The sequence below is a fragment of the Catenulispora subtropica genome (assembly GCF_039531675.1).
In the GTDB taxonomy this organism is placed as follows: domain Bacteria; phylum Actinomycetota; class Actinomycetes; order Streptomycetales; family Catenulisporaceae; genus Catenulispora; species Catenulispora subtropica.
In genome coordinates this window covers 1-115,343 of the sequence record NZ_BAAAQM010000030.1, presented here as the reverse complement: position 1 = coordinate 115,343, position 115,343 = coordinate 1, and the positions used below count along the sequence as shown (strand labels likewise).

Here is a 115,343-nt window from a genome sequence, read left to right as displayed (position 1 = left end):
CGCCCGGCTGCGGGACCTCCTGGTGATCGGCGAGGTTGGTGATGATCGGTGCGTCGCCCTCGCAGCGTGATCTCAAGTAAGCTCGCGCCTCCGCGCAGAGCAGCGGAAAGACGTCGATGAACGCGGACCGGCACAGGACAGCTGTCAGGTTCTTGATCTGCGCGCCCTCACCCTGTACGTCCAGGTTGTCCGCCAGCGCGCAGATCTGCATGTAGGCCAGTTGCAGGTAGCCGCACAGCGCGCGGGTCTCGGCCGAGCCCGCAGCGGGAGCGCCGGGCGTCTCTAGGAACAGTCGGATCTCGCAGTCGGCGAACGACTCGGCCTGGAACAGGCTGAAGCGGGCGCGCACCAGCACCGGGCTGACGTCGTCGTAGTCGGGAATCGGCGCGGCGTCCCGGAGGCGGTCGAAGAAGTGGGGCATACCGGCGAGCGGCACACCAACCGAGTAGTGCGCCAACAAGGTGAAGGTCTCGTCGTAGCCCAAGTTCGGATTCAGCAGTGCGGTATCTCCCGCACCGACCGTCGTCAGTGTCTCGTCCGCGTCGGCCAGCGGGCCCTCTCCGGCGAAGTAGAGCGCGTCGCGAGCCGCCCGGACCGCGTCAAGCTGGGCGAGCACGATGGCCGGCCCCGTCGCGTGGCGTGTACCGATGACGCTGACGGGATCGGTGACGAACTCGATGTTGGAGTAGAGGTTGTCGTCGTTCAGCAGGCGGGCATCAGTGACGAGGGTGAAGCTGGGAACGGTCGTACTGAGCGCGAGATGCGTGTCGCCCTCGATGTAGTCTCCGTCCTCGTCCGTGACAGCCAGGTCCACCTCTAGCTCATAGCCGATCATGCAATTTCCCCCTGTGGTGCGAGTTATATATACGTATATGCATATGACCCTCAAGGTGCGTGCCAAGCTGTTGTCAGCTCGGAATCACGCGCAAGGATGAAGGCGCCGGAAACGACCACGCGCCACGATCGGCCCGTCACTGCGAGCTCTGACATCTCGCCTTCATTCGGCGTCAACCCACGTGCCGTCCGCGTGACCGCCGGAATTGTGGTCGCTGTCACAAGGTGCCTTCTAAGCCGGCCACGGGAGCCGGCTGGACCTTGGGGAGCGCGCAATGGGAATCGGCCACGGCCACCACCATCACCACCACCACGACGACCACTCGCAGGAGGGCCCGGCCGACGTCGCACACCTCCTGGACACGTCCATCGCGGACTCCGACCTCTCGCCCGCCGACGTCTCGCGCCGCGGCGTGCTGCGCAGCGCCGGCATCATCGGCGCCGGGGTCGCGACCGCGGGGGTGCTCGGGGCCGGCTCCGCCGCCGCCTCCGGCGGCGACGACCGTTCCGCGGACCCGGCCGCGCGCTCGCGGAACGACGACGCCGACTACCTGTGGCTGGCCGGCGACCACCACATCCACACCCAGTACAGCCCAGACGGCCAGTACCGCGTGATCGACCACGTCCGGCACGGCAACGCCTTCGGCCTGGGCTGGATGGTCATCACCGACCACGGCAGCGCCCAGCACGCCAAGATCGGCGTGGAGAAGGTGAACCCGGACATCCGCGCGGCCCGCGAGGTCGTCAACGGCACCCTGGTCTTCCAGGGGCTGGAGTGGAACATCCCGGCCGCCGAGCACGGCACCGTGTTCGTGCACCCCGGCGACAACGAGGTCGCGGTGCTGAAGGAGTTCGAGAACTCCTTCGACGGCGTGGTCAACAACGCCACCGCGAGCACCCCGGCCAACGAGGCGCTGGCCCTGGCCGGCGTCAACTACCTGGCCGACGCCGTCACCCGCAAGCGGGTCCGCGACGCCCTGTTCCTGGCGAACCACCCGGCGCGCAAGGGCCTGGACTCCCCGCACGAGATCCGCGGCTGGCGCGACGCGGCGCCGCACATCGCCGTCGGCTTCGAGGGCGCGCCCGGCCACCAGGCCGCCGGCCTGCCCGCCCCGTCCGGCCCCGGCTCGGGTCGCGGCTACTACGACAACTCCCCCAACGCCAGCTCGTTCCCGGGCTACCCGCTGGAGAGCTACCGGACCTTCGGAGGCTTCGACTGGATGACCGCCACCGTCGGCGGCCTCTGGGACAGCCTGCTGGCCGAGGGCAAGCCGTGGTGGATCACCGCGAACTCCGACTCGCACCAGGTCTACGGCGACACCTCGGTGCGCGGCGCCGGCTCGGACTTCAACAACAACGGCTTCTACAACGCCCCCGAGCACGGCGGGAAGCCCGACCTCACCCTCGGCGACTTCTGGCCCGGCTTCTACAGCCGCACGCACGTCGGCGCGCGCGAGTTCGACTACGCCGCCGTGATGAGCGCGCTGCGCGACGGCCGGGTGTGGGTCGACCACGGCGGCCTGATCGACACCCTCGACGTGCGGGCCCGGGTCCGCGGCAGGGGCCGCGGCGTGACGCTGGGCGGCGTGCTGACCTGCAAGCGCGGCGACCGGGTCCAGCTGACGATGGTCATCGACCTGGCCGCCGGTCCGAACTGGGCGCAGTTCGTGCCCCAGTTGGCCCGGGTCGACGTCATCCAGGGCGACGTCACCGGCCCGGCCGGGGACCGCGACGCGTTCAAGGCGCCGAACACCCGCGTCGTGAAGTCCTTCGACATCGACCAGAAGGGCGGCAGCGTCCACCTCACCTACGAGCTCGGCGCCGTCGACCGGCCGGTGTACCTGCGCGTGCGCGGCACCGACGGCAACCGCACCGGGGCCGGCGCGCTCGGCGCGTCGATCGACCCGAACGGGCCGCAGATGGACGTGCTCGGCTCCGCCGACCCGTGGAAGGACCTGTGGTTCTACGGGAACCCGATCTGGGTGCTGCCGAGCTGATGGACCCCCGCTCTGGTTCCGGCGCCCCGCGCGTCGTACGGATCCTGGGTGTGGACGCCGGAAGCGGTTCGCTGGCCGAGGCCGACCACCTGCTCGCCTCCGTGGTGAGCGGGCTCGGCCTGGCCGGCGACCCGGTGGCGGCCACGCACTTCGTCCGCGCCGGCGCCCCGCACATCGCGCTGACCATCGAGGTGCCGGCCGGTGCCGAGGTGGATCCGGCCGCGGTCGGGTCCGTCACGGGTCCGGCGGCGGGCCTGGTCTGGGGCGACCTGCGGCAGGGTCCTGAGGACCGGGTCGAGGGCGCTCTGGCCGCGAGGGCGGAGCACGGCCGCTCGGGCCGTCTGGCGCGGTTCCCGGGGATCAGCACCCTGACCGGCACGGTCACGGTGCGCGAGATCCTCGAACGCAGTCCGATCACCGAGGTCAGCGTCCTGATGGGCGCGGCGGCGGCACCGGACACCGAGGTGGCGACCCGCGACCACGTCCGGCCGCAGTGGCGGGACGGCGCGGTCGTGCTGGTGGTGCAGCCGGTGTCGGACGGCAAGGTGGCGCCGTTCGAGGTGCCGAACCCGACCCCGTGCTGCGCGCAGCACTGATCGACCGCACCTGATCCAGCCGGCCGTGTTCGTGGGGGGAGACGGCCGGCTGGGTCCAGGTGTTCCGAAGGATCAGAGCCCGCGGTCCCGTTCGGCGCCGATGGTCGTGTCCTCGCCGTGGCCGGTGTGAACGACGGTCTCGTCGGGGAGCGCGAAGAGCTTGGCGCGGATCGAGGCCTCCAGGGTGGGACGGTCGCTGTAGGAGCGGCCGGTCGCCCCGGGTCCGCCGTGGAAGAGCGTGTCGCCGGTGAAGACGCAGCCGAGGTCGGGTGCGTAGAGGCAGACGGCGCCGGGCGCGTGGCCGGGGGTGTGCAGCACGTGCAGGGCGGTGTCGCCGACGGTGAGGACCTGGCCGTCGGCCAGGTCGGCGTCCCAGAGCGTGGCCCGCGGATCGTCGGGGCCGCCGTGGGTGAGTTCCCACAGGGGGCGGTCGTCCGGGTGCAGCAGGATCGGGGCGAGGACGCGTTCGCGGAGTTCGGGCGCGACGCGGACGTGGTCGTCGTGCGCGTGGGTGCACACGATGGCCTTGACCCGGCGGTCGCCGACGACGGCGAGGACGCCCTCGACCGAGTGCGGGGCGTCGATGACGACGCACTCGGCGTCGTCGCCGACGACCCAGACGTTGTTGTCGACGTCGAAGGTCTGGCCGTCCAGGGTGAAGGTGCCGGAGGTGACGCCGTGGTCGACGCGGACGGCCATCAGAGGATCACCACGGAGCGCAGCACCTCGCCGCGGTGCATGCGGTCGAAGGCGGCCTCGATGTCGGTCAGGCCGATCTCCTCGCTGACGAAGGCGTCGAGGTCGAGCTTGCCGCGCTGGTAGAGGTCGACGAGCATCGGGAAGTCGCGGCTGGGCAGGCAGTCGCCGTACCAGCTGGACTTCAGGGCGCCGCCGCGGCCGAAGACGTCGATCAGCGGCAGGTCCGGGATCGTCATCTGCGGCGTGGGGACGCCGACCAGGACGACGGTGCCTGCCAGGTCGCGGGCGTAGAAGGCCTGCTTCCAGGTCTCCGGCCGGCCCACCGCCTCGATCACCACGTCCGCGCCGAAGCCGCCGGTCAGCTCCTGGATGGCGGCGACCGGATCGGCGGTGGAGGAGTCGACGGTGTGGGTGGCGCCGAGCCGGGTGGCGGCGTCCAGCTTCTTGGCGTCGATGTCGACGGCGATGATCGGGTTCGCGCCGGCGAGCGCCGAGCCCGCGACGGCGGCCACGCCCACTCCCCCGCAGCCGATCACGGCGACGGACATGCCACGGGTGACGCCGCCGGTGTTGACGGCGGCGCCGATGCCCGCCATCACGCCGCACCCGAGCAGGCCGACCGCGGCCGGGCGCGCACTCGGGTCGACCTTCGTGCACTGGCCCGCGGCCACCAGCGTCTTCTCGGCGAATGCCCCGATGCCCAGCGCCGGAGTCAGCTCCGTGCCGTCCTCGAGCGTCATCTTCTGCGTCGCGTTGTGCGTGGCGAAGCAGTACCACGGCGCACCGCGGCGGCAGGCCCGGCACTGGCCGCAGACCGCGCGCCAGTTCAGGATGACGAAGTCGCCGGGCTCCACCTCGGTGACGCCGGGACCGACGGCCTCGACGATCCCGGAGGCCTCGTGCCCGAGCAGGAACGGGAACTGGTCGTTGATCCCGCCCTCCCGGTAGTGCAGGTCGGTGTGGCAGACGCCGCAGGCCAGCACCCGCACCACGGCCTCGCCGGGACCGGGGTCCGGGACGTTGATCGTCACGATCTCGACCGGCGCGCCCTCGGCCCGCGCGATGACCGCCTTCACCTGCTGCATGGCACTCCTTTGTCAGTCGGCTCGCCCAGACAGGATCGTGCCACACCCGCGGGTGCGGCGGGCGCTATGCGGCGTCAGAGTGCTCATCGGGGGTGTCCTGCCCGGAAACGCGGAAGCGGTCGGGCGACACTTGATCACACCTCGTCAGAGGGCTGCGTTGCTGGGTACCGCGCTGCTGTTGTCGTTCGGACCGTTCCAGGGCGCCGCTTGGTACGATAGGTAAATCAGACTTCTCACAAAGCGCTGTACCGCCGCCATGTTCACCCTGCTCTTCGTCGGCGCCTGCTCCGGCACCGCCGGCAGCCCGCAATGCAAACCATGCGGTGGAGGTGGAAACGTGACAGTCGATTTCCGCGGGTTCGCAGACGCCGCGCTGTGGGCTCGCATAGTCCGGACTCAAGTCTGCATCGACGGGACGTGCGGTACGCCGGAGTCGGTGATACATACCGTTCCGGACGTCCCCGCGGAGAGTTTGGACGTCGCACCGAGCAAGACCGCTGCTCATACACTTGAGGTCACGCTCTTCACCGACAGCGGGAGCGCGAGCACCCTTTCGGGCTCAGGACTGGTCTTCCCTCCGCTGCCGGTGCACGGGTGCTCGTGCGCGACGTGGCATATCGTCTACGATCCGCGACGCGATGCCCTCGTGCACGCCAACCCTCCCCCAACAGGGATGTGACCCCCCTCCAAAACTCGCCTGTAATCGTCCAGCGGCTCGTGACACGTACCTGGTGTAAGGACGACACGCCCTGAACCGTAAGGACGACCGTGGAGATCCGAGCAGAGCTCACTGCGCCAGGCGTGGAGGCCGGGTCCGGCGAGGCCGACTTCACCCGGCTCTATGAACGCGACTATCCGAACATCATGCGGTATCTGCTTCGGCGGGGCGCTCAGGAGGCCGCCGCGGACCTCGCGGCCGAGACCTTCGTGATCGCCTGGCAGCGGCGGGACCAGTGGCGGGGCCTGCCCGAGGAGCGGCAGACCGCTTGGGTGTACGGAGTCGCGCGGCGGGTGTCGGCTAACGCGGTGCGGTCTGGGCGCCGGGCGGCTGGGTTCGCCGAGCGGTTCGCGCACGGCGCCCACTCCGGCCACGCCGACCACGGCGGCCCCGGCATGTTCGCCGTACGGCAGGCCGATCACAGCGACCAGGTCGTCGAGCAGATCGCCGTGGGCCGTGCCTTCGCCCGGCTGTCCGAAGCGGACCGGGAGCTGATCCGTCTCGTCGCCTGGGACGGGCTGACTCCCGCGCAGGTCGCCGAGGTGCTCGGGTGCCGGATCGGCACCGTGAACACGCGGCTGCATCGCGCGCGCCGGCGGCTCAGGGCGCTCATCGGGACCGAACCGGCGGAAGCCGCACGCATCACACCCTTGGAGGGGAGAACATCATGACCGACGCGATCCGCGATCTCGAAGAGCTCATGGCGCCGCTGGACCCCGCGAGCCGCAGCCGGGTCTCCGACGAACAGTTGCTGCGGGACGCCCCGTCGGCGCACGCCTTCCTGCGGGACGCCGTAGCTGTCCCGTCGACGGGCGTGAAGGGGCTGAAGGTGGGGCCCGGGTGGAGCCGGAAGCGGGTCCTCACCTGGGCCATGCCGGGGCTGGCCGTGGCGGTGGCCGGTGGTACCGTCGCTGCGGCGGCACTGCGGGACCACAAGCCCGCGACGGTGCCGAACACCGTCCGCTGCTTCTCCGTGGACCACGTGACCCAGGAGAACCGCCAGTACACCGACACCGCGCCCGCGGCGCAGCCGGGACTGGCGCCGCAGGACCAGTCCGCCGCCGTGGCCGCCGCGGTCGACGCGTGCTCGGGGCTGTGGAAGATCGGGCTGCTGGTACCGGGGCACGCGGACAACACCGCCGCCCTGGCGCATCAGGAGACCAACGACTTCCCGGTGCCGCACCTGGTCGCCTGTGTGCTGGACTCCGGTCAGGCGGCGGTCTTCCCGAGCGCCGACGGCCAGCTGTGCCGGTCCCTCGGGCTGTCGCAGCTCAGCGACCGGAAGCCGGCAGGCGGGTGAAGCCGGGCAGGACCGGGACAGCGGGGACGACGGCGACGGCGACGGCGACGGCGACGGCGACCACAGCATCGTCCGCGATCGTGTGCGGCTGCCTCGCTGTCGCCGTCACCGTCGCCGGCTGCTCAGACAGAAGTACGTCCAAGCCGCCGAACATCGGCGCCATACCGACGATCGGCAGCACCGCGCAGATCGTCCTCCCGCTCGACGCCTACCTGCAGAGCGACGACCAATACAGCGCCACCCTGCGCGCCACCGGCATGCTGACGGTGCGCTGCATGACCGGCTTCGGGCTCGACTACACCCCGGACTTCTCCCGGATGCCCTCCTGGACCGACCAGGGCCGCGCCGCGTTCGGTTTCGTCGACCTCCAGGACGTCCAGCGCGCCGGATACCGGTGGTACACGCCTCGGTACCTCGACATCGATCCGCCGGGCGCGAAGACGGACGCGAAGACGGGTGGGAAGACGGCGCTGCGGCCCGACCAGGTGTCGGTGTTGCAGGGCACCGTGCCGACGTTCGCCGGCAAGCCGGTGCCGCCGGGCGGCTGCAACAAGGTGGCCGACGACGCGGTCCACAAGGGTGAGTCCGGCAACGGGGCCGACAACGACTTCGTGGCCAAGCTGGCGAACGACGCCTTCGTCCAGAGCCAGTCGGACAAGCGGATCACGGACGCGTTCAAGACCTGGAGCACCTGTATGAAGCAGGCCGGGTACTCGTTCGCCAAGCCCGCCGACGCCCAGAACGCGTCGACCGGGATGTCCGACAAGGACCAGATCACCATGGCCGGCGTCGATTTCCAGTGCCGGCAGCGGCAGAACCTGGTCGGGCTGGAGGTCGCGGTGGACGCCGCGTATCAGAAGGCGCTGATCGACAAGAACGCGGAGGCGCTGGCGAACGTCAAGCAGTCGATCGGCATCGAACTCACCAATGCCATGTCCGCGCTGGGCGGTGCGTAGGCCGGGTGGGCACGGTGCCCGCGGGGACGTCCCGACCCCCGCGGGTACCGTGCCGCACCGGAGCCGGCCGGCGCGGTCAGGTGGTGGTGCCGTGCGACGTCGCCAGTTCCCGGGCCGCGTTGTCGGCCTGGACGCTGATCGCCTTGCGCATGTCGTTCAGGGCCTGCGCGTTCTTCTCGATCAGCCGCTGCTGATAGGCCCGGTCCACCGCGAGCTGCAGGGGGACCAGGTTCGCCTTCTGCCGGCACTTCAGGTCGACGGCCGCCATCGTCATCTGGTCGGCCTCGGGCATGGCGAACGCCGCGTTGTTGGCGTCCTTCGGCACGGAGTACTGGTAGCCGGAGGCCGCCATGCACGCGCTCCAGTCCTTGAACGCGGCCAGCACCCGGGGATCGGCCTCGGTCTGCTGGTACGCGTCGTTCTCCAGGTTCTGGACGAACGCGTCGTTCACCCCGGCGCCCGGCTCGCCGGTGGCGAGCTTCTCCGCGGCCTCCTGGTCGCAGCCGCCCTTCGGGACGGTCTTCCCGGCGTACGCCGGCACCGAGCCGACCGCGACCGCCCGCTCCTCCGGCGAGCGCGGCGGGGCCGCGTCCTTCGCGGTGTCACCCACCGTGATCTCACGCGGCTGGAACCACTTGTAGCCGGCGCGGCGGGTGTCGGCGTCGTCCACCAGACCGAACAGGTTGCCGTGGTCACGCCAGGTGGGCAGCCGGCCGAAGTCGGTGGAAGCGGTGAATCCGTACCGTGACATGCACTGGGCAGTGAGGGACAACAAGGCATGGACGCTTGTGGCATATTGGGTGTCGGTCTCGAGATAGTCGTCCAGGGGCAGGACGATGTCCGCCGGGCCGGCGACCACGGGCAGCGCCCCGATGGCCGGTGGGCCCGGCGGGGTGCTCTTCGCCGAGCAGCCCGCCGCCGGGACGACGGCCAGCACCGCACAGCCGGCGAGCACCCGCCGGCACAACTTGTCGAGCATCATCGGACCTTTCGCGGCGAGGCGAGGCTTGGCCCCCGGCGGCAGCGCACCGCCGGAGGGCCGAGGAGTGGATCCGGACGGCCGATGGGTGGCCGTCCGGATCCACGGATGATCCGGATCAGAGCGGTTCAGCTCAGGTCAGGGCGGGGCCGGCCGCACGGGCCGGACCCGTCAGAACCACCGCTGCGAGCTGGTCCGGTCGTTCATCGCGTTGCCGACGTAGGACGAGTCGCTCGTGAACGTGGCCTGCGCGCCACCCTCGTTGATGTCCTCGTAGATGGTGGTCCAGCAGTTGCCGTAGACGCGCAGCGACGACACCACGTCGTTCCAGCCGCCCGGCATCGAGTTCCAGTACCAGGACTGCCCGTCGCGGCAGAAGTTCGCGTCCCCGGTGGTGGCGGTGTTCGAACTGCCCGAGTAGCCGGCGTCCACGTAGTCCACGCCCATGGCGTAGCTGGACATCGGCCGGACGGAACCGTTCACGGAGCTGCCCGCGGTGGCGGCGTTCGCCGTCCCGGACAGGCCCAGGGTGGCCGTCAGCGCGGCCGTGGTCAGCACGCCGGCGACGGCGAGCCTCATCCGATGCTTTGTCATGTCGTTGTGCTCCTGATGTCAGGCCACGTATATGTGGCTGTCTGCGCACGGGCATGGTGCTTGGAGCATGCGAGACGGCAACCCCCGTTTGCGCCGGACGGAAGAGCCGCCGGTACCGTGAATCAGTATTCTGAGTTACTCTCGGTGGTGTCAACCGGTCTCGCGGCGGGGGCCGCACGGTCAGGGCCGGTGCGGACCGGCTCCGACCAGGGCAAACGGGGGGACGTTGAGGATTCCTGAAACGCGGCGTGGCGCGCTTCCCGAAGCGCGGCCGGCGGCCGTGGACATCGCCCGTTCCGCCGGGCCCACCGGGCCCGGCGAGCACTCTGAGCACTCTGAGCACTCTGAGCAGGCCGGATCCGGGGCCGCGGAACCCGAACCGGCCCCTTCGGCCGCGACGGTGGCGGGCCTCACCGCGACGGTGCGCCGGCAGCGGCTGCTGCTGTGGGTCACCGTCGTGGCCACCGTCGCCTCCGGCGGCGGCCTGGCCGCGTCCACCCTGATCAGGTCGCCGGCCGAACAGGCCGCGCGGAGCGGCGCCCCGGCCCCGAACGTGCTCACCGCGCCGGTGGTCCGCAGGGTCCTGTCCAACGCCGTGATCCTGCGCGGCACGGTCGGGCCCCGCTCCTCGATCCCGGTCACCCCGGTGAAGGCCGCCGCGGCCGGCGACGGCGCGCAGCTGCTGGTGACGGCCCTGCGCAAGAAGCCCGGCGACGCGGTCGGACCCGGCGACGTGATCATCGAGGTGTCCGGCCGGCCGGTGATCGCGCTGCCGGGAAGCGTCCCGGCCTACCGGGACCTGCGCCCGGGCGCCGACGGCGCCGACGTGGCCGAACTCCAGGACGCGCTCAAGGCCCTGGGACACCCGTGCGCACCTGACGCCCACGGCCACTTCGGCGCCGGCACCAAGGCCGCCCTGACCGCGCTGTACGCGCACCTCGGGTACGACGTGCCGACCACCGGCGGACCCGGCGACCGCGAGGACAAGGCGGCGCTGCAGGCCGCGGCGAACGCGGTCGTCACGGCGCAGCGGACGGTGGCCACGGACCAGACCGCCGTGGACCGCGCCAAGGCGGCGCTCGACGCGGCGAAGAAGGCCGCCGCGAGCCCGTCGTCCGGGACGCCGTCGTCCGGAGAACCCTCGGCCGGTGCCCCGCCGGGAGGCGGCAGCGGTGAATCGCCGGTGCGGGCCGCGCAGGACACGCTCGACACGGCGCGGACCACGCTGTCCTACGCGCGGGCGGATCTGACGCAGGCCGAACAGAACCACGCGGATCTCGTCGCGGCGACCGGGCCGATGCTGCCGGTATCCGAGGCCGTGTTCGTCCCGACGTTGCCGGTGCATGTGGAGAAGGTCAACGGGCAGCCGGGATCCGTGGTCGCCGCACCGCTGGTCACCCTGGCCGGCGGCGACCTCGCCGTCACGGCGATGCTCAGTTCGGCGCAGCAGGAGCAGGTCAAGCCCGGCATGCGCGCCGAGCTGCTGGCCGAGGCCCAGGGCGGCGCACCGGTCGGCGGTACGGTCGGCACCGTCGGGCCCTACACCGCGGGGGCGTCGGGCGACGGGCAGTCGGGGCCGTCCGGCCAGTCGGAGCAGTCCGGGCAGTCGGGGCAGTCCGGCGGCTCCTCCGGCGGGAACGGCTCGAACCAGCCGGGCCAGACCGTCGCCGGGTTCCCGGTGACGATCGTCCCCGACGCGCCGCTGCCGGCCGGCTGGAACGGCTCGAACATCCGGGTCACGGTGACGTCGGCGGCGACCCCGAAACCGGTTCTCGTGGTGCCGCTGTCCGCGGTGACGGCCCAGGCCGACGGCAAGACGGTGGTGACCGTGGCGACGGACGGCGACGGCGGACGGCGCAGGGTCCCGGTGTCGCCGGGGGTGTCGGGGGACGGATTCGTCGAGGTGACGCCGGACGATCCCACCGCGCTGACGGAGGGCACGCCGGTGATCGTCGGAACGGCCGGTGGGTCATGAGCGACCCTGCCATCCCGATGCCCGCACTCGCCCTGCGCGCCGTGACCCGCACCTATCCCGGGCCGCCTCCGGTCCACGCGCTGCGTCCCACGGACCTGACCGTCATGCCCGGCGAGCACGTGGCGATCGTGGGGCCGTCGGGCTCGGGGAAGTCCACGCTGCTGAACCTGTGCGGTCTGCTGGACCGGCCGACATCCGGGAGTCTGAGCATCGCCGGGGTCGACGTCGCGGGACTCGGCGACGGCGAGCGCGCGGCGTTGCGGGGGCGCCGCATCGGGTTCGTGTTCCAGTCCTTCCACCTGATGCCCTATCGCACGACCGTGGAGAACGTCATGCTCGGCCTGCTCTACGTCGACCGGCGATCGAAGGCGGAGCGGCGTGCCGTCGCCGTCAGCGCCCTGACCCGGGTGGGGCTGGCGCATCGGCTCGGCGCGACGGCCTCGACGCTGTCCGGCGGCGAGCGGCAGCGGGTGGCCATCGCGCGGGCGCTGGTCAGCGAACCCGCGGTGCTGCTGGCCGACGAGCCGACCGGGAACCTCGACTCGGCCACCGCCGACGCGGTCATGGACCGGCTCACGGCCCTGGTCGCCGAAGGGCTGACGCTCGTGATGATCACCCATGACCCGGCGGTGGCGGCACGGGCGCCGCGGCGGATCACGATCCACGACGGCCGGCTCACCGCGGACGTCACGGATGCCGACGACGACACCGACCCTGACACCGATCCCGACACCGACCCCGACACCGATCCCGACCCCGACACCGACACCGACACCGAGGGCCCGCGCCCCCGGCGACCGCGCAGCACGACCCGCGCCCGGCTCGCGGTGGCCGACCGATGAGCCGCCGCACCGCCCCGGCCGTCGTCACCGTCATCGCCCCCTGCCGTCCCCGCCTGCGCGAACTCTCCGCCGAAGCGGTCGCCGGGCTGGTCCAGCGCCCGGCCCGCACGGTGCTGACGATGCTCGGCACCGTGCTGGGAGTGGGCGCCTTCGTCGCGATCCTCGGCCTGACCTCCACCGCCGGAGGCCAGGTGTCCGCGGCGTTCACCGTGCTGTCCGCGACCCAGGTGTCCGTGGACGACGTCGGCGATTCCGCGACCGAGCAGGCGCTGGCCGCGACCGGCCGCTACGACTTCCCCGCCGACGCCGACGCCATCGCCGAGCGCCTGCACGGAGTGGTCCACGCCGGGGTCTGGTGGCAGGTCACGGGCCCGAGTGCCAGTGCCCTGGCGGTGACCGCCGTCCCGACCGCCGCGAGCAGCGGCGGCAGCAGCGGCGCTCCCATGGTCACCGTCTACGCCGCCGACCCGGAGGCCCTGGCGGCGATGGACCCCACCGTCACCGTCGGGACGACGTTCAACGCGTTCCACGACAGCCGCCGCGAGCACGTGATCATGCTCTCCGCGCCGGTGGCCGCCCAGCTGGGCGTCTCCCGCCTCGACGCCCAGCCCGCCGTCTTCCTCGACGACGTCGCCTACACGGTCGTCGGCGTCTACACCCGGGTCGCCCGCCAGCCCGAAGTCCTGCTGGGCGCGGTGATCCCGGCCGGCACGGCGCGCGCCGACTTCGGCCCGCCGTCCCCGACGTCCCCGGCGACGATGCTCGTCCAGACCCGCCTCGGCGCGGCCCCGCAGACCGCCGCCGACATCGCCACCGCCCTGCGGCCGGACCGTCCGGCGCTGTTCCGCGTCGTCCCCCCGCCGGACCCGCACTCGCTGAAGGACGACGTGCTGGGCTCGCTCAACGCGCTGTTCCTGCTGCTGGCCGGGGTCACCCTGGTCATCGGCGCGGTGGGCATCGCGAACACCACCCTGGTCTCCGTCCTCGAACGGTCCGGCGAGATCGGCCTGCGACGCGCCCTGGGCGCCCGCCCCCGCCACATCGCGTTCCAGTTCCTCGCCGAGTCCACCGTGATCGGCGCCCTCGGCGGCCTGATCGGCACGGCCCTCGGCATCGGCGTCACGGTGGCCGTGGCGCTGGTCCGGCACTGGACGGCCGTCCTCGACCCGGCGCTGGTGCTGCCCGCGCCGGCGATCGGAGCCGTGGTCGGGCTGCTGGCGGGGACGTATCCCGCTTTGCGCGCCGCGGCCGTGGAGCCGGTGGAGGCGCTACGGCGATAGCCGGGTGTCAGCCCACGATAGGGAAATCAAAGTACGTATCCGGATACGGCTCGTCGCTGAGCGTGTAGTGCCACCACTCGCAGTCGTACCGACGGAAACCGCAGGCTTCCATGATGGAACAGAGGTGTTGGCGGTTCTGCGCTTCGACGTGGGTGATCCCTTCCGCTCCGTGGTGGGAGACCGGGTCCATCAGGTCGTGGTCTCCTCCCATGGGCGCGAGTTCGCCGGTGGCCAGGTGGTAGAGCGTCAGGTCGACGGTGCTGCCCCGGCTGTGGCCCGACTTGGCGGCGACGTAGCCCTTCTCGAACATCTCGGCTCTGTCGATGTTCGGGTAATGACGTGGCTTGGTCCGGCCGTCCTCCGGCTCCCGCGACCAGCGCAGGAAGCGGTCCACGGCGCGTTGCGGCCGGTAGCCGTCCCACAGCAGCAGACCGAAGCCGAGTGACTCGGCCTTCTCCCTGGCGCGGTCGAGGGCCTCGCACAGGGCCGTCGTTCCGACGATGCGGTTGGCCAGGTATCCGTCCACCGGCCTGCCGGTGAAGTTGTCCCAGGTGGCGTACTTGGCGTCCCAGCGTATTCCGGGGGCGAGCTCGTCCACGAAGACGAAGCCGTCGTTCATCGCAGCTTTCCCGTCAACGTCAGCGCCACCAGGCGGTCGATCACGTCGGACGGCGGCAGCCCGGCGGCCGTCATCATCCGCGGGTAGCGGCTGTACGAGGTCATGCCGGGCAGCGTGTTGACCTCGTTGAGGACCACCGTTCCGTCGTCCTTGAGGAACAGGTCCACCCGCGCCAGGCCCCGGCATCCCAGGGCGCGGTAGACGGTCTTCGCGGTCTCCTGGACGAGCGAGCGTGCCTCGGCCGGGATGTCCGCGGGCACGATGAACGTCGAGTTCTCCGAACCGGTCTCGGGTGTGCTCTCCTGGTGGATCCGGAAGAATCCGTGGGACAGGGCGACGCGGTCGACCTCGCCGGCGATCAGGTCCAGGTCGTTGCCCAGGATGGCGCAGCCGACCTCGCTGCCGGCGACGGCCTCTTCGATCAGCACCTTCGAGTCGTAGCGCCGCGCGGATTCCAGGGCGCCCGGCAGTTCTTCCCGGTGAGACACCTTGCTGACGCCGAAGGAGGAACCCGAGCGCGCCGGTTTGACGAAGACGGGATACGTGAGCTGGTCGGGGTCGACGCTCTCGTTCGGCGTGACGGTCCAGAAGTCCGGCGTGGCGACGCCCGCGTTCCGGGCGACGACATAGGTGAGGGACTTGTCCATGCACAGGGCGGAGCTCTGGATGTCGCAGCCCGCGTAGGGGATGCGGGAGAGCTCGAACAAGCCCTGGATCGCGCCGTCCTCGCCGAGCTTGCCGTGCAGGACGGGAAGCACCACGTCCAGGCGGATCGTTTCGAAGCTTCCCCGCTCCAGGACCAGTAGTCCGTGGACACTGCTGTCCGGCGACAGGATCACCGGCCGGCCGCCGCTGTTCTCCCAGTCCCCGTCCGGGCTGTCGCAGAGTCTCCAGGCGCCGCTCTGGGTGATCCCGATGAAGAAGGGCTCGTACTTCTCGGGGTCGAGGTGCTTGGCGATCTCTCGTGCGGACTTGACGGAGACGGGGTGTTCTTCGGAGCGGCCCCCGAAGATGATGCCGATCCTCAGCTTATCCATGGTGGTTCCCGCTTTCGTATCGCAGACAGTTGATGATGGAGTTCTCGACCGCGTCGCTCAGGGCGTGGTCGGTGAAATAGGCGGTGTGCGGACTGATGAGCACGTTCGGCAGCTCTTGCAGCCGCAGCAGCGGCTTGCTGTCGATGGGCCGGTCCCGGCAGTCGGCGTAGAAGACCCCTTCCTCGCCTTCGAGGACGTCCAGCGCCGCGCCGCCCAACCTGCCGCTTTCCAGCGCCGAGAGGAGGGCCTCGGTGTCGAGCAGCGGACCGCGTCCGGTGTTGATGACGAAGGCGCCGGGCTTCATCCGCTCGATCCGTCGCCGGTTCAGGAGATGGTGCGTCTCGGCGGTGAGCGGCGTGTGGAGGGTGACGATGTCGCTCTGCTGGAGCAGCTCATCGAGCGGTACGTAGTCGGAGAAGGTCTTGGGGCGGCTGTCGTGGGCCAGGGTTCGGCAGCCGAAGCCGCGAAGCCTGGCCATGACCGCGGTGCCGATGCGCCCTGTCCCGATCACTCCGACGGTCAGGTCCCGCAGCTCTTTCCCGCGGACGTCGGGCAACCGGTAGTCGTGGACGTCACCGCGCCGGACGATGGACTTGGCGTTGCGCACCGCCATCAACATCAGCATCAGCGTGAAGTCCGCGACGCTGTCCGGCGAGTACGCGACGTTCTCGACGGAGATGCCGACGCTCTCCGCGTGCGCCACGTCGATGTGGTTGTATCCGATGCTCCTGGTGGAGATGTAGGTGACGCCGGCGCGGCTGAGCGCGGTGAGCGTGGCCTGTGTGACGCGCGTCTTGTGGCCGACGCTGATGCACCGGTTCCCGCGCGCCAGCTCGGTGGTGGCTTCAGAGACCGCTACCTCGGTGATGGTCGGCACCACGCCGAAACGAGGCGCGAGTTCGCGGAACAAGGCGGCTTCGTCCTGCTCGCATCCATAAACCGTGATTCCTGCCCTGAAGGTCATGGCCTCCAGTCAAGGAAGCACGGTGTTGCCAGCACGTATGGCGTTTTCGATACGTCCTGACAACATCGCGACGCGTTGGCTGAACGCATGATCGCGCTCAGTCTCAGGGAGATCGCCGAAGTCGTCGGCGGAACGGTCGAGGGCGACGACGCCGTGACCGTGACCGCGCCTGCTGTGCTCGACGGCCGCCGGGCCGAGCCGGGAGGGCTCTTCGTCGCCTTCGCCGGCGAGCAGGCCGACGGCCACGACTACGCCGTCCAGGCCGGCCGGGCCGGCGCGGTGGCCGTGCTCGGCTCCCGGGCCACGCCGCTGCCCACCGTCGTCGTCCCCGACGCCCGGCACGCGTTGCAGCGGCTGGCCGCGCACGTGGTGGCACGGCTGCGCGGCGGGCTCACCGTCGCGGGGGTCACCGGTTCCCAGGGCAAGACCGGCACCAAGGACCTGCTGGCGGCCGTGCTGGCGAGCGCCGCGCCGACGACCGCCACGACCGGCTCGTTCAACAACGAGCTCGGCGTGCCGCTCACCATGCTGCGCGCCGGAGCCGCCGACCGGTACCTGGTGCTGGAGATGGGAGCCCGCCACGTCGGCGACATCGCCGCGCTCACCGGCCTGGTCGCGCCCGACATCGCCGTCGTCCTCAACGTCGGCCGGGCCCACCTCGGCGAGTTCGGCTCGCGCGGGGCCATCGCGACGGCCAAGAGCGAGCTGGTGCGCGGGCTCGCTCCCGGCGGCACCGCCGTCCTCAACGCGGACGATCCGCGCGTGGCCGGAATGCGCTCGCTCACCGAGGGTCCGGTCCTGACGTTCGGCCGGAGCGAGCACGCCGACGTGCAAGTGCTCTACCTCGCCCTGGACCGGCTCGGCCGGCCGTCCTTCACCCTGCGGACCGCCGACGCCTCGGCGGTCGTCGCTCTCCCGCTCGTGGGCGCCCACCAGGCGCTCAACGCGGCGGCGGCCGCGGCGGCGGGGCTGGCGGCCGGGGTGCCGCTGGTCGCGGCCGCGTCGGCGCTGGCCACCGCGTCGCTGTCGAAGTGGCGCATGGAGCTGCGCGACCTCGCCGGCGGCGCGACTCTGCTCAACGACTCCTACAACGCCAACCCCGACTCGACCCGCGCCGCGCTCGACGCGCTGGCGGCGATCGAGGGCGGGCGCCGCATAGCCGTCCTCGGCGAGATGCTCGAACTCGGCGAGGCCAGCACGGCCGAGCACCGCGCCGTCGGACGGTACGCCGCCGCCCGCGCGGACGTGGTGGCCGTGATCGGCGAAGCCGCCCGGCCGATGGCCGACGGTGCCGGAGAGCGCGCGGTCGCTCTGGCCGACAACGACGCCGCCGTGGACTGGCTGCGCGGCCAGCTCACGGCGGGCGACGTGGTGCTGGTCAAGGCCTCCCGGGGCGCCCGCCTCGACGAGGTCGCCGCGGCGCTCGCGTAGACCGGGCGCCGCGTGGACCGGGCGCCGCGTGGGCTCAGCCGCTGCGCCGTTTCATGTAGAGGTCGAAGGCGCGGTAGACCATCGGTCGCAGCGGCAGGTCCCACTCCCCCACGTACCGCACCGCCTGGCCGCCGGTGCCGACCTTGAACTGGATCAGCCCGACGTGCGGGTCGGCGGCATCGAGGGTCGGTGTGATGCCGCGCAGGTCGTACACGTCGCAGCCGGCCGCCAGCGCGTCGCGGATCATCGCCCACTGACAGGCGTTGGAGCCGCGCACCTCGCGCTTCTCGGTGGAGGATGCGCCGTAGGTGTACCACGCGTGGGCGCCGACGCGGACCAGGATCGTGGCGGCGACCAGGTGTCCCCGGTGGCGGGCCAGATAGAGCCGGATCCGTTCTGGGTCTTCGGCTCTCATCGCCGCGAACATCGTCTCGAAGTAGCGCAGCGGCCGGGGTGTGAAGCGGTCGCGCTCGGCGGTGTGGACGTAGAGGTCGTGGAAGGCCTTCAGGTCCTCGCCGACCGTGACCTCGACGCCTTCCTTGGCCGCCTTCCTGATGTTGCGGCGCCAGAGCTGGTTCATGCCCCTGAGCACGTCGTCCTCGGTCTTGCCGGCCAGCGGGATCTCGTACGTGAACTGCGGTTGTCCGGCGCCGAAGCCGTTCTCAGGGTTCCGGGGCAGCCAGCCCGCGTCCCTGAGCTGACGGGTCACGCCGGCACCGAGCGCGTCGGGCCGCTCGCCGGTCATGGCGGTCATGGCGGTCATGGCGGTCAGCCGGGTGGTGCCCGCGTCGGCGATGCCTTCCTTGACCTGCGCCGCGTCCCAGGTGTGCGTCCGCACCGGCGGAGCGAGCCGGATCGCGAACGCGCCGCGCGCCCTGAGGTGGGCCGCCAGCGGGGCGAGCCAGTCGGCGATCTCGCCGGTCCAGTCGATGACCGGTCCCCCGGGCAGGTAGGCCAGGGTGAAGCGGTCGAGGCGCGGCACCGGGCGGTGCAGGACGAGCGCGGCCCCGACCAGCTGCCGCCCGTCGTACCAGCCGAGGGACTCGCTGCCCCACTCGGTCTTGACGCGCCCCCACGCCGGGGTCTGCAGGAAGCTGACCGAGCGCTGTGCCTGGACGAAGGCCAGGTGGTCGGCGGCGCTGATCGGCACGATGGCAAGACTCTTGCTAGGGGGCATCTGCCCAGTCAAGACGGCCGCGTGTTGCCGGCATGTACGCGGTTTTCGATATGGCGACGATATGTTCCGGCGTTCGCCGCCCAGGTGACGGCGGCGCTCGGCTGAGAGGATGGAGGCGTGGCCATCATCGACGAGTCAGTTCGCGGCACGCCTCATGCCGCGCTGAGTCACGATGTCGCCTTCTACTCCGGATACCGGCAGGCCGGGATCGCTCCGGCGGAGCATCGAGGGCTGCCCTCGCCCTACCTGACGCTGATCGTCACCATCGACGAGCCGCTGAGCGTCGCCGCGCATCCCGATCCGGAGCAGGCGCCCGGGGATTTCGGGACGCTGCTGGGCGGGCTGCACACCTCGCCGGCGACGATCGTGCACGAGGGGCGGCAGTCCGGGGTGCAGCTCATGGTGAACCCGCTGGCGGCGCGGGGGCTGCTGGGGATGCCGGCCGGAGCCGTCGCGGGCGTCGACGTGGCGGCCGATGAGGTGCTGGGGCGGGATGTGGCGGAAGTGCAGGAACGGTTGCGGGAGGCGGCGGACTGGCCCGCGCGGTTCGCGGCCGTCGACGCGTGGCTGATGCGGCGGCGGGCCCTGGTCGACGCGCGGCGCCCGGTGGCGCCGGAGGTGGAACGCGCCTGGCGGAGGCTGGTGACGTCGGGAGGAGCGGTCCCGGTGCCGGAACTGGCCGACGAGGTGGGGTGGAGCACACGGCACCTGGCGGCGCGGTTCCGCCAGGAGATCGGTCTGACGCCGAAGGCCGCGGCGCGGGTGGTGCGGTTCGATCGGGCGCGGCGGGCCTTGGCGGCGCGGGTGCGCGCGGCGCGTCCGCACGTCGCCCCCTCCCGCGGCCTGGGGCTGGCCGATCTCGCCGCCGAGCACGGCTACTTCGACCAGGCCCATCTCGACCGCGAGTTCCGGGCGCTGGCCGGATGCGCGCCGGTCGCCTGGGTGGCGGAGGAGTTCCGAAACATCCAAGCTGCGCGGCACGCCGGCGGGTGAGGCTGGGAACAGATCCCGATCCGAGGAGGCCGATCCCGATGACCGACCAGACGACGACCGACCAGACGACGCCCGACGTGACGACGACCGGCCAGGCCCCGACCGGCCAGACGACGACCGGTCAGACGCCCGCCCCGCAGGTGTGGCCCACGCTCCGGGCCCGCGACGCCCACGCGCTCATCGCGTTCCTCTCCGACGCGTTCGGCTTCGTTCCCACCGTCGTCTACGCCGAGGGCGACACCGTCAGCCACGCCGAGCTGGCCTGGCCCGAGGGCGGCGGCATCATGCTCGGCAGCGTGCGCGAGGACGCGTGGGCGCTTGAAGCCGGGTCGTTCGGCGCGTACGTGGTCACCGACAAGACCGACGAGCTCCACGCCCGGGCCAAAGCCGCCGGGGCCGAGATCATCAAGGAGCCCTTCGTCACCGACTACGGTTCGCGGGACTTCCAGGCCCGCGATCCCGAGGGGAACCGCTGGTCGTTCGGGACATACCGCGGACATCCGCTCAAGGGCGAGTAGCCAGGACCTCGGCCGCCGGCGCGAGAGGAAGCCGCACCTCGACGCGGAGACCGCCGGCGGCCCGCGACGTGAGCGTGAGGGTCCCGTCGTGGGCTCGGGTGATGCCCCGGACGATGGCCAGGCCGAGGCCGACCCCCGCGTGGTCGCTGTGGACGCGGCCGGTGCCGCGCCGGAACGGCTCGGCGAGGGTCGCGACCAGCTGGGGCGTGAGCTGCTCACCGGTGTTCTCGACGGTCAACACCACGCTGTCGGGGTCGGCATGGGTCGTCACCCACACCGTGCCGTGCTCGGACAGGTTGTGGACGATCGCGTTGTGCACGAGGTTCGTGACCACTTGCAGCAGCAGCGACGAGGAGCCGATCGTGGGCGTCACATCGCCCGAGGTCTCGATGGCGAGGCCGTGTTTCTCCGCGAGCGGGAGCAGCGTCTCCGTGGCTTCCTCGGCCAGCAGGGACAAGTCGACGGGCTCTCGGGGGAAGGACCCCTGGTCGGCGCGGCTGAGCAGGAGCAGCGCCTCGGTGAGGTCGATCGCCCGGGCGTTGACCGTGCGGAGACGTTCGTCGAGCTCGCTGCCGTCGCGCAGCGGGTCGCTGCGGGCCGCGTCGAGCAGCGCCTGCGTGATCGCCAACGGGGTGCGCAGTTCATGAGAGGCGTCGGCGGCGAACCGCTGCTGTCCCTCGACGTAGGCCTCCAGCCGCGCGAGCATGCCGTCGAAGGCGTCGGCGAGTTCCCGGAACTCGTCGCTGCGGCCCTCCATCGCGATCCGGTGGGACAGCGACCCGGTCGCGGCCACGCGGGTGGCGTCCGTGATGCGGTTCAGCGGCGCGAGCATCCGGCCGGCCAGGAACCACCCTCCCACCAGGCCCAGGACCAGAAGGAAGGCCAGCGCCCCGGCGGCGGCGGGAGCGAAGCCCCGCATCACGTCGGAGCGGCTGAGGCCACCGATGATCACCGGACCGGGGAACGCCTCCTTGATGAGGCGGGGGTCCTTGGTCGGCAGCCAGCGCAAGACGAAGACCCACGCCACGGCCACCAGGAGAAGGCCGGCGAGCATGACCAGGCCGGTATAGCTGAGCATGAGTTTGCAGCGGACGCTCCGACCCGGTGCTCTGTCCACGGCTCTATCCACGGCTCTATCCACGATCCCCTCCCCCGTGACCCTCGGTGTCGATGCGGTAGCCGACACCGGGCACCGTGGCGATGACCCAGGGCTCGCCGAGCCGCTTGCGCAGCGCCGAGACCGTGATGCGCACGGCGTTGGTGAACGGGTCGGCGTTCTCGTCCCAGGCCCGTTTCAGCAACTCCTCGGCACTGATCACCCCGCCCTCTGCGGCGATCAGGACTTCGAGCACCGCGAACTGCTTCCTGGTCAGCGCGACGTAGCGACCGTCCCGATAGACCTCGCGACGGAACGGGTCCAGGCGCAGGCCGGCGATCTCCCGCACCGGAGGCCGGCTGTGGGCGCGTCTGCGGTCCAGGGCCCGGAGCCGCAGCACCAGTTCCTGCAGCTCGAACGGCTTGGTGAGGTAATCGTCCGCCCCGAGCTCGAACCCGGACGCCTTGTCGTCGAGGCGGTCCGCCGCGGTGAGCATCAGGATCGGGATCCCGCTCCCGGAGGCGACGATGCTCTCGGCGACCTCGTCCCCGGAGGGCCCGGGGATGTCCCGGTCGAGGACGGCGATGTCGTAGGCGTTGACGCTCAGCAGCTCCAGCGCCGTGTCGCCGTCGCCGGCGATGTCCGCGGCGATCGCTTCCAGGCGCAGTCCGTCGCGGATGGCCTCCGCCATCAAGGGCTCGTCCTCAACAACCAACACGCGCATGTTCACCAGGCTACGAGCCGACGCATATCGTCGGCGTACCGAAAACTGTATGTGTGCTCTCCCCGGAGGTGTTTGTTACATGACCATCATGATCCGCCGCGCCGAACTCCCCGCCGAGGCCGGGGAAATCGCCAAACTGCTCGTGGACTACATGACCGCGGCGCTCCGGGAGCTCCACGAGACCTTCGGCATCGAGGACTCGCCGACCGACGTCTCCGGGCTGCGTGATGCGGTGCTGGAGTACGCCGATCCGTCCAAAGCCCTGTTCGTGGTGCAGGAGGAGACCGGCCGGCTGGTGGGGGCGGCGGGGCTGCGCACCCTGGAGCCGGGCGTCGTCGAGGTGAAGCGGATGTACGTGGTGCCCGAGTGCCGCGGCCTGCGCGTCGGCTCGCGGCTGCTGGACCGGCTGCTCGACGAGGCCGGGCGGATGGGTGCGGCGACCGTGCGGCTCGACACCGCCCGGTTCATGGCCGACGCGCAGCGCCTGTACCGGTCGCGCGGGTTCGCGGAGCGGACGCCCTACCCGGGGACGGAGATCCCGCCGCACCTCCAGCAGTACTGGATCTTCTTCGAGCGCCGCCTCGCGGCGACCGCGGGGCCCCGGGAGTAGCCCCGCGGATCGGATCAGGCCGGCGAGAGCACAGACTCCAGGTACGCCATCGCCTCGCCCGGCTCGTCCACGAACTGCACCAGCTCGGCCAGGGGCAGCGGCAGGAAGCCCTCAGCCTCCATGCGCCGGAACTGCTCCTTCAGTCCGTCGTAGAACCCCGCGGAGTTCAGCAGCACGACCGGCTTGGCGGTATGGCCGTGCTTCTTCAGCTCCAGGATCTCGGTCGCCTCGTCCAGCGTCCCGGTGCCGCCGACCATGATCACGACGGCGTCCGCCTGTTCCAGCAGCTGCTTCTTGCGCTCGGCCAGGTCGGCGGTGACGATCATCTCGTCGGCGACCGCGCGCGCCTTGTCCGCCAGGAACTCCACCGACACGCCGCAGAGCTTGCCTCCGGACTCGTGGACGCCGTCCGCGACGACCTTCATCAGGCCGACGTCCGATCCTCCCCAGACCAGGGTGTGGCCGCCCTTCCCGAGCCGTTCGGCGAAATCCCGAGCCGGAACGGTGTAGCGCTCGTCGAGGTCGGCGGCGGAAAGGAAGACGCAGATACGCATGGGATCACCGTACCCGCGCTCGGACACGCTGCGCGGGTAGCCTTCTGACATGGCACGCGACGAGCGCGGGGTCACCCCGCAGAGCGAGGACTTCTCCTCCTGGTACAACGAGTTGGTCACCAAGGCCCAGCTGGTCGAACGCGGCCCGGCCAAGGGCACCATGGTCATCCGACCGTACGGGTACCGGGTCTGGGAACTGCTCCAAGCCGAGCTCGACCGGCGGATCAAGGACACCGGGCACGAGAACGCGTACTTCCCGCTGTTCATCCCGGAGTCGTACCTCAAGCGCGAGGCCGAGCACGTCGAGGGCTTCTCCCCCGAGCTCGCGGTCGTCACCCACGCCGGCGGCAAGGAGCTGGAGGAGCCGCTGGTCGTGCGGCCGACGTCGGAGACGGTCATCGGGGAGATGATGGCCCGCTGGGTCTCCTCCTACCGGGACCTGCCGCTGCTGCTGAACCAGTGGGCGAACGTGGTGCGCTGGGAGCTGCGGCCGCGGATGTTCCTGCGCACGACCGAGTTCCTGTGGCAGGAGGGCCACACCGCGCACGCCGACGAGGCGGACGCGATGCGCGAGACGCTGCAGATGCTCGCCGTCTACGAGGAGGTCGCGCGGGACATCGCGGCGATCCCCGTGGTGCCCGGCGAGAAGACGCCCGGGGAGCGGTTCGCCGGCGCGGTGCGGACGTTCACCATCGAGGGCATGATGCGCGACGGCAAGGCGCTGCAGTCCGGGACGTCGCACTACCTGGGCACGAACTTCGCCGAGGCGTTCGGCATCCAGTTCTCGAACGACGCCGGGCAGCTGGAGCTGTGCCACACCACGTCCTGGGGCATGTCGACCCGGATGATCGGCGGCGTCATCATGACGCACGGCGACGACAAGGGCCTGGTGCTGCCGCCCCGGCTGGCGCCGTACCAGGTGGTGATCGTGCCGATCGCCCGCGGCGACCAGGGCGAGGCGGTGCTGGCGGCGGTCCGGGGGCTGGCCGCCCGGCTGAAGGACGCCGGGATCCGGGTCCACGTCGACGACCGCCCGCAGGTCTCGCCGGGGTTCAAGTTCAACGACTGGGAGCTGCGCGGCGTCCCGCTGCGCCTGGAGATCGGCCCCCGGGACCTGGCGGCCGGGACCGCCCTGCTGGCCCGGCGCCTCGGCCACGAGGGCAAGACGGCGATCCGCCTCGAGGACGCGCCGGAGGTGCTGAAGCAGGAGCTGGAGGACTTCCAGACGTTCCTGGTGCAGCGGGCGACGGAGTTCCGCGAGTCGCGGACCAGGACCGTGGATACGTGGCCTGAGTTCACCGACGCCGTCGCGAGCGGCTGGGCGCGGGCGCTGCACTGCGGGCGCCCGGAGTGCGAGGACGAGATCAAGGCGGAGACCGCGGCCACGCCGAGGTGCATCCCCCTGGCGGGAGCGGCGGACTCGGGGACGTGTGTGCGGTGCGATGCGCCGTCCGCTTACGGGAAGCGGGTCCTGTTCGGCCGCGCCTACTGACGCCCCCCGGTTCACGCGCCCGGATTCACGCGCCCTATGAGGAGGTGTCGACCCGCCGGAGATCGAAGCGGTGAAGGTACGAAGTGCTTGCCAGTTACACCACAGCCGCGAGCGGCTGCCGGGAATCGAACCCGGGCCTCCAGTTGGGAAGACTGAAGTATCCCTCACCTGCGCACCCGGCGGGCGCGACATCGCCAACGGTAAAGCTCTGAGGCCCTCGCCGCCAGCCGATATCGGGTCAGGGGTGGTCCAGCAGCGCCGGGCACCCGTGCGCTGAATAAGAACCCTGGTATTCGAAATGCCAGGGTTCGTTCTCGTAGCGTCGGCAGAGTCCGTACTTCCCAGCGCTGTGCTCCAGCCAGGCGGCGGCTGACGGCGGGGCCACGTCGACGGCGGTGCCGGCCACGTGGGCCGACTCGGCGGGCGGCAGGGCGTGCCGGCGTGCGGCCTCGGCCGAGCCGGTCTGGGCGACCCAGCAGTCGTAGACACGCTGCTGGTAGGCGGCCGAGCGGTAGCCGGAGTTCACGGTCAGCGCGACCCCCGCGTGCCGGCCCGCCTGCTGCGCTTCGGTGAGGGCGGCGCGGGTCGGGGCGGTCAGGCCGGAGACCGCGCGCGCGGCGTCGGCGGCGGTGCCGTGGTCGATCTGGTCACACGAGGTCTGCCCGAGAACCGGCCCGGTCGCGCGGTCGTGCAGGGCCCAGGCGGCGGCGCCGGTGGCGGCGACCGCGGCGGCGGTGGTCAGGGCGACGGCCCGGATGCGTCTCATGGAGGCAGATCACCACCCCCGCCGTGAATGTAGGGTGATCGATGTCGCTCACCTGCTGCTCACATCGGGTGTGGCAGGCTCGCGGCGGGGCCGGGCGCATCGGCCCGTCGCGGAAGTAACGGGCAAGGGGAGCTGGACCGGTGCGGGTTCTGGTGGTCGAGGACGAGGTGATGCTCGGCGACGCCATCGCCGAGGGGCTGCGGCAGGAGACGTTCGCGGTCGACGTCGTCACCGACGGCGCGGCGGCCCTGGAGCGGCTGGCGGTGAACGCCTACGACGTGGTGGTCCTGGACCGCGACCTGCCGGTGGTGCACGGCGACGAGGTGTGCCGGGCCATCGTGGACGGGGACGGCGGCGAGCGCGTGCTGATGCTCACGGTGTCCACCACGCTGGCCGAACGGGTGGACGGCCTCAGCCTGGGCGCCGACGACTACCTGGCCAAACCGTTCGCCTTCGCCGAGCTGGTGGCCCGGATCCGGGCGCTGGGGCGGCGCTCCCGCCCCGCGGTGGCCCCGGTCCTGGAGCGCGCCGGGATCCGTCTGGAGCCGCGGTATCGGCAGGTCACCCGGGACGGCCGGCACATCGTGCTGGCCCGCAACGAGTTCGCGGTGCTGGAGGAGCTGCTGCGTGCCGAGGGCGCGCCGGTGTCTGCGGAGGAGCTGCTGGAACGGGCCTGGGACGAGAACATCGACCCGTTCACGACGATCGTGCGCGTGACGATCCGGTCGTTGCGGCGCAAGCTCGGCGACCCGGCGGTGATCGAGACGCTCACCGGCGTCGGGTATGTGATCCGGTGAGCGGGGGAAGCGGCCGGCGCCCGGTTGCGGACCCGGCAGATCCGGCGGACCCGGCGGACCCGCCTCGTCTCGCGGCCCCGCCGGGCCGGCGGCCGGCTCGGGAACCAGGCGTCCGCGCCCCCAGCCTCCGTTTCCGCCTGGCCCTGGTGTTCGCCGCGCTGCTGTTCGGCCTGATGATCGTCGCCACCGCGGGCGTGACCAACCTGTTCCTCGGCTACGCCGCGTTGTCGGCGGTCTACCAGGTGCGACAGGTGTTCCTGATCGGCGGCGGCCTCTACCTGGCCGCGCTGGCCGCGGCCTCCTGGGCCGGCGGCTGGTTCGCCGCCGGGCTGGTGGTGCGGCCGCTGGAGCAGCTGGCGGACGTGATCGACACGGTCACGGGCAGCCGGATGAACGTGCGCGTCGGGCACCTGCGGGGACCGCGGGAGATCCGCCGGGTCACCGAGGGCCTGGACGCCATGCTCGACCGCCTCGACGACGCCTTCACCGGCCAGGACCGGTTCATCGCCAACGCCGCGCACGAGCTGAAGACCCCGTTGGTGATCAACCGGACGCTGGTCGAGGTGGCGATGAACCGCCCCGGCGCGCCGGACGCGGTGCTGCGCCTGGGCGAGAACCTGCTGGAGGTCGGGACCCGGCACGAGCGCCTGATCGACGCGCTGCTCATGCTGGCCCGGGCCGAGCAGGCGCCGGCCCTGCACGTGCCGGTCGACCTGGCGGAGCTGGCGGCCTCCGACGCCGCGCTGACGGTGGTGCGCGCGGAGGCGGTCCGGCGCGGCGTCCGCGTGGCGGACGACCTGGAGCCGGCCGAGACGCACGGCGATCCGGTACTGCTGGCGCACGTGGTCCGGAACCTGGTCGACAACGCGGTGCGGTACAACGTCGAGGGCGGCGTGGTGCGGGTGCGGACCGGGCCGGCGCCGGGTGGGGCGAGCCTCGTGGTGGCCAACACCGGGCCGCTGATCGCGGCGCACGAGGTGCCGATGCTTTTCGAGCCGTTCCGGCGGCTGACCGACCGGGTGGGATCGGCGCACGGGAGCGGGTTGGGGCTGTCGATCGTCCGGGCGGTGGTGCGGTCGCACGGCGGGCATCTGCAGGCGGTGCCGCGGGCGGAGGGCGGGCTGGTCGTGACGGTGACGTTGCGGGGTTGAGGCGTGGGCACGGTTCGCGCGGGCCCAGCGCTGACAGCACCGCCGGCGACGACGGCGCGGCGGCTGCCGGTCAGTGGCATCGGCCGGCGGCCCTCCGCTCACTGATCACCTTGTCGGCACCCTGGCGGTAGTCGGCGAGCGTCGCGGCGTCCGGCACGAAGCGCCACTCGCCGCCTTCGTAGACGACGCCGGCCGTGCCGGTCGTCGAGGCCTGATGCCAGGTGACGCTCACCATGGTGGTGCCGACGGGGACGGTCGAGTCGATCGTGTAGGGGACGCCCAACGCAGGGCGGCACTCGGTGTTCAGGCGGACGAAGTCGGACTGACTCAGAGCACTGCGGGCGGTGGAGGACCACAGCTGCCAGGCCTGGGCCCAGCCGCCGCCGGCCAGCAGGCCGAACTCGCGCTGCGCCACTGACACCCCCTGCCGGGACTCCGGTCGGGGTGCGGGTCCGGAGCCGACTTCGCGGGGGTGGGACTTGGTCGACCAGCTCGCCAGCAGGGCGTTGGCGGCGATCACCGCGGCGACGACCGCGAGGAGGAACCACCAGCCGCCCGCCCGGCCGCGAAGGGCGTACCACGGGTGGCTGTCATCGAGGTCGCCGGCCGGGTCGAGGCCGCTCAAGCCGTCGAGCTCTTCACTGGACGCCACGGATCGTTCCTCCCTCCCGCAGCCGAACCCACAACCCGAAGCCGAAACCGAAACCGAAACCAACCGGAACCAACCGGAACCAACCGGAACCGGGGCGGCGGGCCGGCACACGCCGCCGCCCCGGGCCGGGGCTCAGTTGGTCAGCCGGTCGGTCCCGTAGTGCAGGACCATCGACTGGTTGGCGTCCAACGTCAGGTCCGCCGTGAAGCGGAGCGAGTCGCGGATCTGGGTGAGGCTGATCGCCGAGCTGGGCTGGCCGCCCCAGCGGTAGGTGAACGTGCCGCCCGGCGGGACCTGGCGCTGGGCCAGGGTCACGTCGTGGAAGCCGAGGCGGGCGATGTAGAACGACGTCCCGTCGCCGCGCGGCACCTCGACGTAGTCCTGCTGCGGGTGGCCGTAGGCTACGGACGCGCCGTAGCCGTGGTCGTCGGAGCTCGACGCCGCGCGCCAGATCAGCACCGCGCAGTCCGTGGACAGGGTCTGGGTGCTGGTGTTGGTGAACGTGAACGTCCAGTCGCCGTACCACTCGTTGCCGGCGAAGGACACCGACTCGGACAGGCCCACGTTGCTGGTGAACGCGGTGTTCAGGGGTTCGCTCAGGATCGGGTTGGCGCCGCTGATCGGGTGGTCGACGCCGGTGGCGCAGCGTTCCAGCGGTGAGCTGTACTGGGACGGGGAGCCGGTGGGCACGGCCTGCGTGTAGGTGGCCGGGCCGGAGGAGACCGCCGTGGTGGTGTTGCTGTCGGCGACGGCGCTGCCGCCGGTGCCGACGGCCGCGATGCCGGCCGCCAGGGCGGCGGCGGCCAGCCCCGCGGCCAGCCCCCGTCCGGTGGAGATGCGTTGCATGCGGGAGTCCTTTCTCCATGCGGTAGAGCTCAGGACGGTCCCGGCCGGCATGCCGGGACCGGGGTGGTGCCGTGGCAGGGCGCCGTGCCCCTCCTCGGGAGCAGAGCGCTGACAGCCGCCCCACGTCCTCCGCCGACGCCGCCAGATGTGAGTGAGGGATGAAGGTGGCGGCGTCGTCGTAGGCCCGCACGTCACGGGGAAGCGTGAAGTGTTGTCGATCCGCGTATTCGTGGTTTGCCATGCGGATAACGGGTTGTCATGGAAGGTCTACTGCTCCCCGTCGGCGGCGTCAAGGCTTTCGAGCGGCTTGGTCTAGTCCATTAGGTCTAGACCCATGTCAGCGACGCGCGAGAAAGGGGCAGTCCAGGGGCGTGCAAGGGGCGGCCGATGTACGCGGCGCGGCCGTGGTGGTCGAGACGCCGGCCCTGCGCTTCACTCGAAACATGACCGAATCAGACATCTGGTTTCAGGACCCGTACGCCGCTTCCCGGGACGGCCGCCGGCCCGGCGGACCGCTTTTCGTCCCCGCCCTCGACGCCTGGGTCGTCGCCCGGCACGACGACGTCCGGGAGGTGCTCCGCCGCGCCGACGACTTCTCCTCGGCGAACACCCTGCCGATGGACGAGCACCTCGCTCCGGCCGTGCGCGCGGAGCTCGCCGACAGCGTCGGCGGCCGACGCGTGGTGGTGAACTCCGACGGCGCCGAGCACCGCCGCTACCGCGCGCCGCTGCTCGCGGGCCTGACTCCGGCGCGCGTCGAGGCCGCCGCCCCGTTCGTCGCCGAGCAGGCGGCCCGGCTGGTCGACGGGTTCGCCGGCTCCGGGGAGGTCGAGTTCGTGGGCGGTTTCGCGGCTCCGCTGGCCGCCGGCGTGATCGGCCACCTGATCGGCCTGGACCCCGAGGACGTCGCCCGCGCAGTCCACGGCACGGCGCAGGCCCTGGTCATGCACTTCCTCCCGGTCGGCGAGGACCGGAAGATCGCCGCCGCGCGCGACTTCGCGGCGATGCGCGCGATGTTCGACGACTTCGCACGGCGCCGGCGCGCCGAGCCCCGGGACGATCTCGGCACGTCGCTTCTCACCGCACTCGCGCCCGGCACCGGCGAACTGACCCTCGACGAGCGCCACGAAGTGGTGTCGAACCTCCAGAACCTCTTCATCGCCGGGTTCATCACCGCCACCCCGCTGCTCGGCACCATGGTTCTCAACCTCCTGCGTCATCGTGAGCAGTGGGAAGCCCTGTGCGCCGAACCGGATCTGATTCCGGGAGCGGTGGAGGAAGCCCTGCGGTACGACACCTCGATGCAGAGCGTCCGCCGCGTCACGAAGGCGCCCGTCACCCTCGCCGGCGTCGAGATCCCGGCCGGGGCGACGCTGATGGTCATGCTGGCTTCGGCGAATCACGATCCAGCCGTCCACGAGCGCGCGGACGAGTTCGACATCACCCGCGCGGGCGGCGGCCAGCTGTCCTTCGGCCACGGGCCGCACGCGTGCGTCGGCGCGCAGCTGTTCCGCGAGGAGGCCGGGGCGACGTTGCGGACGCTTACCGAACGCCTGCCCGGACTGCGCCTGCGGCCCGAGGAGCCTGGGACCATGGGCCACACCGTGATCCCCCGCGACGGCTCGCTCCAGGTGCTGAACCTGGTCTGGTAAGTAGCCTGATACAAGAAGGAGCCGGCAGGGATCGGGTCCCTGCCGGCCGATTGCCTCCCTGGCTCAAAGTGTTGTCATGGGCCGCTCACCAGATACGCGACGTTGTGACTCGGCGTCACCTGTCCGCCGTTCTCGTTGATCTGATGGTTGATCGTCCCGTCGCCGCCGAGCACCGTCGTCACCATGTCGTGGAACGCGATACCCGAACCACTCGGGGTTTCGATCGCGTGGTCCAGCACTACCGACGGATTGTCGCGGAGGTAGGCGTAGACGCCCAGACCCCACGCCTGGTGCGAGGTGACCGAGGAGCCGACCTTGTAGGAGGCGTAGCCCAGGGTTCCTCCTCCGGGCGTCCAGCTGCCCTGGTCGGGGACGTCGTAGGGCGTCTCGCTCTGGTAGAAATACGTCCGCCCGCCGTTGCCGAACCACTCGGTCTGGTACTGCTCGTAGTGCTCGACCGCCAGGCCGTACATCGTCACGTCGGCGCCGTTGACGATCAGACCGTTCGCCGCGGGGTTGGTGTTCCACCCCACGCCGTTGCTGTGGTCGGCCCGCCAGAGCCACAAGTCGTCGCCGATCACGTCGTTGCTGTTCACCACCAGGCTCTGGGTGGCCCGCGCGGCTTGGTCGCCGCCGACGCGGAAGTACACGTCCTGCAGCACGGTCGGGTTCGCGGCGTGGCTGACCCCGGACGTGGCCGGGCCGATCTGCATCAGCACGTTCGAGTTCGTCGTGTTGGCGCTGATCAGCAGTCCGGCGATGTCGATCCCATCCACGTCGGCGGTCGTGATCGCCGCGTTGCCGTTGTCCGGGACCAGGGTCGCCAGTCCCAGGCCGAGCACGACCGTGTTCGGCGCCGTGATGTTCAGCGCCGAGGCCAGGTGGTAGACGCCCGGCGTCACGATCAGGCTCTTGCCGGCCGACAGGGCGGCGTTGATCGTGGCCGACGTGTCTCCGGGTTTGACGATGGAGAACTGGCTGACCGGGATCGAGGTGCCGGCCGGGGTGCCGTTCGTCCAGTCCGGCCCCTGGGCGTTGGTGCGCAGCGCCGGGACGAACACCTGCCAGGTGCCCGCGGAGTCGATGTAGAGGAAGGGCTTCTCGCGCAGCGTGGGGGTCTGCGCGACGGTGGTGTACGGCGGGTTCGGGAACGTGGTGGACGGGGCGTTGGTGTCGCCGACGAAGACCATGTTCCAGTTCGACCCGTTCCAGCCGCCGTTCATCGCCGTGTCCTGGGTGAGGAACTGCTGCTGCGTACCCGAGCTGATCTGCCCCGACACCCGGGAGTCGCCGACGTAGCCGCCGCTGGACCAGTTGCCGCCGCTGCCGTGCGTGTTGTCGTAGAGCAGCAGCCCGCCGTGCACGTCCATCCGCCGGAACGGATCAGCCTGCGAGACCGCGTACATCGTGCTGCCGGAGCCCGGGCTGAGCGACATGTTCTCGACGTCGCGCCAGAAGTTCTGAGTGGCGTTGCCGTCGGCGGCGTGGCCCTGGACGTTGATGCCGCTGCCGGTGATGTCGACGGCGTCCGGTGAGAGTCCGAGTCCTGAGACTTGCGTGTAGTAGCCGACCGGGATGCTGACGTTGTAGGTACCCGGCGCGAAAAGCAGCGCGTTGCGTTGCGTGCCGAACTCGTTGTCCTGCTGCGTCGCGAAGACACTGTTGATCTTCGCCTGGATGGTCGCGGTGGGCATCGAGGGATCGAAGACGGTGACGTTCGGGCCGAAGTCCGGCGTCGGGATGCCGCCGCCCCCGGTGGTCGGGAGCGTCCACTGCTGGTTCGCGCTGCCCGCGCAGTCCCAGATCTGGGCCTGGGTGCCGGGCGTCGTGGACCAGTCGGTGTCGTCCAGGCACTTGCCGGACTGCGGGTTCAGCAGCGTGCCGTCCGCCTGCGGCATCCAGACCTGAGCTCCGGTGCCGTTGCAGTCGTACAGGTCGACCTTGGTGCCGTTCGCCGTCCCGCCGCCGTTGACGTCCAGGCACTTGCCGAGCACCTGCAGGGTGTGGCCGGCCGTGTCCACCGTCCAGTTCTGCGCGTCGGTGCCGTTGCAGGTGTAGACGGTGATCGGGTTGAAGTTGGCCGTGGACGCGGACTTGTCGTCCAGGCACAGCCCCTGGTAGCCGACGATCGGGCCGACGGGGTTCGCGGCGGCCCGCGCCTTCCCCGCGCTGGCGACCTGAGCCACCGCCAGCAGGCTCGCTATCAGGGCCAGGGCGCCGAGCAGCGCCAGCGGCAGCCGGGATCTGGCCAGACCGGATCGGGTGGCAGTCATCGGAGATCCTCCTTTGTTACAGAAACACTTCAGTAACAGCGTGTTCTGATGGGGCAGTGAAGCAGCGCGTTTCCAGCGCGTCAATGCTTGAATGGCTCTGAAACAAAGGGCTGTTCCAGGGGAGGGAGGAGCCGGTGACGGAGCGGATCACGGTCCGGGACATCGCCGCGGAGTCGGGGCTGTCGATCGCGACGGTCTCACGGGTGATCAACGCGCAGGGGCAGGTGTCGGAGAGCGCACGGCACCGGGTGGCCGAGGCCATCGGCCGGCTCGGCGGCACGGCGCCCGTGCCGCGCCCGCGGCTGCCGAAACCGGAGCTGCCGGTCCTGGTGCGCTGCCCCTACCGGCTGAGCGACTACTTCGGCGGCCTGGTCACGGCGGTCGCGGAGACGCTGGCGCTCTCGGGGCGGCAGGTGCTGCTGGACGTCGGCGACTCGCGGCTGCCGGCGCCGGTTCTCAGGGAACTGCCGGCGGAGCGCACCGTGGCCGGGGCGGTCCTGATCCTGCCCCCGGAACCGGTCGAGGACCTGGCGTTCCTGCAGCAGCGGCGCTTCCCGGTCGTGATCGTCGATCCGCGCAAGCCGGTGCCGCGCGGCATGGTGTCCATCGCGGCCGCGCACACGGCCGGCGCCCGCGCGATCACCGGGCACCTGATCGGGCTCGGCCACCGGCGGATCGGCGTGGTCTCCGGCCCGGCGGACTGGCTCACCGGCGCGGACCGCATGGCGGGCCATCTGGCCGCGCTGTCGGAGGCGGGGCTGCTCGGCAGCCCGGACCTGGTGCGGTACGGGGAGCCGGCGATCTTCACCGGTGTCGCGGCCGGCGGCGAGCTGCTGGACCTGCCCGAGCGGCCGACGGCGATCGTGTGTTTCAACGACAAGGTCGCGGTCGGGGTGTTCCAGGCGGCGGCGGAGCGCGGGCTGCGCGTGCCGCGCGACCTGGCGGTGACCGGGTTCGACGACAGCGAGATGAGTCTGGCCACCGCGCCGATGCTGACCACGGTGCGCCAGCCGCTGCCGGAGATGGGGCGGATCGCGGTGACGATGCTGACGCGACTGATCGAGGGGCAGGCGCTGGACGCGCTGCACATCGAGCTCGCGACGGAGCTGGTCGTACGGGGAAGTACCGGGGAGGCTCCCTAACTAACGCGTTTCATCTTTGTTCGGCTGGCCTTGCCCGGCGGGATCCTCGCGCTTTCCCCGCCGCGACCTACCTTCGCAGCCATGGACCACGTGCACGAAGACCCCCACTGCCAGTGCCCCCGCACTGCCGACTTCGACTCCACGGGGCCGGCGGCGACCGGCCGCCGGGCCTTCCTGCGCAACGCAGGGCTGCTCGGTGCCGGCGCGACGGCGCTGGCCTCCGGCGCCACCGTGTTCGGACCGGCGTCCTCCGCCGAGGCGGCCACCGCCGACGGCGGCGCGGCGAGCCCGTACGACGTCACCACGATCGACACCACGGCCCCCGGCGCCACGTGGCGCCCGGACGCCGACAGCGCGGTGTTCACGCTCGTCGTGATGCCCGACACCCAGTACCTGTTCGACGAGGACCGCATCCACCCGGCCCCGCTCGAGGCCTCGTTCCGCCACGTCCTCAGCGGTGGCGACGACAACGACAACATCGTCTTCCTCGCGCACCTCGGCGACATCACGCAGAACGGGCAGGCGCGCGAGTTCGCCGCAGTCGGCTCGGTGTTCGAGATGCTGGACCGCAAGGGCGCCGCGTACAGCGTGCTGGCCGGCAACCACGACGTCGGCTCCGGTGGCGACGACCAGCGCGGGGCGACCCCCTATCTCAGCACCTTCACGAAGGCGCGGGCCGCGAAGTCGGCGACGTTCGGCGGCGCCAGCCCCGACGGCTACAACACCTTTCACGTCTTTCGCGCCGCGGGCCGCCAGTGGCTGCTGCTGGCCCTGGACTGGCGGCTCTCCCCGGCCGGTTTCGCCTGGGCCCGCAAGGTGATCGCGGACCACCCCACGATGCCGGTCATCGTGACCACCCATGAGTTGGCGTACGCGGACGACGCGGGCCAGGCCCACCTCTCCGACTACGGCCGGCAGCTGTGGGACGGGCTGATCAAGGACAACGACCAGGTGTTCCTGACCCTGAACGGGCACTTCTGGCCTCCGGGGTCGACGACGCTGAGCAACGCCGCCGGCCACGACGTGCACGTCCACATCACCAACTACCAGGACCGGTACTACGGCGGCGCGGCGATGATCCGCGCCTACCGGTTCGACACGCGGCGCGGCACGATCGACGTGTCGACGTTCTCGCCGTGGATCCGCGCCATGGCCGAGGACCGCGTGAACGAGCTGGCCGGCCAGGAGATCGAGCTGACGTCCCCGGTGGACCGCTTCAGCGTGCCGATCGACTTCACCGAGCGCTTCTCCGGCTTCGCCCCCGTCCCGGCGCGGCCGGCGCGGCCCGCGGACAAGATGATGGTCCGCGGCACGGTCGCGTACTGGCGGTTCGACAACGGCGGCGGCGACGGCGCGGCAATCGGCGACAAGCAGGTCATCAGGGATCTGACCGGCAAGGGCAACGACCTGGTGAAGGAGGCCGCGTCCGGCACCACGGGCAACGCGCTCAGCTGGTCCGCCGAGCACCACCCGGACCAGCCCGGCCACGGCAGCCTGCGCTTCACCGGTCAGGGCGACCCGACGCGGGGCGCCTGGCTGCAGACCGTCCCGAACGCGCCGCTGAACGCCGCGACGTTCGACCACGGCTACACCTTCGAGGCTTTCTTCAAGCTGCCCGCCGACTGGGACTCCTCGCAGAACGCGTGGAGCGCCCTGCTGAGCCGCTGGGGTCTGAGCCGCGAGGCGGGCAAGTCCGGCGGCAACGTCGACCCGGACGAGCCGATCGCCACCCTGAGCTTGTCCGGCGGCCGCGAACTCCAGTGGTGCGTGTACCCGCTGAACCAGGCGGGATCGTCGACGAACTGGGGCCACGAACTGCCGCTGGACAGGTGGTGGCACGTCGCGGTGGTGAACGACGGCCGGCTGACCCGGATGTACGTGGACGGCTGCGAGCTGGTCCGGAACCCGTCGACGCCGGCGATCGGGCTGACGACGCTGAAGCACCCGTGGCTGCTCGGCGGGTACGAGTACGGCGGGTCGATCAACCAGGTGCACAACGGCTGGATCGGCGACGTGCGGATCACGGACCGGCCGCTGCGGGTCGGGGAGTTCATGAACGCGTAGGCGGACGGGAGGATCCGGCGACAGGCCGGCGGTCAGGTCCGCCCGCGCTGGCCGTCGCCGATCGCGCCCGATCGCAGAAGCCTGATGACGCCGCGGGGACGCGGTGCGGTGTCGGGGCGGGCGCACAGGACGACGGTCGTGGGCATCACGGGGCACTCCGCGTACAGGGCCGCCTTGGTGATGCGGAACCCGGCCGCACCGAGCAGCGCGGTGAGGCGGGACGTGCCGGTGCGGGGATTCGTCCGGCCGGAGCCGGCGGCGTTCAGGTCCCAGTCGGCGATGCCGGGCAGGTGGGCGAGGATCAGGTAGCCGTCGTCGGCCGTGACCCGGCGGAGCTGCGCCAGCGGCGGCTCGGGATCGGGCCAGTGGTGCGAGCTGGCGGTGCAGATCGTGAGGTCGACCGCGGCGTCGGCGACCGGCAGATGGGCCGCGTCGGCCTGCAGATAGACAGGCCGGCCCGGTCCGGCGACGGTGGTCCGGGCCGCCCGGTGCAGCATGCCCGCGGAGATGTCGACGCCGATCAGGTCGGCGCGCGGGAAGCGGGCGGCCGCGGCGCGCAGCAGGCGGCCGGTGCCGCAGCCCAGGTCGAGGACCCGGGCCGGGGCCGGATTCGCGTGTGACGCCAGGAGCAGGGTGTGATGGTGCAGCCGGGTGTAGAAGGCCTCCTGCAGGACACTGGAGTCGTAGTCGGGAGCCCAGAGATCGAAGCGCGCGGCGACCGGCGACGCGTGATGGTCGCCGCCGGGAGGCGCCGCAGCGCTGGCCGGGTCCACGGCATCCACCTTGCCCCCGTCGTTTGCCTTGTGCAAGAGCGCAGGCCCGGCGAAACCCGCATGGGGGGAGTTGAGCGGGGGGACGGCTCAGCACACTGCGATCGGGCACGGTAGAACTGGAGGTGTGAGTGCCCCCCACAACGGGTCCGGTGCCGGCACGGCACCGGGGACGCCGCCGTCCGACGCCGACCAGGTCACCGAGGCTGTGCTCACCGCCTCGCAGCTGCTGGTGGCCCTGTCGGCGCGGTCGCTGAACGAGGTCCGGGACGGCCTGACCCTGCCGCAGTTCCGTGTGCTGACGGTGCTGGCCTCGCGCGGGCCGCTCCGGCTGACCCGGCTGGCCGAGCACCTGGCCGTGAATCCCTCCACCGCGACGCGGATGGCCGAACGCCTCACCGCCGCCGGCGTGCTCGCCCGCTCCCCCAACCCGGAGAACCGCCGCGAGTCCCTGCTGTCCCTCACCGACGCCGGACGCGACGTCGTCGACCGGGTCACCGTTCGACGCCGCCACGAGATCGCCGCCATCGTGGAGCGGATGCCCGCGGGGCACCGGGAGCGGCTGGTCGAGGCCCTGAAGGCCTTCAACGCCGCCGGCATGGAGGTGACGGCTGACGGGTGACCGCACAGCGCTCGGCGATCGCATGAAGGGCTACGAGATCACCCCGGCGTGCGCCCTGTCAGTCCCTTGCGACAGCCTGTGTCAGTGCACGATGAGCCGCTTCCCCTGCTTCCGCGCCTTCCCCTGCGCTCGCTGACCGAGTTGGCGCGCTGCGCGGATGAGATCCATTCCGACCGCTGCCAGTGGATCGGCGCCGATTCGCCGCGGCCTTGCACCTGCGGGGTGCCGAGGGCGTTGCGGGCGCTGGCCGCGGCGGAGAGCGAGGATTCCTCCTGAGATCCCCTATGCCAGCGTGACCAAGTCCACGTATCCGGGGTTCCAGTAGTCCTCGAAGGCCTCGGGCAGCACCAGCACGCGCCGGGGCCGCAGCACCTCGACCGCCTCCTCGTCGTGGCTGACCATCACCACGGCGCCCGGGTACGCGCTCAGCGCCGCCAGGACCTCGCCGCGGGAGGCCGGGTCGAGGTTGTTGGTCGGCTCGTCCAGCAGCAGCACGTTGGCGCCCGAGCTGACCAGCGCGGCCAGGGCCAGGCGCGTCTTCTCGCCGCCCGAGAGCACTGCGGCCGGCTTGTCGACGTCGTCGCCGCTGAACAGGAACGAGCCCAGCAGGGAGCGGGCCTCGCCGTCGGTCAGCTGCGGCGCGGCCGCCAGCAGGTTCTCCCCCACCGTGCGGGTGCCGTCGAGAGTCTCGTGCTCCTGCGCGAAGTAGCCCAGACGCAGACCGTGGCCGGGGACGACGCGGCCGGAGTCCGGGGGCTCGACGCCGGCGAGCAGCTTCAACAGGGTCGTCTTGCCCGCGCCGTTGAGACCGAGCACGACCATCCGGCTGCCGCGCTCCACCGCGAGGTCGACGCCGGACAGCACGCGCCGCGGGCCGTAGGACTTGCCCAGGGAGACGGCGCCGAGGGGGATCCGGCCGCACGGCTGCGGCTCGGGCAGCCGGAAGCGGGCGCGTTTGTCGGCGTGCCGCACCGGTTCCAGCCCGGCCAGCATCCGGTCGGCACGCCGCGCCATGCTCCGCGCCGTGACCGCGGTCGCCGAGCGCGCCTTCATCTTCTCGGCCTGCGCGTGCAGCGCCGCCGCCTTGTGCTCGGCGTTCGCCCGCTCGCGGCGCCGCCGCCGCTCGTCGGCGTCGTTCTGCCTCAGGTACTCGACCCAGCCGGTGTTGTGCACGTCGATCGTCGCGCGCTGCGGATCCAGGTGGAACACCCGGTTCACGACGTCGGTCACGAGCCCGACGTCGTGGCTGATCAGCACCAGCGCCCCGGAATAGCCGAGCAGGAAGGAACGCAGCCACGCGACGGAGTCGGCGTCGAGGTGGTTGGTCGGCTCGTCCAGCAGCAGCGTGTCAGGGCCGGCGAACAGGATGCGCGCCAACTCGGCCCGCCGCCGCTGGCCGCCGGACAGCGTTCCGAGCCGCTGGTGCAGGGTGTGCTGCGGCAGGCCCATGCCGACGGCGACGCGCGCCGCCTCGGCCTCGGCCGGATAGCCGCCGGCGGCCTGGAACTCGGTTTCGGCCCGGCTGTAGCGGCGCATGGCGCGTTCCAGGTCGTCCGCCGACGAGGCCTCCGTCATCGCGGCCTCGCCGGCGCGCAGCGCGCGCACCGCCGCGTCCAGCCCGCGGCCGGACAGGATCCGTTCCATGACCGTCAGGTGGGGATCGGCGGCTCGTGGATCCTGCGGCAGGTAGCCGACGGACCCGGTACGGGTCACGGTGCCGTCGGCCGGTGCGCCGTCACCGGCGAGGACGCGGGTGAAGGTGGTCTTGCCGGCTCCGTTGCGGCCGACCAGGCCGACGCGGTCGCCGGGGGCGATGGTGAGGGAGATGTCGTGCAGCAGAAGGCGCGCGCCGACGCGGACGTCGACACCCTTGGCGGTGATCATGAGAGGGGACTCCGGAGGTGAAAGGGCACACGGGTGGCGTGGAAGCGGCCGTGGCTCTAAGACATCCGGGGGGTCGACATGCGGCTCACCGTAACAACGTGGGGTTTCGCCGCGCATCTGGTTTTCTGGCGCGCCGGGGCCGGGCCCGGGCCGTCCGCCTCTGACGTTCCATCAGTGTTGCGGCGGCCGGAGATCGCACCCGGCCGCCGCAGCATCCTGTTTCACATGGCGTGGTCAGTTGTGCGTCGCTGGCACCGTGATCGCGTCGATGTCCGGAGCCGAGGCGCTGGAGTCGGTGAAGGAGATGGTGTTGGTCCCGGCGGCCAGGGTCAGGGTGACGGTCTGGTCGCCGGGGGTGCTGAACGAGCCGGTGGTGCCGAACGTCACCGTCTGCGGGCTGCCGCCGTTCACGCTGATCTGGGCGTTGCGGCTCGCGGAGCCGTCGGTGAACGCGACGACGATCTGGTAGGCGCCCGCGCCGCCGTTCGCGGTGATCCCGGTGAACGTCAGGGTGCCGACCCCGGTGGACTGCTTGCCGATGTGCCCGACGCGGTCGCCGCCGGAGCAGGCGCTGCAGGCGATGACGTTGGCGGTGCCGCTGCGGATGTTGGCGGAGGACTCGGCCTCGTAGAGCGTCGGGGTGGTGGTCGTGCCGGTGACGGTGAGCGTGAAGGTGGTGCTGTGGGTGGCTGAGGGAGCGGTGCCGGTGATCGCGATCGGGTAGGTCCCGGGCGGGGTGCTGCTGCCGGTGGCGATGCTCAGGGAGGCGGAGCCGCCGGCGGTGACCGAGGCCGGGCTGAACGTCGCGGTGACGCCGTTCGGCAGGCCGGAGGCGCTCAGGGTCACGGTTTCAGCGGAACCGGCGGTGAGTGCGGTGCTGATGGTGGCGCTCGCCGCCGAGCCCGCGCCGACCGTGGCGGAGGCGGGGCCGGCCGTCAGCGAGAAGTCGTCGCCGGACGTGGGGTTCGGCAACAGGTAGAAGGGGTTCGCCGCGGTGCCGGCCAGCAGGTACCAGGACGTGGCGCCGGTGTGCAGGGCGGCGTAGTAGTAGTCGGAGTCGCAGTCCGAGAGCTTGTCGCGGGACGCGGCGACGATGCCGAGGCCGTTGTTGTGCGGCGCCGTGGTCTGCGCGAGCTGGATGGAGTTCAGGTAGCTCTGCGCCTTGGCCGCGTCGCCGCCGCCGTTGCGGACGGCCAGGGCGTCGGCGAGGTGCGCCGTTCCCTCGAACCAGACCTTGGTCTTGTCGCAGGCCCCGAAGCTGACGCCGGTGAACGATCCGTCGGTGACGGCGAGGTTGGCGACGTCCCAGTCGATCGACACCGCGTGGGTCGGGTCCTTGAACGCCAGGTAGGTCCAGGTGTTGACGTCCTCGGGCAGGAAGCCCTTGTTGAGGGTGGTGCCGTCCGGGTCGGTCCCGACCCAGTACTTCTTGCCGGTGGCGTCCCACATCGCGTCGACGAAGGATTTGGCGTGCGCGGCTCGGGTGGTCCATGCGCTGTCGCCGGTCTGCGTGGCCAGCATCGTGAACAGCGAGTAGACGTCGAGGTTGTGCTCGGTCGACTTCCACGTGAGCTTGCCGCTGGAGTCGGAGCCGCCGGAGTAGCCGCCGGGACCGTTGGTCTCGTAGGTGTTCGTCTGGATCCAGGTGGCGACGCTGGTGGCGCCGGTGAGGTACGCCGCGTCGCCGGTGCGCGCGTAGAGCTGCACCAGGGCCTGGCCGACCCACGCCATGTTGCCGACGTCGCTGGTGTCGTCGGTGGCGCTGACCTTGCTCGGCGCGGTCAGCGGCGTCGGGGCGTAGGCGGCGCGGACGCGGCCGTCGTGCTTGGCGTCGTTGGCCTGCACGTACAGCAGGGCGTTGCCGATCACCCTGGCCCGGGCTATGTCGTCGGCGGTGCCGCGGGCCAGGAGGGCGTCGACGACCAGGGCGTCGTCGTAGGTCACCGAGTCGGTGAACGCGCCCATCGCGGAGTCGGCGATGTAGCTCTGCACCAGGCGCGTGGTGCTGCCGGTGGCGTACTTGTCCATCATCTGGTCGAGGAACTGGTAGCCGTCGGCGGTGCCGGCCGGCGTGATGGACACCGGGGGCGGTGTGGCGGTGGTCGTCGCGGCGGCCGCAGCGGTCGCGATACCGGCGGCGGCCGCGAGGACGGCCGCCGCCGTGGCGGCGTGGAGGATTCTCACGCGCCCAGTGTCAAGCTGACAAAAGGTCAAGTCAAGACTCTGGTTCAGCTGACATTTGATAAAGTTAAGAAGGCTTCCCCTGGCGCGCCGGCCGACGTCGGCCTTACCCTTTGTCAATGCGATCGGCCGTCAAGCGCACCCGAGCCCGTGAGGCGATCGTGGCGATGGTCGCCGACCACGGCGCCGGCGAGGCCCTGCCCTCCGAACACGAGCTCTGCGAAGCCCTCGGAATATCCCGGCCGACGCTGCGGGCGGCGGTGGACGAACTCGTCGACGAGGGCGTGCTGATCCGCCGCGCGGGCCGCGGCACCTTCACCGGGCCGTCGAAGGTCGCCCAACCGCTGGCCCCCACCGCAGCGGTCGGCAACTCGTTCCGCGTCCCGCTTTCGGAGGGCCTGTGGGAGAGCCGGACGCTGGTCTTCGAGCGCGGCAGCGCCGGAGCGCGGCTGGCCCGGGCGCTGGGCGTCTCCCCCAGCGAGCCGCTGGTGAAGGTGGAGCGGCTGCGGATCGTCAACGGCGCGCCGCTGGCCGTGGAACGCATCCACGTCCCGGACAAGTACGTACCCGGCATCACCGGCGACGACTTCCAGAGCGGCTCGTTCTACCAGCTGCTGCACTCCCGCTACGGCATCACGATGGCGCGCGCCGCGCAGTCGATCGAGGCCACGGTGACCGACGAGCGGGAGTCGGAGTTCCTGGAGGTGCCGGCGCACAGCCCGGCGCTGCTGTTCGACGTCACGACGAAGGACATGCGGGATCGCGTCATCGAGTACACGCGCGCGGTGTATCGGGGCGACCGGTACCGGATCGACTCCGATCTCGTCTTCAGCTCGGGGTGAGGCCGTATCCGGGGTCGTAGGCGGCCGGGGGTCATGCGTGGTGCGGTCCGAGCCATGGCCGCGCGCCCGGACCGGTGGGATGGGTACCGCTGACGGCCATGACGACCGAGTACAGGCTGGTCTCGGCGGCGATGAACAAGCGGTTGCGCTTGGCGCCGCCCCAGCTGATGTTGGAGACCGCTTCGGGGATGTCCAGGCGGCCGATCAGAGTCCCGTCGGGGTCATAGCAGTGGACGCCGTCGGCCATGGCGGCGGCCCACAACCGGCCGCCGTCGTCGAAGCGGAGGTTGTCGAAGCGGGCGGCGGGCCGTGCGGAGGCCTCGGCGAAGACCTCGCCGGCGGACAGGGTGCCGTCGGCGCGGACGTCGAAGACGCGTATACACCCGCCGCGGGTGTCGGAGACGAACAGCTGCCGCTCGTCGAGCGAGAACACCAGGCCGTTGGGCGCGCCGAAGCCCTCGGCGGCCAGGTCGACCTCGCCGGTGTCGGGGTCGATGCGGTAGACGTTGTTGGCGCCGATCTCGCTCGCGGCCCGGTAGCCCTCGTAGTCGCTGGCGATGCCGAAGTCCGGGTCGGAGAACCAGATCGAGCCGTCGGACTTCACCGCGGCGTCGTTCGGGCTGTTCAGGCGCCGGCCGCGCCAGCGGTCGGCGAGGACGGTCACGGTGCCGTCGTGCTCGGTGCGGGTGACCCGGCGGTTGCCCTGCTCGCAGGTGATCAGCCGGCCTTCGCGGTCGAGGGTGTTGCCGTTGGTGTGGCCGGCGGCGCGGCGGAACACCGAGACCGCGCCGGTCTCCTCGTCCCAGCGCAGCATCCGGTCGTTGGGGATGTCGCTCCAGATCAGCTGGCGCCAGGCGGGGACGTAGAGCGGTCCTTCGGCCCAGCGGCAGCCGGTGTACAGGACTTCCAGGTCGGCGTCGCCGTTCATGCAGCGGCCGGTCCTGAAACGGTCGTCGAAGGCTTCGTACAGTGCGCGGCGCTCGCCGGTCATGGCATCTCCCCTACCGAGTGTACCGAATGCTGTCTTGCCTGGAGCCTAGAGCTCCGAATGGGGTATGGTCAAAGTCAGAGATTTCCGAAGGAGAGATATGGACCACGTCGACCGGCTCCTGCTGGCGCAGCTCCAGCGGGACGCCACGCAGTCCTACGCCGTGCTCGGCCAGGCCGTGGGCCTGTCCGCCGGGGCGGCGCACGAGCGGGTCAAGAAGCTGCGCGAGCGCGGTGTGATCCGGCGCACGGCGGCTGAAGTGGACCCGGCCGCGGTGGGCGGCGGCGTGCTGGCGTTCGTGACCGTCGACTCGACGTCGTGGATGGGCGAGTCCAGCGAGGCGTTCGCGGCGATCCCGGAGGTGCTGGAGGCGCACGTCATCGCGGGCAGCGCATCGCTGCTGGTGAAGGTGCGTACCGCGACCACCGAGCAGTTGCAGGACGTGCTGCGGCGGATCTACGGCGTCGCCGGGGTGAGCGGGACGCAGGCCACTGTGGTGCTGGAGACGTTCTTCGAGCGGCAGGTGTCACCCCTGCTTGTGGACGGGGATCCACCTCTGTAGCGAATTTGAGTCATCCGACGGAAGTAGATCACCGGCTTTCAGCGTTGAATAGCCCCGTGAACACTCCCCAGCCGATCACCGGCGAACTGACCACCGCAGCGGTCTTCCTCACCCTGACCGTCGAGGACGGCGGAGAGGACACCGTACGGGGGCTGCTGGCCGATCTGTCCGGCCTGGTGCGCTCGGTGAGCTTCCGGGTGCCGGGGCCGGATCTGATGGCGGTGACCGGGATCGGCGCCGCGGCCTGGGACCGGCTGTTCGGCGGCTCAGGCCGCGCCCGGCCGCCGCATCTGCACCCGTTCGTCCCCCTGCGCGGGCCGCGCCACCACGCGCCGGCCACGCCGGGCGATCTGCTGCTCCACCTCCGGGCGACCGACTTCGGTCCCTGCTGGGAGCTGGCCCGGCTGATCACGGGCCGGCTGGAGGGCGCCGTCCGGATCGTCGACGAGGTCCACGGCTTCGGCTACTTCGACCGGCGGGACCTGCTCGGCTTCGTCGACGGCACCGAGAACCCCAGCGGCGAGCAGGCCGTCGCGGCCGCCCTGGACGAGGACGGCGGCAGCTACGTCATCGTGCAGAAGTACCTGCACGACATGGCCGCGTGGAACCGGCTGTCCACGGAGCAGCAGGAGCGCGTCATAGGCCGCACCAAGCTGGACGACGTCGAGCTCTCCGACGCCGAGCAGGCCCCGGACTCGCACGTCGCCCTGAACCAGGTCGCCGGCCCGGACGGCACCCAGCGGCAGATCCTGCGGATGAACATGCCCTTCGGTAGGCTGGCGGACGGCGAGTCCGGGACTTACTTCATCGGGTACGCCTCCGACCCGGCGGTGACCGAGCAGATGCTGCGCAACATGTTCCTCGGATCGCCGCCCGGGAACACGGACCGCATCCTCGACTACTCCACGGCCGTCACCGGCGGCCTGTTCTACGTGCCGCCGGCTTCCTTTCTGGACGCCGCGGACTCCCGCGAAACGATCACCGCCGCCGACGGCTCCCTGGGCATCGGCGGCCTGAAGAGGAGCACTGCGTGAACAACCTGCACCGTTCTCTGGCCCCGGTCTCCGACGCCGCGTGGCGCCAGATCGAGGAGGAGGCCCGCCGCACCTTCACCGGATCGATAGCCGGCCGCCGGGTCGTGGACGTCGCCGACCCCGCCGGGCTCGAGGCCGCCGCGGTCGGCACCGGCCACACCCGGCAGCTGCCCGACCCCGGCGACGGCGTCCAGGCCCGGGCCCGGGAGACGCGGCCGTACATCGAACTGCGGGTGCCGTTCACCCTCCGCCGCGACCAGATCGACGACGTCGAGCGCGGCGCCGCCGACGCCGACTGGCAGCCCGTCAAGGACGCCGCGACGAAGATCGCACTGGCCGAGGACCGCATCGTGTTCGAGGGCAACGCGCCCACCGGCGTCGTGGGCGTCCGGACCCTGGCCTCCAACCCGCAGCTGGAACTCCCGGACGACCCCCGGAAGTACCCGGACGTCGTCAGCCGGGCGCTGACCTCCCTGCGGCTGGCCGGCGTCGAAGGCCCCTACGCGCTGCTGCTGAGCGCCGAGGCCTTCACCGCTGTCCGCGAGAGCGTCGACCACGGCTACCCGGTCTCCACCCATCTCGCGAATCTGCTGGAAGGCGAGATCCTGTGGGCGCCGGCCCTGGAAGGCGCGCTGCTGGTATCGACCCGCGGCGGCGACTACACACTGCACCTCGGCCAGGACCTGTCGATCGGCTACCTGTCGCATGACGCTGACACGGTCGACCTGTACCTTCAGGAATCGCTGACGTTCCTGGCCGCGACGGCCGAGGCGGCGGTGTCCTTCCGCCCTGCTGGGACGTCGAGCTGACGGCCTACTATCAGGCACGTGGGGCACTGCCCCGCGCCGGACTCGCCGACTGACGCCGAACCACCCCTGCGAGGTGATCATGGCACCGCTGACCGCCGACGGGGCTTTCCGGGACCTGTTCCACCGGAATCCCGCGAACCCCATCCTGACCTCCGACGACTGGCCCTACCGAGTCAACACCGTGTTCAACCCCGGAGCCGCCGTCCAGGACGGGGAGACCGTGCTGCTGTGCCGGGTGGAGGACCGGCGCGGCATGTCGCACCTGACGGTGGCGCGCTCACCGGACGGCGTGCACGGCTGGCGCGTCGACCCCAAGCCGCTGCTGGCCGAGGATCCGGGCGACGCGACGAGCATGTGGGGCGTCGAGGACGGCCGGGTCACGTGGGTGGCGGAGCTCGGCTGCTATGTGATCGCCTACACGGCGTACGGGCCGTCAGGCCCCTGTGTCGCCCTGGCCACCACCGAGGACTTCCTGTCGGTGGCCAAGCTGGGCGCGGTGATGCCGCCGGAGGACAAGGACGCGGCCCTGCTGCCACGCCGGGTGAACGGCGAGTTCGTGCTCTACCACCGGCCGATCTCCAGCCGCGACAGCTCGCGTCCGGCGGTGTGGCTGTCCCGCTCCCGCGACCTGCGCCACTGGACGGCCCCCGAGCCGGTGCTGGCCGGCCGGCAGGGGCCGTGGTGGGACGCGGTCCGCGTCGGCATCGGCCCGGCGCCGCTGGAGACCGAGCACGGCTGGCTCGGGGTGTACCACGGCGTGAAGCAGATGCCGGCCGGACCGATCTACCGGGTCGGGCTGGTCATGTTCGACCTCGACGAACCCGCGCGTGTGATCCGGCGGACCCCCGGCTGGGTCATGGGACCGGCGGCGGAGTACGAGACGCGCGGCGACGTGCCGAACGTGGTCTTCCCGACCGGGATGCTGCACGACGAGGAGACCGGGTCGCTGCGGCTGTACTACGGCGGCGGGGACTCGGTGATCGCGGTGGCGACGGCCTCGCTGAACGAGGTCGTGGACTACCTGATGCAGTACGGCTGAGCCGAGGAGTCACGCCCCGCAGTAACCGGCTGGGGCCGAGTGGCCGCAGAAGGTGATGTCGGTCTTGCCTTGGGTGAAGTCGACGGTATCGGTGTCCTTGGCGAAGGTGATGTGGACCGGGCCCAGGGAGAGGTTGTCGCCTGCGGGGAAATCGGACTTGGTGACAACGCCGTCGGCGGCGGTCCCGGTGGCGGAGGTGAGGTGGCCTTCGGCTGTGAACATGTCGTTGAATCCACCCTTTTGATTGCGGATCTTGACGGTGAAGGTGCCGTCGGAGGCGATGGTGATGCCGCCGAAGTGGGCGACCCAGTCGCCGGGAAGGACGCCGAGGGCGAGGGCCGTGGGGGTCGGTGTCGGCGACGGCGTGGCAGATGTCCTGCCCGAGGAGACGAGGCTCGCGCTCTTCGCCGGGACGGGAGGATGCGCCGCCGGCTTGGTGGACGTCGCGAACACCACAGCGGTGGTGATGCCGGCGGTCGCTGTGACCGCCGCCGTGGCGACGGCCGCGGTCTTGGCGGCGCCGAGTTTGGCGGAGGCGTGGCGCAGAAGGTGGCCGGGCCTGGGATAAGGGCTCTGCGGCGCGCTGGGGAAGCCGGGGTTCGGAACCGGTCCGGGTGTCGGGGAGGGCACCGCACCCGGCGCCGGACCCATCGGCGCCGGACCCATCGTCGGAGGCGGCACCGGCCCCGGAACCGGCAGCACCGGCCCGGCCAGTCCCGGCACCAGCGACAGCAGCACCCCGGCGGCGGCCATCCCTGCGAGCGCGCCGGCCAGCACCTGCCAGCCGCGGGCTTCCCAGCCCGGGCCGTAGCCGGCCACCGCGGCGCGTTCGAGTTCCTCGGCGAAGGCACGGGCCTCCGCGGGGCGGGTGGCGGGATCCTTCGCCAGGCCGCGGATGATCAGGTCGCGGACCGGCTCCGGGGCGAGTTCCACCGGGATCCGGGTCGCGCGGTGGGCGTCGGCCCAGCTGTCCAGGCCCGAGGAGGCCAGGTCCACCGGTCGCGTGCCCGTCACGCATTCGAAGAACACCGCGGTGGCGGCGTACACATCGGCCGACGTCGACGGCGGCGCGCCCGTGAACTGCTCAGGGGCCATGTACGGCGGCGTCCCCACGATCTCCGCCGACCGGTCCCCGGCGCGCGCCGCGATCCCGAAGTCGGCCAGCACCGAAGCACCCTCCGGGCGCACCAGCACGTTCTCCGGCTTGTAGTCGCGGTGGACGACGCCGACCTGATGCGCGGCGCCGAGACCGAGCAGCGATCCCTTCAGGATGCCGAGCGCGGCCTCCGGCGGCATCGCCGCGCCGTCGACGTTCTGCAGCAGCCGGCGCAGCGACGTCCCGGGCACGTACTCCATGACGATCGCGGCACCGGGCGCCTGCCCCGACTCCAGGTAGTCGTAGAGCCGGACCGTGTAAGGGGACTGCAAATCGATGAGCATCCGCGCCTCTTGGCGGAACTCCTCACGGAACCGCTCGTCGCGAACGAGCCTGGCCGCCAGGTACTTCACCGCCACGGGCGCCCCGTCGGCGAGCCGCCTGGCGAGGACGACGCGCCCGAAGCCGCCCCGCCCGAGCTCTTCGACGTGCTCGTATCCCGGCACCTGCCAGTCCGGACCCTGATCCACTGTCATCCGCCCCCGATCCCGATCATGCTGCGGGGAACAGTAGCAGGGACGAAGAACTGGACCGAGTTCACGACGCAGGCCGAGGCGATCGCGCGGACCGCCGGGCCGGACGGCCCCGGTGCCCGGCCGGCGCGGGCTGGCCGTGGCCGACGTCGACCCGCACGACGCCGCTTCCGACATCGACACCGCGGTGCGGCTGGCCCGGCCCTGGCGGCGGACGGCGCGAGGCGGGCTCTACGCGCCGCACGCCGCCGGGGACGATCCGCGCAGTCGCAGACGCGACGCGTTCTGACGACGGCCGGCGTTTCCGGATCGCTCAGGACCGGACGGCCGCGACCCGGTCCTGGACCGGCGCCGTCATGCCGCGTCGTTCGACCAGCGTCCACAACGTCGTGGTCGCGACATACAGACCGCTGGCCAGCGGAAGGACCATGGCGGCCAGGACGCTGCCGTAGGGCAGGAACCGCATCAGCCCGGCCACCCCGGTCGCGGGCACCGTGGCGTCGGCCGCCACGGTCTGCCGCATGCGCCGCGAGGACCACGTCGCGAGCCCGGCGAGGACGACGAGCAGCACGCCGAAGACGACGAGGTGCCCGGGCTGCACAGCGCCCCGGAACGCGGCGGACAGGTGTGAGCCCAGACCCACGCCGAACAGCCGGTCGTCAAGCAGCGCATTGTGATGACCGCCGACGGTCGGCGACACGAAGAGCCGGTAGACCACGATGAACACCGGGATCTGAAGCAGGCCGTGCAGCATGCCGGCAGCCGGCTTCACACCGTTGGCCCGGTAGAGCTCAAGCGTCTCCCGCTGGACGCGCAGCGGGTCGTTCCCGTGCTTGCGCTGGATCTTGGCCACGGCCGGTGCCAGCGCGGCGCGCGCCTGCTGCGACGCCAGCTGGGCCCGCATCTGCGCCCGGTTGAGCGGGTGCAGGCACAGCCGGACGGCGGCGGTGAAAGCGATGATCGCCGCCGCCGGCCCGGCGCCGCCGAGCACCGGGACGAGCATCGCGGACAAAGCGGTGACCACGTGATAGGCGGCGAGGATGGCAGGGGTGAGGAAAGACATGGCGAACCCTTCGGAGCATCTGACGGACGGACCGAGATGGACCGCTCACCGGAATCAGCCGGTCAGACGGTCGCGGGGTACGCCCCAGGTGCTCGAGGCCGGGGTCTGCCGGCGGCGTCGGGATCGCGCAGCGGCAGGAACGCCGTGTCACGCAGGGAAGAACGGGCAGCGGCGTCGGCGTGGGCCGCCTGTGCGGTCCCGGCGATCAGCACCGAGACGACGCAGAACCACAGTGCGGCGCTCAGCAGCGCCACCGCCGAAGCCGACGCGACCAGCACAGCGCTCTGCTGCCCGGCGAACACCGCGACGAGCATCGCGAACGCGGCGAAGATACCCGCCGCATTGGAGGCTCGTAGCGTCATGGCGTCAGGGTACAACCGGCGCTCGCGCTATGTCGCGTGACTTGTCCCGAGGCATAGGCGCCGCTGAGGGCGGCCGCGCGCTCCGGCCCGGCGAGCGCTCCTTGCGGCACACGCTCGCGGCGCGCGGCCGGTAACCATCTGCTCCGGGGCCCCTGGCGCCGCCGACGAACGTCCTGCCGAACCGCTGACCGTGGACGCCACGCGTTTGACTTCCAGCGGATTCAGGCCGCGTGCGCGACCCGTCCGGCCAGGTGGCGGAACGCCCGTCCGCTGGCGGTGTCCGGCTCCGGAGTCATGAACACCACCTGCTGGTCATCGTCCGGCACAGCGAGCACCGAGCAGCCCACCCGCAACGGGCCGAGCTCTTCGTGGACCAGCGTCTTGGTCCGGTATCCGGCAGCGCGCACCGGGTTTGCGGCCCAGACCGCGGCGAACTCCTCACTGCCGGCGCGCAGCTCAGCCAGCAGCGCGGCCAGTTCCCCGTCGCCGGGGTAGCGGTCCGCGGAGGCCCGGAGCCGTCCCACAGCGATCTCGCCGAACTCCTCGTGTCCGGCCGTCAGGACTTCGTCGCGGTCCAGAAAGCGTCGGCGGGCCAGGTTGGGGCGGCTACGGAGGCCGCCGAGCAGCGCGTCGGCCAGCGGGTTGAAGGCCAGGACGGTGTAGTCGGCGGCGGTCACGACGGCCGCGGTGTCCGGCATCCGGTCCAGCAGGTGACGGACATGGGGCCGGACGCGCCGGGGCACTCCGGCCGGCGCCCGCGGTACCACGTCCGCGAGCCGGAACAGGTGCGCGCGCTCGGCCGGATCCAGGTTGAGCGCACCGGCCAGCGCCTCAAGGATGCGCGGCGACGGCTTCGGGCCGCGTGCCTGCTCCAGGCGGACGTAGTAGTCGACCGACATCGAGGCCAGCTCAGCGACCTCCTCGCGACGCAGCCCCGGGGTGCGCCGCGCGGTCCCGGTGGCGGCCGCCGCCACCGGAACGCCGGCCTCGTCCGGCTGCCGGGCTTCACGCCGGTCGCGCAGGAATCGCGCCAGTTCGGCTCGGGCCATGACGGTCACCTCCGCGATGTCGAGGTCAGAGTGCCTGGTATCGATTATCCCTGGTTGTCCCACCGGGGTCAGGGCGACCGTGGACGCATGGACAAGTCAACCGCTTTGGTCACCGGTGCGAACAAGGGCATCGGCAAGGAGATCGCCCGCCAGTTGGCCGCTGCCGGGCACACCGTCTACCTGGGCTCCCGCGACCCGCGGCGCGGCCGCGCCGCCGTCGAGGAGATCGGCGGCGACACCCGCCTGCTCCAGCTGGACGTCACCGACGCCGCCAGCGTCGCGGCGGCCGTCGAGCGGGTCGCGGCCCTGGACATCCTGGTCAACAACGCGGGCGTCTCCGGCGGCCCACGCCCGCCGCAGGAGGAGGACCTCGACACCTTCCGCCGCGTCTTCGAGACGAACGTGTTCGGGGTGGTCGCGGTGACGAACGCGTTCCTGCCGCTGCTGCGCCGCTCCGCGCATCCCCGCATCGTGAACATCTCCAGCGGCACCGGCTCCCTCGGCAGCTCCACCAGCCCGCAGTACCCGAAGAGCGGCGCCTACGCCAGCTACCGCACCTCCAAGACCGCCCTCAATGCCCTGACAGTGTTCTACGCCCAGTCCCTGGCCGCGGACGACATCCTGGTGAACGCCCTCGCCCCGGGCCTGCGCCGCACCGACCTCAACCCCGGCGCCCGCGCCGCGGACGGCGATCCCGCCGAGGCCGCGACCGGCGCGCTGCGGTTGGCGATGCTGCCGGACGACGGTCCGAGCGGGGAGTTCCATTCGTGGGATGGGACGCCCGTGCCGTGGTAGCGGGCTGATGACGCCCCTCACTCGTCAGACGCCGAGTGAGGGGATCCCGCGATGAGAAGCTGTCAGGACCCTGAGTCACCACGCTCCATGGCCGCCGCCCGCGACGCCCGCCGCGCGAACACCCGCTCCCGCACCTCCGCCATCTGACGCAACGCCTCCTTCCGGTCCCGCTTGGACAAGCGGTCCAGATAGATCCCGCCCAGCAGGTGGTCGGTCTCATGCTGCAGGCAGCGGGCGAAGTACCCGGTGCCCTCGATGGTGAGCGGGCGGCCGGCCTGGTCGAAACCGTGGACGACCGCGCGGTCGGTGCGGGGGACCATCATCCTGGCGCCGGGCACGGACAGGCAGCCCTCCATCTCGTCGAGAAGGCGGCGCTCCTGCGGGCGGGGTTCCTCCAGCGTGGGGTTCACGACGTGGCCCACATGGCGGCCGCCCTCACCGTCCAGGCAGTCGTAGACGAACAGCCGGAGGTCGACGCCGACCTGGTTGGCGGCCAGGCCGGCGCCTTCGGCGATGTGCATCGTCAGGAACATGTCGTCGATCAGCGTGGCCAGTTCCGGGGTGCCGAACTCGGTCACCTCGCGGCAGGGACGGCTGAGCACCTCCTCGCCGACTTCCGTGATCCGGCGCGGCGACCCGCGGTGGGCCTCCGGCGGCAGCGTCGGGTAGGTGGCGACGGGCTGGCCTTGTACGCGTACGAGCATCTTGATCGTCCCTCCAGGGTGGCGTACCCAGCCTTCCAAACTCTTCTGCCGAGAGCCAAAAGGATGCCGCGCCGCCGGAGAGCTCCCCTAGGCTCGGCGACCGTGTATCCGTACGCCCCACCGCAGCAGCCTCCGATGCCCATGCCGCCGCCCATCCCGCAGAAGGTCAAGCCCGAGGTCCTGGTATTCGTGACCGTCTGGCGCCTGGCCGTGGCCACGAGCGCCTTCGTCGGCCTGGGCCTGTATCTGCGGCATGACGAGGCCATCAAGTTCTTCACGCAGCAGAGCAACCTGCTCGTGGGCGTGTGCTTCACCGCCCTCGCCCTCTACCCGCTGTTCGTCGGCGGACGGCGGCACGAGCCGGTGGTCGGCTGGGCCCGCGGCGCGGTGACCGTCTACATCATCGTCACCGGCTTCGTCTTCGCGACGATGATGAGCGGCGACTACAGCCGCACCGAGGACTTGCTCTCGCACCTGGTGACACCGGTCCTGGTCACGGTGGACTGGCTGGTCGTGGGCCGCGACCAGGCGACGCTGCGCTGGTGGACTCCGCTGGCATGGCTGGCGTTCCCGATCGGATACCTGGTCTTCTACGTCACCGGCGGCAAGCTCGGTCCGCACGAGTACCTGTACGAGTTCCTCGACCCGGACCGGGGCGACTTCCTCGGGACGATCGCCGGGTTCCTCGTCGGCTTCGCAGTACTCGGATACCTGCTGCTCGGCTACGGGAGGATGAAGGCCGCGACGGCCCACTCGGCGGCCCCGCCGATGCCGACACCGATGCCAATGCCAATGCCGACATCGATGCCGATGCCGATGCCGCCAACGCCAACGCCAACGCCGCCGATGCCGACGCAGCACCCACCGCACCGATGCCCGCCCCAACGTGGTGGTCCTGACACCACCACAAACGCTGTCTCTCCACTCTTCGCCTCCCTCCCCGAAGCTTGACTCATCACCAAGTGAGAAACCGGAGACAGCAATGAACATCGGCCACACCACCGCGGACACCGTCATCGCCGCCGCCCGCCGCCGCGCCGAGGAGGCCGGCGTCAAGGCCGCGTTCGCGGTCGTCGACACCGGCGGCAACCTCGTCGCCTTCAGCCGCATGGACGGAGCCCCGCTGATCACGATCGACACCGCCGTCGGCAAGGCGCACACCGCGGTCAGCGTCGGCCTCGACACCATCCACCTCACCGCGGCCATCCAGCCCGGCGCCCCGTTGTTCGGCACCGGCCTGACCCTCGCGGGGACACGGTCGTTCGTCCCCTACGGCGGCGGGGTGCTCATCCGCTCCGGCGACGCCGTGATCGGTGCGCTCGGCGTGTCCGGCGCCCCGGCCTCGGAGGACGACCACGCGATCGGCGCCGCGGCGATCGACACCGCGGTGGTCGCCGCCTGAGCCCTTGCGACACCCGGGCGCCGGTCACTTCCCGGCCGGCGCCGCCTGCACCCCCGTCAGGTGCGCGTACACGACGACGTTCCCCGAGTACCGTTTGTGGTGCTTGTCGAACCCCGCCCCGCACGTGATCAGCCGCAGCTCGGCCCGCTTGGCCGCCCCGTAGACCTTGTCGTCGGGAAAGGCGCGGGCGTCATAGGCCTCGACCGCGTCGACCGTGAACACCGCGCTCTGCCCGTCGGCCCGATCGACGTCCACCGCGTCACCCCGCTTGAGCGCCCCGAGGCTGTAGAACACCGCCGGACCCCGCCGTGTGTCGACGTGCCCCGCGATCACCGCGGTCCCCACCACACCGGGCGGCGTGCCGCCGCTGTACCAGCCCGCCAGGTTGCGGTCCTCCTCCGGCGGCGCCGCCAGGTGCCGTCCGGCCTCCAACCCCAGCCCGGTCAACGGGGCGTTGACGTTGATCGCCGGGATCCGGACCCGGGTCGGCGTGGCGGGTGCGAGCATCGGCTGATCGAGCGGGGCGTCCTGCGAGGCGTCCACCGGGGCGGGTACCGGCACCGGCATCTGGAACGCCTGTGCGGCGGTCGGCTGCGGCGGCGGCTTCGGCGTGTGCAGCCCGTCGGCGATCAGCACGATCCCGGCGCACAACCCCAGCGACACCAGCGAAGCCTTCACCACACCCTGCGCCGACATCCCGCGACCCGGCTGCTTGTCCTCACCCTCCACAGCACTCACCCTCCACGGCGGCCTCCATGCGCTCTGCTCAGAAGAACGGGAGGCCGCCCCGCGTTCTCTCCGCGTGTCACGAGGCTGACGATTGCCGTTTATCGGATAACTCATACCTGCGGAGTGAAGTGGTCCCACCCATACGGCCCACCCCGCACCGCACGCGGCGGCGTCATCTAAGCCCCAGGCCACAGACCCGGTTCCGGACCGTCGCCGTCCCCACCGATCCGGCCGCCGAACGGGTGAGACACACGTGTTTCCCGCCGCCGTTTCCGTCACTAGCCTCGATGACATGATCGACATGACCAGGGCCCTGGCCGACACCCCGGGTGCGGCCGACCGCGTGTTCCTCAACAGCGCCGGCTCCTCGCTGCCGCCGACGCCGGTCCTCGACGAGGTCGTCGGCCACCTGCGCCGCGAGGCGGCGATCGGCGGCTACGAGGCGGCCGGCGAACGCGCCGACGACCTCGAGGCCGGATACGGCGTGTTCGCCGAACTGCTCGGCTGCCGCCCCGACCAGATCGCCTTCACCGACAGCGCCACCCGCTCCTGGTTCGCCGCGTTCGACGCGGTGCCGCTGACCGCGGGCGACCGCGTCCTGGTCGGCGAGGTCGAATACGCGGGCAACGCGATCCCCCTGCTGATGCGGGCCGAGGCGGTCGGCGCCACGGTCGAGGTGGTGCCCTCCGACGCCGACGGCACCTTCTCCGCCGACGCCCTGGACGCGATGCTCGACGAGCGCGTGAAACTGGTCTCGGTGGTGCACGTCCCCACCAACGGCGGCGTGGTCGCCGACGTCCGCCGCATCAGCGACGCGGCCCACGCGGCCGGCGCCCTGGTCCTGCTCGACGCCTGCCAGGCGGTCGGGCAGCTGGCCGTCGACGCCGGGGCCCTGGACGTCGACATCCTCACCGGAACCGGCCGCAAGTGGCTCCGCGGCCCCCGCGGCACCGGCTTCCTCGCAGTGCGCGACCGCGCCGCCGCCGTCCTGAAGCCGAAGGCGGCCGACCTGCACGGCGCCACCTGGACCGGCACCGAGACCTACGAGCTCCGCACCGACGCCCGGGTCTACGAACTCTGGGAGTGCGACATCGCCTCCCGCCTCGGACTGATCACCGCCGCCCGTTATCTGCTGGATCTCGGGCAGGAGGCGGTCGAGGAGACGGTGACCGCGCGCGCCGCCCACCTGCGCGCCGGCCTGTCCGAAATCCCCGGCGTCACCCTCCACGACCTCGGCGCCCGCAAGTCCGGCCTGGTCACCTTCTCGGTCGCCGACCGCTCCGCCGAGGAGGTCAAGGCGGGGCTGGCCGCACAGGACGTCGCGGTCAGCGTATCCGCGCGCTCGTCCACGTACCTCGACATGTCCCGGCGCGGGCTCACCCAGATCGTGCGGGCGTCGCCGCACTACTTCGTGACCGAGAAGCAGCTCGACAAGGCGGTGGCGGAGGTGGCCCTGCTCGCCCGGTGACAAGGGGCACTCGATCTTCTCGAACGTATGTTCTATGGTGGGTCGGGTGAGATGGTCCGGACAGTTGATCGACGGCGACGGCGGCGGTGACAGAGGCGGGGACAGAGGCGGGGACCGCGACGGTGACAGCGACGCCGGCGCCGTGCAGCCCGGCCTGTTCGCGCCTTCCGACGTCGTCGTGCGCACCTTCGACACACCGGGCTTCCGGGACGCGACGTTCTACGAGGTACGCGCGAAGTCGGTGCTGAACAAGGTGCCGGGAGCCTCGCCGATGTTCGGGTGGACGATCAACCCCTACCGCGGCTGCGGCCACCGCTGCGTGTACTGCTTCGCACGCAAGACCCACACCTACCTGGACTTCGACGCCGGACTGGACTTCGACACCCGCATCGTCGTCAAGGTGAACACCCCGGAGGTGCTGCGCCGGGAGCTGGCGCGGCCGTCATGGCGGCGGGAACCGGTGGCGATGGGCACCAACGTGGACTGTTACCAGCGGGCCGAGGGCCGCTACCGGCTGATGCCGGGGATCATCGGGGCGCTGGCCGAGAGCGGGACGCCGTTCTCGATCCTGACCAAGGGCACGCTGATGCTCCGCGACCTGCCGCTGCTGAAGGCGGCGGCGCAGGACGTGCCGGTCCAGCTCGCGATGTCGATCGGCTCGCTCGGCGAGAGCGTGTGGCGCACCGTCGAGGCGGGGACGCCGAGCCCGGCGCGGCGGCTGGACGCGGTGCGGACGCTGGCCGACTCCGGACTGGGCTGCTCGGTGCTGATGGCGCCGATCCTGCCGTTCCTCACCGACTCCCCCGAACAGCTGCGGGCGACCGTGGAGGCGATCGCGCAGGCCGGCGCACGGTCCGTGACGCCGATCGTGCTGCACCTACGCTCCGGCGCGCGCGAGTGGTACTACGAGTGGCTCCAGGCGACGTATCCCCACCTTGTCCCCCGCTATCGGGCTCTCTATCGCGAGGGCTCCTATGCGCCGTCGTGGTATCAGGATCGTGTCACGGCGGCGGTGCGCGAGTACGCCAAGGCGTATGGACTGGTCCGCCCTCCGAGGCCCGTGGCTCAGGAAGCCTCCACACAGGAAGCCTCCACACAGGAAACGGGTGGCTTCCGGATGACTCGAACCGAGAACACAGCGCGGGCGGCCGAAGTCCAACCCGCGCTGTGGGATGACGTGGAACTCCCGCTGCCCCCTACGACAGCTCCGGAGCGATGATCCCGCCCACCGTCGCGCACCAGGTGTCGGTGTCGACCTTCCCGTTGGGCGGCAGGCCGTGCAGCCGCTGCATGGCCTGCACCGCCTTGTGCGTGTCGTGGTCGAAGTCGCCGCTCTGCGTCAGCTCGTACCCCTTGTGCACGAGGATCGACTGCAGCGCCTGCACCGCGTCGCCGCTGTCGCCCTGGCGGATCGGGACGCCGAGGGCCTCCCAGGTGGGGTCGGTGACCGTGCCGTCGCTGGCCACGATCACACCGAGCTTGGTCTGCAGGTCCATGACCGCCGCGACCGTGTCCGCGGTGAACGCGCCAGTGGTCGGGACGGTGTAGCCCTGGTTCACCAGCAGCCACTGCACCACGCGCACGACCGGACCGGCGTTGGAGACGTAGACGTCCGGCCAGGTGCGGTCCGGGAACGTGGACTGGCCCAGCCGGTCGGCGACGTGCCGGCGCAGTGTCGGGAACTGGCGGTAGAACGCGACGCCCGGGCAGTCGGTGTCGTTGTAGTCCCAGTGCCCGAAGATGTTGTGGGCCCCGATGCCGTACTGCCGGCAGATCACCGTGCACAGCTTCGTCAGCGACTCGAAAAGCGCCGCCGGCGGCGTCTCGGTGACGTAGGTCCCCTCGTTCTCGATCCCGATGCCCTGGTTGTTCTCACCGACGCAGTGCGCGCCCTGCACCTGCTCGGTACCGGCGGCCAGCGCCTCCAGGCTGCGGTGCCGGCCCTCCGTGACGTAACCGCCGCGGCTGACGGTGAAGTGCTGGCCGGTGTCGATCCAGCCGTTCTTGTCCATGTGCAGGTTCTGGATCTCCTGCGCCAGACGGATCGCCTGGGCCCGGGAGTAGTCCGTGACGTTCGGGAAGTCCGTGTGGTGCACGATGATCTTGCGAGTGGTCCCGTGCTTCATCGTCACCGGCGCCGACGGCTGCCGGGCGCCCCACGAGGCACAGTCGATGATGAAGGACAGATCGGCGCCGCCGCTGTCGGCCGAGGCCGAGGCCGGCGCGGCGAACTGGGGCAGCAGGCCGAAACCGGCGGCGGCGGTGACGCCGACACCGGCGCGCAGCGCGGTGCGCCGGCTGACGGGGCGATCGGGGTAGGCCATGGGGGTCCTCTCGGGCAGCGGGGGACACGAGCCGTGAAACCACATGATCCCTAGTCAGGGATCGCGGATAGATGTGGATTGTTTTCTACTCTCGGCGGATCGCCTTGTCCAGAGCCCGGAGGGGAACGGTCAGCAGAACGCTGAAAAGCCCCGGCCGAAGCCAGGGCTTTGAGTCACCGAAGAGGTCCTCGCCGAAGGCGGGCCGCCGAGCCGATCAAGCCGGCGCGCGTCCTTCTCCGGCTTGATCAGCTCGGCGATCGGCTCCGGGCAGCCGGTGACCTTCACCGGCCCCGCCGGCCCACGCGTCGGCGCGACCCGACACGGCCAAGCTGAACAGCCGCGCGGGGCTTCAGCGCCCCCGGCCCCCGAAGGTCCGCCGCGTCGGCGTCGGCCGCCGGGTCGGCCCCGCATGCGCCTGGGCCTGCGCCTCGGCCTGCTTCCGCTCCTCGGCCTTCTTCTCCTTCGCGTGCTTCTCCTTGACCCGGACCGCCTCGCGACGGACCTCGGCCTGGATGGTGCGCTCGGTGCGGAGCCACTCCGGCTCGTCCGCCTTCAGGGCCTCGATCTGCTCCGTGGTCAGAGCCTCGGTGATGCCGCCGCGGGCCAGGCCGGCAATCGAGACACCGAGCTTGTTCGCCACCACGGGGCGCGGATGGGGGCCGTTCCGGCGCAGGTCGCGCAGCCACTCCGGCGGATCGGCCTGCAGGGCGTTCAGCTCGTCGCGGGTGACCTCCCCCTCACGGAACTCCTCGGGGGTGGCTTCAAGATACACGCCCAGCTTCTTGGCCGCGGTGGCGGGCTTCATCGACTGGGTGGACTTCTGCGACGTCATAGGTCCACAGTAGCGAGCCCGCGCGGTGGGCCGGATCTTGGCCGGTACCCTGACCGGGTGACAGGCACTCAGGCGTCCGCGACCTTCCGGCTGGCGTACGTCCCCGGGGTGACCCCCGCCAAGTGGGTGCGGACGTGGACCGAGCGGCTGCCGGAGGTACCGCTGGAGCTGGTCGCGGTGGAGGCGGCCGACGCCGAGCGGGCGCTCAAGGACGGCGAGGCGGACGCCGCGCTGCTGCGCCTTCCAGTCGACCGGACCACGCTCAGCGCCATCCCCCTCTACACCGAGACCACCGTGGCGGTGATCCCCAAGGACCACGACGTGACCGCGGTCGAGGAGGCGGCCCAGGCCGACCTCGGCGACTACGTCGTCCTCCATCCGCTCGACGACACGCTGCCGTGGGACACCGCTCCGCCCGGCCGGCCGGCGATCGAACGCCCGGCCACCACCGCCGACGCGATCGAGCTGGTCGCGGCCGGGATCGGGGTGCTGCTGACCCCGCAGTCCCTGGCCCGCCTGCACCATCGCAAGGACCTCACCTACCGGCCGCTGACCGACGGCCCGCAGTCCTCGGTCGCGCTGGCGTGGTTGGAGGACCGGACGACCGACCTGGTAGAAGAGTTCATCGGGATCGTGCGCGGACGGACGGTCAACAGCTCGCGGGGCCGCGCCCCGACGCCGCCGGCGGCGCAGCAGAAGCAGAAGCGCGCCGAGACCGGCGGCGCGCGGTCGAAGCCGGCCTCCTCCAGAACAGGGGCCGGCACGAGCCGGCGGCAGGGCTCGAAACCCGCCAAGCCCCGACGCCGCAAGTAGACAGCGAAAGGTGGTGCCGGCGTGGACATGACCGCCGACTGGCAGTGGGACGAGACGTTGTTCGAGGGCACGGCCGTCTACTACCGGCGCGGACGGATCCCCTACGCCCCCGGCACCATCGAGGTGATAGCGCGGGTCCTGGAGGCCGACGGCACCCAGCGCCTGCTCGACGTCGGCTGCGGCCCCGGCACGATAGGCGTCGCGCTGGCCCCCTTCTTCGGCGAGGTCGTCGGCATCGACGCCGACGCCGGGATGATCGCCGAGGCCGCCCTGTGGGCCGACGGCGCCGGCGTGACCGACCGCACGCGGTGGCTGCGGATGCGCGCCGAGGAGCTGCCCGCCGGGCTCGGCGAGTTCGACGTCGTCGCCTTCGGCCAGTCCTTCCACTGGATGGACCGCGCGACGGTGCCGGCCACGATCCGCGCCATGCTCCGCCCCGGCGGCGCCCTGGTCCACGTCGCCGACTGGAAGGCCGAGATGCGGACCGCCGAGGGCCTGCCGCACCCGGCGCCCCCGTACGCGGCCGTCGACGAGCTGGTGAAGCGCTACCTCGGGCCGACCCGGCGCGCCGGCCGCGGCACCCTGCCCCACGGCACCCCCGGCGACGAGGCCGAGGTCCTGGCGCGCGCCGGCTTCGACGGCCCGGACCAGCACATCGTCCGCGGCGGGCAGCACCTGGTGCGCACCGAGGACGACGTGGTAGCGGGGACGTTCTCGATGTCGTACGCGGCGCCGCACCTGTTCGGGCCCCGCAGCGACGAGTTCGAGGCGGAACTGCGGCAGCTGCTGCGGGAGGAGTCGCCGACCGGGTTGTTCTCGGAGCGGCAGCCGAGCACCGAGGTGCGGATCTGGTATCAGTTCCACATCTGATAGCGGTTGCCGCTGCTGCACGTCCCTTGTCTCACCGGCTTCCCGTCACCCGTGGCGCTGTCGGCGACGAGACAGATGTTTCCTCCCACGCCCTGGATGAGCGCGTCCGCCTCCCCCGCCACGTTCAGCCGCCCGGTGCCGACGAACCCGACCTGCTGGCCGGCGTCGGCAGCGTCGCACGCCTGCTGCGCCACCGGCGCGCCGTCGCCGGTCTTGGTCCCGTCCCAGGCCAGGCAGGTGCCCGCCCCGAGGTTGCGCAGGATCGGCGCGCTCCCGACTTCCGACGTCACAGTCCACTGCTGGTAGTCGTCGGCCGGGTCGCACTTCCACTGCCAGATGGCGGCGCCGTCGGCGTGATGGGCGCGGTCGGCGGCCAGGCAGGTCCCGGCGCCCTGGCTGCCGAGCAGGAAGGTGAAGCCGCCGGAGATCGCCGCGCGGGCGTCGCCGACGTAGGTCTTCCATGAGCCGTTGTTGTAGGCGCTCCACGGCGACCAGCGCGCGCCGTGGTCGGAGACCCGCCAGGCCGCGTTGGCGTTGCACTGGATCTGGTAGGCGCAGCTGTCGGACACCTCGGGGTGGTAGCGGCTGTTCATCTGCCACAGGCCGCGGTCGACCGAGCCGCCGTCGTCGTTGACGTTCTTGGCGTGCGGAACACAGCCGGACTCGGCCATGGCGACCGCGACCGCCACCACGAGCTGCGGCTGCGGCCCCAGCGAGGTGCCGACCGTCTTGGTGAACGAGAAGCCGGCCTTGGCGGCGACCTTCGTGCACATGATCGTCGAGGCCCGGGCCTTGGCACTGCCGGCGGCGACCAGGGCCTGCGGCGCCCGGTGCGTGCCGTCGGCGTGCGGCGACGAGGCGGACGCCGCTCCCGCGGGCCCGGCCACGCCGCCCAGCACGGCCAGCGCGACGGTGAGAAGTCCGGCGAGCACCCGGCGCCGACCCGCGGCGCGGCGGCTGGGGATGGGCAATCCGTACCACCTTCGGTCGAAGTCTGATACGGAGTGTAGGCGGCGAGCCCTCGAAACCGATCAAGGACTCGCCGCAAGGACTCAGGAACGAGAACCGGCCGCGCCACGGTACGCCGGAGGAACCGGCGGTGGCACCGGCGAGGGGAGGAGCAGCCGACTTCGGAACAGAGCTCTGACAAACCCACGTCGGCCGCCGGTGATGGTGGCCCCGGCGCGGCCGCCGTGAAAGGAGCCCGCGGACGCGGGTGCGGTGACGGTTCGACGTGCAAATCCGAACAACCCGTGGTCTGCTAGGTCCGAAGGCGGTGATCACCATGGTGTATGTCGTCTACCTGCAGGACGGGCCCCAACCGATGGGGATCCGGACCAACAACCGCGTCGTCACCACCACCGAGCAGGTGACCGAGATGTCGGTGCCGTGCGAGGGCGGGGTGGGGCTGTGGCGCTACGCGAACGAGCACATCACCATAGGCACCGGCCAGGCCGCGGTCTTCGAGTTCGTGCACATGGTGCAGCAGCACGCGGCGCCGCCGCCACCGCACTCACCGAAGAAGTGAGCCGCGGGGCGGCGGCGCCGCGTGGGGACTGCCGGGGTCAGCCGACGTGCACGGCCGCACCGCCGGCCGGCAGGTCGCTCTTGCGCGCCTTGACCAGCACGCCGACCACCAGCGCGGCGATCGCCAGGATGGCGGCGCTCCAGACGAAGGCGACGATGTACCCGTGCACCGCGGCGTGCGCCCCGAGGACCTGCGGGTTCGCCGTCGGCGAGGCGTGCGAGCCGAGGTAGTTCGTGGTGGCGGTGGTCGCGAAGGTCACCAGCATCGCGGTGCCCAGCGCGCCGCCGATCTGCTGCGTGGTGTTCACCAGGGCCGAGGCCACCCCCGCGTCGTGATCGGCGACTCCGATCAGCGCCGTCGAGGACAGCGGCACGAAGAACAGACCGACGCCGAACGCCATGATCGCCTCAGCCGGCACCACATGGGTGAGGTACGAGGTGTCCACCCCGATCCGGGTGAACAGCACCATCCCGACGGTGGCCAGCGCGAACCCGACGAACATCAGGACGCGCGGGCCGATGGCCGGCAGGAACCGGGTGGCCACCCCCGCCCCCGCCACCACCGCGAAGGTGAACGGCAGGAACGCGAAGCCGGACTTCAGCGCCGAGTACCCCAGGATCTGCTGCATGTAGTAGGTCAGGAAGATGAATACGCCGAACAGGCCGACGCCCATCAGCAACGAGCTGAGGAACGACCCGCCCCGGTTCCGGTCCAGGATCACGCGCATCGGCAGCAGCGGGTGCGAGGTCCGCACCTCGATCAGGATGAACGCGACGAGCAGCGCGACGCCGGCGCCCAGCAGGCTCAGCGTCGTGGCCGAGCTCCACCCGTCGGTGTTGGCCTTGTTGAAGCCGTAGACCAGCGCGGCCAGACCAGCGGTCGAGGTCAGCGCCCCGGGGATGTCGTACTTGGTGTCGCCCTCGGCCTTGCTCTCGTTCAGGTACCGGGACGCGGCGAACGCGGCCAGGATCGCGATCGGCACGTTCACCAGCAGCGTCCACCGCCACGAGGCGTACTCGGTCAGCACACCGCCCATGATCAGCCCGATCGCGGTACCACCACCGGCGATGGCGCCGTAGACACCGAACGCCCGCGCACGCTCCTTCTCCTCAGTGAAGGTGACCGTCAGCAGCGACAAGGCGGCCGGCGCCATCAAAGCACCGAACACGCCCTGCAACCCGCGCGCCCCGTAGAGCATCGCCTGGTTCACAGCGGCACCACCCAGTGCCGAAGCCGCGGCGAACCCGAGCAGCCCGATGATGAACGCCCGCCGCCGCCCGGTGTAGTCGGCGATCCGCCCACCGAGCAACAGGAACGCCCCGAACGCCAGCGCATAGGCGGTGATCACCCACTGCTTGTTGACGTCGGATATGTGCAACGCCTTCTGCATGGTCGGCAGCGCGATGTTCACGATGGTGCCGTCCAGCACGATCATCAGCTGGGCGATCGCGATGACGACCAACGCCGCCCAGCGGCGCGGATCCGGCGCCGCCACGGTCTCCGCCCCGGCGGCGACCGCCGGCGACGGAACCCGGTCCGTGGAGGTTGACATGTCCTTCTCACTTTCGAAAAGCGCCCGTTCCCAGGCAGCACTCGATCGACACACGGCCACCAGACCGCGCGGTATGGAATCAGGAAGGTCAGCCGCCGAAGCGCCTGGCCATCAGAGGGATGAGGATGTCGTCGGTCAGATGGTCCAGATACGCGTCGTCCACCGAGTCGCCATAGACGAATATCCGCATGAACAACATCGCCGGCGCGACCTCGGGAAAGATCGACACATCGGTGTCGGCGGGCAACTCCCCGCGGGCGACAGCCCGGTCGAGCATCCGCTGGGTGACGCCCTGCTTGTCCTCCAGCATCGAAGTCCGCACAGCCTCAGCAAGCTCCTGGTCCTTCTGCACCGCGACCAGCAACCCACTCATGATCTGCCCGGTGGGCCCGGACATGAGTTCGCGCACCCCTCGCAGGGTGGCCATCAGATCCCCCCGCAGGCTCCCCGTATCAACCCCCTGCGCGAGGTCCTCTTGCTTGAAACACTTGATCGCCGCCACCACGAGGTCGGCCTTCCCGGGCCAGTGCCGGTACAGCGTCGCCTTACTGGCCTTCGCCCGACTGGCCACGGCGTCCAGCCGCAACGCCTCGTACCCGGTCTCCGCCAGCAGCTCCAACGTCGCGCCGAGAATCGCCGACTCCCGCTCGGGATCAAGCTTCGGCCCGGCCTCCATCGGTCATCCCTTCCACGCAGTGTACGAAACCGTTTCGTACAGTAGCACGGATCGAAGGCGAAACGAAACTGTTTCGTACAGCAGGGTGTCGCCGCCCGGCCCCCGGCTGCGGTCCCGGCCCGACCGCATGCACCCCCGTACTGCGCTACGATGTAACTATCCAGTTAGTTACCCTGAATCGGGAGCGAACCCACCATGAGCACCATCCTCATCACCGGCGCCAACAAGGGCCTCGGTTACGAGACCGCCCGCCGACTCCTCGCCGCGGGCCACACCGTCTACGTCGGCGCCCGCGACGCGGCGCGTGGCCAGGCCGCCGCCGACGCACTCGGTCCCGGTGCGCGCTTCGTCCAGATCGACGTCGCGGACGACGCCTCCGTCGCGGCGGCCGCGAAGGTCATCGCCGCGGAGGGCGGCCTGGACGTCCTCGTCAACAACGCCGGCGTGGAGCCCCGGGCGGCAGACGGAGGATTCCTGCCGGTGGCGGACGTCACCGGGGAGTCCATGCGCGCCGTCTTCGAGGCGAACGTCTTCGGCCAGGTGCGAACCCTGCACGCGTTCCTGCCGCAGCTCCAGGCCTCCGACACGGCGACGGTGGTCAACGTCAGCAGCGGCTTGGCGCTGACCCGCGAACTCGCCGACCCCGACTCGTTCACCCACTTCTACCCGGGGGTGGAGTACCCGACGTCGAAGGCCGCGGTGAACATGCTGACGGTCCAGTACGCGAAGGCGTTCCCCAGCATCCGGATCAACGCCGTCGACCCCGGCTACACTGCCACCGACCTGAACCACAACGCCGGTACGCAGACCGTCGAGGAGGGCGCGGAGGTGATCGTTCGGATGGCGCAGCTCGGCCCGGAGGGACCCACCGGCGGCTTCTTCAGCGCCGCCGGCCCGGTGGCGTGGTGACGCCGGAACGGGGGCTGAAGCAGTCCGGCACCACCCCCCGCCCCCGCGACGCCGAAGCCACCAAAGCCCTCCTCCTCCACGCCGCGACCGAAGAATTCGCCGAGCACGGCCTGGCCGGTGCCCGCGTCGACCGCATCGCCGAGCGTGCCGGGGCGAACAAGCGCCTGATCTACGTCTACTTCGGCGACAAGGACCGCCTCTTCGACGCCGTCGTCGACGACCAGTCCCGTGCCGTCATGGCCGCGGTCCCGCTCCCGGACGGTGACCTCGTCGCCTTCGCCGCCGCCCGCTTCGACTACGTCCGCGCGCATCCGGAGGCCCGCCGCATCGCGCACTGGCGAGCCTTCGAGCGCTCCGAGCCGACCCACGACGAACTGGCCGCCTACCGCCTGCGCGTGGAGTCCATCGAGGCCGCACAGCGGGAAGGCCGCCTGCGTACGGACATCCCCGCCGCCGAATTGTTCGCGATAGTGCTGCGGATCTCGGAGAGCTGGCTCGCCGCGCCGAGCGCGCTCTGGGCTGCCGATGGCCGCGACCCCTTGTCGCCCGAGCGCCTGGCCTCGCACCGCGACTCGATGCTGGCCGCGGTGCGAAGCGTGGTCCAGGTTCCGGGCTGAGTCCCCAGGCTGAGTCCCCCGAGCCGTTGACCCACGCTCACCGCCCGTTGTCCCCTTGATCCGGTTTGGTCCAGTCAGCACCCGCACGCTGGACCCATGCGTATCTCGCCGCAATCACGCGCCCGCTCGCAAGTCCGCCACCGTGGGCAGCGCACGCTGTCCGCCTACGTCACGGCCGCCACCGTGGCGCACGCAGAGACCGACAGCCCGCTGCGTCCGTCGCAGGACCCCTGGCGGCGGACTACCGGAGGTTCCGTGTGACCCCGCAACCAGCACGTCAGGGTTCGCGTCCCCACGAAGATCGACTCGGCCGCCCCACGCACCACGCCGGCCCCTCCCCAGGCATGGCCACGCTCCCCCCAGCCACGACCATCCTCACGCAGCCGAGAAAACCAACCGCCGCGCGAAGTTCACAAACCCGGCCCGCTCCATAGCCGCCGCCATCGGCACGTTCGCCAGGTCCGTGTCCGACCGCACCATCTCCGCGCCGACCTCGATCGCGAGAATCCGCAGGATCTCGTTCAGGATGTCCCCGACGTATCCCTTGCCACGATGCTCCGGCAGCACCCCGAGATACCCCACGACATGCGCGCCCGGATTCCGCGAGGGGAACCCGAACCCGACCGTGACCCCCTCAGCGTCCTTGGCGACCCGCCACCAGGACCGCTCCCCCATCATCACATCCCGGTAGAACTCGAGATCCGACTGAGCCTGCGCCGCAGCCCCCACCGCCGCGGCCTCGGTGACCGACGTGTGATCCAGCGACCCGACCAGCACCCGCGCGAACAGGTCCGCGAACACCTCGTCGTCGTCCTCGGCATGAAACGTCAGCCGTTCGGACGGCTCGGGGACCCCCGCCTCCGGCCTCCACTCGTACCGCAGCCGCTCCAGCCGCTCGGTCAGGCCGGCCCGCCGCACGGCCTCGGTCCGCCACCCCAGCTCCGCCACGACCTCCGGCCGGTCCCGCCAGTCACCCGGCACGAACACGTGATACTCCGGCGGCCGGTTGTCCGCGCCCGCGAACACCGCGTGCGCAGCCTTCAGCACCGAGGCAGCCAACTCGACCCGCTCCTCCTCCGGAACGGACGCGTCCACCAAGATCCCGTCCAGCGCTCCGGGGCCGGACTCGCTCGGCGCCCCCCACCACACCGTCACAGCCAGCGGCCGGCCGGTGGCGTCGTCCACGGCGAGCCACGTCCACTCCGGACGGTACTGACGGTCGGCGAGCTTCGCCTGGTAGTCCTCGGCGGACACCATGCTGGCCGGGTTCCGGACCAGCAGCGGGAGCACGGCGTCGAGGTCGGACTCGACGAGCGGACGGATCGTGACGGCGCTAGAGGGCAAATCTGTCTCCTGGTCTCGGGGTCGACGGCCCCTCATGCGCGACTCGCACATGATCGCGGGCCAGCAGCCACCCTAGGGGGTTCTCTCCCGCGGAGGCAGCGATTATCCCGTCCACTCCACCCCTCCCGCCCAGCAGTGAGGTGTGATATTTTACTGATCCCATGGCGACCGTCACCCTGACCGGCCCGCAGGTCCGCGCGGCCGTGTCCATGCCCGATGCGATCGACGCGGTCCGGGCGGCGCTGCTCGACTTGGACGGCGGGCTCTTCGAGCAGCCGACCCGCACCGTGCTGGGCGCCGGCCGGTTCCTGGTGATGGCGGCGCACCACCGCCCCACCGGATCGACGATCGTCAAGTCCCTGAGCTTGAACTTCGACCGGGCCCCGGCCGTCGTCGGGGCGGTCACGTGGACGGACACCCGCCACACGGACCAGCTGGTCGCCGACGCCGCGAGCATCACAGCCCTGCGCACCGGGGCGATCGTCGGCGTGGCCACCGACCTCCTGGCCCCCGCCGAGGCCCGCCGAATGGTGCTGATCGGGGCCGGCGGACAGGCGGCGGACCAGGTGCGCGCCGTGCACGCGGTCCGGCCGCTGCGCACGCTGACAGTCGTGAACCGCGACCTCGACAAGGCGAAGCACCTCATCGCCGCCCTGAACGCGGAACTCGGGGGAATCAGCGAGACCACGGCCGTCGGTTCCGGCCCAGCCGCGGAAGAAGCACTCGCCGACGCCGAGATCGTCTGCTGCGCGACGTCGACCGCCACTCCCCTCTTCACCGCCGACATGCTGCCGGAGCGAGTTCACGTCAACGCGATCGGCGCCTACCGTCCCGACATGCGTGAGCTGCCCTCCGAGCTGTTGGCCGACGCCACTGTCCTCGTCGATCAGCGCGAAGCGGCGCTGGAGGAGTCCGGCGAGATCCTTCACGCGATCGCCGCAGGACTCGTCGGCGAATCAGACCTCGTGGAACTCGGCGCCGCCCTCCGAACCGGCGTGCCACAACCAAGACGCCGCACCGTGTTCAAAGCGGTCGGCATCGCCGTCCAGGACTGGGCGATCGCCCGTCTCCTGGCAGCGAAGACCCTGCCCGGCTGGGAGGAAGCACGATGACCGCAGACCCGGTCGGCACCGCCGTCACCACCGCCATCGAAACCATCGACTGGCACACCGGCGGCGAACCCTTCCGCATCGTCCCCGACGCTCCCTCCCAGCTGACCGCCCCCGGCCTGACCGTGGCGGAGCGACGCGTCGTGGCAATGGAGAGCTCTGACGTGCAGTGGCTCCGGACGCTCCTCTGCGCCGAACCACGCGGCCACGCCGACATGTACGGCGGCTTCCTCGTCCCACCCGACGACGAAGACGCCGACCTGGGCGTCCTGTTCTGGCACAAGGACGGCTTCTCCACCGCCTGCGGCCACGGCACCATCGCGCTGGCGGCGTGGGCGGTGGCCTCGGGCCGGATCCCGGCCCCCGCCGACGGCGTCACCGAAGTCGTCGTCGACGTCCCCTCCGGCCGGGTCCGCGCTGAGGTGCGCACCGCCCACGGCCTGGTCGAAGACGTGACCTTCACCAACGTCGCCAGCCACGTGCACGCCCGCGACGTCCCCGTCTCGACGCCCCACGGCGACCTCACCGTCGACATCGCCTTCGGCGGCGCCATGTACGCGATCCTCCCGGCCGCCGCCGTGGGACTGCGCGTCCGCCCCGGCGACGTCACCGAACTCATCGCCGCCGGCCGCCGGATCCGCGACACGCTCAACGCCGTCAACGCCGCCGAGCACCCGACCGATCCGCGCCTGTCAGGGATCTACGGCACCATCTTCACCGAAGAGATCTCCCCGCCGGAGCTCCGCCCCGACGGTACGCGCCGCCTACGTCAGCGCAACATCACCGTCTTCGCCGACGGCGAGGTCGACCGGTCCCCCTGCGGCTCGGGGACCTCGGCACGGGTCGCGCTGCTGGCCGCCACCGGGGAACTCCGGCCGGGAGACGATCTCCGTCACGAGTCGGTGGTCGGGTCGGAGTTCCGGGCGTGGATCGACGAGGTGACGGAGGCGCACGGACACTCGGCGGTCGTGCCGGCGATGACCGGGACGGCGTATCCGGTGGCGACCTGCCGGTTCGTCGTGGATCCGCGCGATGCGCTTCTGCCGGGGTTCCTCCTGCGGTGAGGTGAACGGTCTGCCGAGATGTTCTTGGCGCTGAAGTAGAGGCCTGTTATCCAAAACCCGCAGGTCAGGAGTAATGTCGTCACCTGCACCGTCCGCCGTTCACCACACAGCGTCGACAACCCGCCACCCGCCGTTGACGCGACCCGCGACCGCCTCTAGCCTCCCCCGTGCCTTCTCGCCGAACCGCCCCCCACCGTTTCAGCGCTCTTACACGGAGGCTTCCATGCGTCCCCACACCACTCGGCGGCTCGCCCTCGCCGCCACCCTCGCGCTCGGCGCCGCGGTGATCCCCGCCGCGACCGCGGCCGCCGTCCAGGACCCCATCCCGATCGGGCCGAACACGTACTTCTACGGCCTGGTCGGCGACAAGGCCGCGGACGCGGTGATCCAGGTCGTGTGCCCCGGCCCGGTCGGGCCGACCAGCACCGGACACCCGGTCTCCGGGCAGACCGCGGAGGTCCGCAGCGTGGTGCCGCCGGTGACCAGCCAGTACGGGTACACCGGCAGCGCGGCGCACCAGATCGACGCCGGACTGACGCTGCCGAGCAGCGCGACCGTGAATCCGCCGATCGTGTTCACGTCGTTCTTCGCCCCGGCGGCGATCCCGACCACCTGGGTGGTGCCGTGCGGCGGCACCACCACGATGACGTTCGTGCCACTGGCGACCAGCACCACGGCGCGCAGCTACACGCTGACCGTCGCGTTCGTGAACATCGCGGCCTAGCAACCGCGCCGCGCGTCAGAGCCCTGACGCGCGATGGGTGACCGCGCCGGCCGCCGCCGTCAGCGGCACCGGCAGCTCCGCCGGCTCCAGGTCCGGGACTCAGGGTGTTGGTTCGGCCGCCACGGCTCGGCCACGACGAGGAGGCAGCGCGGACACCAGGACGGCGAGATGGCGAGACAGCGAGACGGCTGCGGGCGGCTACTTGCCCCGCAGCCCGATCGCGTTCCCGTCCTTGTCCAGCAGCACGCAGACCCGCGCCTCGGGCGCCACCTGCTTCGGAGCGTCCCGCTCGGTCGCCCCGGCGTCGAGCAGCGTCTGGCGTGTGCCGTCGAGATCGTCCACGTCGACGTAGGCGACCGGACCGCCGGAGGCGTCACCGGGCGCGAGCGCCACCTCGAAGCCGCCGACGTTGTACCCGACGTAGTAGGGCTGGTCGGTGTGCGGCTCGCCGAGCAGGGCGGTGTAGACGACCTTGGCGGCGTCGAGGTCGGAGACCGGGATGACCTGGCTGCGGATCGAAGTGCTCATGGGGGTCACGGTACCCAGGGTGGCGGAAGTGACCCAGCGGAGACGTGCCGTCCAGGTGACGCGGGGTGGCGGTCGTCGACCGTCGCCGCGTCATCGCCGAACGTCTGCGCGAGGTTCGACGGCTGAGGTAAAACAGGGCCATGAGTCGCGAGCCGGCGTTGACGTTCGAAGGTGCCCTGCGGATCCTCGGGCGCAAGGAGCACAAGTGGCTGGACAGACTCAACGTCCTCTTGGGCGGGGCGATTCTCACGGCGGGCGCGCTCACGCCGGGAATCGCGCCCGCGGCGGTGCTCGGCTGGATCGAGCCGAAGAACGACGCGGTCAAGCTGCTTCGCAAGGCCCTGGACGCGTTGCCGGACAGGCTTCGCGGCACGGCGGGGCTGGAGCGCCGGGAACTGATCATCGCGGCCCACTCGACGATCGTCGTGGCCGCGTATTTCGAGACGGTCCAGGAGCTGCTGGGGGACGCCACCTATCGTTCCTTCGAGCTGACCGACGAGGAGAAGCGTCTGCTCGTCGCCAAGACGACTCAGAAGCTCTATCTGTCCGACATCCCGGCGCCTTCGGCCGCATCAGGGGTCTACGAGACCTTGGATTGGCTGCCCAGGTGGTATGCAGACCTCACCGTTCATGTCGAGCGCTTCCTCCACGGGCTCTCTCGCGGCGAAGGCGTGACCCTGGGGAACCTCCCGCTTCATACCGTCGCACGTTACGAATCCCACTTCCTGAAGCTCGCCGCGACAGTCCCCGAGTTCCGCGTCTGGGCCGAGCTCACCGAGCACGCCGCCACCAGGTCGAAGCTCGACGCCGCCCAGGGCGAGACCCGCGACCTGTTCACCGGTCAGGCGGAAGCCCTGGCCCGCGTCGAAAGCATCCTCACGAGGATGAACCCGGCCGCGGCCTCCCTCGCCACCGCCGACAAGTGCGCGGCCGTCGCCGCCGCGAACCGCGCCGCACTCGACGAGATGATCATTCCCGAGGCGGCGGCCCGGGACTACGGCCGGCACCTCGTCTTCCCGAAGGTGCGGCAGATCTTCGTCAACCCGCGTTACCGCTTCGGCCTCGCGGCGGAGTCGGTGTGTCTGACCTCGGACTCCTGGTGGCGCGACCAGCCGATCGAGGACAACCTGGATCTGCGGCTGATCGCCCACATCACGTCCGCGCAGTCGGCGAGCCTGCCGCTGCTCGTGCTCGGTCACCCGGGCGCCGGGAAGTCCATGTTGACCAGAGTGCTGGCGGCGAGGCTCCCGCAGTCCGCCTACACGGTGGTCCGTGTCCCGCTGCGCCACGTCGGCGCCCACTCGCCGGTGTTCCGCCAGATCCAGGACGCGCTCGATCGGATCACCAACAGCCGCGTCGAGTGGTCGGAGCTGGTCGACCAGAGCGTGGACAAGGTGCGGATCGTCATCCTCGACGGGCTCGACGAGCTCCTGCACCAGGCGCAGTCGGGTCTGTACGGATACCTGCGGGAGGTCCAGGAGTTCCAGCGGAACGAGCTGAACCAGGGGCGGCCCGTGGTCGTCATCGTCACCTCGCGCACGATGGTCGCCGACCGCGTCGACGTTCCGGAACTCACCCCGGTCATCAAGCTGGAGGAGTTCGACGACGGCCAGATCGACCGCTGGCTCGATGCCTGGAACGAAGCCAACGCTCCGGGCATCAGCGCCGGAACCACCCGCGCCCTGGAGCGCGAGATCGCGCGTGAGCAGCGCGACCTCACGGCCCAGCCGCTGCTGCTCATGATGATGGCGATCTACGTCGCCGATCCCAAGGTGCCGGTGATCGACGAGAAGATCTCCACCGCGGACCTTTACGAGCGGCTTCTCACGCACTTCGCAGAGCGGGAGGCTGCGAAGTCCCCCACCGCGCTGCCGCAGGAGGAGATCCGCAGGAACGTCGAGTACCAGCTGCGGCACCTGTCGATCGCCGCGCTGGGCATGTTCAACCGTGGGCGGCAGGACATCAGCGCGGAGGAGCTCGGCACCGATCTCACCGCCCTGGAGAAGGTCACCGGGAACGCGGCCGACGCCGGTCACGAGGTGCTCGGGAAGTTCTTCTTCATCTACGTCGCCGAGGCGCGATTCCAGAAACCCGACGCGCCCGACCGTCGCTACGAGTTCCTCCACGCCACGTTCGGCGAGTATCTCGTGGCCCGCCTGGTCGTGGACGAGCTGGCCGAGGTCGCCCGGGCGGCGTTCAGCTCCCGCCACGGCATGCGGGAGCCCGAGGACGACCTGTTGTTCGCGCTGCTCTCGTCCGAGGCGCTCTCGACGCGCCTGCCGACGCTGACGTTCGCCGAGGCGAGGTGCGCGCAGCTCGACGAGGATCGCGAACAGATCGTCAAGATGCTCAACACGCTGCTCGCCGGCCACCGCGACCGTCACGGGTCGGACAAGTACAAGGACTACCGCCCCAAGCCCGTCGACCGGGTGCGGGAGCTGGCCGCCTATACCGCCAACCTCGTTCTGCTCCGCCACGCCTTCGACCCGCAGTGGCAGGTGCCGCTCCGGGAGCTGTTCCCCGACGCCGCCGACCCGGAGAGGCCGTGGCGGGCGATGCTGTCGCTGTGGCGGGCCGGGTTGAACGACGAGGCGTGGAACGGCCTGATCGACGTCCTGCGCTATGACGACGGCCACCTGCGGTTGACGGAGAACTCCTCGCCGACGCCCGCGCGGGTCAACGCCTACTTCGCCGCCCGCCTCGGTGGCGACCGGCACCTGGTCGACGCGCTGCGCTACGGCTACGCGTTCACCGACAACTGGCTGTTCGGCGCGCTGAACGACGGCTGGATGGAGGCGAACGGACCGTGGCTCGCGGCCTCGCTCGCCAACCGCCACCTGGGGGTCAACATGCTCGTGAACGAGCCTCCGGAGGACGCCGACATCAACGACGTCGCCTCGTTCCGCGCCGAGCTCGCGATGCTCCTCAAAACCCGCGCCACGCACATGAGCATCGGCCAGGTGAAGGAGATCACGACGCTGCTCGTGGACGACGACCAGCCTGACTCCGTCGCCCTGGCCTGCGCGGTGATGGCCTACCCGGACCTCCTCGCCCAGGTCCCCGGCCTGGACGACCCCGAACTCTTCGCCACGCCGCAAGCCGAGCTGCTGTTGCGGGCATTCCTGCCACCGCGCGTCGCTGAACCGGAACCGCTCGAACGACTCCGTCGCGACGTCCGCCGGCGCAGTTCCCTGGACCAGATTCCGGGGAGCGTCCTGGCCGCCGTCCGCGAGATCGTCTTCGCCTATCGGTGGCCGGATCTCCTGCCGGACCTCGAGTTCCCCTCGCTGGCCGACGACGACCAGGACCCCTGACCACGGCTGCCCTGTCACCCCCACCCCGTAGCATCGCCCCATGCCCACCGCACCCGACCCGCACCTCGCCGACCTCGCCCGCCTGCGCCGCGTCCGCGACCGCATCGACCGCGAGTACGCGCGGCCGTTGAACGTCGAGGCGCTGGCGCGGGGGGCGCACATGTCCGCCGGGCACCTCAGCCGGGAGTTCAAAGCCGCGTACGGCGAGTCGCCCTACTCCTACCTCATGACCCGGCGTATCGAGCGGGCCATGGCGATGCTGCGGCGGGGTGACATGAGCGTGACCGAGGTGTGCTTCGCGGTCGGGTGCTCGTCGCTGGGGACCTTCAGCACGCGGTTCACCGAGCTCGTGGGCATGCCGCCGAGCGCGTACAAGCGGGCGGCGGCGTTCGCCACGGCCGGGCTGCCGGCATGCGTGGCGACGCGGGTGACGCGACCGGTCAGGATCCGAGAAGCCCGGTCCGCCGCGCTCGCCTAGGGTGACCTGCATGGACCTCACCATCCACGCCAGCTTCCTGCCGCACGACGACCCAGACGCCGCGCTGGCCTTCTACCGGGACGTGCTCGGGTTCGAGGTGCGCGACGACGTCGGGTTCAACGGGCTGCGGTGGATCACCGTCGGGCCCGCCGGGCAGCCCGGGACGTCGATCGTGCTGCATCCGCCGGCGGCCGATCCGGGGGTGACCGAGCAGGAGCGGCGGACGATCGCGGAGATGATGGCCAAGGGCACGTACGCGGTGCTGCTGCTGGCCACCGCGGACGTCGACGGCACCTTCGACCGGCTGCAGGCCTCGGACGCCGAGGTCGTGCAGGAGCCCACCGACCAGCCGTACGGGGTGCGGGACTGCGCGTTCCGCGACCCGGCCGGGAACCTGATCCGCATCCAGCAGCGGCGTTAGCCGCCGCCTGAGAGAGACGAGCACCATGGCCGCCAGGACCCCCGCCGAGCCGCACGCCGCCGACACCCACGACCTGATCCGGGTGCACGGCGCGCGGGTGAACAACCTCAAGGACGTCAGCATCGAGATCCCGAAGCGCCGGCTGACGGTGTTCACCGGGGTGTCCGGCTCGGGCAAGAGCTCCCTGGTGTTCGGCACCATCGCCGCGGAGTCGCAGCGGCTGATCAACGAGACCTACAGCGCCTTCGTCCAGGGCTTCATGCCGACCCTGGCCCGGCCCGAGGTCGACGTCCTGGACGGCCTGACCACCGCGATCCTGGTCGACCAGCAGCGCATGGGCGGCGACCCGCGCTCCACGGTCGGGACCGCCACCGACGCCAACGCGATGCTGCGGATCCTGTTCAGCCGCCTCGGCCGGCCGCACATCGGCTCGGCGAAGGCGTTCTCCTTCAACGTCGCCTCGATCAGCGGGGCCGGCGCGGTCACCCTGGAGAAGGGCGGCCAGACCGTCCGCGAGAAGCGCAGCTTCAGCGTCGTCGGGGGCATGTGCCCGCGCTGCGAGGGCCGGGGCTCGGTCAGCGACATCGACCTGGCCGAGCTCTACGACCCGGGCAAGTCGATCAACGAGGGCGCGATCTCCGTACCCGGCTACTCCGGCGGCGGCTGGAACTCACGCCTGTACGCGGAGTCCGGCTTCTACGACCCGGACAAGCCGATCAGCGAGTTCACGAAGAAGGAACTGCACGACTTCCTGCACCGCGAGCCGACGCGGATGAAGATCGCGGGCATCAACATGACCTACGAGGGTCTGATCCCGCGGATCCAGAAGTCCATGCTCAGCAAGGACCGGGAGTCGCTGCAGCCGCACATCCGCGCCTTCGTCGACCGGGCGGTCACGTTCACCGTCTGCCCGGACTGCGACGGCACCCGGCTGACCGCGCTGGCCCGCTCCTCGACGATCGGCGGCGTGAGCATCGCCGACGCCTGCGCGATGCAGATCAGCGACCTGGCGGACTGGATCCGCGGGCTCGACGAGCCCTCGGTGGCACCACTGCTGGCCGCGCTGTCCCGGACGCTGGACTCGTTCGTCGAGATCGGGCTCGGCTACCTGGCGCTGGACCGGCCGGCGAGCACGCTGTCCGGCGGCGAGGCGCAGCGGGTGAAGATGATCCGGCACCTCGGCTCCTCGCTGACCGACGTCACCTACGTCTTCGACGAGCCCACCGTCGGCCTGCACCCGCACGACATCCAGCGGATGAACGAGCTGCTGCTGCGCCTGCGCGACAAGGGCAACACCGTGCTGGTGGTGGAGCACAAGCCGGAGATGATCGCGATCGCCGACCACGTGGTCGACCTGGGGCCGGGCGCCGGCGCGGGCGGCGGCTCGGTCTGCTTCCAGGGCCCGGTCTCCGCGCTCCGCGGCAGCGACACCGTCACCGGCCGCCACCTCGACGACCGCGCGGCGCTGAAGGACGAGGTCCGCAAACCGACGGGCACCCTGCCGATCCGCGGGGCGAGCACGAACAACCTGCGGGACGTGGACGTCGACATCCCGCTCGGCGTCCTGGTCGTGGTCACCGGCGTCGCCGGCTCCGGCAAGAGCTCGCTCATCCACGGCTCGGTGGCCCACCGGGACAACGTGGTCGCGATCGACCAGAGCCCGATCCGCGGCTCGCGCCGCAGCAACCCGGCGACGTACACAGGCCTGCTGGAGCCGATCCGCAAGGCGTTCGCCAAGGCCAACGGCGTGAAGCCGGCCCTGTTCAGCGCCAACTCCGAGGGAGCATGCCCGACCTGCAACGGCGCCGGCGTCATCTACAGCGACCTGGCGATCATGGCCGGCGTCGCGACAGTCTGCGACGACTGCGAGGGCAAGCGCTTCCAGGCCGAGGTGCTGGAGTACCGCCTCGGCGACCGCGACATCGCGCAGGTACTGGCGATGCCGGTCGACGAGGCACTGGCGTTCTTCGCCAACGGCCAGACCGGCATCCCCGCCGCGCACAAGATCCTCGATCGCCTCTCCGACGTCGGCCTCGGCTACCTGAGCCTGGGCCAGCCGCTGACCACACTGTCCGGCGGCGAGCGCCAGCGCCTGAAACTGGCCGCCCGCATGGCCGACGACGGCGGCGTGTACGTCCTCGACGAACCGACGTCCGGGCTGCACCTGGCCGATGTGGAGCAGCTACTCGGACTGCTGGACCGCCTGGTGACGGCGGGCAAGTCGGTGATCGTCATCGAGCACCACCAGGCGGTGATGGCCCACGCCGACTGGATCGTGGACCTGGGCCCCGGTGCCGGACACGACGGCGGACGGATCGTCTTCGAGGGGACACCGGCGGAGCTGGTGGCGAAGCGGGAGACCCTGACGGGGCGGCACCTGGCGGAGTATGTGGGGGTGAGTGGTTAGTAGGGGGGGCTGTCGGCCGACGGTCCAGGCGCCGCCTCGTACCCCGGAGAAGAACACTCCTCGAGGCGGGTTTTGGTTCGTTCCCCTCGGTCACGTCGGCAGAGGCTTGCCTTACAGTGCCGAGACCCGGGGGTCCAGTCCACGCACAACAACCGCAGGCCACAGGCCTACCGCAACGGCGTGGACTTGACCCCCGGGGCTCGGCGCTGTACCCGTAGGGCTGACGACGGGAGCGAGGGGAACGAACCCCCACCTCCACGACCGCAGGCGCCGCGCACGACCCGACCACCCCCGGGAAGCCGCGCCAGTTCCCCGAGGGAACTGAGGTCCCGCCGGGAGGCCCGCCTTTGATCTTCCGCAGCCCCTACACGCTGCCGCCACCCGCCAACGCCCCCGGACACGCACCACCGAACTGCGAGCCCCCGCGCACCATCAACACCGTGGCCGAAGGTCGTATCAAGCCTTTAAAACCCACAAACCAACCGCCACCATCAACCACCGCTCTAACCGCCCTAACCACCCCACGGGATCGGTTCACCACACCTCAGACCCGGTAAGAACCAACCCGCAGATCGCTCACCGCGTCCAACCCCCGCGGCTTCCACTCCAGGCGGGTGTGCGCGTTCTCGGCGGTCACCGACTGGTCCAGCGCCAAGGCTTCGGCGAACTGCTTGCCGAGATCCTGGCCCGCCTCGTCGACCGGCCAGACCTGCACGTCGCCGGTCACGCCGGCGGCGCGGCCGGCCGCGGCGGCGAGTTCGCGGACCGGCACCGCGGGCTCGGCGACGCCGTGCCACACGGTGCGGGCCGGGGCCTGTGTCAGGACCTTCACGTAGAGGTCCGCGAGGTCGTCGACGTGGACCATCGGCCAGCGGACGTCCATGGCGCCGACGACGCGCGGGACGCCGGTCTTGCGGGCCCAGTCGACGAGCAGTGCGGGGATGCCGCCGCCGCGGCCGTGGACGATGCCCGGCCGCAGCACGGTGGCGCGGATGCCGTTGTCGGTGAGCGCCAGCACCTGCTCCTCGACCGAGGGGCGGTAGCCGACGATCGCGATCGGATCGGTGGGGCTCTTCTCGTCGGCGCTCTGCTCGCCGGTGGCGCCCAGGACCCAGACGCCGCTGGTGTAGACGAACGGGCGGATGGTGCCGTGCATGGGTTCGGTCAGGGCGGTGACCGCGGCGGCGTCCATGCGGGCGTCGCCGGTGGGGGTGGCGAGGTGGACGACGCCGTCGATGTCGTCCGTGACGGCGGCGGTCAACGACGCCGGGACCTTCAGGTCGCCGAAGCGGCGCTCGAAGGGGACGGCGGGGCGGGTGCTGCCCGGGCGCGCGAGGGCCACGACCTCATGACCCTCGGCGGTCAGCCGTTCGGCCACGGCCGAACCGACATACCCGCTGGCGCCGATGAGCAGGACACGCATGATGAACCCCCATGGATGTGAAGTTGATCCGACGATCTTAGGCGGTGGTGACCGGGAGGGGTCACGGGGAGGGCGCGGTACGTCAAGAGTTGAGTAGTCGGTACTCACGACTCGCGGCGGCCCAGGTTGGTTGGCTGGCGGCATGACGCTGAATCGTGGGATCGCGGCGGTGCTCGCCGTGGCGGGGGTCGCGGCGGTGATGGTGTCGGCGGCGGCGTGCCAGTCGTCGGCGCGGGCGCAGGGATCGCAGACCTCGAGCACCCGGACATCGAACGCGCCGGCATCGAGCGATCCGGTTTCGACCTCTGCAGTCTCTACCCCCGCAGTCCCCAGCTCTACTGTCTCCAGCTCTGCGGCTTCACGCCCGGCACCGCCGAGTACAACTCCATCCTCGTCCGCGACCGCATCGGGTCACATGGGTCACAACGTGGACCTGTGCGGCGCCTTCTCCGCGGCCGACATGTCGAGGACCGTCGGCGAGACGTTCCTGACGTGCACGCAGGTGATGACCACCGATCCCCTCACGCCGGGCATCCACCAGACGGTGGCGACATACACCGAGGCCGACGACCTACGCATCTTCACCCTGTCGTACATCACCAACTTCACGGCGACCCTGCAGAAGTGGCCCTCGCAAGACAAGATCACCGGCATCGGGGACACTGCATGGTTCAACGAGCCGGCCTTCAAGCTGCAAGTCGCGTACGGTCCCGACGTGATCGAGGCCATGGCCGGCCGAAGGGACATGGGCGGCGGCGACGTGCTGGCCGTGGACAAGAAGGTCGTCAACGCGGCGGTCGGCCGGCTCGGCACGGGCGGCTGAGCCCACCATGCCGGGAAGCGATCTGGAACGGGTCCTGAGCCGGCTGGCCGCGGACCCGGCCTTCGCCGCCCGCGTGGCCGCCGATCCCGTCACCGCCCTGGCCGATCTGCGCCTGACCGCCGCCGACCTGGCGGTGGTCGAGCGGCTGGTGGCACCCGCGGTGCCGGATCCGCTGTCGGAGTCCGGGGTCCGGTTACGGCGGCTGCTGGAGGGCGGCGCAAACGACGAAGTGCTCTGCGATGATGATCCGAACACGTCACCCAGCGGCGAGGGCGGGGATTCGTAGTGGAGCAGTTCGAGATCCCGGGGGTGACCGGGGACTGGGACACCGGGATGCTGCGGCTCGTCGCCGATCCGCAGCGCGTCAGTGAGCTGATTCCACCGCGCCGCGGACCGGTGCAGGGTCCGGCGGTGTGGTGGCCGCCGGAGGAGCAGCCGGAAGTCGCCGCGTCGGTGGTGTCGCAGCAGAGGGCTGTCGCGGAGCCGTCGGCCGGCAGCTCCTCGGCCGGCAGGTCGTCGGCCGGCAGCTCCTCGGCCGGCATCTCGTCGGCCGGCACCTCCTCAGCCGGCAGATCATCGCCGGGCAGCGCCTCGGCCGCCATGGCCGCCGCCACCCTCGTCTCCCGCATCAGCGGCATGTTCGGCCAGCTCCTGCAAGCCGCGGCGCTGGGATCCTCGGTGCTGGCCACGACCTTCACCGTCGGCAACACCCTGCCGAACATGATCTACTTCCTCCTGATCGGCGGCGCCCTGAACGCGGTCTTCGTGCCGCAGCTGGTCGCCGCCACGCGCCGCGACCCGGACGGCGGCGCGGCCTACGTCGACCGCCTGCTGACCCTCGTCTTCTGCGCCCTGCTGGCGGTCACCGCGCTGGCGATGGCGGCCGCGCCGTGGATCGTCGCGGCCTCGGCGGGCGGCCTGCACCCCGAGCAGCGGGACCTGGCCGTGGCCTTCACGCGCTACTGCCTGCCGCAGATCTTCTTCTACGGCGTGTTCGCGACCGTCGGCCAAGTGCTGGGAGCGCGCGGCCGCTTCGGTCCGACGGCGTGGGCCCCGGTGCTGAACAACGTGGTGGTGATCGCGGTGTTCGCCGGTTTCATCGCGGTCGGCGGCACCGGCGGAGGCGACACCCTGACCCCGGCGCAGAGCATGTTCCTGGGCGTCGGCACCACCTCCGGTGTCGCGGTGCAGGCGGTGATCGTCCTCTGGTTCCTGCGCCGGGCCGGCATCCGCTTCCGGCCGCGCTTCGACTGGCGGGGCGCCGGGCTGGGCGCGGCCGGATCGCTGGCGAAGTGGACGCTGGCCTACATGCTCATCGGCCAGGCGGTGAACATCCTCGTGATGCACCTGGCCTCGGCGGTCGACGCCAAGGCCGCCGCCGAGCACCTGACGAGCGCCGTCGGCTACGCCGCCTACTCGCGGGCCCAGCAGGTCTGGATCCTGCCGCAGTCGGTGATCACGGTCTCGCTGCTGACGCTCCTGCTCCCCCGGATGAGCCGGGCGGCGGCCGAGGACGACCCGGCGGCGGTGCGCGACGACCTGTCGTTCGGCCTGCGCATGTCGGGCACGGTGATCGTGCCGTGCGCCTTCGCGTTCCTGGCCCTCGGGCCGCAGATCGCCGCGGTGCTGTTCGGGCACGGGAAGACCCACCCCGAGCAGGCACAGGGCATCGGTTACATGCTCGCGGCCTTCGGCCTCGGCCTGGTGCCGTTCTCGGCGCAGTACGTGATCCTGCGCGGCTTCTACGCGTTCGGCGACACCCGGACGCCGTTCACGGTCGGCCTGGTCACCGGCGCGGTGAACGCCGCGGTCGCGATCACCGCCTCGCTGACGCTGGGCGACACGCACTGGCCGGTCGTGGTGATGGCGGGCGGCTACGGCTTGTCGGCCGCGGCCGGGCTGACCTGGTCCGTGCGCCGGCTGCGGCCGAGGCTGACGGCGCGGGCCGCGGCGCCGGGGCGCGGCGTGGCGCGCGTCTACCGGCGGCTGGTCGCGGTGGCCGCGCTGGCGGCCCTGATCGACCGCTGCGCCGCGCAGAACGTCCACCGGCTGTTCGGGGACGCGCTGGCCGGCTCACTGCTGGCGGCGGCCGCGGGCGGGGGCGTCCTGGCCGGGGTCTACGTGCTGTCCGCGAAGGCGCTGCGGATCACCGAGGTGGACGTGCTGACCCGGCATCTGCGCCGGCGGTTCGCAGCGCTGACAGGGCATTGACGCACCATCCCGATATCCTCTGATCCCACCTCCGGGGGAGGTGTTCATGGACGACACGCCATGGCCGCTCATCGGGCGGGCGGCCGAGTGGGAACGGTTGCAGGCGGCGGCGCGGGCCGGCGCGGTGATCGTCGGCGCGGCCGGAGTCGGCAAGACGCGGCTGGCGCAGGAGTTCGCGCGGGAGGCCACGCGGGAGGCCACGCGCCACGCGGCGCCGGAGCGGGCGCCGGAGCGCGCGCCGGTACTGATCGTCGGATCGGCGTCGGCGTCGCGGATCCCCCTGGGCGCGGTCAGCCGGCTGCTCCCGGGCACGCCGCCGGCGCCCGACCGGACGCCGGTCGACGCGGCGCTGGCGGCGGTGCTGAACGGATCCACCCCCGATGACAGGGTCCTGCTTCTCGTGGACGACGCGCACCTGCTGGACGAGGCCTCGGCGACGGTCGTGCACCAGGCGGCGCTCTCGGGGCGGGCCACGGTGCTGGCGACGGTGCGCTCCGGGGAGACGGTCCCGGACGCGGTGACCGCGTTGTGGAAGGACCTCGGCGCGGCGCGGATCGATCTGGGCGCGCTGTCCGACACGGCGATCGCGGACCTGGTCGGCGTGGCGCTGCCGGGGCCGGTGGACGGGATCACGCTGAACCGGATCACGGCCGCGGTGCAGGGCAATGCCCTGATCCTCAGGGAGCTGATCGCCTCGGCGCGGGAGGTGGGGCTGCTCGCGCAGGCGGACGGGGCATGGCGGCTGACCGGGCCGCTGACCGCGGCGCCGCGGCTGAACGAACTGCTGCTGGCCCGGATCGGCGCGCTGACCGCGGCCGAGCGGTCGGCGCTGGAGGTGCTGGCCGTGGCCGAGCCGGTCGGGCTCGCGCTGCTGGCGGAACTGGTGCCGCCGGAGGCGGTCGAGGCGGTGGAGCGGCGCGGACTGGCGGTGGTGACGGCCGACGGCCGGCGGCGGGAGGTGCGGCTGGCGCATCCGTTGTACGGGGAGCTGCTGCGCTCCTCGATGCCGGCGATCGCCGCGCTGCGGCACAACCGCCGGGCCGCCGAGGTGGTCGAAGCGCTGGGGGCCCGGCGGCGCGGAGACGTGACGCGGGTGGCGCTGTGGCGTCTGGACGGCGGCGGCGAGGGCGTGCCGCACCTGCTGCTGGCGGCGGCGCGGCAGGCCGAGGCGTCGCGGGACCTGGCGTTGGCGGCGCGGCTGGCGCAGGCGGCGCTGGACTCCGGCGGTGGGCCGCCGGCGGCGATGCTGCTCGCCAGCGCGTGCTTCGATCTGGGGCGGCACGAGGCGGCCGCGGCGTTGCTGGTCTCGGTGCTGGAGTCCCCTGAGGAGGTGCCGGAGGAGGTGCTGGCCACGGTGCCGTTCCTGCTGTCCGGTCCGCTCGGGATGGGCGGCGACGACGCCGGCGCGCTGCTCGCCGCCATCGCGACCGCCGAGCGGCGGATCACGACGCCGCGGTGGCGGGCGCAGGTGGAGGCCGTGCACGGGCACATGCTGTCGTACGTCAACAGCACCGGCCGGGCGCGGGAACTGGCCGAGCCGCACCTGACGGATCCGCATCCGGCCACCCGGGGCAACGCGCTGCTGGGCGCGGCGCTGGCCGACAACCTGACCGGGCACCTGGACCGGGCGGTCGAGCGGCTGGACCTCGGCACGGCGGCGCTGCTGGAGAGCGGGCTGCCGATGAGCGCGAACCACGACGGCCTGATGGGCTGGCAGGCGTGGCAGATGTGCGACGTGCCGGACCTGGCGGGTGCGCTGGCGATGGCGGAGGCGACGTACCGGTCGTCGGTCGACAGCCGGGCGCGGCCCGGGCAGGCGTTCGCGTGTCTGGCGTGGTCGCGGGCGGAGCTGCGCGGCGGGCGTCCGGCGTCGGCGCTGCGGTACGCGGCCGAGGCGTTCGCGGTGTTCCGGGAGGTGCGCTCGCGGGCGTGCCAGCGCTGGGCGGCGGCGCTGCGTCTGCAGGCGGCGGCGCAGCTGGGCGATCTGGAGCGGGCGCGGGCGGCGGCCGAGGATCTGGAGGCGGCGCGGCGAGGGCCCGGCGGCGTGCGCCGGCTGGACTGCGAGGTGGCGGTCGCGCGGGCCTGGTACGCGGCGGCGACCGGCGACCCGGCGGCGGCGCGCGCCGTCCTGACCGCGAGTGTCGAGGGCTCGCTGGCCGAGGGGGCGGTCGGAGCTGCGGTGACGACCGGCTTCGAGCTGCTGCGCCTGGGGGTGCGGGCCCCGCTGATCCGGGACCTGCGGGCCCGGGTCCCGCAGGATTGGCGGCTCGGGCGGCTGGTGGTGGACTTCGCGGCGGCGTTCGGGGACGCCGGGGCGCTGCTGGCGGTGTCGGAGCGGTTCGAGGCGTTCGGGATGCGGCTGGCGGCGGCGGAGACGGCGGAGCTGGCGGCGGCCGGGTTCGGGGACGCGGGCGAGTCGCGGCGGGCGGCGGCGGCCCGGAGCCGGGCCCGGCGGTTGGCAGAGCTCTGCGAAGGCGCGCGGACGCCGTTGCTGGCGACGGCGACGCGGACCGCGCCGGGCCGGCTGTCGCGGCGGGAGTACGAGATCGCGATGCTGGCGGCGGGCGGGGCGAGCAACCGGGCGATCGCGGACGCGCTGGTCCTGTCGCCGCGGACGGTGGAGAACCATCTCAACCGGGCGTACGCGAAGTTGGGGATCGCGGGGCGGGGGGATCTGCCGGCCGTGCTGCCGCCGCCTTTCACCTGACCAGCGGTGCCCCGGGCGGCCGGGACGGGTTCGGGCCGGACGGGCGGGTTACCGTGAGGGAATGAGCAGGTCGGCGGTCTCTGACACGTTGCCGGTGATCGATCTGTCGCTGGCGGACGGGTCGGAGGGTGACCGGGCCCGGCTGCACAACGCGCTGCGCGCGGCCGCGACCGACGTCGGGTTCTTCCAGCTGGTCGGCCACGGTGTGACCGAGGAGGAGACGGCCGCCCTGACCGGTGCCATGCGGGCGTTCTTCGCCCTGCCGGAGGCCGACCGCCTGGCGATCAGCAACCTGAACTCCCCGCACTACCGCGGCTACACCCGCACCGGTGACGAGCAGACGGCCGGCGCGCAGGACTGGCGCGACCAGCTGGACATCGGCACGGAGCTGCCGTCGCACGTGCCGGGGCCGGGCGAGCCGCCGTACTGGTGGCTGCAGGGCCCCAACCAGTGGCCGAAGGCCCTGCCGGAACTGCGCCGCGCCGCGCTGGCCTGGATCGACCGCCTCGCCGGCGTCTCGGCCCGCCTGCTCCACGAGCTGCTCGCCGCGATCGGTGCCCGCCCCGACTTCTACGACGACGCCTTCGCCGGCCATCCGCACCTGCATCTGAAGCTGGTCCGGTACCCGGGCACCGCGCCGCACGGCGGCGGCCAGGGCGTCGGCACGCACAAGGACTACGGTTTCATCACCCTGCTGCTGCAGGACACGGTCGGCGGGTTGCAGGTGCGGCGCCAGGACGGAACGTTCCTGGACGTGCCGCCGCTGCCGGGCGCGTTCGTGGTCAACCTCGGCGAGCTGCTGGAGGTGGCCACGGACGGGTATCTGAAGGCGACGAGCCACCGCGTGGTCAGCCCGCCCGGGGAACGTTACTCGGTGCCGTTCTTCTACAACCCGCGCCTGGACGCGCACATCGAGCCGTTGGAGTTCCCGCACTCGCACCACGCGCCGGGCGCGACGGACGATCCCTCGAACCCGTTGTACGCGGAGTTCGGGCGGAACGAGCTGAAGGGGTACATGCGGGCGCATCCCGAGGTGACGCGGAAGTTCCATCGGGAGTTGCTAGGCGATTAGGCGCGGGGAATGCCGCCACGTTTCCCGGCGTTGCCTCCGGCGGACGGCCGCCAAGATCGACGCAGCCGAGATCGACCGAGGCGCCGGGAGACGAGGGATCGATGAAGTACTCGCTGCTCGACGTCGCGGCGGTGGCACCCGGTGAGCATCCGGCCGACGCGCTGCACGGTGCGGTTCCGCTGGCGCGGGCCGCGGCGCGGTCCGGCTATGAGCGTGTCTGGTACGCCGAACACCACAACATGACGGCCATCGCCTCCGCCGCCACCAGTGTGGTGATCGCGCACGTCGCGGCGCACACGGAGGGCATCCGGCTGGGGGCCGGCGGGGTGATGCTGCCGAACCACGCGCCGCTGGTGATAGCGGAGCAGTTCGGGACGCTGGCAGCGCTGCATCCGGGGCGGATCGACCTGGGGCTGGGGCGCGCTCCGGGCACCGACCAGGCCACGTTGCGGGCGCTGCGCCGCGTTCCGGAGTCGGCCGACGCCTTCCCGCAGGACGTGCTGGAGCTGCAGGGGTACCTCACCGGCCAGACGCGGATCCCCGGGGTGCGGGCCACGCCGGGTGACGGCTCGAACGTGCCGCTGTACATCCTCGGCTCCTCGCTGTTCGGCGCGCAGCTGGCCGCGGCGCTGGGCCTGCCCTACGCGTTCGCGTCCCACTTCGCGCCGGACGCGCTGGAGGCGGCGACCGAGATCTACCGTGAGGAGTACCGGCCGAGCGAGGCGAACCCGGAGCCGTACCTGATCGTGGCGGCGAACCTGATCGCGGCGCCGACCGAGGAGGAGGCACGGGCCCAGTTCCGGGCCGCGCAGCGGTGGCGGGCCCAGCGGTTCCTCGTGCGCAACGGGCCGGAGCTCAGCGCTGATGAGCTCGACGAGCTGCTGGCGACGCCCGCGGGCGACCACGTGAAGACCATGATGCGGGTGACCGCGGCGGGGACGCCGGAGCAGGTGGCCGGGTACATCGAGCGGCTGGCCGCGCGCACCGCCGCCGACGAGGTCATGCTGGCCCCGGCGTCGCCGGTGCGGGCCGAGCGGATCCGGGCGGTGGAGCTCGTTCCGGCGCCGGCTCCGGCGCTACAGACTTCGGTTTCCTCGTAGGTCGCGGCCGCCGCCCGGCCCGAGGTTGCCGAAACCGGTACCGAGACGGCCCAACCGGCTGGCGCCGCGGCCGGTCGGCGGCCAAGGTGGAAGCCATGGCGGACGCTGGCATGCGAAGCAGACGACGGACACGGGCCCGCGGCGTCGCGGGTCTGGCGCTGGTGGCGGCGGCGGGTCTGCTGTCCGGCGCGTGCGGGGGCAGCGCCAAGCCGGCGGCTTCGAACACCGGTACGCCATCGACGACCACGACGAGCCAGGCGCCCACGACTCCGACGCCGCCCAGCCCGACGCCGACGAAGCCCACCACGTCGCCGACCGGTCCGACCACGACCAAGCCGGCTCCGCCCCCGGCGACCGCGCCCACCACACCCACCACGCCGTCGAACCTCACCCTGCAGCAGCAGGCGGGCCAGCGGATCGTCTACTCCTACCAGGGCCTGACCCCGCCGGCGCACCTGCTGGACCTGATCCGCCAGGGCCGCGTCGCCGGCATCATCTTCTTCAGCGGCAACATCTCCAGCCGCGCGCAGATCACCGACGTCATCACCCAGCTGCGCCAGGCCCAGCAGCAGAGCCCGGTGCACCTGCCGCTGCTCCTGATGACCGACCAGGAGGGCGGCGTGGTCCGCCGCCTGCCCGGCCCGCCGGACCTGTCGGCCAAGCAGGTCGGCCAGAGCGCCGACCCGGTCGGGGCCGCGACCGCCTCCGGCAAGGCGGCCGGGGTCAACCTGGCGGGCGTCGGCATGAACCTGAACCTGGCCCCGGTGCTGGACGTCTCCCGCACCCCCGGCGACTTCATCGACGCCACCCAGCGCTCCTTCAGCGAGAACCCGAACCAGGTCTCGAAGCTGGGCGCCGCGTTCATCACGGCCCAGCAGAACGTCGGCGTGGCCGCGACCGGCAAGCACTTCCCCGGCCTGGGCTCGGCGCCGGCCGGTTCGAACACCGACCTGCGCCCGGTGACGCTGACCATCCCGCTCGCCCAGCTGCGCGCGGTCGACGAGTTCCCCTACGGCGCGGCGATCAGCAGCGGCGTGAAACTCGTCATGATGTCCTGGGCCGTCTACACGAACCTGGACCCGAACCGCCCCGCGGGCCTGTCCTCGACGGCGGTGCAGTCGGAGCTCCGCGGCCGCAACGGCTTCCAGGGCGTGACGATCACCGACGCCCTGGAGGCCGGCGCCCTGCAGGCCTACGGCGGCGCCGGCAACCGCGCGCTGCTGGCGGCCGGCGCCGGGATGGACCTGCTGCTGTGCTCCTCCGGCGACCCGGCGCAGGGCGACGCCGCGGCCCAGGCCCTTGTCGACGGGGTGAACAGCGGGAAGCTGAGTCGCTCCGGGTTCGACGCGGCGCTGAACCGGGTCAACGCCCTGCGGGGCGGGCTGAAGTAAGATCACCGGATGCCAATACTTTGACATCACTACATCGACAGCGGACCAGAGTAGCGTCGGTGCCGACTTCCCGTATGGCCGTGTCGATAGATAGAATCTCACCTGGGGAGTCATTCCATCGGGGGCCTGACGATTACGGCCAGGACGTCGCTCGCCAGTGACGGCCAGGCCCGGACGTGCCCTGCGACAGTTCTGGCAGCATCTGGACCGCTTCGGTAGGGACACGACAACATGAGCACACCGCCTGAGGACCGACAGCCGAATCCGTGGCGCCCGCCCCTGCAGGGCCCACGCCCGGGCGACGAAAACGTCCCTGGGCCGTCGTCGTCCCACTCCGCTCCGCCCCCGATGGGGTCGCCGTACGGGGCACCGCTGTCGAACAACGCGGGCAACAGCGGCGGCTCGATGCCCCAGCAACCACCGCAGCCGCGGCCGCCCGTGCCTCCTCAGGGAGGCCCGGTCTGGGGGCCGGGACAGACTCCGCCTCCGTTCGGTTCCCCGGACGGCCGCAGCTCGAACCTCACCATCCCGCCGGCGCCGTCGACCAGGGACTGGGGCAACACCAGCGCGGGTTTCGCCCCGCCGCCGCAGTTCTCGTACAACCCGGACCAGCCGCTGATGACGCCCCCTCCTTCGGTTCCGCCGCCGAAGAAGAGCCGCAAGCGTCTGGTCATCGCCGTCTCGAGCGCCGTCGTCGTGGCGGCCGCCGCCGTCACCGGAGGCGTCATTCTGATGTCGCACGACGACTCCGACAAACCCGCCGTCACCGGTGGCCCGTTGACGACCGACACGCACACCTCGGACGCCCCCAGGCCGCCTTCCGCCGACCCGGTGTGGAAGGCCGAGGCGAACACGGACCCGAACGCGAAGACGACCCTCGGCAGCTGGCTGACCGACTCGAACTCCGTCATCCGCGGCGACACCACCGGACTGCAGTCCTACGACATCAAGACCGGCAAAGAACTGTGGACCTTCGCCCCGAACCAGGGCGAGACACTCTGCGAGATGAGCCGCGTGGCGAGGAGCAAGGTCGGCGTTCTGCGCTACGGACAGAACGGCAACTGCACCTCGGTCGCGGCCATCGACACCGGCAGCGGCAAGCCGCTCTGGACCGCGACGATCCCCGGCGGCGGCCCCGACAACTCGTCGATATCCCTCACCGACGGCCTGGTGTCCGGCACCGGCGGCAACCTGCTGACCGTCTGGAACGCCGCCGACGGCAAGAAGCTGTGGGACGCGGACCTGGCCAAGGCCAACCCCACCTGCCGCCTGATCCAAGCCGCCGTCCGGGGCACCTCCGCCGCAGTGCTCGCCGACTGCGGCAAGGGCGCGACCGTCCTGATGAAGGACGGCCACACCGGCGCCGACCAGTGGCAGACCCCCCTGCCACCGGCCCCGGCCCCCGACGCGCACTACACACTGGTGCAGGCCGCATCCCCGGCCGTCGTCCACATCGAGGCCACCCAGCAGGGCTCCACCCCGGCCGACCAGTACGTCGCCCTCAGCGACAAGGGCCAAATCCAGTCGACCTTCAACGGCACCGGCCCCTTCGGCCAACTGGAACCCCGCCTCGGCCCGGAGGGCAAGCAAGCCCAGGTCGCCCACATGCAGGGCAACATCCTGGTGGAACCCACCACCGCCACGGACCCGGCCACCGGCAAACCCTCAGCCTCCGGCCTCGTCGCCATCGACACCGCCACCGGCAAGCAGCTGTGGCAATCACCGGCCATGAACGGCTCCCCCGTCGCCATCGTCGCCCTGGACCCGGACACGACCGTCGTCCTCGACGGAGGCAACACCAAGGCCGGCCCGGGCGCCCGCCTGCTGGCCTTCTCGACGATGAGCGGCACAGCGAAGACTTCCCCGATCCCGGACCCGCTGGGACCGGACTGGGCCGGCACGTCAGCGGCGTATCTCGTCGGGGACCGGCTGGTCGTGGTGCCGGCGCAGCCGACGAAGGGGGCTTCGATGGTGGCTTTCGAGGTGAAGCAGTAGGAAAAGCCTATGGCTGCCATTCGACTCAGTGCCTGGCCGTGAAATCGGCGGTCTCGATCGGGGCATGAGGATCCGTAAGTGGCCTGACGACTTCACGGACAGGCACTCACAGTCTTCGAGTGAGCTGTTCCCCGCCCTGTCGGCGAAGTTCGGTTGGCAGATGACCTCGGCTCGGTCGGATACCAAGCTTGGTCGGCCGAGTTGAGGATGCCGAGTGGCCCACCTGGGATCTCAGGCGGGCCATTCGGGCTTTCAGATCCTTTGGAACTGTCGTCGCGCAGCAAGCGCCGTGTGAAACGCTCTGTCGTGGAGCTTGTTCCAACCGGCTGCTCGCGGCGAAAGCTGGCTCCTGGTCGGTTAGGACCCGATGGCCTGCCAGGCGCCGAACGTCCGCGAGGAACCGGCGGTCTGCTGGGTTCCCACATAGAGCAGGCCATCGGTACCGATCGTGGTGAGCACGACCTTGCCGTTGGAGTCGACAGCGGCGGCCGGCAGGTTCTCGATCATTCCGCCGAGCGCCGTCCACGCATTCGAGAAGGTCCCGTTCGCAGTAGCCTGCGTCGTGACGCTGACGCCGCTGCTGTTGTCTTTCTGGAACACGAAGATCCGGCCGTCGCTCCCGGTAGTGGTGGTCACCGCCACGCTACCGACGCCACCGTTACCGGAGAAGTCCTGTGCCGTCATGTTCCACGTGCCGTCGGCGTTCTCGGTCACGGCCTTGACGTCACTACCGCCGGACTGACGGAAGACCACCTCGAGCCGTCCGTCCTGGCTGCGGCCGACGACCGGCTGGTCGGTGATGCCACCCTTGACCCACTGCGTGGTGTCCCAGGAACCCGTTCCGTTCGCAGCGCCCTGGCCCCAGTGCGCCAGCCAGCAGGACAGCGTGGGCACGCCCCAATCCGGCAGCGTCGTCTGGATGTCGCAGCGAGTGGCGAACAGCTGCAGACGGCCACTGCGGTCGGAGGCCACGGACAAGCCGTCCTGGACGCCTCCACCCCCGCCGAGGTCGGCCCACGCGCCGAACGATCCGCCGGGGCTGGACTGCGTCCGGCTGCTGACACCACCATCATGGTTCTTCACGAAGACCTGGAGGTCGCCGTTGGCGTTGACACCGACGGCGGGCAGGCCGGTCTGATCGCCGCTGGTGTCGGGGTTGCCCAAGCTGGTCCATGCCCCGAAGTCGGCCCCGGCGGCGGTCTGCGTCGCCGTGAGCACCTCGCTGGTGTCCGTCGTCGAGTCGTAGCGCAGCGCGAAGAGCTGAAGGCGGCCATCGGTGTTCCGGGCGATGCTCACCTGCGGGGCCAGAGCGCCACCGGGATCGGCCAGGGCCTGCGGTCCGGCCCATGCCCCGCCCGGAGAGGTCTGGTACCAGCGCATGACCGTACCGTCCTCGACCGCGAACGCCTCGATGCGGCCGTCGGCGTCGGTGGCGGTCCAGGAACTGCCGGCCGGCCAGCGCTGATACTCACGCTTCGGCCACGCCTTGTAGTCGGGGTCGGGCCTGTAGTTGTCGAAGAAGTAGGCGTTGGCGTCGTGGTTCTCATAGACGACGAAGATCGCCCGCTTGTCAGTACGCTGCGTGGAGCTGAGGTTGTCGGGCAGGTTGTTGATGGCGTAGTCGCGGTAGTGCTCGAGCACCACATGCCGGTTCCCGCCGGGGCCGTGATACCCGGCCATCGCCTGATCCGTGAAACTCCCCGCCGCGAGATGGTCGACGTTGTCGCCGAAGTAGTTGTAAATGTTGCTCGGCTGCTGAGTCCGGACGACGGTCGGCTGATACTGGTTGAGGATGCTCTGAAGGGTCTGGATCAGACGCTGCTTCGTGTAGGTCTGCGGCGTCGGCGTCACGATCGGGTTGTTCGGCACGAACGTCGACACCGACGACAACGTGCCGTCGTTGAGACCCGAGAGGTTGTCGACGTCGCTCGGGTCGCCGCCGTCCTTGAGGCTGAGGAAGATCAGCTTGATCTGCGGCGCACCGACCAGCGTGTCCATCTCGTAGTCGGCACTCGTCGGACGCACGATGTTCTGCCGATTCCAGTTGTTCGCCAGGCCCATCATCGCGGCGTAGGCCGCACGGGAGCCCTCCTCCCGTGCCTCGGCGAAGTCCGCCTGCGACAGCGTGATGTTCCCCGACGGGTCCCGTCCGCCGTCAGCCTCACCGGCCGTCAGGAACACCGTGACGTTCGGGCGCCCGGCTCGCAACGGCGCGGCCAGATCCGGGTTGAGGAAGAGGACGTCGTCGTCCTCGTGCGCGATGATGTTCACGTAGCTGGTCGGGTCGGAACCCGTGGCAGCCTGCGCCGACGACGCGGCGCCCTGAACCAGGGCGCCGCAGGCGAGAACCGTGGCCATCGCGACCATCGAGGCTGGCCGCCCCCACGCCGTCGTTCTTCTCTTGTGCACGTACAACCCCTCCGCTCGGCCCGATGGCGCCGGGTCACGTCGCGGGGATGGCAGCGCGCATCGCAGTGACCATAGTTCTCAGACTCCCCGCTCGGCCTGCCACGAAGGGCTGGCCGTCCGCACATTGAAACACAGGGCGCCCACCACGGCACCGCCGAAAACCGCCCCGTTACCCCTGAACGGCGTTGATACGCAGACCCTGACTCTGCGTAGGCAAAGACTATGCAAAGTCAGGGCTCGAATTATGACCGTCCATGAGTGATCATGCTCATCAGTGGGGGATTCCATCCGTTGTCGTCGCGATCACAAAGTGCTGTGATCATCGATCGGCAACCTGGTTTCGTCTTCGCGGGGTTCTGGGGTGGGTACATGGCGCGTCGTCGGGTGTGGCTGAACGTTGGCCTGGGTCTTGTGCTGTCAGTGACGACAGGGCTGTCGGTCCTGTCACCGACGGGGGCGGAACCCGCCAGAGCAGCGAGCAAGTTCAGTGTCGGCGCGCCTTTGACGCCGGTGAAGCCCGGCACGCCGCCGGTGCCCAAGGCGCCGAAACACACGCCGCTGGTATCAACACCAGTGCCAGCGCCACCGGTGTGGCCGTCCGCCGCCACCGCTGTGGTGCAAGTCAGTGGGGCTCCGGCGAAGGCAGGTAATTCGGCGCTGTCAGTGGCTGCAGCCGCGCCCGGAACACCTGTCGCGCTGGCCAAGGCGGCGGACAATTCGGCGCCAGCTGTGGAGTCGTCCAGCCCATCGCAAGTCAAGGTGGAGGCATTCGATCAGGCCACTGTCGCCAAGCTGCACGGTGTCGGGGTCGCCTTCCGGCTGACGCGTGCCGACGCCGCGACGGCGCAGCAGAAGTCCGGGCAGGCAGCCGCGGCAGCGAAGCCGGCGCCCGTGTCGGTCAAGGTGGACTATTCCGGGTTCCGCAACGCGTACGGCGGTGACTTCGCCACCCGCTTGCAGCTGTTCGCCTATCCGTCGTGTTACCTCACGACCCCGTCGCTGTCGACATGTTCGGTGCGGACGCCGGTGAAGGCGGTCAACGACACTGCTGCTGGCGCACTCACCGCGACAGTGGCCGCGGACGGCGACCCGGCGGCTGTGGCCGCCCAGATCCCGTCGACCAAGACCACCTCTGCTTCAGGCTCGATATATGTGTTGGCCTCGACGGCATCATCGCCGAGCGGAAACTACGCGGCATCGCCGCTGAACGCCGGCGAACGATGGACAACCGATCTCAACTCTGGTGCGTTCACCTACAGCTATCCGTTCAAGGCTCCGGCGGTACCGGGCGCGGTGACGCCGACGTTGAGCGTGAACTACAACTCACAGAGCGTCGACGGCCACACCGCCGCGAACAATCCGCAGGCCTCGCAGTCCGGGATCGGTTGGTCGGTGGGCCAGAACTACGTGCAGCGGGACTATGAGTCCTGCGCGATCCAGGGCGTCCAAGCCCACAATGGATGGTCGCTGGACGAGTGCTGGGACAACGACAACCTCACGCTCTCGCTGAACGGAGTGACCTCTGAGCTGATCCGCGATACCACCACCAGCGGCTGGCGGCTGAAGAACGACAACGGTTGGACCGTAGAACGACTGACCGGGGCGGACAACGGCGACAACAACCCTCAGGCGCCTGGCGAGTACATACGGATCACCACAAACGACGGCACGAAGTACACCTTCGGACAGAACGAGGTTTGGAACGGCCGCTCGCCGGAATCGGCCTGGCTGGTGCCGGTGTTCAGTATTCCGGGTAACTCGCCGCCGAACTCGCCGTCATGTAACGCTGGCGGGACCGGGCCGGACTTCGAGTACTGCATGATGCCTTGGCGCTGGATGCTGGACAAGGTCGAAGATCCGCATCACTCCATCGCAAGGTACTTTTATGGCACTGAGCGGAACAACTACAAAATGCGTAACGGATCGGGCACGGGTACGTACACCCGTGGGGGGTTCCTGCAAGAGATCGACTACGGGATACCAGGAGTTGCAACCTCTGCGGCGGCCCGTGTACTGCTGTACTACGGCAGCCGCTGCAACATCTCGGGTCGCCCGGTGCATTTCGAGAGGCCGGATCCGTGCCCCGCGATCTCGACCGACAACGCGTCGATTTGGCCGGATGTTCCCTATGATCTGCAGTGCGACAACACGTCGTGCCCGAACGTGGGTCCCTCGTTCTGGTCTCAATACGCACTGGTGAACGTCGAGACCGACGTCTTCGATCCACGGTCGAATGCAATGCCGGCAGTGGACAGCTGGGATCTAAGCTATATGTTCCCTGCCATCACAGGTGGACCAGCCATACTGTGGCTGGCCTCTATCCAACACCACGGTGTGGACAACGGCGCCGCAGACGAAGCCCCGATCTACACCTACAGTGCCGAATACAACAACCGTCTGATGACCACGAACCCGCCCAACGGCGGGACTCTGAACATGCTCCGGCTCACCGCCATCAGCAACGAACTCGGCGCGGAGACCGACGTCCAATACGGCACACCCAACGCGTGCGACCCGGCTTTACTGCCAACCCAGGACTCCTCGAACGGCGACTGCTTCGAGGAGCCGAATCCGCCAAGCGCCTCGGACCCCAACCCGAGCGGCTACCAGTGGTACGTCAAGTACCAGGTGACGGCGACCTGCACCTTCGATCTGGTCGCCGATTCCAGCACAGGTAACCAGTTCATCGAGAACACGCAATATCTGTATGGAAAGAACGCCGGAGCGATAGGCGGGCAGGGCTTAGGTGCGGCATGGCACATGGCGCAGCCGCTGGTGTCAACGTCCCCGTACTACAACGACTACCGCGGCTACGCGGTCGTCGAGGTGGTCAAGGGCGAGCCGAACAACGGCGGGTTCTTCACCATCGGCACGATGGAGTCGGTCGACCAGTACCTCTTCTACCGAGGCCAGTACGACGACTACAAAAAGTCGACGAGCACCTACCGGGACGAGACGGTCACCCCGTTCCCAGACCTGAAGGGAACCACCCAGGCACCCCAGCCGGACTACGAGTTCTTCGCCGGCAAGATGCTCCAGCACATCCAGCACGACCCGAACGACGGCAATGCGCTGACCTGGGACATGAAGCAGTACTTGGTGCAACAGACCGCCACCGGGTATCTGCTGCCGAACGACCGCAGCCACAACGCCTTCCGCATCACCAACGACAACGACACGTCCCAGGCGTTCAAGGCCGACGGCAGCATCCGTGAAATCAAGACCGACTCCGCCATCGACGCGTTCGGGAACACCACCGCGCTGATGCACTACGGCGAGACCGGCGTCAACCTCAATGAGTACTGCACCGCCACCGCGTACTCGCAGGCAGCGGACCACACATGGGAAGCGCCCTACGACGTCAAGACGCTGGCAGGCACCTGCCAGGGCGGACTCTCAGCAGAGACGTTCCTCTACTACGACAACCAGGCGACCTGGGGCGCCTCCCCGCAGCAGGGCGACGTCACCAAGACCGTCACGGCCCCAGGCATGAACCAGACCGTCACCACGACCGCGACCTACGACATCTACGGACGCATCGCCACCAGCACCGATGCTGACGGCAACCAGTCGACGACCACCTATAGTCCTGCCACAGGTATCCCGACTTCGGTGACTACAGCTGACGCCCAGGGGCATTCCACGACGACGACTTACGACATCGCACGCGGGCTGCCAGTAAGCGTCACCGATGCGAACTACAACGTGACCAACGAGACATATGACGCACTGGGTCGGCTGACATCGGTATCACTGCCCGGGGACGCGGCTGGTTCACCGTCGTACAAGTTCTCCTACAGCATTCCCTACACCAATCCCACCGGCGGTTCAGGCTCCGGAAGCGCGAACACGAACGTACCGGCAAGTGCCAAGACAGAGAAGCTGCAGGCTGACGGCTCCTATGCCGCCTCCTACACCTTCATGGACGGCCTTGGCCGCTCCATCGAGACCCAGACCCCGACCACGGGCGGATTCTCGGTGGCGACCACCGGTTACGACAGCCTCGGCCGCAAGGTCCTCACCGAAGGTCCGAACTTCCTGGCCACCGGCCTGGGCACGTTCCAATTCTGGGGCCCGGCCAACAACAACGACGGCGTGTCCACCCAGACCTGGTACGACACGCTGAGCCGGCCGACGAAGTCGACGAACTTCTACAATCGGCAGACTGTCGTCCGAAACGGCGCAGCTCAGACCACGACGACGGACTACTGGGCCGACCAGTCCAAGACCGTGCCGCCAGCGCCGTCGGGGGCGTGGTCCGTCACCAAGTACGACGCCTTCGGTCACAAAGTGGAGGTCGACGAGCCTGGACCGGTCGGTTCCCAGGTCGTGACTAAGTACGGCTATGACGTGCTAGGCGACCTGAACTCGATCACGGACAACGCCGGGCACCAGACCACCTACAACTATGACTGGCTGAAGCGGCGGACCAGCACCCACGACCCGGACACCGGGCAGTCGACCACCCGGTATGACGGTGCGGGCAACGTCATCCAGAGCCGGGACGCCAACTTCAACTTCCTGAACAGCGCCTACGACTCGGCGAACCGCAAGACCATCTCCGAGATCAGCGATGCCGCGATCGGCGTGTGGTATCTCAACGAGTCCACCACCAACGCGTCGTCGCCCAGCATGGCCGCCGATGCTTCCGGTAACGGACGCAACGCCACCGCCTCCGGGTCTATCACCCACGTCGTGGCCGGTCCCAAGCCCGGGCTGTTCGCGACCGGCTTCGATGGCATCGGCACCAGCATCACCACTTCAGGCCCGATCCTGGACACCTCCAAGAGCTTCAGCGTCTCGGCATGGGCGAACCTGACCGCAGGTGGGGCATGGCAAGAGGTGCTGTCGCAGGACGGGACGCAGGCCTCCGGGTTCTTCCTGCAGTACGACAAGGACGACAATGCCTGGGCGTTCTCCCGCTGCCCCACCGACACAGTGAACTGCACCGCGGCCCGCGCCCACGCTTCGACACCGCCGGCCACAGGCACCTGGACCCAACTGACCGCCAGCTTTGACGCCAGCACTGGCGCCATGAAGCTATACGTCAACGGCCAACTCGCAGGCAGCGCCACCGACACCACCCCGGTCGGCTCGTCCGGACCGCTGGCCATCGGCCGAGGCCTGTTCAACGGCACCAAAACCGACTACTTCAAGGGCCAGATCTCCGACGTCCGCGTCTACGACATCCCCTTGAACGCCACCCAGGCCAGCAACCTCTACCAGCGCGGCTCGACCACCGGAGCCATAGACCCGGCCGCGGCCTACACCTACGACAATCAAGCCGGCGGCTTCGGCAAACCGTCCACCGCCACCTCCTACAGCGACGGCGGGGCGTACACGGTGGCCGGCAATGGCTACGACGCCCAAGGCCGATCCCTCGGGACCAGCTGGAACATCCCCTCATCCGAAGGCGCCCTGGCCGGCACCTACACCGAGACCATCGGTTACGACAAGGCCGGACACCAGAACACAATCACCTACCCGGCCGCCGGTGGCCTGGCTGCAGAGACAGTCACCACCAACTACGACAACCTCGGCCAGCCCACGACCACCAACGGTGGCCTGGGAACCCTTGTCACCAACACCACCTTCGATGGTCTCGGCCGCATCACCGGCCGCACCCTCGGCAACACCGGCCTCGGCCAGACTGTACGCGGCTATGGGTATGAGCAGGACACCGAAGCGCTGTCGACGATCGCAGCCAGGACCACGAACAACTCCGGGACGGTTCAGATCCAAGCCGACACGTACAACCGCGACGCGGCCGGCGACGTCACTTCCATCACCAGCCCGACACAGAACCAGTGCTTCACCTACGACGGCCAAGCCCAAATGACCCGGGCGTTCACCACCGACAGCGCCACCTGCGCCGGACCGAATCCCACGTACGGACCGTCCCCCTACGACGTCACCTACGGCATCGACGGCCTCGGTAACATCCTGCAGACCACAGATAATATCGCCAGCACGACCCACATCTGGCAGTACAACGATGCCAACCACGTCCACGCCCTCACCAACAACGGCGGCGACACCTACGGGTACGACGCCAACGGGGACATGACGAGCCGCAGCGTCGACGGGCTCTCGTCCACCCTCGCCTGGAACGAACAGCAACAGTTGAAGAGCGTCGTCCAGGGCCCTTACACAACCGGCTTCGTCTACTCCGCGGATGGCGGACGCTTGATCCGTCACGACACCGGCACTAACCAGGCGACGTTGTTCCTGGGGCCCGAGGAACTAGTCCTCAACGGAAGTACCATTACGGCCCACCGCACCTACGCCAGCGGCAGCGCGTCCGTCGCCGAACGCACCCCGACCACCCTGACCTGGCTGCTGAGCGACGCTCAGGGCAGCGCCCAGATCACGGTCAACTCGGCTACCGGCGCCGTCACCCGCCAGTTCTACACCCCCTACGGTGCACAGCGAGGTGGAAACCTCCTGCAGTCGATCACAGACAAGGGCTTCCTGGGCCATGTCGAGGACTACAACACCGGGCTGGTCCAGGACGGGGCCCGCTACTACGACCCCAGCATCGGCCACTTCATCAGCCCGGACCCCATCAACACCGGGGCCCCAAGCGGACTCAACGCGTACAACTACGCCGGCGACAACCCCGAGACAGCAAGCGACCCCAGTGGCCTCATGGCCGTCGATGGCGGCGAGGGTGGCTGCGGTTACGAGACTGGGGGCGCTGCGAAGCATTGCCTAGACATGGTCCAGAAGATGTACCAGGACGCCCGCGAGATGGAGTTGCACCAGCAGGAGGAAACGCTGGTGAACTCTGGCGATACCAAGCTGCTGAAGAGCGTACTGAAGTTCGCCTGGCATGCTTCCTCTGCCAGCGACGTGTATGACTGCGCCGCGCACGCGTCAGTGAGCGGATGCAGCTCGGCAGCAGCCTCGGTGGCCTTGACCGTATTCACGGGTGGTGAGAGCGCTGTAGCCAAGGGCGCGGCCGAAGCCGTCGGCAAGGACGTAGTAAAAACGGGCACTAAGGACGCAGTAAAGACCAGCGAGAAGGATGGAGCCGACGCCCTCGCCGATGCAGCTAGCTGCGCCTTGCCGCACTCCTTCACCGCGGCTACACCAGTCCTGATGGCCGACGGCACCTCAAAACCCATCGAGCAGGTAAAGGTTGGCGACACTGTAACTAACGCGGACCCTGCCACGGGTGCCACACAGCGCCATAATGTTGACGCAGTTATCGTCACGAAGACCGACCACGACTTCGCCGACGTCACGATCACGACACCGAACGGCGACCAGACCGTTCACACTACCTATCATCACCCGTTCTACTCGGTAGACAATGCCTCTTTCATTGAGGCCGTGAAACTGAAGCCCGGCGACAGGCTCGAGACACCCGACGGCGCAGTGAAGGTGTCGGCAGTACGCCTGTTCCACGACAGCCAGACGACCTACGACCTGACGATCGACGGGCTGCACACGTACTATGTCCTGGCTGGCGATACGCCGGTGTTGGTCCACAACACTCAATGCCGTACCGCAGATGGCAAATTTGCCAAGAGCGACGGAACTCCGGGCCGTGTCGGCGCGATTGACGAAAGAACGACACTAGACCAGCTGGAGCTCGACGGAGCTCCTGTTGTTCGAGGCTCTGTGACGGTCAGAGTCCCTGGCGTTGGTGAGCGAATCTATGACGGCGCAGTCCAGATTGACGGTAAGTGGTATGGCGTCGAAACAAAGGGCGGAACGTCGCCGTTGACGCCGCGCCAACAAGCCGCAGATGCCTGGCTTAACACCCCTGGAAATACAGCAACAAGCGTCGGGGGCAACAGCGGGTACAATCTGGAGGGTGTCTTCTATAGCTGGGTTCCGGACGCAGCAGGCTGAGGATGAAGGCGCCAGGCAGCGAAGAAAAGAGGAGCTATGAGTTTTGATCTCGCCGTCTGGCGTCCTTCCTCGGACCAGCTAACCGCTGAGGAAGCATCGCAGTTCTACTCGGACCTGTGCTCGCGGCCGTTCCAGAGTTTCGTCCCAGGGCAGGAGATGCAAGCGTTCGTCGATGCGGTTGTCGAGCGCTACAGCGCACTGCGCGGCACCGCTGACCTGCCCTGGGCGGCGGAGCCAGACATCGCAGACGATTGCGCGATCATGCCGATCCAGTCTGCTCTCGCGGACGACGTCTTTCCGATCGTTCGTGACCTTTCGCGAGAGCGAGGGCTGGTGTGCTTCAACCCTCAGGGACCGGCTGTCTACCAGTCTATGAATGGAAGTAGCTCGGGCGAATCACTCACCCTTGAGCTTTCGGATGGGCGCGTAATTGACGGTCCGGGTGACGTCCTTGTCGGAGAGAGCATCCGGGGTCTGTCTGAATCCAACTGGTTCGTTGTTCTTGAGCGGCGAAAGAACTTCTACGTTCAGGCAGGTTATGGCGATCAGGCCGGTGCGCCGCGAGGCCACTACGTGATTGAGTATCGGGACGGTTCCCCGGATAAGCATTGGCGAGCCTTCTCGTCAAGCGTAGATGAACTGGAGTCTGCGTTCCTGGAATACCTTCAGGGCGGCATGGGATGGACCGCGGGCTTTAGGTGGAAGCCAGTCAGTCTGGGCTGATCTGTTGAGGGAGAAGATCTCCCCGAGTGATTGCTGGGTGAGCTTCGCTTGCCGCATGACGTGGGCGCTTGGCGAGACTGCTTCCGTAACAGCAGCCACCTGGCGGATGTCCTTGTCGGCTCCCGTTGCCGTCAGCGTTGCCGTCAGAGGTTCCTGATATACGGGGGTTGCTTGTAGATCTTCTACAACGTCCCTCGGCTCGTGAACGAGGTGCTGTCGTCGGTCGGGCAGGCTGTGCCCGTCGACGGGTTCTCGCCGGGGGCAAGGCGCGGGGTTGCCCTTGCCCCCGGCGAGGTTCCGTCGTAGTCCATCGGATGCCCGATCGGCGGCGGCGCCGCACTCCGCAGCTCGCTCGCTTCGGCTGCTGTCGGAGGGAGGGCCGGGTGTGGGCGGAGCCCACGACCTCGCGTCGGTCTGCTGGTTCGCGGCCAGATCGGAGTGACGCCGTGTTTGCCACTCGGGGGAGGCTGGCGGCCTGCGGGCATCGTCGTCGTTCGTCGCCGAATCTGGCTGCCGGTGGATGTGTCGGGGCGGTGGGCTGGGCGGGGCTGCTGGGCCGAAGGCAGGAAGCAGATCCCGACCAGACATGCCGCCCCTCGCGCCCGGAGGGCGTGCCTTGATCTTTGTGAAGAAGGTTTCGACCAAACGATCTTGATCTTTGTGAAGAGGCTTTCAACTAGTGGTCTTGGCTGTGACCTTCGTCGGTCACGGGCGTTGATGCCGGGTAGATGGGTCAGTCGGCTGTGGTGTCCGGCTTCGCACGGCGAGCAGCCTTGTGCTCGGCGGCGGTCGGCATCGGCCCGTCGCAATTGCGGCCAGCCTGCGCCGGGTCGTCGGACGAATCATCGCCTGGCTGCACGGCTTCCGCCGCCTACGGATCCGTTAGGAACGCCGCGACGACATCTACGAAGCCTGGCTCGGGCCGGCCACCTGCCTCATCTGCTTCAGGCCCGTTTAACGGCTGAGTTAGCGGCTCTTACTGGTGGAGATCGCCATGGCCTCCGGCGACCAGCAAACTCACTCCTTCACCCCGCTCCCCAGCGCCGCCGACGTGAAGTACCGCTGTGCCACCAAAAACAGCACGATCACCGGCACGGCGAGGACGCACGCGCCGGCCAGGATCACGCCGTAGGGGTTGGTGGCGGTGGCGGCGTTGGTGGACACGTACTCGCCCAGCGACACCGCCAGCGGCTGCATCGAGTGCTTCTTGGTGATCAGGAACGGCCAGAGGAACTCGTTCCACGGGCCGATGAACGTGATCACCGACGCGGTGATGATCGCCGGTTTCGTGAGCGGGGCCGCGACCAGCATCAGCGTCTTGAGTTCGCCGGCGCCGTCGATGTGGGCGGCGTCGAAGAGCTCGTCCGGGAGGGCGACGAAGAACTGGCGGAAGATCAGGACCGCGGTGGCGTTGACCGCGAACGGGAGGATCATGCCGAGGAAGTTGTCGGCCAGGCCGTAGTCGCGGACCACCAGGATGTAGAGCGGGATCATCATCACCTGGAACGGCAGGGCCAGGACCAGGATCAGGCCGGCGGCCACGGCTGTCTTGCCGGGGAAACGCAGGCGGGCCAGGGCGTAGCCGGCGGGCAGGCCGACGACGATGGTCAGCACCACGGTGCCGAGGGTGAAGATCGCCGAGTTGGCGAGGGACGGGAGCAGTGAGATCGCCTTGTCGACGTCGCGGTAGTTGGTGAGGCCGAGGTTGCCGGGACGCGGGACCAGGCCGCTGAAGGCGCTGTCGGCCTTGAGCTGGAACGAGCCGACGACCATGTAGTACAGCGGGAAGATGCTGGCCAGGGCGCCGATCATGACGAAGCCGTAGGTGGTCAGGCGTTGCAGGGTTCTGCTCATGCGGGCGACACCTCCCGGTCGCGGCCCGGGGAACGTTCCTCGCCGCGCTGGACCAGCCACTGCACGCCGCGCCCGGCCCCGGCGACCAGCAGCACGAACAGCGTCAGAAGCATGCCGATGGCCGCGCCGACGCCGGGTTTGCCCTGCTCCACGCCGTTCTGGTAGATCAGCAGCGCCGGCGACATCGAGGCGCCGTTCGGCCCGCCGCCTCCGGTCAGCAGGTAGGGCTCGGTGAACAGGTTGGCGCCGACGATCAGCGCCAGCGTGGTGACCAGGATCGTGACGTTCCGCACGGCCGGCACGGTGATCGCGCGGAACTGGCGCACCACGCCGGCGCCGTCGATGCTCGCGGCCTCGTAGAGCGAATCGGGGATCAGCAGCACTCCGGCGAGGTAGAGCAGGACGTAGAAGCCGAGCTGCTTCCACGTCACCTCCAGGGCGATGACGACCATCGCCAGCCGGGAGTTCACCAGCCACGACGGGTTCGGCGCCCAGCCGCCCAGCGCGTGGTTGATGAAGCCGCTCTGGCTGAACAGGAAGTACCAGACCCCGATGACGGCGATGCTGGCGGTCACGAAGGGCACGAAGAACGCCGAGCGGAAGAACGTCTTCAGCCGGCTCAGCTTCGCCAGCACCGCGGCCAGCGTCAGGCCCAGCACCACGGTCAGCGGGACGTTGATGGCCAGGAACTCCAGGATGTTCAGGAAGGAGCGGCGCAGCTGCGGGTCGGACAGGGCCTTGCGATAGTTCTTCAGGCCGACGAACGGTTGCGGGACGTCGGCGCCGGGCGCGGCGTAGACGTAGTCCAGCAGTGAGATCCGAACGCCCTGGATGATCGGGACGGCGTAGACGACCGCCAAGAAGACCGCGTACGGCGCGACCAGATACAGGCCGACGAACGTCTTCGAGCGCGGTCCCCGGCGCGGTGCGCGAGACACGGCGCCCCCTACTTGGCGATGTCGGAGGCGACGGTCCCGGCCGCGTCCTTCAACCACTGGCCGGTGGGCTGCTGCCCGAAGACCACCGACTTCAGGTAGCCGTTGCGGAAGTCCTGCCACATGGCCACGCCGTTGGCGACGTTCGGCACGTCGACGGTCCGGGCGGCCTGCTGGGCGAACTGCGTGTAGGCGGGGTGCGCGGTGAAGTAGGAGGCGTAGACGGTCGACAGGTCGGCGCGCAGCGGCATCTGGCCCGTGGTGTTCAGCAGGGCTCCGTCGTTGTCCTGGTTCGTGGCGAACTTCAGGAAGTCCCACGCCGTCTGGCGGTTCTTGCACGCGCTGAAGACGGAGACGGTCTTGGAGTCGGCGAAGGTGTGGATCTGGTCGGCCGGCATCCCGGTGGCGGTAGGCACCGGCACCGCACCCCAGTTCACCTTGGTGCCGTAGACGGCGATCGCCCACGGACCGACGATGGCCATCGCGGCCTTCTTGTCGGCGAAGGCGTCACCGTTGTACTTCTCCTTCGGGGCCAGGCCCTTGGCGTAGATCTGGGACCAGAAGTCGGCCACGGCCTGTCCGTCGGGGTCGTCGAAGGTGGCCTTGCCGTTGTCGACCAGCGCCTTGCCACCGCTCTGGGCGATGTACAGGGGGTAGAAGTCGAACCAGTTCTGGAAGAACTCGTTGGTCGGCGCCGGGGCGATGGCGTACTGCGCCCCGCCGGCGGCGGTGACCTTCTGCGCGGCGGCGAGGAAGTCAGAGTACGTGGACAGGGCCGGATGGTCCGCGTCGAGACCCGCGGCCTTGAACATGTCCTTGTTGTAGAAGATCATGACCGGGTTGCTCTTCCACGGCAGCTGGTAGTACTTGCCGTCCGAGCTCTTGTACTGCGCGGCGACGGCCGCGCCGCTGCGCTGTTCGACGTAGGAGGCCCCGTCGGCGAAGTCGTTCAGCGGCACCAGCCCGCCCTGCTTCACCCACCCCGAGATCGCCGAAGGCGAGCCGTTGAACACCAGACACGGGGCGTTGCCGGCGGCGATCGCGGCGCCGATGACTTCCTCGGAGCTGCTGCCGGCCGGGATCTCCTCACCGCTGACCTGCTGGTCGGGGTGGTCCTTGTTCCAGGCCGCCACGGTGGCCTTCCCCCAGGTCACCTCCTGCGCGTTGTTGGAGTACCAGATCTTGATCGGCCCAGTCTTCGCCTGGCCTCCCTTCCCGCCACCGGAGCTGCATCCCGCCGTGATCAGGGCGGTACAGGCCAGCGCCGCGACGGCGGCGGTGAAGGTGCGCATTCTCGCCATGGCTGTTCCTCTCGAATCCGGTGGAAGGGGTTCCAAGGCCCCTTCCCCGGAACAAGGGAATCAAAGCTCGATCTCACCCACTTGCGGCCCAATTGTGTCAGGGTCCTCATAGGCGAAACCAGGTCGACGCCGGACCTGGCCGCCCGCTAGTTTTGGAACGCACCACCGCGGAGAGTGACACGCGGCGCCCGGTGCGCAGGCAGCGGTTACTTCGGGATCTGGGTGTCGCCGGTTCGAATCCGGCCCGCCTCCCGCGAGGGTGGCGGTAGCTCAGTCTGGTAGAGCATCAGGCGGCTTCGGCCGGTCTCCGCAGCCGCCTCGGTCTCGGGCGCCGCTTCGCACAGCGGGTGCGTGCCTCACTCCGTGCCGACGTTGTCGGCCCCCTGGAGGAGATGCGCCAGCGCGGTCCGCGACGACACGTTCAGCTTGCGGTAGATACGCGCCAGGTGCGTCTCCACGGTCCGGTGGCTGAGGAACAGCTCGTCCGCGATCGCCCGGCTGCGGCGCCCGGTGGCGACCAGCGCCGCGATCTCCTGCTCGCGCGCGGTCAGCAGCGCCCTGACATCGGAGTGCAGCGGTCCGGCCGGGGACGGGGGCTCCGACTGGGCGACGGTCGCGGCTGGGGAGACAGCCTGAGCGGGCGGGACCAGCAGGGCCCTGATTTCGGCGATCTCCTCCTCGATCCGCACCGCCCCATGGATCCGCGCGACCTCCTCGGCGGCGTCCAGCCAGGACCCGGCGACGGAGAGGCCGTGGACGAGGGCCGCGGACCCGGCCCCGGCGGCGAGCGTCCACGCGTGCTGTACCGGCCGTCCGGCCCGCCGGAAGCCGAGCGCGGACTGCTCGAAGAGCTTGGCCGCGATGGGATGCTCCCCGTCGGCGGCGTGCAAGGCGGCCTGAGCCCGCGTGACGTAGGCACGCTGGACCGACAGTCCGGAGGACTCGGCGGCCTCGTCGGCCCCGAGCGCCGCCTGCCGGGCCAGGGCGCCGTCCCCGGCCCGCAGAGCAGCCGTGGACAGCATCGACAGCAGCATCGGGCGGTAGGCGGGCTGGAGCTTGCGCAACTCGGGACCGCCGCCGCCCTCCAGCAGCGCGTCCACGCACCCGGCCGCGTCCCCGCTGACCATGCGGACCAGCGCCAGCTGCATCGCCGCCGACCCGGACCACCAGCCGTTGCCGGGGCGGGCGATCCGCACCGCGTGCTCCGCGGCCGCGACGATGGACGCCGATTCGGCCCGTCCCCGCGACCAGATCATCGCGCCGACCAGCAGCGCCTCGCTCATGGAGACGCCGTCGGCGGCGCCGGTCGCCCGGGCCACGCGGCGGGCCTCCTCGGCGCGCCGCTCGGAGCGGGCCAGCTGGCCGGTCTGCTGGTCGATGTACGCCAGTCCCAGCAGGGTGTTGAGTTTCATCTGCTGCGGGCCGCCCTTGCGGGCGATGGTCAGGCACCGGTGCAGGTGTCGTCCCGCGGCCGTATAGCCCTCCATGAACATCTCGCCGCACCCCAGCATGGCCAGCAACTCGGGGATGCGGGCGACGTCGGAGTCCGGCAGGCTGTCGGCCAGCCGCGCCCCTTCGACGAGCGCGGGAATGGCGTCGGCGGTGAGCCCGAGGTAGGCGTCGCCGAAGGCCGCCAGAACCCTGATGGCGGCGGCCAGCCGGTCGTCCGGCCGCCCGGCGTCGCTCGTGAGCGCCGTCACCACCTCCTGGACGGCCTCCCGCGCCTGACCGTAGGTACCCCGGTACATGTGCAGGACGCCCAGCTCGAACACGAGTTCCGCAGCACCGGCGTCGAGGGGACGCGGCAGGCGTTCCAACGCCGCGGCGGCGACACCCGCGGCTTCGTCATAGCGGCCCAGCTGCCGTTCGGCGGCCACGCGCATCGCCGAGGCACGCAGGCGCAGAGGGCCGGTGAGGTGGGTGTCGTCGCGCAGGACGTCGTGAGCCAGCGAACGGGCTTCGTCGAACCGTCCGGCCGCGGACAGCGCACGACAGCACTCGAGCATCAGCGCGGCCCGCTCGGCACTGGGCCGCTCCCCCACCGGCGTCTGCAACGCCAGCCCGAGCCACCGCACAGCCGTCGCCGGTGCGTCGGGCAGGATCTCCGCGGCGCCGCGAGCCAGCAGCGGCGCGGCGGCGGCGCCGTCCGCCCCCACCAGATGCTCGGCGTGCCGCGCCAGGTCCACGGCACTGGCCCCGCGTGTGGACAGCAGGTCCAGCGCGCGCTGGTGCGCCCCCAGCAGCGTCGGCAGCGACGCGCGCTCGTGCGCCACGTGCCCGAGCAGCGGGTGCCGGAACGCGAACCGCACACCGGGGGCCACGTGCCGGATGACGTCCGCGCGCACCAGCTCGTCCAGGGCGTTCAGCGTGCCGGCCAGTCCGAGCCCCGATATCCGGGCCGCGTCCTCGGGCCGGAAGGGCCCGGCCAGCACCGCGGCGGCGTTCGCCACGGCGGTCTGCTCGGCGCTGAGCGCGTCCAGCTCCACCCCCATGGCGGCGGCCTCACGCAGCAGCGCGCCGGTGTCCTCGCCGGGGCTGTCCGGCCACAGCTCGGGACGCCACCCGGCGGCCGTGAGGATGCGCAGGTTCCGCGGGTTGCCGTCGGCGGCGGCGCGGATCTGCTCGATGTACGTACGGTCGTGGTCGCCCGGCCCGTACCACGCGGTCAGGAGCTCCTCGACGGCCGTCTCGTCGAGCGGGTCCAACTCGATCCGCACCACGGTGCCGATGCGCGCGCCGTCGTCGAGCGCCTCCAGCAGGACCGAGCCGGTGCGCCGCGGGCAGTGGCCCACGGCGAGCAGCAACGGGCCCGGGACCGGGGTCCGCACCAGCCGGGCCAGCAACCGGACGGAGGCCTCGTCGGCGAGGTGCACGTCGTCGAACAGGACGGCGCCGCCGCCGGAGCCGGGGCCGCCGGGACGGCCCGCGACGCTCCCGCCCCCGGGCCCGGCGGCCCACCCGGCCAGCCCGGCACGGACCGTGCGGAACACCGCCTCCTCGTCGCTGTCGGCCAGGCCCGGCGCCGGCACGTCGGCCCAGGCGTCGCGGAACAGCTGGCGCGGCGCGCCGGTCCCCCGCAGGGCCGTCGACCGGGCGATCCGCGCCCCGGCGGCCCCGGCCCGTTCGGCCAGCAGCGCCAGCAGGCGGGTCTTACCGGCCCCCGGATCGCCGGCGATCTCCAGCACCGCGCCCCGGCCCGATCCCAACGCCTCGACCGCGGCGGTCAGGCGGCCGATCTGGGCCTCCCGGCCGACCAGCGCCTGCCAGTCCTGCGGCGAACCGGTGGCGAGCACGTGCACCTCCCCCAAGGTTGTCCGAACCCTGACACTCCGAGGGACGGTGGTCAGCGCTTCCGACAGCTATGTGTGAACTGTACCCAGCCCCGGTGGACGAGACCTTTCATTCTGTTGATTTGTTGCGGACGCCGCCACTGGCGGGCCGCCGCAGGTCGCGGGGATCAGTAACCCGTGTGCGTAAGAGGTAGTAGCGGGTTACGTAGTTTTACCGACGACGCGCCGTCTCAGCGTCATGACACTGAGTGCGACAAGGTCCACAGGAATCCGCACCGTCCCGCAGGTCACGAGCAGCCGAAGGAAGCCGCCATGGAGGCAACCGCCGTCCGCACCGAGTCCGAGTCGGCCCGCATCCCGGTCAGCGTCGTCGAGGACCATCCTCTGTACCGCGACGCGCTGACCAGGCTGTTCCAGGAGGCCGGGGACTTCGACGTGGACGTGGTCGCGGGCTCGGTGGGCAAGTTCGTCGCCTGCCGTCCGCGCCGCGACGGCATCGTGGTCCTGGACCTGACGCTGCCCGGCGTCAGGGGCGCGGCGGCGGTGTTGCAGATCAACGGCATGGGCAACCGGGTGCTGGTGGTCTCGGCCGAGGCGGAGAAATCCGACGTGCTGGGCGCGATCTCGGCCGGCGCCCGCGGCTTCCTGTCGAAGGAGTCCGAGGGCACGGAGATCCTGCGCGCGGTCCGCGAGATCGCCGCCGGGAACAGCTACGTGTCGCCGACGCTGGCCTCGATCGTGCTCACCACGGAGCAGAACCGGCAGGCCGGCCCGCGGATCGAGCTGTCCGGCCAGGAGAAGCAGGTACTGCGCCTGGTGGCGGCCGGCGAGCGGGACCGCGACATCGCGATGGAGATGGGGATCAGCGTCCGCACGGTGCGCTCGTACCTGGACCGGATCCGCGACAAGATCGGCGCGCGCCGCCGGGCGGACATGACGCGGGCCGCGATCGAGCTCGGTGTGCTCGCCGAATCGGCGGCGTGCTGAGCCTCGCGGGCGGCACGGCGTGGCACAGGGCCGCGCGGCGGACGGCGCGAGGGACGGGCTTGACGGACGGCTAGGCGGGCAGGTGAGCGGGTGCGGTTCGGGGGTCGGGCGGCCCGGGGCTGGCGCGGCGACGGCGCGGGCCCGATGCTCTTGTTGCCGTTGGCGTTCCAGGTCGGGGTGCTGCCGGCCGCGTCGCTCGTTTACGTAGGCGGATACGGCACCGGCGGAAGCCGTCCGGTTCTTGTGCTCTGTGCCGTGTTGGTGGCCGCCACGGCGATGTTGGGTCTTGGTGCCGCACGCGGCCTGCCGCTGCGCACGGTGCTGGCCGGCGACACGGTGCTGGCGGTCGCGGGCAACCTGGCGTTGAGCGTCCTGTCGCTGCCGTCGGACCGCGCGGTCGAGGTGTCGTGGCAGTACTTCGCGGGCTGTGTGGCGTTGTGGACGATGGTGCGTGGTATCCCGGGGGGTCTGGCGGCGGCCGCGGCCGGGATCCCGTTGCGGTTGGCGATGTTCGCGGCGGCGGGGCCGGTGCACACGGTGCGCTCGGCGGCGGTGGCGGCCCTGGGCGACGCCTTGGTGCTGCTCCTGGCGGTCGTGGTGGCCGGCGCGGTCCTGATCCTGCTGGACCAGAACGCCGAACGCCTGCGGACCGGTATCCGCCGCTCGCTGCACGACACGGTCCTGCAGACTCTGGAGGCCATCGCCCTGACGCTGCCGAACGACGCCGAGCAGGCCCCGCGCCGCCTCCGGGAGGTGCGCGCGGTGGCGCACGCGGAGGCGGTGGCGCTCCGCCGTCAGCTGTCCCGCCCGGCCGGCGCGCCCGCCGGGCGGGACCTGGTCGAGGGGCTGGTCGGCCTGGTCGCGGAACTGGCCCGGGACGGCCTGCGCGTCCGCTTGGACGCCGCCGAGGTCGCCCCGGACGCGCTGACCGCGAAACGCCGCGCCAGGCTCCTCGCCGCGACGCGGGAGGCCCTTCGCAACGTCCTGAAACACGCGGGAGTGGCGGACGCGCTGATCCGCGTCGAGGAGGGTGCCGGCGGTCTGACGCTGACCGTCCGCGACCTCGGCGTCGGCTTCGATCCGGCGGCGCATCAGCCGGGATTCGGGCTGAGCGAGTCGATCACGGCGCGGATCGTCGAGGTCGGCGGCACGGCCGGCATCGTGTCGCGTCCCGGGCACGGCACGTCGGTGACGCTGTGGGTGCCGCTGGAGGCGGACGCTTCGGGCTGAAGGCAGTGCGGGGTCTGCCACGCTCAGGGGCGGCTAGGCGTATATGCGTCTGGGCGGCGAGGCGGCACTAACACGGCACGACCTCAAACAGACTGTGCTTGATCGGCCGGCCCACTCAGCCACCCGGCACCGCCACCGGTTTCTGCGCATCCGCCTCATCCAGCACCGGCCCCGTCGGCAGCATCCCGACCGCCGTCGGCGGCAGCTGCTCGGCCACCGCGTTGCCGTAGCCCAGCGAGCCGCGGGCCTGGGTGTCGCCGAGGGCGTACTTGGTGCCGGCGTCGGTGACGAGGTACCACTTGTCGGCCGGCGCGCCCTGTGCGACCTTCGCCGTCACCAGGGCCGCACTGCCCGGGGAGAGGTAGACCTCGTCGGCGGCGGCGCCGTTCTGCGGGGCGCCGGTGGGGACGGTGCGTGCGCCGGGTGGCAGCGGCCAGGCGGTGCCGAGGGCGACCGCCGAGGGGTCCTTGCCGTCGCCGACCGCGCAGACCACGGTCGAGTCGCCGCCGACCGCGACCGGGGTGGGCACCCCGGCCGGGTAGCCGGAGGCGTCGTCGCCGGGTGGGACGGACGGTGCGGCGGCCGCGTCGGCGACCGAGACCGGTTTGGCGACCGGCATGCCGTCGCCGGCGTAGGCGGGGGCGTTGGCGGTGGCCGCGAGGATCAGGGCGGCCTGGGCCTGCGACACCGGTTCCAGGCCGTTGGCGCGGACCAGGTAGTAGCCGGAGCGGCCCGCCACCGCGTTGTCGGCGGCCAGGATCTGGCCGACCTTGGTGCGCAGGTCGCCGACGCGGGGACCGGGCTTGCCCGCGTCGGGGACCGCGACCAGGTTCAGGTCGCGGCCGCTCGGCAGGGTGGCGAGCCAGCTGTCGGTGACGGCCAGCGTCGCGGCGTTCTGATATCCGAGGGCGATCAGGGCCGGGCGGTCGCCGAGCTTGTACTTCACGCCGCCGGTGATCAGGAAGCGGTCGCCCTTCGGGTTCTGCGCCAGCAGTCCGTGGCCCTCGGGGACGCCGACCATGCCGGTTAGCGTCGCGGTGGGGTCACCGGCGTGCGCGAGCAGCAACGCGGCCACCGGTCCGGTCACCTTCGGCAGGTCGGAGGTGGCGCGGGAGCAGGCCACCGGGATCGGGTCGGCGAGCAGGCCGGCCGGGTCCGGCAGGGTGTCGGGGGCGGCCGGGATGCCCAGGGCCTCACCGCGCGGGGCACCGCGCAGCAGGGAGGCGGCGACGGTGACCGTCTTGGTGCTGTTGGCCAGCAGCCGGGCCGAGGCCAGGTTCGCCACCGGGTGCAGCACGCCGTCCTTGTCCAGGACGAAGTGTCCGCCGCCGTCCTTGTCCAGGATCACCAGCCCGGTGTGCTTCCAGTCCGGCGGGGGCGAGGGCTGCAAGAGTCCTGAGATGCCGAACCCGGCGGCGGTCAGCAGCGTCGCCACGCCGCCCAGCACCACGCCGAAGACCAGGCGGCGGTTCGGCGCCACCGGGTGGTTGGCGTCGGCCACGGTCAGCGCGGAGACCAGGCGCCGCCGCAGGAACTGGTACGCCTGGATCTGGTCCCGCTCGGTCCACACAACGCACCCCGGGATTTCTCGTCGCTCGACATCACAGCCCGCGCGGCCCTCGTATTTCCGCGAATGCGGATGTCGATGAGCGCTGTACGAACCGCAGTCAGTATACGTATGATTAGCGAGCGCCAAAAGGATATGCGCCGGCTCAAAGAAATATGGTGACCGCGATGACCAGTCACGCCGCGCCGGCGGCCGAGATGCTGATCCCCCCGCCGCCCCAGCCGGCGGCGCCCGGGATCGCCGCGGCCGCGCCGGCGTTGTCGCGCGGGACCGTCGCCCTGGATTGGATCGCCCCGGTCCGCACCTGGCAGACGGTGGCCTGGGAGGCCGCCACGCTCGCCGTGGCCGCCGGCCACGGCCGCTCCCCGCTCACCGAGGCCGCCGCGTACGCCGGGGCCGGTGCGCTGGTCGGGATGACTTCCCTGCGCGTGCACGGCCGCTGCCTGGGCCAGTGGGCCGAGACCCAGGGCCGCTACCGCTCCCGGCGGCTGGCCGCGCGCCGCCGCGCCGAGGCCGAGGCCGCGGTCGAGCCGCTGGCCACGCTGCTGCCGGATCTGGGTCTGGGCGGATACGTCGACCGGGCCGGCAACCGCGTGGGCCTGGCCGCGTCCGACGGCGGCTGGGTGGCGGCGGTGCGGCTCGGGCCGACGGTCCAGCCGGACGTCGCAGCCCTGGTCGCGGTGCTGCGGGAGGCGTTCGCGGACAGCACGATCCCGCTCGCCAGCGCGCAGTTGGTGGTGTGGACGGCGGCCGGGCCCAGCCCGGTACAGCCGCCGGCGCCGGCGCCGGCCGCCGGTCCGCAGCCGGATCCGGCCGATCTGACGGCGACCGTGACGCACACCGTGATGCCGCCGGGCGGCTTCCCAGCGCAGCCCCTGGACATGACCGTGACGCTGCCGGTGCTGAACCCCGGCATCGTGAGCCGGCCGCCGTCGGCGGACCTGGACATGACCGTCACGCTGCCGGCGATGACGCCCGGCGCGCTCGCCACCATGAGCGGTCAGGCCGCCGCATCGCCGCCGTCGCAGCCACCGGCGCAGGCGCCGTCGCAGCCTTCGATCACGCCGACCCCGAGCCTCGGCCCGATGCGCGTGTACTGGCTCGCCCTGCGCTACCGTCCCCGCCAGGCCCCGCACGCGGCCCTGGCCCGCGGAGGCGGCGAACTCGGCGCGGCGCGCGCCGTGGCCAGCGCGGCTCTGGGCCTGGTGTCCCGGCTGGACTCGGCCGGCTACGCGGCGGACGCGCTGGACCAGTTCGAGCTGGGCCAGGAGCTGCTGGTCGCGCTGAACGCCGGCGATCCGGCGCCGGGCGAGGTGCGGGAGTCCTGGCGGGACTGGTCGACGGGGCATCTGCAGCAGGTCTGCTTCGAGCCGCACCGCTCCCTGGACCCGGCCGGGCTGCTGGAGCGCTGGGCGCCGGGGGCCGCGTTCACCTGTTCGTCCTACACGCTGAGCCGTACCCCGCGCGGGCGGATCCGCGGCGCGTCGGCCCTGCGGATCGCCGGGACCGATGCGAGCGCGCTGGAGTCGCCGGTCCCGGCGGAGCGGGCCAACGGCCGCCACCAGGAGTTCGTGCTGCGGACCCTGCCGCTCGCCATGCACTGAGAGCACTGAGAGCACTGAACACGCTCAGAGCGCTCAGAGCGCTGAGAGCACTGGCCGCACCCGGCACACCGGGCTGGCGGCCGGGCCGCTCCACGGCCCGGCCTTCCCCTCCCCTGAGGTCAGTTCTTGATGTGCCCCAAGTGCTCATACACGCCGAGCGCGACCCCGGCGATCGGCAGCAGCGCCACCACGCCGAGGAACTCGGCCAGGTCCATCAGCCGGGTCCAGTACGGCGAGTGCCGTCCCTGCCCGGCGTGCCGCGCGTAGACGAAGCACCCGAACCCGGCCAGCGCCAGCACGACCACCCCGGAGACCAGCAGCGCCTTCTCCTGCCGCGTCACGAGCACCACGGCCAGCCAGGCCAGCGAGGCCAGCCCGGTGCCGACCAGGACGACCCGCTGCACGGTGTCCGAATACGAGCGCGAACGCAGCATCCACACCATGCTCAGCAACGTGACCAGCACGACCGGCCACGCGCCGTCGGCGCGCAGCGCCGCGACGGAGCCGGCGACCACGGACAGCCCGAGCGCGGCCAGCAGACCGGTGAGCATCCGCTGCGCGGCCGTGGTCTGGCCGAGCACGTCGGGCCCCAGGGTGGGCTCCTCGTCGGCCCGGAACGCCGTGATGTCCGAGGGCACCCGCGGCAGCGGCAGGCGGCCGAGCCGCATGGCGATCATGGGCGCGGTCGCGGCGAGCGCCGTGGCCAGCACGGCGAGCACCACCCCGGCGTGCGCGGCGGTGACCTCCGCCAGGCCCACCACGGCGGCGGTGGCGGCGCCGAACGCGCAGAACGCGGCCAGGGCGCCGAACCAGGCCGACCATCGGCGCACGGCGATCATGGCGAGCCCGCCGTAGGCGCCGGTCACGCCCAGGCCCAGGGCTGCTGCGCCGCCGTGCACCGGCCACAGGTGGTGCGGCGGCAGCGCCGCCAGGCCGGCGGCCACGGCGGCCGGGACCCCGGCGGCGTCGCAGGCGAGCGCGGCGCGCCGGTCGTGCGCCACCCGGC

The 115,343-nt window shown here is 70.9% G+C and carries 96 protein-coding genes and 1 tRNA gene (1 of these 97 running past the window's edge); 55 read left to right on the top strand and 42 right to left on the bottom strand.

All coding sequences use genetic code 11. From position 1 onward, the window contains the following. Positions 1-835, bottom strand: the 5' portion of a protein-coding gene (locus tag ABD466_RS25125; RefSeq protein WP_344659619.1) for a hypothetical protein. 284 nt of this gene lie to the left of the window's left edge; 835 of the gene's 1,119 nt are visible here — the first part of the coding sequence; its start codon is at positions 833-835; its stop codon lies beyond the left edge, outside the window. A gap of 274 nt (positions 836-1,109) precedes the next feature. On the opposite strand from ABD466_RS25125, the gene ABD466_RS25120 reads away from it, so the two are divergent. Both ABD466_RS25120 and ABD466_RS25115 read left to right on the top strand, forming a co-directional pair. After that, positions 1,110-2,831: a histidinol-phosphatase gene (locus ABD466_RS25120; protein ID WP_344659618.1), complete on the top strand. Its 1,722-nt coding sequence runs from the start codon at positions 1,110-1,112 to the stop codon at positions 2,829-2,831. Continuing rightward, the gene (locus ABD466_RS25115) at positions 2,831-3,427 is read left to right on the top strand and encodes a hypothetical protein (RefSeq protein WP_344659617.1); all 597 of its coding nucleotides are present in this window, start codon (positions 2,831-2,833) and stop codon (positions 3,425-3,427) included. The genes ABD466_RS25120 and ABD466_RS25115 overlap by 1 nt, the downstream gene beginning before the upstream one ends. 72 nt (positions 3,428-3,499) lie before the next feature. Here ABD466_RS25115 and ABD466_RS25110 read toward each other — a convergent pair whose 3' ends face one another. Further along, a complete protein-coding gene (locus ABD466_RS25110) occupies positions 3,500-4,126 on the bottom strand; it encodes an MBL fold metallo-hydrolase (RefSeq protein ID WP_344659616.1) in 627 nt (208 codons plus the stop codon). Next, complete coding sequence (locus tag ABD466_RS25105) at positions 4,126-5,211, bottom strand: S-(hydroxymethyl)mycothiol dehydrogenase (RefSeq protein ID WP_344659615.1); 1,086 nt, start codon at positions 5,209-5,211, stop codon at positions 4,126-4,128. The genes ABD466_RS25110 and ABD466_RS25105 overlap by 1 nt, the downstream gene beginning before the upstream one ends. A 768-nt stretch (positions 5,212-5,979) precedes the next feature. Between ABD466_RS25105 and ABD466_RS25100 the strand changes: the two genes are divergently transcribed. From ABD466_RS25100 to ABD466_RS25090, 3 genes are read left to right on the top strand one after another with little or no spacing between them, the layout of a single operon-like run. Continuing rightward, a complete protein-coding gene (locus ABD466_RS25100) occupies positions 5,980-6,600 on the top strand; it encodes an RNA polymerase sigma factor (protein ID WP_344659614.1) in 621 nt (206 codons plus the stop codon). Next, positions 6,597-7,229, top strand: a complete 633-nt coding sequence (locus tag ABD466_RS25095) for a hypothetical protein (RefSeq protein ID WP_344659613.1) — start codon at positions 6,597-6,599, stop codon at positions 7,227-7,229. The genes ABD466_RS25100 and ABD466_RS25095 overlap by 4 nt, the downstream gene beginning before the upstream one ends. Further along, a complete protein-coding gene (locus ABD466_RS25090) occupies positions 7,226-8,185 on the top strand; it encodes a hypothetical protein (RefSeq protein WP_344659612.1) in 960 nt (319 codons plus the stop codon). The genes ABD466_RS25095 and ABD466_RS25090 overlap by 4 nt, the downstream gene beginning before the upstream one ends. Before the next feature lie 76 nt (positions 8,186-8,261). Here ABD466_RS25090 and ABD466_RS25085 read toward each other — a convergent pair whose 3' ends face one another. Both ABD466_RS25085 and ABD466_RS25080 read right to left on the bottom strand, forming a co-directional pair. Continuing rightward, positions 8,262-9,164, bottom strand: coding sequence for a hypothetical protein (locus tag ABD466_RS25085; RefSeq protein ID WP_344659611.1), 903 nt, complete (start codon positions 9,162-9,164; stop codon positions 8,262-8,264). Positions 9,165-9,335: 171 nt separating this feature from the next. Then, the gene (locus tag ABD466_RS25080) at positions 9,336-9,758 is read right to left on the bottom strand and encodes a hypothetical protein (protein WP_344659610.1); all 423 of its coding nucleotides are present in this window, start codon (positions 9,756-9,758) and stop codon (positions 9,336-9,338) included. Positions 9,759-10,038: 280 nt separating this feature from the next. On the opposite strand from ABD466_RS25080, the gene ABD466_RS25075 reads away from it, so the two are divergent. The 3 genes from ABD466_RS25075 to ABD466_RS25065 are packed head-to-tail and all read left to right on the top strand — an operon-like array spanning position 10,039 to position 13,855. Next, on the top strand, positions 10,039-11,733 hold the full coding sequence (locus ABD466_RS25075; RefSeq protein ID WP_344659609.1) for an efflux RND transporter periplasmic adaptor subunit: 1,695 nt from the start codon (positions 10,039-10,041) through the stop codon (positions 11,731-11,733). Then, complete coding sequence (locus tag ABD466_RS25070) at positions 11,730-12,575, top strand: ABC transporter ATP-binding protein (protein WP_344659608.1); 846 nt, start codon at positions 11,730-11,732, stop codon at positions 12,573-12,575. Before ABD466_RS25075 ends, ABD466_RS25070 begins: the two co-directional genes overlap by 4 nt. Further along, positions 12,572-13,855, top strand: coding sequence for an ABC transporter permease (locus ABD466_RS25065; protein WP_344659607.1), 1,284 nt, complete (start codon positions 12,572-12,574; stop codon positions 13,853-13,855). The genes ABD466_RS25070 and ABD466_RS25065 overlap by 4 nt, the downstream gene beginning before the upstream one ends. Positions 13,856-13,862: 7 nt before the next feature. On the opposite strand, the gene vanX is transcribed toward ABD466_RS25065, so the two are convergent. Genes vanX through vanH form a run of 3 tightly spaced genes read right to left on the bottom strand, consistent with a single transcriptional unit; the run spans position 13,863 to position 16,475 of the window. Beyond that, a complete protein-coding gene (vanX, locus tag ABD466_RS25060; RefSeq protein WP_344659606.1) occupies positions 13,863-14,474 on the bottom strand; it encodes a D-Ala-D-Ala dipeptidase VanX in 612 nt (203 codons plus the stop codon). Beyond that, positions 14,471-15,511, bottom strand: coding sequence for a D-alanine--(R)-lactate ligase (vanA, locus tag ABD466_RS25055; protein ID WP_344659605.1), 1,041 nt, complete (start codon positions 15,509-15,511; stop codon positions 14,471-14,473). Before vanA ends, vanX begins: the two co-directional genes overlap by 4 nt. Next, on the bottom strand, positions 15,504-16,475 hold the full coding sequence (gene vanH / locus ABD466_RS25050) for a D-lactate dehydrogenase VanH (protein WP_344659604.1): 972 nt from the start codon (positions 16,473-16,475) through the stop codon (positions 15,504-15,506). Before vanH ends, vanA begins: the two co-directional genes overlap by 8 nt. An 87-nt stretch (positions 16,476-16,562) precedes the next feature. On the opposite strand from vanH, the gene ABD466_RS25045 reads away from it, so the two are divergent. Next, on the top strand, positions 16,563-17,906 hold the full coding sequence (locus ABD466_RS25045; protein WP_344659603.1) for a UDP-N-acetylmuramoyl-tripeptide--D-alanyl-D-alanine ligase: 1,344 nt from the start codon (positions 16,563-16,565) through the stop codon (positions 17,904-17,906). A 34-nt stretch (positions 17,907-17,940) separates the two neighbouring features. Here the strand turns inward: ABD466_RS25045 and ABD466_RS25040 are convergent, their stop codons facing one another. Beyond that, positions 17,941-19,083, bottom strand: a complete 1,143-nt coding sequence (locus ABD466_RS25040; RefSeq protein ID WP_344659602.1) for a lipid II:glycine glycyltransferase FemX — start codon at positions 19,081-19,083, stop codon at positions 17,941-17,943. A 126-nt stretch (positions 19,084-19,209) separates the two neighbouring features. Between ABD466_RS25040 and ABD466_RS25035 the strand changes: the two genes are divergently transcribed. Both ABD466_RS25035 and ABD466_RS25030 read left to right on the top strand, forming a co-directional pair. Then, positions 19,210-20,076: a helix-turn-helix domain-containing protein gene (locus ABD466_RS25035; protein ID WP_425558729.1), complete on the top strand. Its 867-nt coding sequence runs from the start codon at positions 19,210-19,212 to the stop codon at positions 20,074-20,076. A 38-nt stretch (positions 20,077-20,114) separates the two neighbouring features. Further along, a complete protein-coding gene (locus ABD466_RS25030) occupies positions 20,115-20,594 on the top strand; it encodes a VOC family protein (RefSeq protein ID WP_344659600.1) in 480 nt (159 codons plus the stop codon). Here ABD466_RS25030 and ABD466_RS25025 read toward each other — a convergent pair. Together ABD466_RS25025 and ABD466_RS25020 are read right to left on the bottom strand one after the other, a co-directional pair. After that, entirely contained in the window at positions 20,581-21,711 is a 1,131-nt protein-coding gene (locus ABD466_RS25025) for a sensor histidine kinase (RefSeq protein ID WP_344659599.1), read from the bottom strand. The genes ABD466_RS25030 and ABD466_RS25025 overlap by 14 nt on opposite strands. A gap of 16 nt (positions 21,712-21,727) precedes the next feature. Next, complete coding sequence (locus tag ABD466_RS25020; RefSeq protein WP_344659598.1) at positions 21,728-22,414, bottom strand: response regulator transcription factor; 687 nt, start codon at positions 22,412-22,414, stop codon at positions 21,728-21,730. 79 nt (positions 22,415-22,493) lie between these two features. On the opposite strand from ABD466_RS25020, the gene ABD466_RS25015 reads away from it, so the two are divergent. Beyond that, positions 22,494-23,024, top strand: coding sequence for a GNAT family N-acetyltransferase (locus tag ABD466_RS25015; RefSeq protein ID WP_344659597.1), 531 nt, complete (start codon positions 22,494-22,496; stop codon positions 23,022-23,024). Positions 23,025-23,038: 14 nt separating this feature from the next. Here the strand turns inward: ABD466_RS25015 and ABD466_RS25010 are convergent, their stop codons facing one another. Beyond that, positions 23,039-23,578: an LOG family protein gene (locus tag ABD466_RS25010; RefSeq protein ID WP_344659596.1), complete on the bottom strand. Its 540-nt coding sequence runs from the start codon at positions 23,576-23,578 to the stop codon at positions 23,039-23,041. Between the two features lie 49 nt (positions 23,579-23,627). Here ABD466_RS25010 and proS point away from each other — a divergent pair, with 49 nt between their 5' ends. Then, a complete protein-coding gene (proS, locus tag ABD466_RS25005; protein ID WP_344659595.1) occupies positions 23,628-25,070 on the top strand; it encodes a proline--tRNA ligase in 1,443 nt (480 codons plus the stop codon). A 110-nt stretch (positions 25,071-25,180) separates the two neighbouring features. On the opposite strand, the gene ABD466_RS25000 is transcribed toward proS, so the two are convergent. Both ABD466_RS25000 and ABD466_RS24995 read right to left on the bottom strand, forming a co-directional pair. Further along, positions 25,181-25,244, bottom strand: a tRNA-Gly gene (locus ABD466_RS25000). 64 nt (positions 25,245-25,308) lie between these two features. Then, the gene (locus tag ABD466_RS24995; protein ID WP_344659594.1) at positions 25,309-25,836 is read right to left on the bottom strand and encodes a D-alanyl-D-alanine carboxypeptidase family protein; all 528 of its coding nucleotides are present in this window, start codon (positions 25,834-25,836) and stop codon (positions 25,309-25,311) included. Between the two features lie 140 nt (positions 25,837-25,976). Here ABD466_RS24995 and ABD466_RS24990 point away from each other — a divergent pair, with 140 nt between their 5' ends. Together ABD466_RS24990 and ABD466_RS24985 are read left to right on the top strand one after the other, a co-directional pair. Then, positions 25,977-26,633 (top strand): response regulator transcription factor, encoded by a 657-nt coding sequence (locus tag ABD466_RS24990; protein ID WP_344659593.1) that lies wholly within the window; start codon positions 25,977-25,979, stop codon positions 26,631-26,633. Positions 26,634-26,779: 146 nt separating this feature from the next. Continuing rightward, positions 26,780-27,784, top strand: a complete 1,005-nt coding sequence (locus ABD466_RS24985; RefSeq protein WP_344659592.1) for a sensor histidine kinase — start codon at positions 26,780-26,782, stop codon at positions 27,782-27,784. A 70-nt stretch (positions 27,785-27,854) separates the two neighbouring features. Here the strand turns inward: ABD466_RS24985 and ABD466_RS24980 are convergent, their stop codons facing one another. Then, a complete protein-coding gene (locus ABD466_RS24980) occupies positions 27,855-28,436 on the bottom strand; it encodes a hypothetical protein (protein ID WP_344659591.1) in 582 nt (193 codons plus the stop codon). A 132-nt stretch (positions 28,437-28,568) separates the two neighbouring features. Then, the gene (locus tag ABD466_RS24975) at positions 28,569-29,282 is read right to left on the bottom strand and encodes a hypothetical protein (RefSeq protein ID WP_344659590.1); all 714 of its coding nucleotides are present in this window, start codon (positions 29,280-29,282) and stop codon (positions 28,569-28,571) included. Between the two features lie 443 nt (positions 29,283-29,725). Here ABD466_RS24975 and ABD466_RS24970 point away from each other — a divergent pair, with 443 nt between their 5' ends. Next, on the top strand, positions 29,726-30,934 hold the full coding sequence (locus ABD466_RS24970) for a cytochrome P450 (RefSeq protein ID WP_344659589.1): 1,209 nt from the start codon (positions 29,726-29,728) through the stop codon (positions 30,932-30,934). A 74-nt stretch (positions 30,935-31,008) separates the two neighbouring features. Here ABD466_RS24970 and ABD466_RS24965 read toward each other — a convergent pair whose 3' ends face one another. Next, complete coding sequence (locus ABD466_RS24965; RefSeq protein WP_344659588.1) at positions 31,009-33,207, bottom strand: ricin-type beta-trefoil lectin domain protein; 2,199 nt, start codon at positions 33,205-33,207, stop codon at positions 31,009-31,011. Positions 33,208-33,341: 134 nt separating this feature from the next. Here ABD466_RS24965 and ABD466_RS24960 point away from each other — a divergent pair, with 134 nt between their 5' ends. Continuing rightward, on the top strand, positions 33,342-34,349 hold the full coding sequence (locus tag ABD466_RS24960) for a LacI family DNA-binding transcriptional regulator (protein ID WP_344659587.1): 1,008 nt from the start codon (positions 33,342-33,344) through the stop codon (positions 34,347-34,349). 81 nt (positions 34,350-34,430) lie between these two features. Beyond that, the gene (locus ABD466_RS24955; RefSeq protein ID WP_344659586.1) at positions 34,431-36,413 is read left to right on the top strand and encodes a LamG-like jellyroll fold domain-containing protein; all 1,983 of its coding nucleotides are present in this window, start codon (positions 34,431-34,433) and stop codon (positions 36,411-36,413) included. Positions 36,414-36,445: 32 nt separating this feature from the next. Here the strand turns inward: ABD466_RS24955 and ABD466_RS24950 are convergent, their stop codons facing one another. Next, a complete protein-coding gene (locus tag ABD466_RS24950) occupies positions 36,446-37,186 on the bottom strand; it encodes a class I SAM-dependent methyltransferase (RefSeq protein ID WP_344659585.1) in 741 nt (246 codons plus the stop codon). Between the two features lie 124 nt (positions 37,187-37,310). Here ABD466_RS24950 and ABD466_RS24945 point away from each other — a divergent pair, with 124 nt between their 5' ends. Then, positions 37,311-37,805, top strand: a complete 495-nt coding sequence (locus tag ABD466_RS24945) for a MarR family winged helix-turn-helix transcriptional regulator (RefSeq protein ID WP_344659584.1) — start codon at positions 37,311-37,313, stop codon at positions 37,803-37,805. Positions 37,806-38,087: 282 nt separating this feature from the next. On the opposite strand, the gene ABD466_RS24940 is transcribed toward ABD466_RS24945, so the two are convergent. Further along, positions 38,088-39,689 carry an ABC-F family ATP-binding cassette domain-containing protein gene (locus ABD466_RS24940; RefSeq protein WP_344659583.1) on the bottom strand — a complete coding sequence of 534 codons (1,602 nt, stop codon included), beginning with the start codon at positions 39,687-39,689 and terminating at the stop codon, positions 38,088-38,090. A 234-nt stretch (positions 39,690-39,923) separates the two neighbouring features. After that, the gene (locus ABD466_RS24935; protein ID WP_344659582.1) at positions 39,924-41,873 is read right to left on the bottom strand and encodes a hypothetical protein; all 1,950 of its coding nucleotides are present in this window, start codon (positions 41,871-41,873) and stop codon (positions 39,924-39,926) included. Between the two features lie 116 nt (positions 41,874-41,989). On the opposite strand from ABD466_RS24935, the gene ABD466_RS24930 reads away from it, so the two are divergent. Then, positions 41,990-42,712, top strand: coding sequence for a GntR family transcriptional regulator (locus tag ABD466_RS24930; protein WP_344659581.1), 723 nt, complete (start codon positions 41,990-41,992; stop codon positions 42,710-42,712). 31 nt (positions 42,713-42,743) lie between these two features. Here the strand turns inward: ABD466_RS24930 and ABD466_RS24925 are convergent, their stop codons facing one another. Continuing rightward, entirely contained in the window at positions 42,744-43,703 is a 960-nt protein-coding gene (locus tag ABD466_RS24925) for an SMP-30/gluconolactonase/LRE family protein (RefSeq protein WP_344659580.1), read from the bottom strand. 97 nt (positions 43,704-43,800) lie between these two features. Between ABD466_RS24925 and ABD466_RS24920 the strand changes: the two genes are divergently transcribed. From ABD466_RS24920 to ABD466_RS24905, 4 genes are all read left to right on the top strand, one after another. Then, on the top strand, positions 43,801-44,262 hold the full coding sequence (locus ABD466_RS24920; protein WP_344659579.1) for an Lrp/AsnC family transcriptional regulator: 462 nt from the start codon (positions 43,801-43,803) through the stop codon (positions 44,260-44,262). Positions 44,263-44,318: 56 nt separating this feature from the next. Further along, the gene (locus ABD466_RS24915) at positions 44,319-45,296 is read left to right on the top strand and encodes a Dyp-type peroxidase (protein WP_344659578.1); all 978 of its coding nucleotides are present in this window, start codon (positions 44,319-44,321) and stop codon (positions 45,294-45,296) included. After that, positions 45,293-46,105, top strand: coding sequence for a family 1 encapsulin nanocompartment shell protein (locus tag ABD466_RS24910; RefSeq protein WP_344659577.1), 813 nt, complete (start codon positions 45,293-45,295; stop codon positions 46,103-46,105). The genes ABD466_RS24915 and ABD466_RS24910 overlap by 4 nt, the downstream gene beginning before the upstream one ends. 79 nt (positions 46,106-46,184) lie before the next feature. Continuing rightward, a complete protein-coding gene (locus ABD466_RS24905) occupies positions 46,185-47,144 on the top strand; it encodes a glycoside hydrolase family 130 protein (protein ID WP_344659576.1) in 960 nt (319 codons plus the stop codon). A gap of 9 nt (positions 47,145-47,153) precedes the next feature. Here the strand turns inward: ABD466_RS24905 and ABD466_RS24900 are convergent, their stop codons facing one another. After that, the gene (locus tag ABD466_RS24900) at positions 47,154-48,776 is read right to left on the bottom strand and encodes a serine/threonine-protein kinase (RefSeq protein ID WP_344659575.1); all 1,623 of its coding nucleotides are present in this window, start codon (positions 48,774-48,776) and stop codon (positions 47,154-47,156) included. Between the two features lie 112 nt (positions 48,777-48,888). On the opposite strand from ABD466_RS24900, the gene ABD466_RS24895 reads away from it, so the two are divergent. Continuing rightward, positions 48,889-49,062: a hypothetical protein gene (locus ABD466_RS24895; protein ID WP_344659574.1), complete on the top strand. Its 174-nt coding sequence runs from the start codon at positions 48,889-48,891 to the stop codon at positions 49,060-49,062. A 24-nt stretch (positions 49,063-49,086) separates the two neighbouring features. Here ABD466_RS24895 and yidC read toward each other — a convergent pair whose 3' ends face one another. From yidC to ABD466_RS24880, 3 genes are all read right to left on the bottom strand, one after another. Beyond that, complete coding sequence (yidC, locus tag ABD466_RS24890; RefSeq protein WP_344659573.1) at positions 49,087-49,836, bottom strand: membrane protein insertase YidC; 750 nt, start codon at positions 49,834-49,836, stop codon at positions 49,087-49,089. A 62-nt stretch (positions 49,837-49,898) separates the two neighbouring features. Next, the gene (locus ABD466_RS24885) at positions 49,899-50,198 is read right to left on the bottom strand and encodes a DUF6412 domain-containing protein (protein WP_344659572.1); all 300 of its coding nucleotides are present in this window, start codon (positions 50,196-50,198) and stop codon (positions 49,899-49,901) included. Between the two features lie 221 nt (positions 50,199-50,419). After that, on the bottom strand, positions 50,420-51,247 hold the full coding sequence (locus ABD466_RS24880) for a helix-turn-helix transcriptional regulator (protein ID WP_344659571.1): 828 nt from the start codon (positions 51,245-51,247) through the stop codon (positions 50,420-50,422). Between the two features lie 87 nt (positions 51,248-51,334). Between ABD466_RS24880 and ABD466_RS24875 the strand changes: the two genes are divergently transcribed. Continuing rightward, positions 51,335-52,042 carry an SDR family NAD(P)-dependent oxidoreductase gene (locus ABD466_RS24875; protein ID WP_344659570.1) on the top strand — a complete coding sequence of 236 codons (708 nt, stop codon included), beginning with the start codon at positions 51,335-51,337 and terminating at the stop codon, positions 52,040-52,042. Between the two features lie 62 nt (positions 52,043-52,104). Here the strand turns inward: ABD466_RS24875 and def are convergent, their stop codons facing one another. After that, complete coding sequence (gene def, locus ABD466_RS24870; protein WP_344659569.1) at positions 52,105-52,746, bottom strand: peptide deformylase; 642 nt, start codon at positions 52,744-52,746, stop codon at positions 52,105-52,107. Positions 52,747-52,881: 135 nt separating this feature from the next. Here def and ABD466_RS24865 point away from each other — a divergent pair, with 135 nt between their 5' ends. Beyond that, positions 52,882-53,697, top strand: coding sequence for a Pr6Pr family membrane protein (locus ABD466_RS24865; protein WP_344659568.1), 816 nt, complete (start codon positions 52,882-52,884; stop codon positions 53,695-53,697). 31 nt (positions 53,698-53,728) lie between these two features. Next, the gene (locus ABD466_RS24860) at positions 53,729-54,148 is read left to right on the top strand and encodes a GlcG/HbpS family heme-binding protein (RefSeq protein WP_344659567.1); all 420 of its coding nucleotides are present in this window, start codon (positions 53,729-53,731) and stop codon (positions 54,146-54,148) included. Positions 54,149-54,172: 24 nt separating this feature from the next. On the opposite strand, the gene ABD466_RS24855 is transcribed toward ABD466_RS24860, so the two are convergent. Further along, positions 54,173-54,886 carry a class F sortase gene (locus ABD466_RS24855; protein ID WP_344659566.1) on the bottom strand — a complete coding sequence of 238 codons (714 nt, stop codon included), beginning with the start codon at positions 54,884-54,886 and terminating at the stop codon, positions 54,173-54,175. Positions 54,887-55,169: 283 nt separating this feature from the next. On the opposite strand from ABD466_RS24855, the gene ABD466_RS24850 reads away from it, so the two are divergent. Both ABD466_RS24850 and ABD466_RS24845 read left to right on the top strand, forming a co-directional pair. Further along, on the top strand, positions 55,170-56,345 hold the full coding sequence (locus ABD466_RS24850) for an aminotransferase class V-fold PLP-dependent enzyme (RefSeq protein ID WP_344659565.1): 1,176 nt from the start codon (positions 55,170-55,172) through the stop codon (positions 56,343-56,345). A 46-nt stretch (positions 56,346-56,391) separates the two neighbouring features. Continuing rightward, positions 56,392-57,564, top strand: coding sequence for an Rv2578c family radical SAM protein (locus tag ABD466_RS24845; RefSeq protein WP_425558728.1), 1,173 nt, complete (start codon positions 56,392-56,394; stop codon positions 57,562-57,564). On the opposite strand, the gene ABD466_RS24840 is transcribed toward ABD466_RS24845, so the two are convergent. Together ABD466_RS24840 and ABD466_RS24835 are read right to left on the bottom strand one after the other, a co-directional pair. Beyond that, positions 57,542-58,669 (bottom strand): peptidoglycan recognition protein family protein, encoded by a 1,128-nt coding sequence (locus tag ABD466_RS24840; protein WP_344659564.1) that lies wholly within the window; start codon positions 58,667-58,669, stop codon positions 57,542-57,544. The genes ABD466_RS24845 and ABD466_RS24840 overlap by 23 nt on opposite strands. 349 nt (positions 58,670-59,018) lie before the next feature. After that, entirely contained in the window at positions 59,019-59,501 is a 483-nt protein-coding gene (locus ABD466_RS24835; protein WP_344659563.1) for a DUF5997 family protein, read from the bottom strand. A gap of 57 nt (positions 59,502-59,558) precedes the next feature. On the opposite strand from ABD466_RS24835, the gene ABD466_RS24830 reads away from it, so the two are divergent. After that, on the top strand, positions 59,559-60,314 hold the full coding sequence (locus tag ABD466_RS24830) for a LysR family substrate-binding domain-containing protein (protein ID WP_344659562.1): 756 nt from the start codon (positions 59,559-59,561) through the stop codon (positions 60,312-60,314). Between the two features lie 27 nt (positions 60,315-60,341). Continuing rightward, positions 60,342-61,184, top strand: a complete 843-nt coding sequence (locus ABD466_RS24825; protein WP_344659624.1) for a class I SAM-dependent methyltransferase — start codon at positions 60,342-60,344, stop codon at positions 61,182-61,184. Here the strand turns inward: ABD466_RS24825 and ABD466_RS24820 are convergent. After that, positions 61,169-62,155, bottom strand: a complete 987-nt coding sequence (locus tag ABD466_RS24820) for a ricin-type beta-trefoil lectin domain protein (RefSeq protein WP_344659561.1) — start codon at positions 62,153-62,155, stop codon at positions 61,169-61,171. The two genes, ABD466_RS24825 and ABD466_RS24820, sit on opposite strands and share 16 nt — an antisense overlap. Before the next feature lie 305 nt (positions 62,156-62,460). Here ABD466_RS24820 and ABD466_RS24815 point away from each other — a divergent pair, with 305 nt between their 5' ends. Then, complete coding sequence (locus ABD466_RS24815; RefSeq protein ID WP_344659560.1) at positions 62,461-62,712, top strand: hypothetical protein; 252 nt, start codon at positions 62,461-62,463, stop codon at positions 62,710-62,712. A gap of 37 nt (positions 62,713-62,749) precedes the next feature. On the opposite strand, the gene ABD466_RS24810 is transcribed toward ABD466_RS24815, so the two are convergent. Beyond that, positions 62,750-64,264 carry an MFS transporter gene (locus ABD466_RS24810; RefSeq protein ID WP_344659559.1) on the bottom strand — a complete coding sequence of 505 codons (1,515 nt, stop codon included), beginning with the start codon at positions 64,262-64,264 and terminating at the stop codon, positions 62,750-62,752. Positions 64,265-64,352: 88 nt separating this feature from the next. Further along, a complete protein-coding gene (locus ABD466_RS24805) occupies positions 64,353-64,940 on the bottom strand; it encodes a TetR/AcrR family transcriptional regulator (protein WP_344659558.1) in 588 nt (195 codons plus the stop codon). A gap of 195 nt (positions 64,941-65,135) precedes the next feature. Here ABD466_RS24805 and ABD466_RS24800 point away from each other — a divergent pair, with 195 nt between their 5' ends. Together ABD466_RS24800 and ABD466_RS24795 are read left to right on the top strand one after the other, a co-directional pair. Beyond that, a complete protein-coding gene (locus ABD466_RS24800) occupies positions 65,136-65,849 on the top strand; it encodes an SDR family NAD(P)-dependent oxidoreductase (RefSeq protein ID WP_344659557.1) in 714 nt (237 codons plus the stop codon). Continuing rightward, complete coding sequence (locus tag ABD466_RS24795) at positions 65,846-66,466, top strand: TetR/AcrR family transcriptional regulator (protein WP_344659556.1); 621 nt, start codon at positions 65,846-65,848, stop codon at positions 66,464-66,466. Before ABD466_RS24800 ends, ABD466_RS24795 begins: the two co-directional genes overlap by 4 nt. Before the next feature lie 375 nt (positions 66,467-66,841). Here the strand turns inward: ABD466_RS24795 and ABD466_RS24790 are convergent, their stop codons facing one another. After that, positions 66,842-67,810: a GNAT family N-acetyltransferase gene (locus ABD466_RS24790; RefSeq protein WP_344659555.1), complete on the bottom strand. Its 969-nt coding sequence runs from the start codon at positions 67,808-67,810 to the stop codon at positions 66,842-66,844. Between the two features lie 161 nt (positions 67,811-67,971). On the opposite strand from ABD466_RS24790, the gene ABD466_RS24785 reads away from it, so the two are divergent. The 3 genes from ABD466_RS24785 to ABD466_RS24775 all read left to right on the top strand — a co-directional run bounded on the left by ABD466_RS24785 (position 67,972) and on the right by ABD466_RS24775 (position 70,707). After that, positions 67,972-68,922: an ornithine cyclodeaminase family protein gene (locus tag ABD466_RS24785; protein ID WP_344659554.1), complete on the top strand. Its 951-nt coding sequence runs from the start codon at positions 67,972-67,974 to the stop codon at positions 68,920-68,922. Further along, positions 68,919-69,983: a proline racemase family protein gene (locus tag ABD466_RS24780; RefSeq protein WP_344659553.1), complete on the top strand. Its 1,065-nt coding sequence runs from the start codon at positions 68,919-68,921 to the stop codon at positions 69,981-69,983. Before ABD466_RS24785 ends, ABD466_RS24780 begins: the two co-directional genes overlap by 4 nt. A 223-nt stretch (positions 69,984-70,206) precedes the next feature. Next, complete coding sequence (locus ABD466_RS24775; RefSeq protein ID WP_344659552.1) at positions 70,207-70,707, top strand: hypothetical protein; 501 nt, start codon at positions 70,207-70,209, stop codon at positions 70,705-70,707. Between the two features lie 198 nt (positions 70,708-70,905). Here the strand turns inward: ABD466_RS24775 and ABD466_RS24770 are convergent, their stop codons facing one another. Next, positions 70,906-71,235: a VOC family protein gene (locus ABD466_RS24770; RefSeq protein ID WP_344659551.1), complete on the bottom strand. Its 330-nt coding sequence runs from the start codon at positions 71,233-71,235 to the stop codon at positions 70,906-70,908. Positions 71,236-71,375: 140 nt separating this feature from the next. Between ABD466_RS24770 and ABD466_RS24765 the strand changes: the two genes are divergently transcribed. From ABD466_RS24765 to ABD466_RS24750, 4 genes are read left to right on the top strand one after another with little or no spacing between them, the layout of a single operon-like run. After that, positions 71,376-74,549 carry an NACHT domain-containing protein gene (locus tag ABD466_RS24765; protein WP_344659550.1) on the top strand — a complete coding sequence of 1,058 codons (3,174 nt, stop codon included), beginning with the start codon at positions 71,376-71,378 and terminating at the stop codon, positions 74,547-74,549. Positions 74,550-74,589: 40 nt separating this feature from the next. Then, entirely contained in the window at positions 74,590-75,027 is a 438-nt protein-coding gene (locus ABD466_RS24760; RefSeq protein ID WP_344659549.1) for a helix-turn-helix transcriptional regulator, read from the top strand. A gap of 10 nt (positions 75,028-75,037) precedes the next feature. Beyond that, positions 75,038-75,448 carry a VOC family protein gene (locus ABD466_RS24755; protein ID WP_344659548.1) on the top strand — a complete coding sequence of 137 codons (411 nt, stop codon included), beginning with the start codon at positions 75,038-75,040 and terminating at the stop codon, positions 75,446-75,448. 25 nt (positions 75,449-75,473) lie between these two features. Next, entirely contained in the window at positions 75,474-77,855 is a 2,382-nt protein-coding gene (locus ABD466_RS24750; RefSeq protein ID WP_344659547.1) for an ATP-binding cassette domain-containing protein, read from the top strand. Positions 77,856-78,399: 544 nt separating this feature from the next. Here ABD466_RS24750 and ABD466_RS24745 read toward each other — a convergent pair. Then, positions 78,400-79,278, bottom strand: coding sequence for an NAD-dependent epimerase/dehydratase family protein (locus tag ABD466_RS24745; RefSeq protein WP_344659546.1), 879 nt, complete (start codon positions 79,276-79,278; stop codon positions 78,400-78,402). Between the two features lie 415 nt (positions 79,279-79,693). Here ABD466_RS24745 and ABD466_RS24740 point away from each other — a divergent pair, with 415 nt between their 5' ends. The 8 genes from ABD466_RS24740 (at position 79,694) to ABD466_RS24705 (ending at position 90,577) form a co-directional block, all read left to right on the top strand. Then, the gene (locus ABD466_RS24740) at positions 79,694-80,101 is read left to right on the top strand and encodes a hypothetical protein (RefSeq protein WP_344659545.1); all 408 of its coding nucleotides are present in this window, start codon (positions 79,694-79,696) and stop codon (positions 80,099-80,101) included. A 7-nt stretch (positions 80,102-80,108) separates the two neighbouring features. Continuing rightward, positions 80,109-80,387 carry a hypothetical protein gene (locus tag ABD466_RS24735; RefSeq protein WP_344659544.1) on the top strand — a complete coding sequence of 93 codons (279 nt, stop codon included), beginning with the start codon at positions 80,109-80,111 and terminating at the stop codon, positions 80,385-80,387. Then, positions 80,387-82,312 carry a murein biosynthesis integral membrane protein MurJ gene (murJ, locus tag ABD466_RS24730; RefSeq protein ID WP_344659543.1) on the top strand — a complete coding sequence of 642 codons (1,926 nt, stop codon included), beginning with the start codon at positions 80,387-80,389 and terminating at the stop codon, positions 82,310-82,312. Before ABD466_RS24735 ends, murJ begins: the two co-directional genes overlap by 1 nt. A gap of 46 nt (positions 82,313-82,358) precedes the next feature. Continuing rightward, complete coding sequence (locus ABD466_RS24725) at positions 82,359-85,019, top strand: LuxR C-terminal-related transcriptional regulator (RefSeq protein WP_344659542.1); 2,661 nt, start codon at positions 82,359-82,361, stop codon at positions 85,017-85,019. A 61-nt stretch (positions 85,020-85,080) separates the two neighbouring features. Then, positions 85,081-86,091, top strand: coding sequence for an isopenicillin N synthase family dioxygenase (locus ABD466_RS24720; protein ID WP_344659541.1), 1,011 nt, complete (start codon positions 85,081-85,083; stop codon positions 86,089-86,091). 101 nt (positions 86,092-86,192) lie between these two features. Next, positions 86,193-87,191, top strand: coding sequence for an LLM class flavin-dependent oxidoreductase (locus ABD466_RS24715; RefSeq protein WP_344659540.1), 999 nt, complete (start codon positions 86,193-86,195; stop codon positions 87,189-87,191). A 95-nt stretch (positions 87,192-87,286) separates the two neighbouring features. Further along, positions 87,287-88,582, top strand: a complete 1,296-nt coding sequence (locus ABD466_RS24710; protein ID WP_344659539.1) for a glycoside hydrolase family 3 N-terminal domain-containing protein — start codon at positions 87,287-87,289, stop codon at positions 88,580-88,582. A gap of 348 nt (positions 88,583-88,930) precedes the next feature. Continuing rightward, complete coding sequence (locus ABD466_RS24705) at positions 88,931-90,577, top strand: outer membrane protein assembly factor BamB family protein (protein WP_344659538.1); 1,647 nt, start codon at positions 88,931-88,933, stop codon at positions 90,575-90,577. Between the two features lie 357 nt (positions 90,578-90,934). Here the strand turns inward: ABD466_RS24705 and ABD466_RS24700 are convergent, their stop codons facing one another. Then, on the bottom strand, positions 90,935-92,986 hold the full coding sequence (locus ABD466_RS24700; RefSeq protein WP_344659537.1) for a DUF8189 domain-containing protein: 2,052 nt from the start codon (positions 92,984-92,986) through the stop codon (positions 90,935-90,937). A 264-nt stretch (positions 92,987-93,250) separates the two neighbouring features. On the opposite strand from ABD466_RS24700, the gene ABD466_RS24695 reads away from it, so the two are divergent. Together ABD466_RS24695 and ABD466_RS24690 are read left to right on the top strand one after the other, a co-directional pair. After that, a complete protein-coding gene (locus ABD466_RS24695) occupies positions 93,251-100,846 on the top strand; it encodes a LamG-like jellyroll fold domain-containing protein (RefSeq protein ID WP_344659623.1) in 7,596 nt (2,531 codons plus the stop codon). A gap of 36 nt (positions 100,847-100,882) precedes the next feature. Further along, positions 100,883-101,569, top strand: coding sequence for a hypothetical protein (locus ABD466_RS24690; protein WP_344659536.1), 687 nt, complete (start codon positions 100,883-100,885; stop codon positions 101,567-101,569). A gap of 1,017 nt (positions 101,570-102,586) precedes the next feature. Here the strand turns inward: ABD466_RS24690 and ABD466_RS24685 are convergent. From ABD466_RS24685 to ABD466_RS24670, 4 genes are all read right to left on the bottom strand, one after another. Then, positions 102,587-103,423 carry a carbohydrate ABC transporter permease gene (locus ABD466_RS24685; RefSeq protein WP_344659535.1) on the bottom strand — a complete coding sequence of 279 codons (837 nt, stop codon included), beginning with the start codon at positions 103,421-103,423 and terminating at the stop codon, positions 102,587-102,589. Beyond that, positions 103,420-104,361 (bottom strand): carbohydrate ABC transporter permease, encoded by a 942-nt coding sequence (locus ABD466_RS24680; protein WP_344659534.1) that lies wholly within the window; start codon positions 104,359-104,361, stop codon positions 103,420-103,422. The genes ABD466_RS24685 and ABD466_RS24680 overlap by 4 nt, the downstream gene beginning before the upstream one ends. Before the next feature lie 8 nt (positions 104,362-104,369). Next, on the bottom strand, positions 104,370-105,659 hold the full coding sequence (locus tag ABD466_RS24675; protein ID WP_344659533.1) for an extracellular solute-binding protein: 1,290 nt from the start codon (positions 105,657-105,659) through the stop codon (positions 104,370-104,372). A 356-nt stretch (positions 105,660-106,015) separates the two neighbouring features. Then, positions 106,016-108,952, bottom strand: coding sequence for a helix-turn-helix transcriptional regulator (locus ABD466_RS24670; RefSeq protein WP_344659532.1), 2,937 nt, complete (start codon positions 108,950-108,952; stop codon positions 106,016-106,018). Positions 108,953-109,261: 309 nt separating this feature from the next. On the opposite strand from ABD466_RS24670, the gene ABD466_RS24665 reads away from it, so the two are divergent. Together ABD466_RS24665 and ABD466_RS24660 are read left to right on the top strand one after the other, a co-directional pair. Beyond that, positions 109,262-109,936 carry a response regulator gene (locus ABD466_RS24665; RefSeq protein WP_344659531.1) on the top strand — a complete coding sequence of 225 codons (675 nt, stop codon included), beginning with the start codon at positions 109,262-109,264 and terminating at the stop codon, positions 109,934-109,936. 90 nt (positions 109,937-110,026) lie between these two features. After that, complete coding sequence (locus ABD466_RS24660; RefSeq protein ID WP_344659530.1) at positions 110,027-111,166, top strand: sensor histidine kinase; 1,140 nt, start codon at positions 110,027-110,029, stop codon at positions 111,164-111,166. A gap of 115 nt (positions 111,167-111,281) precedes the next feature. On the opposite strand, the gene eccB is transcribed toward ABD466_RS24660, so the two are convergent. Further along, the gene (gene eccB, locus ABD466_RS24655; RefSeq protein WP_344659529.1) at positions 111,282-112,736 is read right to left on the bottom strand and encodes a type VII secretion protein EccB; all 1,455 of its coding nucleotides are present in this window, start codon (positions 112,734-112,736) and stop codon (positions 111,282-111,284) included. Positions 112,737-112,900: 164 nt separating this feature from the next. Here eccB and ABD466_RS24650 point away from each other — a divergent pair, with 164 nt between their 5' ends. After that, positions 112,901-114,337, top strand: coding sequence for a type VII secretion protein EccE (locus tag ABD466_RS24650; protein ID WP_344659528.1), 1,437 nt, complete (start codon positions 112,901-112,903; stop codon positions 114,335-114,337). Between the two features lie 119 nt (positions 114,338-114,456). Here the strand turns inward: ABD466_RS24650 and eccD are convergent. Beyond that, positions 114,457-115,343: type VII secretion integral membrane protein EccD (gene eccD, locus ABD466_RS24645; protein ID WP_344659527.1), on the bottom strand; the 887-nt coding region annotated here is incomplete at its 5' end.

Bases quoted from the DNA above. Each gene is read 5' to 3' on its own strand.
- ABD466_RS25120 (WP_344659618.1), top strand. From the start codon at position 1,110: ATGGGAATCGGCCACGGCCACCACCATCACCACCACCACGACGACCAC.
- ABD466_RS25115 (WP_344659617.1), top strand. From the start codon at position 2,831: ATGGACCCCCGCTCTGGTTCCGGCGCCCCGCGCGTCGTACGGATCCTG.
- ABD466_RS25110 (WP_344659616.1), bottom strand. From the start codon at position 4,126: ATGGCCGTCCGCGTCGACCACGGCGTCACCTCCGGCACCTTCACCCTG.
- ABD466_RS25105 (WP_344659615.1), bottom strand. From the start codon at position 5,211: ATGCAGCAGGTGAAGGCGGTCATCGCGCGGGCCGAGGGCGCGCCGGTC.
- ABD466_RS25095 (WP_344659613.1), top strand. From the start codon at position 6,597: ATGACCGACGCGATCCGCGATCTCGAAGAGCTCATGGCGCCGCTGGAC.
- ABD466_RS25085 (WP_344659611.1), bottom strand. From the start codon at position 9,164: ATGCTCGACAAGTTGTGCCGGCGGGTGCTCGCCGGCTGTGCGGTGCTG.
- ABD466_RS25080 (WP_344659610.1), bottom strand. From the start codon at position 9,758: ATGACAAAGCATCGGATGAGGCTCGCCGTCGCCGGCGTGCTGACCACG.
- ABD466_RS25070 (WP_344659608.1), top strand. From the start codon at position 11,730: ATGAGCGACCCTGCCATCCCGATGCCCGCACTCGCCCTGCGCGCCGTG.
- ABD466_RS25065 (WP_344659607.1), top strand. From the start codon at position 12,572: ATGAGCCGCCGCACCGCCCCGGCCGTCGTCACCGTCATCGCCCCCTGC.
- vanX (WP_344659606.1), bottom strand. From the start codon at position 14,474: ATGAACGACGGCTTCGTCTTCGTGGACGAGCTCGCCCCCGGAATACGC.
- vanA (WP_344659605.1), bottom strand. From the start codon at position 15,511: ATGGATAAGCTGAGGATCGGCATCATCTTCGGGGGCCGCTCCGAAGAA.
- vanH (WP_344659604.1), bottom strand. From the start codon at position 16,475: ATGACCTTCAGGGCAGGAATCACGGTTTATGGATGCGAGCAGGACGAA.
- ABD466_RS25045 (WP_344659603.1), top strand. From the start codon at position 16,563: ATGATCGCGCTCAGTCTCAGGGAGATCGCCGAAGTCGTCGGCGGAACG.
- ABD466_RS25040 (WP_344659602.1), bottom strand. From the start codon at position 19,083: ATGCCCCCTAGCAAGAGTCTTGCCATCGTGCCGATCAGCGCCGCCGAC.
- ABD466_RS25030 (WP_344659600.1), top strand. From the start codon at position 20,115: ATGACCGACCAGACGACGACCGACCAGACGACGCCCGACGTGACGACG.
- ABD466_RS25020 (WP_344659598.1), bottom strand. From the start codon at position 22,414: ATGCGCGTGTTGGTTGTTGAGGACGAGCCCTTGATGGCGGAGGCCATC.
- ABD466_RS25015 (WP_344659597.1), top strand. From the start codon at position 22,494: ATGACCATCATGATCCGCCGCGCCGAACTCCCCGCCGAGGCCGGGGAA.
- ABD466_RS25010 (WP_344659596.1), bottom strand. From the start codon at position 23,578: ATGCGTATCTGCGTCTTCCTTTCCGCCGCCGACCTCGACGAGCGCTAC.
- proS (WP_344659595.1), top strand. From the start codon at position 23,628: ATGGCACGCGACGAGCGCGGGGTCACCCCGCAGAGCGAGGACTTCTCC.
- ABD466_RS24995 (WP_344659594.1), bottom strand. From the start codon at position 25,836: ATGAGACGCATCCGGGCCGTCGCCCTGACCACCGCCGCCGCGGTCGCC.
- ABD466_RS24975 (WP_344659590.1), bottom strand. From the start codon at position 29,282: ATGCAACGCATCTCCACCGGACGGGGGCTGGCCGCGGGGCTGGCCGCC.
- ABD466_RS24970 (WP_344659589.1), top strand. From the start codon at position 29,726: ATGACCGAATCAGACATCTGGTTTCAGGACCCGTACGCCGCTTCCCGG.
- ABD466_RS24965 (WP_344659588.1), bottom strand. From the start codon at position 33,207: ATGACTGCCACCCGATCCGGTCTGGCCAGATCCCGGCTGCCGCTGGCG.
- ABD466_RS24955 (WP_344659586.1), top strand. From the start codon at position 34,431: ATGGACCACGTGCACGAAGACCCCCACTGCCAGTGCCCCCGCACTGCC.
- ABD466_RS24940 (WP_344659583.1), bottom strand. From the start codon at position 39,689: ATGATCACCGCCAAGGGTGTCGACGTCCGCGTCGGCGCGCGCCTTCTG.
- ABD466_RS24930 (WP_344659581.1), top strand. From the start codon at position 41,990: ATGCGATCGGCCGTCAAGCGCACCCGAGCCCGTGAGGCGATCGTGGCG.
- ABD466_RS24925 (WP_344659580.1), bottom strand. From the start codon at position 43,703: ATGACCGGCGAGCGCCGCGCACTGTACGAAGCCTTCGACGACCGTTTC.
- ABD466_RS24920 (WP_344659579.1), top strand. From the start codon at position 43,801: ATGGACCACGTCGACCGGCTCCTGCTGGCGCAGCTCCAGCGGGACGCC.
- ABD466_RS24905 (WP_344659576.1), top strand. From the start codon at position 46,185: ATGGCACCGCTGACCGCCGACGGGGCTTTCCGGGACCTGTTCCACCGG.
- ABD466_RS24900 (WP_344659575.1), bottom strand. From the start codon at position 48,776: ATGACAGTGGATCAGGGTCCGGACTGGCAGGTGCCGGGATACGAGCAC.
- yidC (WP_344659573.1), bottom strand. From the start codon at position 49,836: ATGTCTTTCCTCACCCCTGCCATCCTCGCCGCCTATCACGTGGTCACC.
- ABD466_RS24885 (WP_344659572.1), bottom strand. From the start codon at position 50,198: ATGACGCTACGAGCCTCCAATGCGGCGGGTATCTTCGCCGCGTTCGCG.
- ABD466_RS24880 (WP_344659571.1), bottom strand. From the start codon at position 51,247: ATGGCCCGAGCCGAACTGGCGCGATTCCTGCGCGACCGGCGTGAAGCC.
- ABD466_RS24875 (WP_344659570.1), top strand. From the start codon at position 51,335: ATGGACAAGTCAACCGCTTTGGTCACCGGTGCGAACAAGGGCATCGGC.
- def (WP_344659569.1), bottom strand. From the start codon at position 52,746: ATGCTCGTACGCGTACAAGGCCAGCCCGTCGCCACCTACCCGACGCTG.
- ABD466_RS24865 (WP_344659568.1), top strand. From the start codon at position 52,882: ATGCCCATGCCGCCGCCCATCCCGCAGAAGGTCAAGCCCGAGGTCCTG.
- ABD466_RS24860 (WP_344659567.1), top strand. From the start codon at position 53,729: ATGAACATCGGCCACACCACCGCGGACACCGTCATCGCCGCCGCCCGC.
- ABD466_RS24850 (WP_344659565.1), top strand. From the start codon at position 55,170: ATGATCGACATGACCAGGGCCCTGGCCGACACCCCGGGTGCGGCCGAC.
- ABD466_RS24840 (WP_344659564.1), bottom strand. From the start codon at position 58,669: ATGGCCTACCCCGATCGCCCCGTCAGCCGGCGCACCGCGCTGCGCGCC.
- ABD466_RS24835 (WP_344659563.1), bottom strand. From the start codon at position 59,501: ATGACGTCGCAGAAGTCCACCCAGTCGATGAAGCCCGCCACCGCGGCC.
- ABD466_RS24825 (WP_344659624.1), top strand. From the start codon at position 60,342: ATGACCGCCGACTGGCAGTGGGACGAGACGTTGTTCGAGGGCACGGCC.
- ABD466_RS24810 (WP_344659559.1), bottom strand. From the start codon at position 64,264: ATGTCAACCTCCACGGACCGGGTTCCGTCGCCGGCGGTCGCCGCCGGG.
- ABD466_RS24805 (WP_344659558.1), bottom strand. From the start codon at position 64,940: ATGGAGGCCGGGCCGAAGCTTGATCCCGAGCGGGAGTCGGCGATTCTC.
- ABD466_RS24800 (WP_344659557.1), top strand. From the start codon at position 65,136: ATGAGCACCATCCTCATCACCGGCGCCAACAAGGGCCTCGGTTACGAG.
- ABD466_RS24785 (WP_344659554.1), top strand. From the start codon at position 67,972: ATGGCGACCGTCACCCTGACCGGCCCGCAGGTCCGCGCGGCCGTGTCC.
- ABD466_RS24780 (WP_344659553.1), top strand. From the start codon at position 68,919: ATGACCGCAGACCCGGTCGGCACCGCCGTCACCACCGCCATCGAAACC.
- ABD466_RS24775 (WP_344659552.1), top strand. From the start codon at position 70,207: ATGCGTCCCCACACCACTCGGCGGCTCGCCCTCGCCGCCACCCTCGCG.
- ABD466_RS24770 (WP_344659551.1), bottom strand. From the start codon at position 71,235: ATGAGCACTTCGATCCGCAGCCAGGTCATCCCGGTCTCCGACCTCGAC.
- ABD466_RS24765 (WP_344659550.1), top strand. From the start codon at position 71,376: ATGAGTCGCGAGCCGGCGTTGACGTTCGAAGGTGCCCTGCGGATCCTC.
- ABD466_RS24760 (WP_344659549.1), top strand. From the start codon at position 74,590: ATGCCCACCGCACCCGACCCGCACCTCGCCGACCTCGCCCGCCTGCGC.
- ABD466_RS24755 (WP_344659548.1), top strand. From the start codon at position 75,038: ATGGACCTCACCATCCACGCCAGCTTCCTGCCGCACGACGACCCAGAC.
- ABD466_RS24750 (WP_344659547.1), top strand. From the start codon at position 75,474: ATGGCCGCCAGGACCCCCGCCGAGCCGCACGCCGCCGACACCCACGAC.
- ABD466_RS24745 (WP_344659546.1), bottom strand. From the start codon at position 79,278: ATGCGTGTCCTGCTCATCGGCGCCAGCGGGTATGTCGGTTCGGCCGTG.
- ABD466_RS24740 (WP_344659545.1), top strand. From the start codon at position 79,694: ATGGGTCACAACGTGGACCTGTGCGGCGCCTTCTCCGCGGCCGACATG.
- ABD466_RS24735 (WP_344659544.1), top strand. From the start codon at position 80,109: ATGCCGGGAAGCGATCTGGAACGGGTCCTGAGCCGGCTGGCCGCGGAC.
- ABD466_RS24725 (WP_344659542.1), top strand. From the start codon at position 82,359: ATGGACGACACGCCATGGCCGCTCATCGGGCGGGCGGCCGAGTGGGAA.
- ABD466_RS24720 (WP_344659541.1), top strand. From the start codon at position 85,081: ATGAGCAGGTCGGCGGTCTCTGACACGTTGCCGGTGATCGATCTGTCG.
- ABD466_RS24715 (WP_344659540.1), top strand. From the start codon at position 86,193: ATGAAGTACTCGCTGCTCGACGTCGCGGCGGTGGCACCCGGTGAGCAT.
- ABD466_RS24710 (WP_344659539.1), top strand. From the start codon at position 87,287: ATGGCGGACGCTGGCATGCGAAGCAGACGACGGACACGGGCCCGCGGC.
- ABD466_RS24705 (WP_344659538.1), top strand. From the start codon at position 88,931: ATGGGGTCGCCGTACGGGGCACCGCTGTCGAACAACGCGGGCAACAGC.
- ABD466_RS24695 (WP_344659623.1), top strand. From the start codon at position 93,251: ATGCTCATCAGTGGGGGATTCCATCCGTTGTCGTCGCGATCACAAAGT.
- ABD466_RS24690 (WP_344659536.1), top strand. From the start codon at position 100,883: ATGAGTTTTGATCTCGCCGTCTGGCGTCCTTCCTCGGACCAGCTAACC.
- ABD466_RS24685 (WP_344659535.1), bottom strand. From the start codon at position 103,423: ATGAGCAGAACCCTGCAACGCCTGACCACCTACGGCTTCGTCATGATC.
- ABD466_RS24675 (WP_344659533.1), bottom strand. From the start codon at position 105,659: ATGGCGAGAATGCGCACCTTCACCGCCGCCGTCGCGGCGCTGGCCTGT.
- ABD466_RS24665 (WP_344659531.1), top strand. From the start codon at position 109,262: ATGGAGGCAACCGCCGTCCGCACCGAGTCCGAGTCGGCCCGCATCCCG.
- ABD466_RS24650 (WP_344659528.1), top strand. From the start codon at position 112,901: ATGACCAGTCACGCCGCGCCGGCGGCCGAGATGCTGATCCCCCCGCCG.